The organism is Lepagella muris (assembly GCF_004793975.1).
GTDB lineage: Bacteria > Bacteroidota > Bacteroidia > Bacteroidales > Muribaculaceae > Lepagella > Lepagella muris.
Map to the genome: position 1 here is coordinate 1 of NZ_SRYB01000018.1, position 98,060 is coordinate 98,060.

The following is a 98,060-nucleotide window of genomic DNA, read 5'->3' on the forward strand; positions in this document are numbered from 1 at the left end:
GTAATACGTCACAAAAAAAGAGACCATCTAACTTTTGATTGTTAGACAGTCTCTTTTTTTAGAAGTCCAAGAAGTCTAAAAAAGTCCAAGAGGTCTAAGAGGTCCAAGAGATCCTAAGAAAATCTGAAAAGGAAAGCATACAGAATCATCCCGATGAAAAAGGCAATTCCTGTCCACATCTTCGCTGCGCGGCAGAAGTGCCCCGCCTCCTTCGATCCGGGCGAGTCATTCCAAGCCTTGCGTGCCTTTATCGAATAGATTATTGCCACGATTCCGGCAGGCATGAATCCGATGATTGTGACAAAGATTGCTATTGGAAGAAGAAATGGGGAGGGCGGAATGTTGTTGTCGCGCTCTTCAATCTCTTCCAAAGATGGTAGGTGCGGAGCACCGGCATCATTCAAGGCACGATCAAAACGAGTCATGCCGGATGGCGTTACTTGATCATTACCGGCAGATGGTATATCCTTAATCTCAGACGGATCAACTTCCTCTGCGGGAGCTGACTGCGATGGGTGCATGAGATCATACAGCCTGATGCGGAACATCCGGCACACATCGGCTACATCCTCCGCCTTCTCCCAATCATCCATCCCCTTACACCATATATAGGTGCCCGGTCTCACTCCGGCATTAGCGAGCTCCTCCAGTTCATAGGGACCGTATCGTTTGCCGTCGATCATCGCATAATACTTCATATAGAATATGTGATGAGATCAAATAACCTGTTGCTGGAATTAAACCAGAATATCGATGAGATCAGTCCTATTCCTGCGAGTACAAATCCGATTATGGTCATTGTCTTAGCGGTGTTGTTCGCCTGATTACCCATTGATTCGTTGCCTATGGCATAAAATCCGTTTGCTTTGTTCGCCTGGATTATTCCGATTATGCCGAATATCGCGCCTATGCAAGAGCATAGGAATCCGAGTATCGTGGCAACAATTGCCAAAGGCAACCAATTGGTGTAGGCGGAAGAGTTGCCGAACTGATTCGGATTCTGCTGCCCGTAATTCTGACCATAATTCTGTTGCCCGTAATTTTGCTGACCATAATTTTGCCCGTAGGTTTGCCCGGAATTATATTGTGGATTTGCCGCGAAATTCGGCTTGTTGTCAGCGGATTGCCCATATTGCGGATAACCGTTGGGAGTCTGAGAGCCATACCCGTAAGGATTCTGTTGCCCATATTGCGGATTATTTGCGAACCCGTTTGGCTGCGAGTAAGGGGGGTGTTGTCCGTAGGAATTACCGGTAGGGGGCACCTGATTGAGAGCGGTCATCACCTCTGTCTGGGTATAAGCCGGTTGCCAGTCGTTCATGCCGGGATGCCATACGGGGGTGTCACGTGTCAGACCATTAGCGATGAGCGCACTGATTGAAGTGGGACCGAATCTGTTTCCGGCAAACATTGCAAACCAGTTGTTGTCGGAAGTATCCTGAGATACGTTCTCATCGGTCTGGAAATTTGAAGGATTGTCAACGACATCGACATTGATGGCGAAAAGATCGGCAAGTTCCGGAAGTTCGGTTGCCTTCACCCAGTTGGTCATACCGGCACGCCATACGAGAGTGTCGGGGGATATGTTGTATTTTCGTAGCTCCTCTTTAGGGAAAGGTCCTTGTTGCTGACCGTTTACGACAAAATAATATTCAGCTTGCATTTTCGTATTGTGTTGATTATATATGCTTATAATAGCGGCATAAACTTCATTGATTATGGGTGCCTTATCAGAGAGATTGAGATATCCGGCAATTGAAGTTTAGACAACTTCTATAGGAGAGAGATGCAAAATTAGCAAAAAAAGAGGAAACACGATAAAAAAAACGGAGAATATTTTGGATAAGCGAAATATTCTTATTAAATTTGCAGCGCAAATGCGGTAATAGCTCAGTTGGTAGAGCATCAGCTTCCCAAGCTGAGGGTCACGAGTTCGAGCCTCGCTTACCGCTCAGAATGATCAGGCAGTCGGCTTACGTCGCTGCCTGATTTTTTGCTTTCAGACAATTTATGCATCCCACCCGTTTATATATTAGGAATAATGACTATATTTGCACATAGAAACATACGCCTATATAATGACGAGATATAAGAACATATTACCTATATATGGAGCAATCTGTGGTGTACCTTTACACGATAAATTCTCTTTATGAGGGTAAAATCCTGCCAATGTAGAATGCCGGGATTCATCATTATTATCTTTTTGTTGTAATGCTATCCATAAGCAGATAGACACGTGTACCGATGCTTTGTGGCCAACGGTCTTGTGGATTAGCATCTAATGCTCTTGCGCGTTTCATCGCCAATGGAGCAAAGGGAATCAGATGACAGGCTTCGTAATTAGATTCGGAATAAGAACCCAGCAAATTGCGCATACGCTGTTTCAGCCATGGAACCCCTGATTTACTCTTCTTGTTTTTAATAAGTTGTGTAAAAGTATCGTCATCATATTCCGTCACATCCTCCAGATGTAGAAGTAGCCATAATTCAAAGCATGGATTGCTCATACAAAAATGCAGGTGGGTATTTTGATAACAAAGTTGAGCAATTCTTGAAAGCATAGCCTCATGCCAGCGGTCACGGTCAATAACCAGCCAAAGTTCATCATCATCTTCAATGTTATATTCTCTCATGAAGTCGGTAATCTGCTTGTGAACGCTTTCGGGGGATGATTCGTTAGAATCTCGATTCAGGATTTCAATATGCACATTAGGTGCACAGAGTCTGTTTTTCACTTCTGCGAAATAGATAGCCTCTGTGCATCTCCCTTCGCTTGCAATTACCACCAGACGTGCCGAGCGAACCCCTTCAAGCCTGACAAAATCCTTACGCTTTCTCATCACGTTGCCAGTTTAGGGTTTCAATCGGAGCGAAAAATGGAATGGCACTGTAGCGGCCTTGCAGATAGCCTTTCTGAATATTTTCGCGAGGTTTGTATTCTGCAAGCGAAACCAACTGTGAGGCTCCATTCTTGTCTTTTTCTACAAACCATACTTCATCCGAGCGGATAAGGTCAAGATTCAGCAGGTTGCATTCGTGAGTGGAGATTATGAGTTGATTGTCGCGCTCTTTGGAAAGGCTATGCAGATAACATTCTATAAGTTTTTGCGACAATAACGGGTGCATGCTGCGGTCAAGCTCATCAATCATATAGTCTGTATCATTCTGACCAAGATCTATAAGCATTGGGATGAAGTCAAGAAGACGGATTGAGCCATCTGATTCCTCATCCATTTCAAACACAATCTCCTTATCATCGTCATTGCGGTGAACGGCTTTCTGCTTTGAAATAGAGTATGAGCCATCAGCCTTGAAGTCGAAGAAGAAACATTCGTTGCTTTCAGGGGCTGCGACCAAAGCAGTTTTACCGGGCGTTGAGTTGCTGATTATTTGATTTAGCAATGCGTCCGGAAGATTAGTCTCCTCCTTTGAGTTGACGGGGAAGCGACGGATATCAACAATGCCCGTATTGAAATATTGCAACAGTTTGCGCGTGGCATCATGAAAGGATTCATCCTGTTCCGCGTTGAATGATATCCCACGGAATCGGGTGGATGGGAAAATAATACGCAATCCGGAGGCAAACCATCCGTGAGCAACCTTTATAGGGGAAAGACCCTTACCATTACGCCCGACATATTCAGAGAGGAAGCTCTTTTTGATAGGAGTTCCCTCGCCGAGAAACTTTACAAATCTGGCAGTCTCCTCGTCACCATTTACGTCACCAAAAGAAAAGAGATTTCCATCGGAAGAGGTGACACGCTCGAAAATCTTCTTTTCAGACCGACTGTTGATTTCATAAAGCCATTCCTCCTTAATGCCGTTGATTGAGAATTCTATCCCGTATGCGAAGTATCTTCCGTAAGTTTTGAACTCAATCTCAATCTTGGATACCGGTCGAATGCTTTTTGAGAGTTTAAAAGGCTCAAACTCCCCAACAGGGAAACGACCTGATGCAATTTGTTGCAGTAAGGCTATCGCTTTGATTACATTGCTCTTCCCTGAAGCATTAGCACCATATATTATGCCGAATTTAAGGGCGGAGATATCATCGCGCTTAATGGCTCGACTCACATGAGATGTGTGGACCGAGCCTTTCCCGGCGACGAAACTCACTGAAACTTCTTCGTTGAAGGAATATATGTTTTCAAAAGTTGTCCGCAGTATCATTGTCAAACTTTTACTTGTTTTGTGCAAAGTTACGACAAATAGTTTAATTATTCAAAATTTTAGTAATCGTAAAAAAATAAGTTGTGAAAGTTTGGCGCATATTTCCGAGGGATTTCGGAGTAAGGAAGATGGAGCATAGCGGGCTATGCGACTGATTCCGCGCTCCGAAAGCACCGGAAAGATGCTGCCACAATAAAAAATTTACATTTATAACTTTAACAAGTTATTTTTTGAAGATTACTTACTCACCAATTAGTAGGATGATCATGAGGTATTCATAATATTCCCTATTTTTTATTCTATTTTTCTTTTTCTTTCTTTAGGTGGGAAATATTTTTTCTAAAGTTATTTGTTATTGAGATAGCGGGACTTCGTTGAACGGGGTGCTGCGTCATTTTTTATTGCTTCCCGAGGTATGTCTGTGCCGTCGGGGAAACTTAATCTTTTTTTGATTCCGCTATACTATGGATTACACACGATTCATACTTTCAGCTACGATTGCCGTAGCATTCTCTTCGGCATCAGCTTCTGATCCGGCAGGGGGATACGTCATGGATCCGCTTCCGGAGAGCTGGCAGATGACCCGACAATGCACCCAGACCCTCCCGACGGAGGATGACTGGTGGAAAACGTTTAACGACTCCACTCTTGACGCGCTGATAGCAAAGGCAGTCGCCAACAATTATGATGTGGCGGCGGCATTGCGTCGTATAGAGATGGCTGATAAGATTGTAAAGGAGGCACAATCGGGCTATTTCCCTACATTGTCGTTGTCAGGTTCATGGACCAAGGGGCAGCAGAGTGGTGCCGTCTCCGACCCGGTGGGACGCTATGAACGTAGCTCATATTTCTCCCTCGGCGCGACGATGAATTGGGAAATCGATGTGTTCGGAAGAGTGAAGGCGGCAGTCAAGTCAAAGAAAGCGGCGTATCAGGCAAGTAAGTCCGACTATGATGCGGTGATGGTGTCATTGTGTGCCAACATCGCGAGTGCATATATGAATCTGCGAATGTGTCAGGAGGAACTGTCGGTGGCATTGGCGCATATCGCATCACAGGATGATGTGGTGAAGATTACGGAAGCACGTTATGAGGCTGATCTTGGCGATATGCTCGACGTCACACAGGCGCGTATAGTGCTTTACGGCACCCAGACCTCCCTACCGGCACTTAGGGCAAGGATAAAGACTCTCATCAACACCATATCCATACTTGTGGGGGAATACCCCGGAGAGTTGGCGCAGCATCTATCCGTATATGAACGTATGCCCGACTACCGACAGACGGTATCGGCAGGGGTGCCGGCAGACCTTCTCCGTCGTCGCCCCGATATAATGACAGCTGAGCTTCAACTGGCACAATATGCTGCCAATGTCGGCATTTCCAAGAAAGATTTTCTCCCGACTTTATCATTGACAGGCAACATAGGCACGGCTGCCCATAACGCCGGGGATCTGTTTGGCAACAAAAGCCTTACATATTCCGTCGCCCCGCAATTGTCATGGACCCTGTTTGACGGACTTGCAAGGAATTACCGTACTGCGGAAGCGAAATTGCAACTTGAGGCGGCGGTCGACCAATATAACCTTACAGTGATGAATGCCGTGGAGGAGGTAGACAACGCCCTGATTCAATATGATGCCACATTATCTTCCATTGAGTTGCAGAAGAAAGTGGTGGAGCAGAGTGAGAAAAGCCTTAATCTTGCGGTAGACCTTTATAAGACCGGTCTGACACCATTCTCAAACGTGGTGGACGGACAGATGAACTGGCTTGAAAGTCAGAATACACTGGTGGAACTTGAAGGGAAGGCACTCGCCACGCTTGTGACCATCTATCAGTCGCTTGGTGGCGGTTGGCAACCATGATCTCTTATCCGCCAGTTAGGTCGGAGTCGCGACTTACTAATCTCCTGCTAATTTAATTATTTCTTACTTATTACTTATGAAAACACAAACGTATCTCATATATGCCCTCTATGCGGCATTAGCCATGCCTCTCGTATCCTGCCATAATAAAGGGAACGCGGAACGTGACACCACTATGCGTAAAATTGATGTTGCGGTCGCTACGACAGATTCCGTGATTCTCCACAAGACATATCCTGGTTATCTGAAATCAAAAAATTCAGCCAAGGTAGTTGGAAGGGTCGATGGCAGGCTCCTAAGTGTCAACTATAATTCAGGAGAATACGTGACAAAGGGTACAGTCCTTTTCCGTATAGACCCGACACTTTATCAGGATGCTGTCGCAAGGGCAGAAGCCGCCTTGGCGTCGGCGATAAGTGCCCGCGACTATGCCAAGAGTCATTATGCCGCCGTCAATAAGGCACTTGAGGCGAATGCTGTCTCAAAGATGGAGGTATTGTCGGCAGAGAGTGCCTACAATCAGGCAGTAGCCAACATCAAGGACTGTGAGGCTGCCCTGCATACCGCACGCACAAATCTCGGATACTGCACCGTCACGGCACCTATATCCGGATTCACTACGGATTGCATGATGAGTGCCGGTAATTATGTGAATGGTTCCGGCGCTCCGGTTGAATTGGCAACCATATATGACATATCCACGTTCAACGCTGTTTTCCAGATAGAGGATGCGCAATATGAGAGACTTGTGGGGAGAGATGGCGGAATGGGTGCGCCCGTGTATCGTCAGATTCCACTCTCATTCACCGACAGCATGACCCATAGCTATACAGCCGACCTTTATTATGAGTCGCCGTCTGTCAACCAGTCTACCGGCACTATAGAATTGAAGGGTACCGTCAATAATATAGACAACGAACTGAAGGATGGTATGTACGTCACCGTGTCGCTCCCATACGGCAGGAAATCGGATGCCATACTCGTCAAGGATGCCTCCATCGGTACTGACCAGTTGGGTAAATATCTTTACGTGGTCAATGACTCGAATAAGGTGGTCTACACACCGGTGGAGGTAGGCGACATATACCAAGATTCATTGCGGGTGATCACCAAAGGACTTCGTGCCGGAGATAAATACGTCACCAAGGCATTGCTGACAGTTCGCAACGGTGAGGAGATCTCGCCGGTTATCGTCAAATAATATATAGTTTATGGTTTATAGTTTATGGTTTATAGTTTATGGTTTAGAGTTTATGGTTTTAAGATACATGGAAATCTTCGAATCCGTTCATTATACAAAATTAAATGATCATAACCCATAAACCATAACCCTTAAACATTAAATAATATAGAGATAAAGCTACAAAGGGTTTCATTATGCTGCATTCTCAGACGGTTGATACGGGATGCTGCTGTAAAATAAAGAAATATGTTCTCCAGATTTTTCATAGACCGGCCTATCTTCGCCACTGTTATAGCCGTTCTTATGGTGCTTGCCGGCATACTTACGGTGCGCACTCTTCCCGTGGCGCAATATCCGGACATAACGCCCCCTACAGTCATGGTGTCGGCAGAATATCCCGGTGCGGATGCCGAGACTGTTGCGCGAGCCATAGGTGTCCCTATCGAGGAGCAGGTGAATGGTGTCGACGGGATGTTGTATATGAATTCATCATCCGGATCTGACGGCAGCTACGGGCTTACGATTACGTTTGAGAATGGCACCGACGTGGATCAGGCGGCTGTAGAGATTCAGAACAGGGTGCAGGAGGCTACATCACAATTGCCGACGGCAGTGGTGGAGCAGGGTGTGAGCGTAATGAAGCGGAGCAGCAACAACGTCCTCTTCATAGCTCTAACGACTGATGATCCGAAACGTTATGACGCGCTCTATCTTACCAACTACGCGCAGCTTCACATGACCGATCCGTTGTCGCGTGTGGATGGAGTCGGAGGCGTATCGGCTTTCGGTGGGGGAGAATACAGCATGAGGATATGGCTTGACCCTGAAGCGATGCGTGCGCGCGGACTTACTCCGGATGAGGTGATGGCGATGGTCAGGTCGCAGAATATGGAGGTATCGGCGGGTTCGGTAGGTGCGCCGCCGCATAATGACGGTGCGGATTTCCAATATACCCTTACCAGCAAAGGACAGCTGTCGACGGCAGAGGAATTCGGCAATATCGTATTGCGTTCCGACGGAAGCGGCATATTGCGGTTGAAAGATGTGGCTAAGGTGGAATTGGGTAGCACAAGCTATACGGCAGTGGGAAAACTCAACAATGAATCGACTGCACTTATAGGCATAGAGCAACGTCCCGGAGCGAATGCGCTCGACGTGGCTAAGGGTGCTCTTGCCGAACTTGACCGACTGTCGCAGTATTTCCCCGATGGTGTCCATTATAAGGTGGTGCTAAACTCCACCGACTACGTAAAGGAGTCGATCGATGATGTGCTCTCCACATTCGTCATAACGTCGCTTATCGTCATGGCGGTGATTCTCATTTTCCTCCAGAACTGGCGTGCGGTCATAATCCCGATGCTCTCTATTCCGGTGTCGTTGATAGCCACTTTTGCCGTGATGAAGATAATGGGGTTCTCCCTGAATACCCTTACATTGTTCGGGTTGGTGCTTGCCATAGCGATAGTGGTGGATGATGCCATAGTGGTGGTGGAGGATTGCTCACGCCTTGTCGACAAGGGCGACATGACACGTCGGGAAGCGGCTCAGAAAGCGATGATAGAGTTGCAGGGACCGGTCATCGGTGAGGTTCTTGTGCTTCTCTCGGTGTTTATCCCTACGGCGTTTGTCAGCGGCATAACGGGTGAGCTTTATAAGCAGTTTGCCCTTACGATAGCGGTCTCCACCGCATTCTCAGGTTTCAATGCACTGACATTGACCCCGGCACTCTGCGCACTCTTCCTTACGCCGCGCAAGCCATCGAAATTCATACTCTACAGATGGTTCAACAAGGGCTACAATAAGGTTGAGAGTTTTTACGACCGCAGCATAACGAAGATGCTCGGCAAGCCTGTCATCTCTCTTGCGGTCTATCTGCTTCTTGCGGCAGCCGCCTTCTGGGGCTTTGTGAAGTGGCCCACGAGTTATATTCCCGAAGAGGATATGGGATATTTCATGACCTCCATCGAGTTGCCCACCGGGGCATCGCTTGAGCGGACTCAGAAAGTGGTGGATGATCTCAGTGCGGAGATAAAGAAGATTCCGTATGTGAAGGATGTCATGAGCATATCCGGATTCTCCATGATGGGGGGTGGTGCCGCCTCCAACATGGGTTCGGTCAACGTGATACTTGAGCCATGGAGCAAACGGGGAAAGGAGGGTGGCATCAACAAGGTCATAGCGATGGTGGATGAGATTTCATCAAAATATCAGGAAGCAGTCATCTTCTCCATCAATCCTCCGGCGATACAGGGACTCGGCGAGTCATCGGGTCTTCAGATGATGCTTCTCGACATTAACAGTCTTGGCACCGCAGAGATGGCAAAGGCTCTTGACGACGTGACACGCATGGCGGAAGAGGATCCGCGCATCAAGCAGGTGACGTCGCTCTTTCAGGGCACCGTGCCGCAATATCAGGTGAAGATTGACCGCGACAGGATAAAGCTTTTGGGAGTGATGATGGAGGATGTCTACAGCGCAATGGCTGCCTATCTCGGCGGCAGTTACGTCAACGACTTCGTGGAGTTCGGACGCACGTATCAGGTGACGGTTCAGGCTAACGGCATCGACAGGAGCCGGGTCGGCGACGTATTGCGTCTCTCTGTGAAGAACAGTTCCGGCGAGATGGTTCCCTTCAGCACATTCGCCACGATAGAGTCAACTATGGGCGCGCCGAGTGTGTCGCGCTACAACATGTATGAGTCTGCCTCTCTGACCGCCACTTTGGCAGACGGGGTAAGCTCTTCCGAAGGTATCAAGGCGATGGAGGAGATAGTGGGCGACGCATTGGGTAAGAGTTATTCCTACGCATGGAGCGGAATAGCCTATCAGGAAACACAGTCGGGCACCACGGTAAGTTTCGTGCTGATATTCGCCATTGTTATGACGCTGCTTGTGCTGTCTGCCCAATATGAGAGTTGGACCGATCCGATAGCCGTTGTGCTCAGTATGCCGGTGGCTATACTCGGCACGGTGCTGGGTTGCATCTTCATGCACCAGAGCATAAGCATCTATACCCAGATAGGTATAATACTTCTGCTCGGCATGTCGGCTAAGAATGCGATATTGATAGTGGAATATGCCATGGATTTCCGCAAGCAGGGTGAGCCGATACGCAAGGCGGCGCACGATGCCGGTGTGATACGTTTCCGTCCTATAATGATGACGGCACTTGCATTCGTGTTTGGTGTCATGCCCATGATGTTTGCCACCGGTGCGGGAGCCAACAGCCGTATAGAGATAGGCACGGCAGTGGTGTTCGGCATGGCGATGAACGCCTTAATCGGCACGCTGTTCGTCCCCAACTTCTGGGAACTGATGCAGACCATAAGGGAGAAATATCTTGCTGGGCTCTTCAAGGACCCCATGCAGAAGCCGCAGAAGAAGAATGATTCATTATAGCCGGGAGAGGATCGATAGGATCTTCTCACCGGTGCCGATGGTGTATCCTGTAGATACCCACACCACACGGTTGAATGTGTCGGCGATGACGAATATCGGGTCAGTCACGTCGGAAAGGTGGAGCGATTCGATGAGTTCGTTGCGGCTCACGCCATTATTGTCGATGCCGTATACCACGTTGTCAGGCATATTCGGGAACATCCCCTTGTCGAAACGTGAGGCTTTGCCTGCATCTTCGAATAGAAGCATTATCTTGACCCCTGACTCCTCCAGCTTGTCGCTGACAGCGGATATGTCGTTTAGCGCGTGGGCAGATGGCTCATGGTTGGGAGAGATGAGTCCGACCACGTAATATCCGCGTCCTGTCGTGGAGAGTATGCTCTTGTCTGTGTCGGTTGCGAGGTCATGATAGATATTCTCGGCATTCAGCGACCCTATCACCGATATTGCGGAATTATCCTGGCGTATTTCCAACGGCAGGGATACGTTCTCATCGGGTGCAATCGTGAATATGCGGCTGAGTGCAAGCACACCTCCGTCAGCGAGACGCTGACCGCTCGTGAGTATATATTGCCCTGCCTCAAGCTCAACAGGCGCGGAGAATGTCTGCGCCCATGTGGCATCTTCCGGAAACTCCAGCTGACGCGGCACACCATTCTCTATCCTTGAAATGGAGAATTGTGAATAATATTTTGGATCTACGATATATCCGTCGGGGGAGAAGGTGAGTGAGAGCGTCCCTTTCGGGGTTGACAGGTCATTTTTATCAGAACCTGGGTCGTTGTATTTCGCGAAATCTGCATTTATCCAGTTTTGTGAATTATCGGCATACTGTGTCGCACCCGTCACGGGATCTATGCGTGCCGGAATACCGGCAGTGCGAGCCATAGCCACGAAGAATATGTTTCGCGACAGTGGGTCAGCCTGACGTGTGCGCCACACTCCTCCGGGCGACATGCGGAGCAGTTTCTGAGGATTCTCCTTATCATCGGGCGATATATTCAGAGCCACCCATTCCACAAGCCTTTCCGGATTTGCAGCGAAATCCTTTGACGGAATCTTTGAAAGAGCCTCCGTCAATTGAGATCTCCAGCAGGTGAGGAACTCATTCTCCACACGCGGATTCAGCACGTATTTATTGAAGAACTCCACGGGCATACCTTTGCCGTTTTTGACGCAGTGGCTCAGATGGTCTTTCACCACGTCCATCGGTATGTCGCGCCTGTCCTTCTCCGATACGTTGAGCAGCAGGTCAATTGCCCTCTGCCTATCCTTCTTCGGCAGACCTGTCAGCATATTGGTGATATTCCGATGGTTGCCACGCGCTTCGGTCAGTATTTTCACGAGAGCATCCTTATCCACATTAAGGCTTCGGGCAATCTCGGCTGCCTGTTGTGGAGTGGCGAAAGTAGCCACGTATGCATTCCTTATTGAATCCTCAAGGTGCATACGACGGTCGTTCTCGGCGCGTTGCTGAGGCGTTATGGTCGGTAGCTTCGCGCCGGAGGGTGGGGGAGTTATGTTGAACTCCTCCGTGACGGAATCGGACTGTTTCTTGTCAAGCACCACTTTAAGCGCAGGCGTGTTGCCTGCGGCATAGTCGCGTGGCGAGCCTTTGGCATAACCGAACGATTCCCCGTCGGTCGCCCACACTATGAGATCACCGAGTCCGGCGGTCAGGGATGCCTTTCCATCGTTGTCGGCAGTTTTCGTGACGGCAGGATAATATTCCGCATAATTATATATGCAGAAATTCACCTTTGCCCCTTTTGCCGGGGTGCCGTCGACATTCACCACTTCCACGGGAAGCGTAGCCACGGGCGCATAGTTGGAGGTGGTGTTGATACGTGTGGTGAGAGGCTGTTTCAGCAGTACCTCCTCCGGACCATTATAGTCGCCCGCCACATTCGTGTTCATCAGCATACCGCGTGATGCCGGAGCGTTGAACCATGCCAAGTTCAGTATCGGTTCCGGCTCACACGCACCCAAGAAATACCATTTCCCGTCTGCCCAAGCCTCCACCCATGCGTGGTTATCGTCGGTATGTGCCCAGCGAGGGGTGTAGATCTGTCGGGCAGGTATTCCGACAGCCCTTAGAGCCGCCACAGTGAAAGTGGATTCCTCACCACATCGTCCGATAGCTTGGCTCAAGGCGGAGAGTGGGGAGGAGGTGCGTGCATCCGAGGGCTTGTAGGTCACTTTCTCATGACACCAATGGTTCACCTCCAATATTGCATCCTTCATCGACAATCCCTTCACCCTATCCTTCAGCTCATCGTAGAATACCATTCGGGCATTGTCAAGATTCTCATTGTTGATCCTGACCGGAAGCACGAAGTGCATGAATTCCCGTTGCGGCACAGACTTTCCCCACGGCAGCTCCTCCCTTGCTTTCAGCGACGCGTTGATATTCTCAAGATAGAATTCCTTTGAATAATCAGTCTTGTCGGGTAGCGACATGGTGGCGTAAAGGAAGTCGAGAGCTTCCCGGGGATTGAGTGCAGAAGCGGAAACGGCATAGCATACAAAAGGGATGAAAAGCGATTTCATAAATGAAGGAGTTGGGAGAGGTATTAGTGTAAGGTTTTCAATAACTTTTCCACCATATCGGGAGATGTGGAGAGGGGGGCATACTCATCAGAGCCGGGAGCACCCATCGACACGAGCGGACGACGGAATTTCATTTTGCTTGGGATCGGCTTCCGTGCGGTGGCATGGATGGCATTCACTCCGGTAGCTGCGATTATCTCGGCAGCATTCGACGGGTTGATGCCCGATCCTGCCATTATCGAGATTCTTCCGTTTGCCTTATCCACGAGTTTGCTTATCTGCGGGATACCCCTTATTGCGGATGGCGCGGCACCGGAAGTCAGCAGGCAGTCGCAACCCAATTCGATGATATCTTCAAGGCTTGCCACCGGATCGCGTGAGACGTCGAAGGCGCGATGGAAAGTGATGTTCAGTTTCTCCAGACCCTTCTCGCGAGCTGTGTTTCGCGCCACGTCGATAAGACGCCGCATGGCATCCTTATCGATATCGCCTTCCGGAGTGAGCACCCCGATGACAATCCCGTTGACGCCGGCAGTGATGGAATTCCGGATATCGTTCTCCATCAGCGACAACTCTGTGTCGGAATAAAGGAAATCACCCGGTCTGGGTCGTATCAGCACGTTGATGTTTTCGATGCCTGACTCTATAGCTGAAAGAATAAGACCGAACGAGGGTGTCAGTCCCCCTTCGGAAAGTCCGGAGCAGAGCTCGATTCTGGAAGCTCCCCCCTCTTTAGCGGCGAGTACGCTTGCAATATCGCCGCAGCATATTTCAAGTTGGCGTGTCATAATCTACATTCAATGATATGGTCAATCCCGGTAGGAATTGAGTCAAGGTGCAGCACGGTGTGGCTGCCCGTATGAGTCATTCTCACGGATTTACCCGATTTGTATTCAAAAGCTTTCTTTATCTTAGTCTCTATTGGGAGTAGGATAGCAGAGGTTTCGGGGCTCATCACGTGGACGAAAAGACGATCCCCTTTCCGGGTGGTTGTGCCCCAGGATTGGGCGGGAAACGGACCGGCTTCCGTCTCATAAATGGTCTCGCCATACGAGCGCAGCCATTCCCCCATCTCCTTCATACGGGCGAGGGCAGTGGCGGGCAGTTCACCGTTAGGCTGAGGACCGACGTTAAGCAGAAGGTTGGCACCCATTCCTGCGGCTTTCACGAGATAGCGTATCAGGGTGGGGGTGTCCTTATAGTTCTGGTCCATTATCTTGTATCCCCACATCCCGTTCATCGTGTTGCACGTCTCGAGTGGCAGCCGGCTCACCTCCTGACCCGACAGTCCGGCAGTATTCTCGCCCGGCAGGTCGCGCTCGAAGATCTGTATATCTTCGCCTGCGAATGGAGCCTGGTGATGATTGTTAGCCACCATGCAACCCGGCTGTAGGGAATGTATCATGCCATATTGTTCGGGGAGATGCCAGTCGAAGGGGGTGGCGTCCTCATCATGATCCCACCATCCGTCGAACCAAATCGCCCTTATCGGTCCATAATTTGTAAGGAGTTCGGTGAGCTGACGGTTCATGAATCCATAGTAGGAATCCCAGTCGGCTTTACCGGAATCGCGTCCGGTGGAGTGTCCGGTGCGTCCTTGCGGATAGTCATCGCGCACCCAGTCAAGATGCGAGTAATAGAGATGCAGGGCGATCCCCTGACGATGACATTCGTCGGCTATCTCTTTCAGTATATCGCGTTTGAAAGGTGTGCCGTCTACTATATTATAGTCATTCTCGGCAGTGTGAAACATCGAGAAGCCGTCGTGGTGGCGTGTGGTGATAGTGATGTATTTCGCTCCGGCATCCTTTATAGCCGACACCCATTCCTCGGCATTGAAATCAGAGGGATAGAATCCTTTCGCCGCCTTCATATATTCCTCAGCCTGCGGTCCATAATTGAGATACCATTCCCCCTGCCCGAACATGCTGTATATCCCCCAATGAATGAATATGCCGAACCGGTCGTCGGCAAATTGCTCACGGCTTTTCAGCACTTCCGGAGAGGGTACGTATTCTTGGGCGATCGAAATGTTGGCTAACATTAACGCTGCCAATATTGTCAGAAGTTTCATTTCAATAAGTGGAAGACAATGAATTAAAAACAATGAATGGAATATGCCAGGAGGAGGATCAATGATTATTCATATATGGGAGTGAGGCTGCGCCGAGAATAGCGGCATCGGCATCGCTTAGTCCGGATAATGAGAAACGCACACGGTCGCGGTATAGATGCAGCGCAGCAGGGCGGAATGCCTCACGCATCGGATCCAGGAGAAGATCGTTGGCTTTTGCTACTCCGCCGAAAAGTATTATGGCTTCCGGGTCGGTCATTGCGGCAAATTCAGCGGCAGCCAATCCGAGGCATCTTCCGGTGAACTCATACACCTGCAATGCGAGTTTATCCCCGGCACGAGCATATTCCTCCACCACTTTCGGCGACAGCTCGGATAGCTGACATTCGCGCATCATCGAGGGCTCATCGGTCTCCTCAAGAAGTCGTCTTGTGGTCTCGCGTATACCCTTTGCTGATGCCACAGTCTGAAGACAACCGTTTCTGCCGCAACTGCATTTACGGTCGGCGGCAAACGGGAAAGTTACATGCCCTAATTCCCCGGCAAAACCTCTTGTGCCGGAAAGCAGATGTCCGTCGCACACGATGCCGCTACCCACGCCTGTGCCTAACGTCAGGACTATGAAGTTCTTAAGACCGACGGCAGATCCGTAGGTCATCTCACCGATGGCGGCGGCATTCGCATCGTTGGTCACTATTGTAGGCAGCCCGAGACGTTTCTCCATCATGCTTGCAAGCGGAATGGGTGATTTCCATGGTAGGTCGGTGGCAGCCTCTATACATCCTGTTACGGCGTTCGCACAAGGTGCGCCTATGCCTATACCGAGAATCTCGCCTTCAAGATCGGAAGAGGAAATAAGGTCGCTGATCCCTTGTGCGAGGCGGTCGCCCCATTCCTCTACTGTAGGAGTGACGGTATCTATCATATCCTTGGCAATTATATGCCCTACGGAATCTACAATCGCGAAAGAGGTGGTGGTTCCACCGAGGTCAACTCCTATTGTAAAAGGAGGATATATAGGAAAAATGCTCATGTCGTATTAGGTTTTGAGCGTGAAATTAATTAAAGTTTCTGAATCGTGCAAAATATTTGATAAATTATCTGCAATTATGCTAAAAATCTGGCAAAGGTAATTTGCGGGGGAGTGTCGCATTTATGGCGGAGTGTAACAGGTGTACGCCCCACAGGGTGTCCGAATCCGTACAGTTGTCCGATGTTGTACAGTTGGTTTATTTGATAATATTGTGATATATAGTCTGTTGCTGAATTGGCACGCGTTTTGTCACTATTCCGGGCATAAAACGAAAAAACATGGACAGAGAAATATCAATTGAAGAAAGACGAAAGGAGAGCCGAAAGAAGAGGCTGTATGTCGGAGGAGTGTTTCTTGCGGTGGTGGCTTCTGTGGCGGGTCTTATGATGCTTTTGGGAGAAAGCGTGAAGGAGAATGACCTCCTTATCAAGAAAGCGGAGCTTGCGTCGCTTGAGAGCAGCGTGTCGGCATCAGGCAAGATAGTGCCGCTCTATGAGCAGGCGATAGTCTCTCCTGTCGCCACGAGAATAATAGAGGTGTATTGCAACGAAGGCGACACCGTGGAGGCGGATCAGTCTCTGTTGAAACTAGACCTTCAGTCGGCGGAGACAGACCTGCGCCGCATCAGCGATGAGGTGAGCATGAAGAAGAATGAGATAGAGCAGGCATCGCTTGCGAACGCCACGTATCTCACCGACCTTGAGATGAAGATAAAGGTGAAGGAGATGTCGGTGAGTCATCTGAAGGCGGAGGTGGCGAATGAGAAACGTCTCGACAGCATCGGAAGTGGCACCGGCGACCGTATCCGCGAAGCTGAACTCGCCTATTCCACCGCACGCCTTGAACTCGAACAGCTGAAGATGCAGCTAAACAATGAGCGTAAGTCGCATGCAGCCTCCTTCCGCAGTAAGCAGTTGGAGGGTAGCATATCGGCACGCAATCTTGAGGAGATGCGCCGCACGCTTGACGATGCCAGGGTGAAGGCTCCGCGAAAGGGCACCGTGACGTGGCTTAACAAGGATCTCGGCGCGAGCATCGGGGCGGGGCAGAAGCTGGCGGTCGTGTCAGACCTTACCCACTTCAAGATAGAGGGTGAGATTCCCGAGAGCAATTCAGGGAAACTCTCCGTAGGCTCGACTGTAGTGGTGAGGATAAACCGCAATACAGTCACAGGCAAGATCGCGACAATCTCCCCGCAGAGCATCAACGGCATGGCTCAGTTCACTGTCTTTCTTGATAATGATAACGACCATCTTCTCCGTTCCGGTTTGCGCACCGATCTCAACGTGGTGTATGACGTCAGGGAGAACGTGGTCAGAATCCCCAACGGGTCATATTTCCAGGGAGCCGGCAATTACTTTCTATTCGTAAAGGTAGCCGATGACAAGCTCGAACGACGCAACGTTCTGCTTGGCGATAGCAATTTCGACTATGTGGAGGTTAAATCCGGCATCTCTCCCGGAGAGGAGGTCGTGATCAGCGACATGAGCAGCTACAAAGAGAAGAAATCAATAAATCTGAAATAATAACTGAAGCCCTCAAATAGCCAACTCATCCCGCGGGTATCCCCCAATCCCCGCTAAAGAGGAAGCTGATATGTGTCCTCTGGAGTTCAGTGCCCGAGCCCATGGGCGAGGGGTGCCGTCAAACAAAAAACGAAACCAAAAAAATAACAACAACAATGGCAATAATTACATTAAAAGGTGTAGACAAGATCTACCGCACAAAAGAGATTGAGACTTTAGCACTTGAAAACGTCAACCTTGATATAGAGAAAGGTGAGTTCGTCAGCATAATGGGACCCTCCGGATGCGGAAAGTCCACACTCCTGAATATAATCGGACTCCTTGATGTGCCGACAAATGGCACAGTCACAATAATGGGCGACAAGACCGGCAATATGAACGACAGCCGTCTTTCCGAATTCCGCAACCGCAACATCGGATTCGTGTTCCAGAGTTTCCACCTCATACCGTCGCTCAACGTGGCAGACAACGTGGCACTTCCGCTTGCCTATCGTCATGGAGTCAGCGGCAAGGAGCGCGATGAAAAGGTGGCAGAGGTGTTGACCCGTCTGGGACTGAGCCACAGGATGCGTCATTTCCCCGGACAGTTGTCGGGCGGTCAGTGCCAGAGAGTGGCGATAGCGAGAGCGATAATAGGCGATCCGCAGATAGTGCTTGCCGACGAGCCAACCGGTAATCTTGACTCAACGATGGGACAGGAGGTGATGGAGATCCTGCATGCCCTCAACAAAGAGGACGGGCGCACGATAGTGATGGTGACACACAACGAAAGCCAGGCACGCATGACCGACCGCATCATCCGCTTCTTCGACGGACGTCAAGTAGAATAATCAGGAGCTGATATGTGTCCTCTGGAGTTCCGTGCCCTCGCCCATGGGCGAGGGGTGCCGAATATAACCAATAAACCAAAAAGAATATGAATTATTTCAAGCAGATATATTACGAGATGAAGCATCAGAGGATGATGACGTGGGTGTCGATCGGCGGCACCGCGTTGGCAATCTTCCTTGTGATGGCTTTCATCATGGCAGACCGGATAAACACCGTTGAGGTTGCTCCGGAATCCAACCGAGCCCGTATCCTTCAGGCTACAGGATTACATATAATTGAAGAGAAAAACGAGGGCTCCACATGGGGTCTGAACTATAAATTGCTCGATAGACTTTATGGTAATCTTGACGGCATAGAGATGGTGTGCTATCAATATGCATTCGACGAACCGAGCGACGTGAATGTAAAGAATGGAGAGATCCTGTCAATGCCGTCAAAAAAGGTGGATGCCAATTACTGGAATATATATGATTTCTCATTCATCGACGGTCGCCCTTTCGATGAGGCGGAGGCAGCCTCGTCAAAAGTGGTGGTGCTGAGCCGTTCATTGGCACGTGCGCTATTCGGTGAGGAGAAGGTAGCAGGAAGGGAGATTGAGGTGAATGCCTATTCTTATAGGGTAATCGGAGTGGTTGAGGATGTCAACCCACTTCTTAGAAGCACCAATTCCAAACTCTACATCCCGTATAATCCTGCCGGTAAAAATGAGAGGGATGAATATTTCGGTTCTTCGATGATGACATTGTTGATGAAACCGGGTGTGTCGGCAGAATCGGTCAAGGCACAGGTGGAGAAACGTTATGAGATGCTTCAGTCAGATCTTTCGAAAGATAATAAGAGGGTGGTCTATCATGGTCAGCCCTACACCACCGAAGAGGTCGGGGAGGGTGGCTATGGAAGCAACAATGGTCCCGATATTGAGCAGAGCAGATTGTTGGATTATATAGTGTATGGCATAATAATCCTTCTTCCGGCAATAAATCTCAGCAGCATGACGCGCAGCCGTCTGCGTCACAGGGTGTCGGAGATCGGAGTGAGAAGAGCATTCGGTGCGAAACGCAGTGCAATCATACGTCAGATACTTGGAGAGAACCTTATCATCACAATGGTAGGTGGACTGATAGGTATGGTGGTGAGTATTATCTTCATGTATCTGATGTTTGATGTCTTCTTCAACTCAGGCAGCATTTTTGGAGCTTCATCATTGGAGGAGGCACAGGCGCGTCCTGATATGGGCATGTTGATGACATGGCAGAATTTTACAGTGGCATTTATAATTTGTTTTATCTTGAATCTTCTGAGTGCGTTCGTTCCGGCATGGAAAGCATCTAAGGTTGAACCTGCTGTGGCAATTTCAAGGGCACATTAAAGCACGTTAAAAAAAGGCAATCATGAAAAGAAAACTTTTGAAACAGATGAGAAACGAATGGCGGGATAACGTGTGGCTCGTCATCGAACTTGCGGTGGTGTTCATTGCCATCTGGGGGCTCTCGACAGTGCTTTGGGTAATGACGAAAGGTGCGTTCACGCCATTAGGCGTGGATCCGGAGAATGTGATCAGTTTAAGCACACGATATCTGAAATCGGATAATCCGTCATACGTGAATGTGGATAGTGTCACTTATAATGATGATTTGAGGCAATTGCTTCGTGAATTGCGTGCGAATCCTAATGTGGAGGCTGTAGCCGTCCATGGAGGGGCATTGCCATTCAACTATAATTATAACGGGACAGGAATTAAACTAATTGACAGTAATGATTCAGTGATATATTACGCCAACCAGAGATACGGCAGTCCGGATATCGTCAAGGTGCTGGGCATACGGAGCCTTACGGGAGCCACTTCCGACCAGTTGGTGGAGATGCTGCGTAATGGTGAGATTCTCGTGTCGGATAATCAAGAATATAAGTTGAACGGAAGAAATCCGTTTGATCTCAAAGGGAAACGCGTGATTATGGAAGGTGATTCCTCAAAGCTGTTAAAAGTAGGGGATGTGATCCAGCAGATAAGACGTAGCGAATATGAACCCTCATGGGCAGGGGGTATTATCTATCCTTTGGATGAGGACGGGGATATATGGGGAGATGTAGTGTTGAGGGTCAAGCCGGGCAGAGAGATGCAATTCAAGGAGGATTTCCGCAACAACGAAAATCTCAGGAAATATCGCAATGTATACCTTTCCGACATGAAAAGACTTGTCGACATCCGCACACTCACTCAGCATAATGATGAGATTAAGATAAGGATGTTCTCATCATTGATGATTTTCCTATTGGTGACGGTCTTCTTGGGAATAGCCGGCACATTCTGGTTCCGTGTTCAGCAGCGTGTCAGCGAGATCGCGATAAGGAAGGTGAATGGTGCTACACGCATGGACGTGTTCCGCAGGATACTGTCGGAAGGAACGATTCTTTTGCTGTGTTCATCCTTGATAATATCAGTTTTAGTATGGCCATTCATATCAAAGTTTATGGATATGCTACGGGAGGAATGGTACGTATTTCTGATTCTTGAATTGGTATCGTTCGCGCTCATAGCAATCGGAGTATTGATGGCACTCTGGTATCCGGCACACCGGGCGATGAGCATAGAGCCGGCGATAGCGATAAAGGAAGAATAAAACTCAGCCCAGCCCCCAACCAGATCAGCCCCCCAACCCCCTAAAGGGGGAGCTGACGAACCGAAACTTTAACCCCCTCCTTTAGGGGGTCAGGGGCTTGGTTTGGAACTGAATTGAATCATTAACTCCCCCTTTAGGGGGCGGGGGGCTAATCCAAAAAGAATATGAACTATTTCAAACAGATATATTATGAGATGAGGCATCAGAAGATGATGACGTGGGTGTCGATCGGCGGCACCGCGTTGGCAATCTTCCTCGTGATGATATTCATTATGGCTGATCGTATAAAGGTGGTGGAAGTTTCGCCCGAATCCAACCGCAGCCGTATCCTTCAGGCTTGGGGTATGAATGTGAAATTTGATGAAAGCAACTGGTCAACTAAGGGCATGGATTACCCTACAGTAAAACGCTTATATAGTGATCTTGAAGGTATCGAAGAGGTGAGCTATATGTTGGATAGCTATAGGGATCATCGTGGTGTAAGCCTGAAAGGTGGTGAGGTCATGTCGATGTATGGTAAGACCGTTGATGGCAATTACTGGAAGCTCTACGACTTCAATTTTATAGCAGGCCGCCCCTTTAATGAGGCGGAATCTGCGGCAGATATGAAGGTGGTGGTTATTGTGGAGTCGGCAGCGCGGAAATTATTTGGAGAGGTAGATGTCGTCGGCAGGGAGATGGAGATCGGTGGAGTCTCGTATAAAATCATAGGAGTGGCGGAGGATGTCAACCCTATCCTTAGTGACAGCTATTCGAGTCTGTATATACCGTTTAATCCGGCAACGTATGTCAATTCCGATTCCTTTATAAATAATAAGGAATATTTAGGAGCGATCACCGCAAGGCTTCTGATGGCACCCGGAGTGAAGGCAGAAGATATAAAGTCGCAGGTGAAGGAGCGGTTCACGAAACTGCAAGGGGAGATGACTAAGAAGAATATAGAGCTTATCTATCATGAGCAGCCTTACACGGTAGAAGAGGTGGCATTGGATAATTTCGGAACAAACAAGAGTCCGGATCTTACACACGCGCGGCGCGTTGACCTGTTGGTATATTGTATTCTGATACTCCTTCCGGCAATCAACCTCAGCAGTATGACGCGCAGCCGCCTGCGTCATCGTGTGGCGGAAATAGGTGTAAGACGTGCTTTCGGAGCAAAACGCAATGCCATTATCCGGCAGATATTGGGAGAGAACTTCATCATCACGATAATCGGTGGTATCATAGGGTTGGTATTAAGCCTACTTTTCATGTCGTTGTTGTTTGATATGTTTTTTGCTATCGGCGGATGGTTCGGACCGACATGGAAAGAGCAGGCAACCGCCCGACCTGAATTGGGTATGCTCTTCACATGGTCAAACTTCCTGTGGGCATTCATATTCTGTTTTATTCTGAATACGCTGAGTGCATCCCTGCCGGCATGGAAGGCATCGAAAGTGGAAGTGGCGCAAGCAATTTCCAAGGTATATTAAGACTCCATAAAAACGCGAATGTTATGAAAAGAAAATTATTGAAGCAGATGAGAACCGAATGGCAGGAGAATTTATGGCTCATCATCGAACTTTCGGTAGTATTCCTCGCAATATGGGGGATGTCGGTTGTGCTTTGGTCAATATCACGAGGAATATTTGAGCCGTTCGGGTCAGATCCTGATGATGTGTATTCTTTGACTACCCAGTATTTCAAAAAGGATAGTCCTTTTTATGTGGAGGGTGACAGCACCAAAGAATTTTATCAGAATGATCTCCGTCAATTGGTCAATGCATTGAGGAAGAATCCCAACGTGGCGGCAGTGGCGGTGCATAATAATGCACTCCCTTACGAATTGAGTAATTACGGTAATAGACTGTGGCTTGTCAAAGAGGAGGATTCAGTGGGTTATGGTGGAAATTTCCGCTATGCAACTCCCGACATTATAGACGTGCTTGGAGTCAAGAGTCTTACCGGCTCCAATTCCGGGCAGTTGAAGGAAATATTGAGAAAAGGGGAATTGCTTATCTCAAATAATCCTGAATATGAGAAAGATGGGAAGAACCCCAATTCATTGATAGGGAAACAGGTGATAATGGGAAGTGATTCATCCACTGTATATAGGATAGGGGATGTGGTCCAGCTGATTCGCCGAACGGAATATGAGGCAGCCAATTTGGGAGGAGTGATTGTGCCGATGCCGGAAGACGAGACATTATGGGGGAATGTGATACTAAAACTGAAACCGGGAACAGAGTCGAGGTTCAGGGAGGAATTTCGGGATAATCCGGATTTGAGAAGGTATCGCAACGTATATTTGTCAGACCTTGTGAGTTTGAAGGATATGCGCATGTTGGTGCAGAAGAAAGACGAAGTGACAATCAGGACATATATGTCGATGATGCTATGTCTCCTGATAACTGTATTTTTAGGTCTTGTCGGCACATTCTGGTTCCGCATCCAGCAGCGTATCAGTGAGATTGCAATCCGCAAGGTGTGTGGTGCAAGCCGTAAGAATATTTTCCGCAGAATAATCGGGGAGGGTATGATATTGCTGTTGTGTTCCACGGTTATAGCGTTGGTATGTGCTTATCCTTTTCTCTCTGATTTTGAAGATATAGTAGCAGAGTCATTTATGATATATATGGATTCGTTTGATGACTTGACAGAGAAACTGATTCTCGGAGGAGCCACTTTCATCATTATAGCGTTGGGTATCATTATCAGCTTATGGTGTCCGGCACATCGTGCGATGAAGATAGAGCCGGCGATAGCTGTGAAGGATGAGTAAGCCCCTCGGAGCAGCCCCCCGGATCAGCCCCCCGACCCCCTGAAGGGGGAGGTTTAGATATAAAATAGTATGATTATGAGATTCAAGAATTTGTTATATTGTTTGGTACTTTCTGCGTTTTGCGCATCTCCTCTCTTCGGGGAGGAGACGCAGCGCATGTCGCTTTCGTTGTCGGAAGTCATGATGCGAGCTCGTCGCAACAGTGTGGATGCAGAGGTCGCACTCAATCAGCTGAAGAGTGCATATTGGGAATATCGGTCGTATCGTGCGGAGTTGCTTCCGGAGGTGTCGCTCAACGCCACGTTGCCCTCATATCGTAAGCAATACAGCTCATACATGAATAATGACGGCAGCTATTCATTCGTGCGCAACAATTATCTTCAGATGGACGGTGAACTGTCGGTCACGCAGAATATATGGCTTACCGGAGGTAAAGTGTCGGTCAATACGTCGCTCGACTTCTACCGCCAGCTCGGTAGTCCGGCATTCAACAGATACATGACCATTCCGGTGGCACTCACCTTGACGCAACCCATTTTCGGAGTCAACAATCTGAAGTGGGACCGTAGGATAGAGCCGGTAAGGTATTCCGAGGCGAAGGCGCAGTTCCTCAGCGCGACGGAGAATGTGGCGTTGACGGCAATAAACTATTATTTCTCACTTCTGATGGCTCAGGAGAATCATAGCATAGCGGAGCAGAATCTGGAGAATGCGGAGCGATTGTATGAGGTGGCGAAGGAGAAGCGAGAGATGGGACGCATAAGCCAGAACGACCTTCTCCAGATGGAACTTAACCTTCTTAATGCCAAGTCTGATCTTACGGATTGTGTGAGCGATCTGAAGAGCAATATGTTTAATCTCCGTTCATTCCTTGACTATGGGGAGAATGTGGATATTGTGCCGGAGATTCCGGTTGATGTGCCGGAGGTGGAGATAAACTATGGGGATGCGCTGGAGAAGGCGCTTGCCAACAATAAGTTTGCCAAGAATATGCTTCGCCGTCAGCTGGAGGCGGATTATGAGGTGGCGAAAGCGAAGGGTGCGCAGAGGGAGATAAATCTGTTTGCGCAGATAGGCTATACGGGCACTGACAAGAATTTTGCAGGCGGTTATCAGAATCTGAAGGATAATCAGGTGGTTGAGATCGGTTTTGAGATACCGCTTGTGGATTGGGGTCGTCGTAAGGGAAAGGTGAAGGTGGCGGAGAGCAATCGGAAACTTGTGGAGAGTCAGGTGCGTCAGGAGAATATGAACTTCAATCAGAACCTGTTTATCCTTGTGGAACGTTACGGCAATCAGCTCCGTCAGTTAGAGACGGCACGTCGGGCTGACGAGATAGCGCAGAAGCGTTATGCCACCAATGTGGAGACATTCCTTATCGGTAAGATTTCCACCCTCGACCTCAACGATTCGCGTGTCAAGAAGGATGAGGCACGTCGTGAATACGTCAATGAGCTTTACCGCTTCTGGAACTACTATTACCAGATCCGCAGTCTCACGCTTTGGGATTACCAGAAAGACACGGGCATAGATGCCGATTTCGACTCCATCATAAAATAAGAGATCCATATTCGCAAAAGAAAGCAGTAAAATTTTGAATAGAAAAACATATATCATATACTTTTCTGTTCAAAATTTTACTGTTGAGTGACCCGAAATAGTATAAACCCCTGCCGACCTGCTACCAAAAGTGGTTGTTTTTCGCCACATTTGGCAGCAGGTCGGCTGCGATTGGAGAATATGGAATATAAAGTTGTATAGACCGGCGGGAGGATCCCCGGAAATCCGAATTCAAATGATTCCTGAGAAACGGAAACGGGCGGACATATCGTACAGACCGGACAAAAGTGTCCGTTTTCGGTCACTATGATAGAAAGCCGGTTTCTGTAATTCAATAATTTATATGGATTGGCACGCTTTATGAATGAGTTAATGAAGTCATTAACCATAAATAATAATAACGATGCTACAGACAGTAACTTCGTCGGATGTTAACCGTTCTTCCGCTGAACCCGCTATCAAACTGGAAGGGATAGGAAAGATTTACCGCACCGACGAGATAGAGACCGAAGCTCTTGAGAATGTCAATCTCTCTATATCTAAAGGGGAGTTTGTGAGCATAATGGGTCCTTCCGGGTGTGGGAAGTCTACCCTGCTCAATATCATGGGACTTCTTGACCGACCCTCCTCAGGGACGATAAGGATCGATGGTAAATCTCCTGAAAATATGAGTGACCGCCAACTTTCGGCATTCCGCAGTGAAAAAATCGGTTTTGTGTTTCAGAATTTCCATCTTATAAAATCTCTTGATGTGGGAGGAAATGTGGAGATTCCTATCCTTTATCGCAGCATGAATGCGCGGCAACGTTCGGAGCGGGTGAAGGAAGTGCTGACGCGAGTTGACCTGCTGCACCGTATCCACCACTTTCCTTCGCAACTCTCCGGAGGTCAGTGCCAGCGTGTGGCAATCGCGAGAGCCATAGCGGGCGATCCGGAAATCATTCTCGCCGATGAACCGACCGGAAACCTTGACTCAAAAATGGGGGCGGAGGTTATGGATATCCTCCGGTCGCTCAACAGGCATGAAGGACGCACAATAGTGATGGTGACACATAATGAACGACAAGCCGCGCAAAGCGACCGTATCATACGCTTTTTCGACGGCAGACGTGTAATGTAAATTCAGTTTTTATGAAGATCAACTATCTGAGGAGAGCTTGGCTGTCAATGTGTCAGCAGCCTCTGGTGAGTGTGGTGAGCGTAGCGGGTACCACCTTTGCCATATTCCTTATAATGGTCGTGGTGATGCTCAACGAAGTGGGCATAGCTCCTTATCCTCCCGAAAGCAACCGTGAGCGTTGGCTTGTGCAGAGATATCTTTCCATTAAATACAAAGATAACAATGAAAGCAACGGTTGCATGTCGTACGCCACGGTCAAGGCAGTGATGTATGAGATGACCACGCCAGAAGCGGTCACAGCCTTCACCTACGGTAACAACAGGGTGTCGGTGTCGGTGCCGGGCTCGCCCGCTACAGGATGCGAGATGCGGGGAGTGGATGCCGGATTCTGGAAAGTCATGGATTTCACATTCCTTCAAGGAGCCCCTTTCACGCAGGACGAATTCGAGAGTGGGGTGACAAAGGCTGTCATCTCTGAATCCATGGCGAAAAAAATCTTTCATTCTACCGGTATTGTAGGTCGTGATATACGGATCAACTATACTCCCTATAGGGTATGTGGCGTGGTAAAAGATGTGACAAACCTTGCTCCATTCGCATTTGCTGACATCTGGGTGCCTTTCTCCTCCACAAATTCCATCAGCTTTTCATGGAATGACTATATGGGACCGTTCAGTGCCATAATGCTTGCTAAGGATAAAAAGGATTTCAAGGAGATTCGGGAGGAGTATGACCGTCTGTTTGCCAAGTTAGGTGATGAGGCAGCAATAAATGGAAAATCGTTTGTAAGCCGGGGACGTCCCTATACTCAGAAAGTGGAGGCAATCAAAGCCGGATCATGGGAGACTCCCGACGTCAGACGCAGCGACACTACGTTGTGGATTGTCTTTATGATTCTTCTGATAGTGCCCGCCGTCAATCTCAGCAGTATGACCCAGAGCCGACTTCAGCAGAGCCGGGAGGAGATAGGAGTGCGCAGGGCGTTCGGCACTCCGAGATATGCCATAGCTATCGACATTTTAATCGAAAATATGCTCGTTTCATTATTCGCAGGAGCCATCGGATTAATCCTGAGCCTTCTTTTTATCATAACATACGGGAGCTGGTTTCTGATTCCGGCATCGGATGAGTCACTCGCACCTACCGGTATAAATATCGGGATCCTTTTCCATTGGACCACTTTCGGATGGGCTCTCCTCTTCTGTTTCCTGCTTAATCTTATGAGCAGCGGACTTCCCTCCTTCCAGGCGGCAAGAACAGATATTGTGAAAGCACTCGAAGGGAAATAAACATGTTAAAATTATATAGAATGAAACGTAGACTTTTAACCCAGATACGTGCCGAATGGCGTTCCAACATTTGGCTTGCGATAGAACTTACCATAATCAGTGTGGTGCTTTTTTATATTGTTGATTTCCTGTGGGTGCGTTTTACGGTCATCAATGAGCCTCTCGGCTTCAATGTGGACCACTGCTATCGTGTGCAGTTTGCCACACTCCCATCGGGCAGTCCTGAATATATCCCGGATAGGACTGCTGAAGAGAGCAACCGAGACATCCTCACCATCCTTGACCGTCTCGGTGCCAGACCTGAGGTGGAAAGTGTGGCGATGGGAACGAACGCTCATTTCTATAACAGTTCCAATTCTGGCGAATTGCTCACGGTCGACACTTTTAATACCGGAGGCGCGGGAATGTTTCTAAACAGGATGGTGAGTCCGGATTTTCCCAAAGTGTTCCGGATATATGGAGCGCATGGAGAGTCGCCGGAAAAGCTCGCCTCTCTTCTTGAAAATCCGTTGACATTCCTGATTTCTGACGATGCGTTCAAACCTGTGTATGGAATCGGGAGTATGCGGGAGTTCATAGGGAAAGATTTCAGCACCTATGGCGGCGACACAATCCGATTGGTGGGTACCTATAGTCCGGTGAGATATGACGATTATGTCCCGCGTGACTATACGCGGTCGATGATGCGGTCAATGCCGAAAAGCGAATATTACGCTTTCAACGAACTTGTGGTGCGAGTGCATGACAACATGGATAATGATTTTGCTGAAAACCTGATGAAGGATGCCGATTCCCAATATCGGGTGGGAAATTATTTCATCAGTGCAGTGGATAGTTTCAAAGACATTCGTTTCGTGCATCAGCGAAGCAACGTTATGGTGACCCGTTTCTACTTTACCGGGGGTGCTTTTCTTGCCATGAACATATTTCTCGGTTTGCTCGGCACATTCTGGTTCCGCACGCGCCGACGTATTCCGGAGATCGCTATCCGTATGGTCAACGGTGCCACGAGAGGGGATATCCTGCGGCGCGTAGTGGGAGAGGGGGAGCTGATTCTGCTCCTTGTCACTCCGTTGGCTATCGTGTTTGACTATCAGATAGTCCATCTGCAGCTTAACCAACCATACGAGAACGCATATTTTGATCCGGCTCGTTTCGCTATATGCGTGTTGCTAACGCTCTCTTTCATGGCGTTGATGATTCTGGCAGGGGTCATACTTCCGGCTGTGAAAGCTATGCGCTTGCAACCCGCAGTCGCCCTGAAATCGGAATGATGCTGTCTGATTGGAGAGGTGATAATCGGTGGAGACGGAATTTTTTTATAATTTTGCAGTCATATAAATAAGCCGCCTATGATTCTGATTGTTGACGACGACACCGCAGTGAGACTATCTCTAAGACTTCTTCTAAGGAGCAAAGGTTATGCCACTATTGAGGCTGCATCTCCGCTGCAGGCCTTGGAAGTGGTGCGTAAGACTGTGCCACGCCTTGTGCTTCTCGACATGAATTTTTCCCGAAGCACTTCCGGCGAGGAGGGGATCATATTGCTCAGAGAGATAAAGATATTCTGTCCCGCCACTCCCGTTATTCTTATGACTGCGTGGGGGAGCATCCCGTTGGCGGTGAAGGGAGTGAAGGCAGGTGCGTTCGATTTTGTGACAAAACCGTGGGACAGCATATCTTTCCTACAGCTTATAAAGGTGGCAATCGACCTCAACGGTGGCACCGGAGTCGGTGGTGACGCCGGGCATTTTGACCGGTCGTTTATAATCGGCCGTTCTCCCGCGCTCTTAGAGATATTGTCTACCATCGAGCGTATCGCCCATACAGACGCATCCGTACTGATAATGGGGGAGAATGGTACCGGAAAGGAACTTATAGCCGAAGCCATCCACCGAAACAGTCTGCGTCGCAATCATCGTCTGGTGAAAGTGAATCTCGGGGGGATCGCTTCCTCCCTGTTTGAAAGCGAGATGTTCGGTCATAAGAAAGGTGCCTTTACAGGAGCCACATCCGACCGGGAGGGGAGATTCGCTCTCGCCGACAAAGGCACAATCTTCCTTGATGAGATAGGGGATCTTGACCTTAACCTCCAGGTGAAACTTCTGCGTGTGCTTCAGGAACACACTTATGAGATGCTTGGTGACAGCCATACCCGAAGGACGGATGTCAGGGTAATCTGTGCCACCAACGCCGACCTTCCCGACATGGTGAGCCGGAAAACTTTCCGCGAAGATCTTTTCTATAGGATAAATCTGATCACGGTGAAGCTTCCGCCTCTTCGCGAGCGGCGTGAAGATATCCCGTTGCTCGTGAATCATATCGTGGATTCGGTCAGCAGAGAAAGAGGGATGCCTCGTCCGGAGATCTTGCCGGGCGCAATGGAATTCCTTTCGAGTCTACCTTATCCGGGCAACATCCGCGAACTTGAAAATCTCGTGAAACGCACCATGCTGGTGGTGGATGCCCCACGGCTTGGGAAATCCGATTTCCTTTCGCAATTTTCAGGCGATATGCCGTCGGATGAGCTGTCGGGTCAGTCGTCGATAAAATCATTGGAGTGCCGGGAGATAGAACGTACGATAGCTAAGGCTGCCGGGAATGTGGCAAGAGCTGCTAGAATGTTGGGCGTCACGCGTCAGACCTTATACCGCCGTATGGAGAAATATGGCATATCCTACAGACCGGGAGAATGAAGACAAAATATCTTTTCCGTATATTGTTGGCTCTGATTGTTTCGGTCTTCGCGGCATCTTTTCTTCTTCCGGCGGAGAATGGAGGATACGTGATGACTTCCATGAGAGTGGCATGTGGGGTTGCGATAGTCGTCACGATTGTTCTGCATAGGGCTGTCATCAAGCACCTGGAGAGTATCACCAACGGATTCAATCTGTTGAAGGCACAAGACTTCGGAAGCCGGCTCGCTCATGTGGGTCAATACGACACGGACGTCGTCATTGACATGTTTAATCTCATCCGGTCGTCGCTAAAGGAGCAGAGACTGCATCTTCGGGAGCAGAATCATTTCCTTGACCTCCTGACCAATGTTTCCCCGATGGGTATAATCCTTTTGCAGACAGACCGTATAATATCTATTAATCCGGTGGGGGCAGCCTTTCTGGGTTTTTCCACCATGGAAGAGGCGTTAAAGGTGAATCTGGAAAACATAGACACTCCTTTGGGGCGTGTTCTCGCTTCTCTCTCATCCGGAGAGGTAAGGACTGTGAGACTAAGCGATTCAATGATTTTCCGCTGTTCGCGTTTAAGTTTCATGGACGATGGATTTGAACACCCTTTCCTATTGATAGAGAAACTGACGGAAGAGGTGATGAAGGCTGAAAGGAAAAGCTATGGGAAGGTGATACGGGTCATTGCTCATGAGGTCAACAACACAATCGCGGGGCTTGATTCCCTGCTGGCAGCTATTGAAATGGACAATGCCGCACCATCTCTCGATAAGAGTGAGCGTGATGAGGTGGTGGCGACATGCCGAAGTCGTTGCCGTTCATTGGGAAAATTTATCTCTACTTTTGTAGAGGCGGTCAGGATTCCTGATCCGGTTGTCTCCACGCGGGATTTAAACGAATGCCTTCGTCAATGGGTAATCGGTCTGGAAAGTCTCTGCCGTCCTCGGAATATAACTTTACGTCTGGAACTGTGCGAATCCCCCTTATGGCTTGACTTTGATTCGGTATTGCTGGAGCAGGTCATTATAAATATTGTGAAAAACTCTGCTGAAAGTATTTCCAAGGATGGAGAGATAATAATATCCACCAGCGATGAAGAGGCAGGTTTCACGGTCATCGACAACGGACGAGGGATATCCAAAGAATGTGGCGAGATGCTCTTCAGTCCTTTCTTCACCACTAAGGAGGAGGGACACGGTATCGGACTGCTGTTTATAAGCGAAGTGCTCCATAAGCATGGCTGTCGTTTTTCACTCACCACAGACTCAGACTCCCTGACACGTTTCAAGGTATATTTCCCACGAGATATCAGTAATTCTTAAGCCGCCGAGAATGCCTGAAGATGGAGATTTTTAGAGTTATGGATAGGAATTTTTAAATTTTGTTGATAAAATGTCATAAATTTTAATTTTATCCGTCATATAAATGATGGCAGGTTGGATGTGTAGTGCATTACCTGCTCGGATTGAAGAATAGGACGGCTGGATGCTGTCAACCTACATTCTTGAAACTAATGTTTTTTAATATGAGTGAAACTTTACACCACATCTTCCGTAATACGGCTCCATTTGTCTCTTTCTGTACGATGGCAGTGATGTCGGCAATGCCGATTGATGCGTTTGCCGATATAGACATTAAGGGGAGAGTATTCTCGGAATCGGATTCGACAGCTTTGGCGGGTGCCACATGCCGCCTTTTTGCAGGCACAGTTCCCTTGACGACCACACAGACTGCTGACGACGGGTCATTCTCACTGACAAGTAAGGATGGATCCTCATTGACGCTTCTGATAGAGAATGTGGGATATACCTCTTCCGACATATCCCTTGAGGGGGTGAAGAAGAGTATTGATCTCGGCACGATATACCTCTCCGATGCCAAGGATCTTCAGGAACTGGTGGTGACGGCAGACGGTCGTCGTGAATCTCGCGGAAAAACAATAGTCATACCCTCCGCCACGGATGTGAAGGCATCTTCCGATGCACTGTCATTGCTCCGCAAGTTGCAGCTTGATGAATTGGAGATAAATCCAGTCAACCGCTCCATGAGCGTCATGGGGGCAAGTGTGGTGATTCTCATCGACGGAATCCCCTCCACGCAGGATGATGTCAACGCACTCAATCCGTCTGACATATCCAAAGTGGAATATTCACGTTTTGTCCCCGCCAGATATGCCGACAAAGGTGCCGGTGGTTTCATCAACATCTTCCTCAAAAAGAGGAACGACGGCGGTTCCGTCTATGCGTGGGGACGAGGTTGCCCTACTACCGGGTTTGTCGATGGCAATGTGAGAGGGTCGTATCATCAGGGAGCATCACAATTCACGCTCTCCTATAATCCGTCATGGCGAAGCTACAACAAGGTGTATGACTATTCGGAATCATCATTAATCGGCGATGATTTCCGTGTGGATCTTTCCTCTACTGCTAAGTCACCCTTCTATTACCTGAGCAATCCGCTGAATCTAAGATATATCTTTAAACCGGAGGAGAGTCTGATATTCTCCGCCACCTTTAATACCACGATATTCAACGATTCGAGAAGTTCGGATAGCGACACTCACGATTCCCTTCTTGGGGACTATAATTCCAGCTCAAAGACTTCAAGCAAACGGTTCACACCCTCGCTCGACCTCTATCTGCGCAAGGACTTCAACAGCAAGAGTTCGCTTGAATTGGAGGTGCTCGGCACTCTCTCATCCACCGATTACCGCCACACAATGACCGAAAATCTTTCGGATGGGAGGGATGAGACCTACATCACGGATACGGATAGCAAACGCCGCTCACTCATATCGGAGATCAGCTACGTGCACTCCTTCAGCGATCTCACCGAACTCTCCGCCGGCTATCAGAACACGGTATCGGGCAACGACAACCGTTATCTTGCCACCGGTTATAAGGCAACCCTTACGGAGAACAATAACTACGTATATCTGCAACTGTCGCAGCAGGCGGGTCCCGTATATCTGAGGTTTGCTTCCGGAGCGAAACTTTTCTGGATGCGAAATGACCTTAACAACCGTCATTTCATAAAGAATCTGTCCTCGTTGCTCGCCTCATGGAAGATCGACCCGACATGGACGTTGACCTATCGCTTCAATTATTCACCCTCCATACCGAGTCTCGCCTCACTGACCGACTATCCTCAGCAGACGTCGCTCTATCTGATAAGCAACGGTAATCCCGATCTGAAAGTGAGCGATTCCTTCTACAATACACTCTCGTTGAATATGAGGAAGGGGATATGGACTGGTTCTGTGAATTTCCGTCATGGCTATACCCATAATCCGGTCTATTCCGACGTGTCATATCTTGGTGATGGAAAATTCATGTCAAACAGCCGCAACTTCAATTCGCAGGTGGAATATGACAGTTGGATCAGTGTGGGGGTCAATGGTCTTGCCAAAATGTTTGGTGGGAATGTCACTTTGGAATATGTGAGATATGAAGCGAAGGGTGAGGCATGGAGAAAGAATCTTGACACGTTCGGCGCGTCGGTCTCATTGTGGTGGACAAAAGGGCCGTTCACGATAAGCTATTGGCGTAAGTTCCCCGGAAAGAGTCAGTGGGGCACGTCGGTAAGTAAGGATGAGAATGGAGACGCCCTTGATTTCCAATATAAACCCGACAAACATTGGACGTTTGACATAGGATGGTACTATATGTTCTGCAAGAAGGGCACCCAATATCCATCATGGAACTATAGCACGGTCAATCCCTCCTACCGATTCAGGAATATAGAGAACAATGCCAATATGATATGTCTCTCAATCAGTTATCAGGCAGATTTCGGCTCCTTATTCCGCACAGCTCGCCGTGGTCTTAACAACCGCGACACCGGCTCGTCATTCCTCAGCCAGTAACACACTCCAAGACCCCGTTTTTTGAAACGGGGTCTTAGAGTGTAAGAAAGGTTAAGTGTCAAATTTATCTTAATGGTATGAATTGATACATTGATTTTGATACAACTTTTTGATTGTCTCAAAAACGGACGTTTGAGAATTTAGTATCCTTTAATATAATAGATAAATTGTAGTTAAACTTTAATGGGTGGCCACTTTAAAGTATATTTTATTCAGTGTAAGTATCATACAAATAAGAAGTCCTACTATCCCAATCGAAGCTGCGTATGAAAGGGATTTGACGAGATTTAATTTTTGTATGAATAAAAAATATTCAGCAGGAATTAATCCGCATAAAAAACCAGCAAATGGACACCATTTAAAAGGTATAGGTTCTTTAATAAGCGTTAATTTAGTATTGCAATGATTACAGTTAACGGTATATGCTGTACCATGCAAAAAATATTTAGAATAAACTCTAAATGACACTAGTTGGTGACAATGAGGGCATTCTCTTGCGTTTAATTCCATATTGTTCTATTTGGAGTGTTGATATTCTTGATGAAATTGCTATTTCCTAAGGGACTCTCGTTGAAATTATAAGTATTTCTTACATGATTCCGGATATAATATGGGGTCTTGAACTGCTTATATGACTTAGAGCAAGACCAAAATGACAGTTATAGTCTGAGGAAGAATGATGCCCCATATAGGTTCTCATGTTTTATGTTACAAATATACATACATTTTTGTAAATAATAATGAAATAACAAAAAATATTTTTTTATATTAATTTGAAATTTATTTTTGTATTGAAAATATATTTACATATTTATATGTATAAAACTATTGATATTAAAGGATTTCAATATTTCACAATCTGCTAATATAGTAGAGGTTGTGGATAACTTTCAAGCGTATATCAATCAACAAGCAAGATACGGTGTTAAAAACTATTGGATAGAGGCTACTTCAAGTGTTGGTTCTAAAATGGATCTTAACGGGATTGTGAATATCGCGTCGGCATTTATCTCGAATGATTATTTGGGGTTATCTCAGCATCCTGCAACTAAGAAAGCAGGAATTGAAGCGATAGAGAAATATGGAACAGGAGCGTGTGCTGCTCAAGCTATAGGAGGTTATCTCGATATTCATTCTGAATTGGAAAGTAAGATAGCTTCTTTTACAAAAAAGAGCTATCTTTGTAAGTGGAATTGCATATCCGGCTGTGAGAACGAAAGAAGCCAGATTGCGTGTGTCGCTTCTTGCGACGCATGAAAAATGGCAGTTGGATCATCTTGTTGATTCCTTATGTGAAATAAGAAAAACAATACCATTCTAATGGAAAAAGATAAACCTAAGGGTCGAAGACCTAAAAGAACAAAAGCTCAGATTGATGACTGCATAAATCAGGCAGCTGTAGCTGAGATTATAGAAAAAGGTTTCTCAGACACTATTCTTTATGGAATAATTAAAAGAGCTAAGATTGAACCTGTTGTGTTCTATAACCGATATAAGAGTCTCGAATTATTCTATGATGAATTTGTGAAGAGTAAGGATTATTGGTTTGAGAATCTTCTTAAAGAGATTGATGAGCCACAGTTGTCAAGAGAGGAATTGACAAAAATACTTGTTTCTCTTATCGATGTTCTGGACAAAGATTCTGTAATGCTGGAACTTCTCAGATGGGAAGTGGCAAGCGAGAACCCTACAACTAGAAGGTCAGCGGCTTTGAGGGAGTTTCATACGTTGCCATTAGCAAAGGATTATGAGAATCTGTTTAAAAATACAGAAGTAGATATGCTAAGCCTAAGTGCATTAGTTATAGGTGGTATTTACTACTTGGAATTGCATAAGAATTTATCTCCATTTTCAGGTATAGATTTAAAAACTGAAGAAGGCCGGCAACGAATAAAGGATGCAATAAGAGCTTTTGTTGGAATCTTGTTTGATTTAAAGGATGAGAAACTGCGTCATGAACGAATGAGAGGCCGTATGAAAGAGAAGGGTCTATCTGATGCAGATATAGAATATTGTCTTAACTTGAAAGATTAGTACAATAAAGCGAAGGGATGGCAATTAATTACCTTCCCTTCGCCTTATTGTCGTTTTTTGATATTTGGACGAATCAAGAAAAATCATAATGATAATTTAGATAAGGGGTGTTTAAACCCTCAATTACGTTTGACATAGCTTTTTCAGTTTTTTGAAACACCCACTTTTTTGTAACTTTGCAGCCTGAAAAGAAAAAATTATTGCATCATGTGGGTAGCATTGGCTTTGGTCTCGGCACTTTGTCTGGGATTTTATGACATTTTCAAGAAACTTTCGGTAAAGGGAAACGATGTACTGATGGTTCTTATGCTGAATACGGTATTCGGTGCACTGTATATGTCGCCGTTCCTGATAGATGGCATCAGTCATGGTAATTTCGGATTCGGCAATACGGTGGTAGGTCATCTTCAGATTCTACTGAAATCATTCATAGTGCTTGGGTCGTGGCTCTTGGGATACTTTGCAATCAAGCATCTGCCACTGACGGTGCAGGGACCGATCAATGCGTCGCGTCCGGTGATAGTGCTTGTCGGAGCATTGCTGATATTCGGCGAACGGCTCAACTGGGTGCAATGGATAGGTATATTGCTTGGCTTCGCGTCGCTCTTCTTCATATCGCGACTCGGAGCAAAGGAGGGATTCTCGATAAAACATTCCAAATGGATATGGATGTCGATAGGGGCGACGGCATTAGGAGCCGTCAGTGCGCTTTACGACAAATATCTGCTGCGGTCATACTCCCCGATAGAGGTGCAGGGATGGTATTCACTCTATCAGTGCATCATAATGGTAGTGACGATCTCTATAATCCGTGGGAGTCACAAGCAGATAGGGGATAGGTTTGTATGGCGTTGGACCATACCGTGTATCGCCCTGTTCCTCACAATTGCCGACATGGCATACTTCTACTCCCTTTCACTCGACGGGTCGATGGTAGCCGTCGTGTCGATGATAAGAAGAGGCAGCGTGATAGTAAGTTTCATATATGGGGTCCTTGCCCTTCACGAGAAGAACATCAAGCCGAAACTGATCGACCTTGGCGTACTCCTCCTCAGCCTCGCCCTCCTCGTCATCGGCTCCGGAATGTGATTCAGGTGATTCAAGTGATTCAAGTGATTCATGGTGAATCAGTGAATCAGATGAATCACGCACTACTACTTTGATTTGTTATTCTACGGTCACAATCGGTTGACCGAAGAATGATGAGAGCATAGCGTGTTTAGTACAAGATTATTCATTCTACGCCGAAAAAGTGGTCAAGTGACCACTTTTTCGTCATTAAAGCCAGCATAGGGGTTAAATAATGTCTCACTTATTCCAAATAAAATACAGAAAAGTCAAGTTTTAGGAATGGAATCAGGGGATAAAGGACGAAAAAATGGTCAAGTGACCACTTTTTCGGCGTAAAATGATAGGTGATTTTTGGGGATGTATAAGAATAGTGTGGCTCATTACACAACAAATAGAAATGTATATCCGTTCTCATAAAAAGAACTAAAAAAGAAAGTTATGGCAATACCGATAAAAGCAATCCCGACACTTTATGGAGAAGAGGCAGCTCGTCTCCGACGTAAAATTGATGAGGTTGAAGAACGTTTTGCAAGTCGACCGGAACGAGATATCACAAAAGAACCGGGTTATATAATGATGCGTAAGATTATTGAGAAATCAAATCGTTATGCAAACTTATTCCGGTAATATTATGCAGGATTTTATCTTAAATTCGTGTATTTTCGGTCCTCTTACAAAAGGCGTGATAGACCGTTATAATCCCTTTGAATGTGGTAATGATGAAGATATGGACGATTTCTTTCGGGATGATGCTATATCTTATCGTAAATATCAAATGGGAAATACCTATTGTTTTCTATCAACAGAGAATTCTAAAGATATCGTTGCATGTTTTACAGTATCAAATGATAGCCTGAGAATTTATGATTTGCCAAATTCCCGGAGGAATGCGATGTAGAAAATAACAAACCGTGAGAAAATGTTAAGCAGATTCCCTGGTGTTCTTATTGGTCGTTTGGCTGTTTCAAAAAAATATAAACATCAAGGTGTTGGTTCGCAGGTACTTAAATTTCTTAAATTTTGGTTTGCGGAAAATGATGATAAATCAGCATGTCGTTTTCTTATAGTGGATGCCAAAAACGAACCAAATGTTTTGTCTTTTTATGAGAGAAACGGATTTGAATATCTATTTACATCGGAATTACAAGAGGATTTATATTCAAAGCCGCCTAAAACTCCTGATGAAGAAATAGAACGTAAACAAACTCCTCGAAAACTTCGTACACGACTTATGTATTTTGACTTATTAAACTTGAAGTAATTATCGGTTAAGTGTGGTTGATGACGTATAAAAGGTTACTTTTTGTACATTACGGGTCTCTTCATCCCGTCTTATATGGATGAAGACTTTCTACCTTGTTACTTGTTACTTGTTACCTATTACCTATTACTTGTTACCTGTTACTTTGCGCGAAGCGCACCGTTTGATGTTGCAAAGTTAGTGATGGTGGATCTGATGGGTATGTTATTTTGATACTGAAGTGGGAGGGTGGTTTCGCCATTTCAGGTGATTCAGCTGAATCAGATATTACCGGAGAGTTCGATTATCTCGCAGTCGCGCATGTCGGAGCCGTCGATTGTCAGGCGAATGAGAGTGCGCACCTTGTGCCAGCCGGCAGTGCCGGCTGCGCCGGGGTTGATGTGAAGCAGGTTCAGTTCATGGTCAAAAATCACCTTCAGTATGTGGGAATGTCCGTCTACCATCAGATTGATATTCTCCTCCTTCAGCAATGATTTCATACCTTTCGACCATTTGCCGGGGTAGCCGCCGATATGGGTGAGGAGCACCTTTACCCCCTCTACCTGAAAGATCTCGATCTCCCGGCATTTACGCTTCACCATACCATGGTCGATGTTGCCGCTTACGGCACGCACCACCGGGGCAATCCCGTCAAGCTGCTCCACTATGCCGTAATCACCGATGTCGCCCGCATGCCATATCTCATCGCATCCGGCAAAATGGATTGCAAACCGTTGGTCCCAGCATCCGTGGGTATCACTCAATATCCCTATCTTTTTCATTCCAATCTCTTTTTCATTCAAATTCAATATGAAAATGGGTTATCCCGTCGGTATCTGTCTTCAGGGAGAATTGCGCGTTATGCCGGTTTAGAATCTCACTGATGAGAGTGAGACCTAACCCGCGCCCGTCGCGTTTAGTGGTGAAAAACGGACTGAAAAGCATGTGGCTAACTTCATCCGTGATAGGCATACCGTCGTTTGATATGTCGAGCCATACCGAATTGTCGAGTATGCCGGTGGATATGATGATGTGACCGTCGCCCGTTATACTCTCCACGGCATTCTTCACAATATTCACCACCACCTGCTGAATCAGGGATATGTCGATGCTTACTTTCCTGCTGATATCTCCGGGGGAATAGTCTAATGATACGGTCTCCGGAATCATCCCTTTCAGGAAGGGGAGCATAGCGGAAAGGGTATCATTAAGGTCGGCATCCTGTCTGACCGGAGCAGGCACTTTCACCACTTGTGCGTAGGAGCTGATAAACTCACACAACCTATCGCATCGGTCGTCGCAACTTTCTATCACCTCACTCAACTCGTCGTCATCGGCAGTGTCATGCAGGAGCTCGAGCACAGATTTCACTCCACCCATAGTATTGTTGACCTCATGCGACATGGTGCGTATCACCTTCTCATACGCCGCACGTTCGGCTTTCATCATCTCCTCCGTGAGGCTTTCAAGAAGGAAGAAACGCCGTTTGAATCCTGACTGCATGAAGCTGAGATGATAGCAGCGGTATCGTCTGATGTCGCCACGACGTATGATGCGACTCTCGCCGAGTGGCACCGCCGATATTTTCGCGGCAAGGTCGGTGGGCAGATCTTCCGGATACCTCCCCAAGGCATCCTGTTCACCCTTTATGCCGGTGATACGGCATAAAGAATTGTTGATCATGACGATCTTCCCGTCGAAATCAAGCATCATCACCCCCATCGGGGAGGAGTCGATGAGCAGACGCAGGAAACTGTCTTGCTCCAGATTGCGGAGTCGTTCAAGGCGCAGTTTGTCGATGAGGGAATTGAATAATGTCACTATCTTATCGGCATTATATTCTCCCACGGGGGTGAGCCGGTTGTTGAAATCCTGAGCCGAGATCAGTTCCATACCCCTTATCACGGTGTCGTGAGGCTTGATAATGCTCCGGAAAAGCATTATCAGCGACAGTATTGCCATCGCGTATGCCACGTATATCCAAGGATAGTCGGGCACGTGGAATATACTTGCCAGCCCTATTATCGCGACTATACACAATGCCAGTAATATGAACCAGAACTTGGATTTCATCACTTCATGTTATATTTGTCCATGCGTCGGTAGAGGGTCTGTCGGGTTATGCCGAGTATTCTCGCCGCCTGTGTCAGATTCCCGTCCGCCTTATCGAGAGCCTCCTCAATGGCAATACGTTCCATATCGTTGAGAGTGCCGGAGGGGCGTATCTCCTCCACTGCGGTGGCACTTCCGTCGACAGATGCGAAGATATCTTTCCCCAACCGCTGGCCGCCGATAAGCACCGCCCGCTCCACCATATTCTTCAGTTGCCTGATATTGCCGGGATAGGGTAGACGTGTGAGAAATTCCATTGCTTCAGGCGTGATTTCCGGCACGTCGATTGAGAGGGATGCGGCGGAATCCTCCATGAAACGCCTTACGAGCAGAGGAATGTCGTCACGCCGTTCCCTCAGTGCAGGGAGATGCAGTGTGATGAGGTTGATGCGGTAGAAAAGGTCTTCGCGGAAAGTGCGTTGAGCCACCATCTCGTTTAGGTTGGCGTTGGTGGCGCATATCACTCGGATATCCACCTTCTTGGGACGGCTCTCGCCGAGTGGCTCGAAGGTGTGTTGCTGAAGCACCCGCAGCAGCTTCACCTGGCAACTCATGTCGAGATCGCCGATCTCATCCAGGAAGATTGTGCCTTTGTCGGCAGTCTCGAAGCGACCTTTCCGTGCGGTGACGGCTCCGGTGAATGCCCCTTTTGCATGCCCGAACATCTCACTCTCAAAGAGCGATTGAGATATGCCTCCGAGATTCACCATGACGAATGGCGCTGATTTCCTTTGACTGTTGATGTGTATGGCATTGGCGATCATCTCCTTGCCGGTGCCGTTCTCACCGAGGATAAGCACCGGGGCATCGGTCGGGGCGATACGTTCGACGGTGGCGAGGAGTTCGAGCATACTCTTGTTATTGCCGATTATTCCACCTCTGTCAAACGTGCTGACCGCCGTTTCCTCCTGCAAACTGTTGAGGTTAAGAGCGGTCTCTATGCGCTGAAGCAGCACCTGATTGCTCCACGGCTTTGTGATGAAATCGTATGCGCCCGCCTTCATCCCCTCCACGGCAAGCTCGATGCTTCCCCACGCGGTTATGAGTATCACGGGAGTGTCGGGCTGGAATATCTTGGTCTTCATCAGCAGCTCTATGCCTTCCCTGCCGGAAGTGCCTCTGGAATAGTTCATATCCATGAGAATCAGACCATATTCGTTACTCCTGATCTTTGCAATAGCCTCGTCAGGATTCTCCGCATAATCCACTGCATGACCTGCCCTTTTCAGAAGCAGCCCTACAGATAGTCTTACTGACTTGTCATCATCAACGATAAGAATCATGTCGGTCATTGGTTTACGTCGGTCATTGATTTTTCTTCCTGTCGGAGAGAATGCGTGAGATTTCATTCCGGAGAATGTGGTGGGCAGGGGCAGCCATGTCGCCGTGGTTATATCCGTCGAGCTTATATATCTTCACGTCGGGATGACCCGCGAGCTTCATCATCCGCCACATATAAAGGTTCTCCTCATATCGTCCGTATAGTTCCTGCTCGGCATCTCCGGTGATTATGATGTAGGGAGGGCAATCCTTACGGACGTGGAAGAGTGGTGCATGGTCGTCGACGTATGGGGTGAGTTCGCCTATCCCCTTGCTCTTCCTGTCGGAGAAATGAGTAATCACCTGTCCGCTGTAAGGTATCAGCCCGGCTATGGAATCGGCGTCAATGCCATACTTGTCGAGCCATTTCTTGTCGAGTCCGATCATGCTTGTCAGATATCCGCCTGCGGAGTGTCCCGTCACAAATATTTTCGAGGGGTCGCCACCATATTTCTCTATATTCCTGAAAGTCCACGCCACGGCTTCAGCGGCATCGTCAATGCATTGCTCTACGTCTACTTCCGGTATCAGCCGATAGTTTGGAGCCACCACGACGTATCCTCTCTCCGTCAGCTCGGCGGGCACGAATTTATTGCCGCCGGTCAGTCCTCCGCCATGAAACCATACGATGACAGGCATATCCTTTACATTCCTGTCATGATGGACGTCGAGCGAAAGACGCTTCCGGGAATAATCGTCATTCTTGGAAGAATAATGAATGTCGGGGTCTGTGGAATATGTGCTTTCCGCAGATATTGATATGCAAATCAGGAGAGAAAGGATTGAAGTTAAAAGAAATCTCATATTTTTATAAAGAAAATTATTGGCAAATATAAGAAAAAACAGAAGATGAACGAAATAAAGGGGGCAAAAAAGAGAATTTAAAGGCAAGAATAGAAATCTTTTGCGGAAAAATTTCCGTAATTAGGATTTTATAGTTAATTTTGGCAAAAATCTATAAACGCCAGATTTAAACAAAACACCATGGCAAGGAAACTTCAAATAAGAGACCTGACTATGCGTGACGGTCAGCAATCGCTGTTCGCGACCCGCATGAAGCAGGAAAACGTTGACAAACTTCTCCCTCTCTACAAAGAGGCAAAGTTTTACATTATGGAAGTGTGGGGTGGCGCAGTGCCCGATTCAGTGATGCGCTATCTTGGAGAAAGCCCCTGGGATCGCCTCCGTTCCTGCTCAAAGGAGATGAAAGGCATTTCATTGCTGTCCGCCCTTTCCAGAGGTAGAAATCTCTTCGGCTATGTGCCGTATCCCGACACAGTGCTTGAAGGGTTCTATAAGAAAGCTATAGAGAACGGATTGAACGTGATGCGTATCTTTGATGCGCTCAACGACCTTGACAATATCAAGAGTTCAATCAAGATGATTAATGAGTTCGACGGTCTTAACGGCAACGTTGCGATCGCCGATACGGCAGTATGTTATACCATCGACCCGAAGGGCACTCCGGAAGAGGAGAAGATCTTTACCGATGACTATTTCGTCAACAAGGCGGTGGAGATGGAGAAACTCGGCGCGAAGATGGTGACGCTGAAGGATATGGCAGGTCTTGTCAATCCGTCGCGTATCTTCACCCTCATGCCGAAGCTGAAGAAGGCTCTGAGTGTGCCCGTTGATTTCCACACCCATTGCACTCCGGGCTATGGTCTTGCATCCGTGCTCACGGCAATCATTCAGGGAGTGGATATCGTCGATACCAATATATGGTGGTTTGGCGGTGGCTCAGCAGCTCCCGCTATCGAGCTTATCGACATCTTCTGTAAGAAACTCGGCATCGAGCTTGAGGTGAATATGGAGGCAGTTGCCAAGATACGCCACGAGTTGAAGAATGCACGTAAGGCACTTGCCGATTTCGACCTTAATAAGGATAAATGGCAGCGCGACTTCGATGAGGCATTTGCAGAGATGCCCGCCGAGATTGATGCAGAGTTTGACCGTGCTATCGAGGCAGCCAAGGCAAACAAGGAGGAGGAACTTCTCGATGCCTGCCATAAGATCGAGGCATATTTCGGTTTCCCGAAGCCCAATGAGATTGTCAAGAATGCGGAGGTGCCGGGTGGCATGTACTCCAACATGGTTGCCAACCTTCGTGCGCTTAAAGCCGAGGACGTGCTTGAAGAGGCAATGGCACTCATCCCGAAGGTGCGTCGCGATGCAGGTCTTGTGCCGCTTGTGACCCCGACGAGCCAGATTGTAGGTTCTCAGGCAGTGTCTCTCGCTATGGATCGTCGCGCAGGCAAGCCCGACTATTCCAACAAGAGCAACCAGTTCATCTCTCTTGTGAAGGGTGAATACGGCAACACTCCCGTTGCAGTCGATCCCAAATTCCGTGAGCAGATTACTGGCAGCCCGGAGGAGAAACCGTATGACGTATCCTCTTATAGGTCACCGGAGAACCCCGTTCTCGATCAGTTTGGTGGTGTGAAACTTGCTGCCAATGAGGAGGAGGAATTGCTTCTCGCATTGCTTCCGGCAGTGGCAAAGACGTATCTCACCAACAAGCGTAAGGCAGAGCATGCCAGCAGCACACCTCAGGCTCAGGCTGCCAAGAAGGGCGCGTCGGGAGAAGTGACCGGACCGGTATTCTCCGCACCGATGGGCGGCACGATCATGAGCATCAAGGTTAAGCCGGGCGATACAGTTAAGCCGGGCGATACGGTGATCGTATATGAGGCAATGAAGATGGAGAATGATCTTGCCTGCGATATGGGCGGTGTTGTAAAACAGGTGCTCGTGTCGGAAGGTGATGTCATGGCTACCAATCAGCCTCTCATTGAGTTTGCAGGCGAAGGTGGTGCAGCCGAAGCTCCGGCAGCTGGCGGCGCGGTAATGGTGGCACCGATGGGTGGCACGGTTCTGTCGTTCAAGGTTAAGGCAGGCGATTCCGTTAAGGCAGGCGACACTCTCCTGATTTATGAGGCAATGAAGATGGAGAATAATCTCGTGGCTGACCGCGATGGCGTGGTTGCTAAACTGCTTATCGGCGAAGGCGACGTCATGGCTACCAATCAGCCGATCATCCAATTTGCCGGCGGTGCGGCAGCCGCTCCGAAGTCAGGCAAGGTGATAAAGACGGTAGGAGCCGACGGCAACTACAAGGTGGATCCCGTAGCCGGATACGACATCAACAAGGCATTGCATCCGGTGGAGGGTGGCACAGGCAAGGCTCCCGCAGCATTGCGCACCCGCACCAAGGAGACCGCAACAATTGAAGTGGCTCCGGGCAAGTCGATAGAGATAACCGTGCTTCCTGACGGCACCGTAGACGTAAATATGAAATAAAGCTCTTGCCGGAATCGGCTTGATGCAACATTATAAGAAACGGGCGACCTCATTCAGAGGCCGCCCGTTTCGGCATTTGTTTCATTAAAAGTCAGGATTGATTTTAATAAAAACAGGGTAAATAAAGATTGTCGGTAATGACAATAATGACAAATTGACAATAATGACAATAATGACAATAATGACAATATTGTCATTATTGACAAATTGATAAGCTGATAATAAGTCGGATTATTTTATATTCGGATTGAGCTTGTTCCACTCGGAGATGGGAGGCAGGACGCCCATCTCGATCACTTCGTCGCGGAGCTTGCAGAGATGCTCGTAGCTCTTCTCCAACTCGGCTTCCTCTTTAGGAGTGCCTTTTACAGGCTGTACGGTCACGCCGTTCTTGTCGACGGTAGTCTCCATTGCCATCATGATATGGCTGAACTTGTCATTGTCAACGTATGTGCCGACAGGCCAACGAAACGGTTTGCCACCCATTGCGGCTGCAATCATCTCGATAGATAGATATGCCGGGCTCTGGAATGATGAACGTCCGCGAAGGTCGATGATGTTCTTGCCACCCTGTATCACTCTCACCTTCATCTTCTCCCATTCATCCTCGGGAAGCTCCTCAGTGCCGATTATCTCGGTGAGCTTCTTTCCGTTGACGGAAGTGGTGGATGCGAATACTGCCATCTGCTCGCCGTGACCGCCGTATGTCCTTGAATTTACGACAGTGTCAGGACTGATCTTGAAATACTTTGCAAGTTCGTTGCGCAGACGTGTGCTGTCGAGGGCAGCGAGAGTGGATACCTGAGAGGGTTTAAGACCGGAGTAAAGCAGAGTGATAAGACCCGTGATATCAGCAGGATTGAAGATTACGACCACGTGCTTTACGTCGGGACAATATTTCTTCACATTCTTGCCAAATTCCTCGGCGATGAGCGCATTGCCCTTCAGAAGATCCTCACGTGTCATGCCAGCCTTACGTGCGGCACCGCCTGAAGAGACGATATATGCAGCACCCTTGAAGGCTTCCTCCACATCGTTGGTATAGGTGATGTTTACACCCTCGAAGCCGCATTGAAGCAGCTCCTCAGCCACGCCCGTCAGTGCGGGCAAGTACGGATCGTAAAGACAGATGTTGGGTGTGAGTCCCATCATTATGGCAGTCTGGGCCATGTTGGAGCCGATCATTCCTGCGGCACCTACGATCAAAAGTTTGTCGTTTGATAAAAATTCCATTGTAACAGAAAATTTTAATAGTTCGTTTTTTTACGTTCTGTCATTAACTTCATGCGTAGGCTCTGTCATCCATCATAGGAAGATGGAGCCATGCATTTTGTAGCCTTTATAAATAATAACAGATGGCATTGGAAAAAGGTGATGGAAAAGATTCAATTTATACAAATTTAACCGTTCAACCTGCCGAAGAATCCGATTTTTTGGAAAATTGTATGGAATTTTGTAACTTTACGTTTGATTTTGAAAGATGCGATATTAGATTCGATATTAAGATTGTGACAGCTTGCGCGGTAGAAATAAATAATTGCTTCTTTCGCGAAAACAAGTATCTTTTGCCGATTTGGATAAATTACGGTGGAGAAAAAAAAAAGGTTGGTCTCAACAAAGGGCAATTCAGGTTGTTGGATAAGTATGAATGGAGTTTAGACAACTTCAATAATTTAATTTAAAAACTTGATATGCTATGAAGAGAGTCATATTGCTTCTTGCGCTAATGTTTTCGCTGTTTGCAGCACATGCGCAGGTGAATATTCCGCGACAGGAATTGAGGTATAACGCTCATTACCATTGGGGAATGGTAGACGTGATGATAGGTCATGGTGTGGTTACTATGGAATGCCGCGACAATCGGTTTAAAGCTACAATTGACGGCAACAGCATACCGTGGGAAGGGAGAGTGTTCTGTATCTCCGACACGCTGCATACCATAATGAGCCCCACTTCGGGATTGAGTAAGGAGACAGTGACCTACGAGAACGGATGGTATCTGAAGCCGAAAGTGACGGAATATCGTTCCGGAAATTTTGTGCCGTCAGATCCTGCGAATTATAAGAATATCAAGGGTGGTGGAGAACTTGATGCGAGTGCCAACACGATGGAGGCGATTCATATAATGGGGGATATGCTCGGGATGTTCTATTATTCTCATGAGATAGATTTCGAGAGCATGAAACCGGGAAGCACATTGACCATTCCTATAGCCGTGGAAGGGAGTAATCCGGAGAAGGTAGTGGTCACCTACAAAGGGAAATCGCAATATAAGATAGAGGGGATGACCTATCCCTCCTACAATATCCAGTTTGAATACAGCTACCGTGGGGTAATGAGCGGTTATCAGATAAATGCCGAGATAGGAGTCAACGACCGTATCCCGTTGCTTATTAGCGCGAACCTTCCTATCGGACACGTCCAGATGATTTATAATCCATAATTCGCATGCTCGTCATAATCATCATAATCGCCGCAAATTTGCGGCGATTATTTTGTTTTTTTCACCGCAAAGAATTAATTTTACAGATTTAAGTAGATGAAGTTTAGACAACTTCAATAATTTCAATCGAAAGTTATTACCTTCTCCCAAATTAATTGATTTAAATGTCACTTTATATAAATTTATTATGGTAATTAGCAGATATTTTGTTGTTTTGGTGATGGTGGCGGCGGGGGTGCTGCCGGGATTTGCGCAGCAGACGGCTCCGCAGGTGGAGGTGAGTGGCACTGCGTCGATCAATGTGGTGCCTGACCGGATTACGCTGGAGATCGGAATCGAGGAGTATTTCCGACAGGAGGGTGCGGATAGCGTGAAGGTGAGTCTCCGCATGATTGAGGATATGGTGAGGAGGACGCTGACGGATGCCGGTGTGCCGGATTCGCAGGTGACGGTGGCGGATGTGGGTAATTATTTCGACAGGCGGTTTTCAGATAAGTTCCGTATGGCGAAACGATTGTCGGCGGTGCTGACCGATTTTTCCCAGCTTGATAAGATTGCGGAGAATCTGCCGGAGAATGGTGTGACAAGTTTCAGCATCACGAAACTTGACAACAGCGACATGGCAAGATACAACAGGGAGGGTCTGAAAGCAGCTCTTGATGCCGCAAGAAGTAAGGCGGAATTTATCGCGGAGAATGAAGGGTTGTCAGGATTGTCGGTATTGAAAGTGGAGGAGACCTCTCCGGGATATGCCGTGCCTCAGGCATTCAGCAATATCGCTTATAGCGGTGGGTCCGGTATGGAGAATATGCGTAGGATCGAACGCCAGTATAGCGTTAAAGTGACCTACTTATTCCGTAAATGAGGGTATTGAAGTTGTCTGAACTTATTCCGAAAGGTTAGATTCATTACGAACAAATACAGTCGTTTTGATGTTTGTCATTAAGAGGTAGGATAGAATATGCTGAGATTTAAGCAATTTCATTCAAGTTCGGATTACTTCGGATAACGTCTTGTGTATTTAATTAAAATTGATGGATATGAAAAAAGGATTCTTATATGTAGCGATGTTTTCGGCGTTGTTGATGGGCGCATGTTCGCAGAATGGAAAGAATTGTGCAACCGGTGCCGCTTGCGGAAATGACAACGATAAAGTGTATACCGGTTTGCTTCCGGCAGCAGATGCAGCAGGGGTGAGATATGTACTCCGCCTTGATTATGATGATGATCACGGATATACATCTGGTGATTATGATCTTGTGGAAGTGTATGTGCAGAATGATTCGACGAAAGCTTCCGGTTTCCGTGACGCAGCAAGTTTCAAGTCGGAGGGTGATTTTACGGTTATCTCCGGTCAGGGTGCCGACAGCAATAAGAAGTATCTGAAATTAGTGAAGGATAATCGAGATTCATCCGCAGGTTCGGTTGATGGTCCGCTCTATTTCCTTGTGGATTCCGATTCTACACTGGTTATGGTCAACGATCAGCTTCAGCCGTCGGAGACTCCTGGTCTTAACTACACACTGACTTTGGTGAAGTGACAGACAATCAGAAAATTACGTAAATAATAGTTGGGATAATAACCAAGAATGACCGCGACCGAGATGATTAAATCATTTCGGTCGCGGTCATTATATGTTACAGCGTATATTACAGCACGAAGGCGTTGAAACCGCCGTCAACCACGGCAACGGTGCCGGTCACGAATGAGGAGGCATCGCTGATGAGATATTGGATTGTGCCGCACAGTTCTTCCGGTTTGCCGAAACGCTTGAACGGGGTCTGACGTATCACGTCGGCACCACGCTCAGTGAGAGAGCCGTCTTCGTTGGTGAGGAGCGCACGGTTCTGATTGGTGATGAAGAACCCGGGGGCAATGGCATTGACGCGAATCTCAGGAGTGAATTTCTTAGCCACCTCATTAGCCATGAACTCTGTGAAGTTGCTTATGCCGGCTTTTGCAGCTGAATATCCCATCACTCTTGTCATAGGGCGGAAAGCTGCCATAGATGAGAAATTGACGATCGCGCCTTTTCCTACCTCTACCATCGGGCGCAGGAAAATCTGCGTGGGTAGCACTGTTCCGGTGAGGTTGACGTTGAGTACTTTCTGGAAAGCCTCAATGTCGAGGTCAAAGAATGTGTTGCCGGGGGGTATTGTAGCACCCGGCATATTCCCTCCGGCAGCGTTGAGGAGCGCGTCGATACGACCGTACTTAGCCATAATCTCATCGCAATTCTGCTGAAGCATCTCCGCGTTAAGCACGTCAGTGGAGAGGAACATCGCTTCACCACCGGCTTCGATGATCTCATTCACAATCTTCTCGCCCTCATCCTTTCGGCGTCCTAATATTACTACTTTTGCACCCTCTTTTGCGAGATATGCGCTTATGCAGGCTCCGAGCACTCCGGTGCCGCCGGTGATTACCACCACTTTATCTTTGACTGAAAATAATTCGTTCATTTTGGGGTTGGGGTTTTGATGTCATTTTGGTCATTTTGGGTCAATAATGTCAATATTGTCAATATTGACATTAAGGTCATTAAGGACATTAAGGTCAGAATTGACAGTAATGATTTTTACTCTGTTGCGACTGTTGCCATTACTCCGGCGATCTCGCCGAGGGCGAGCATGCGTCCGTGGAAGGAGTAGCCGGCATTGTAGCCCATCTTCTCATCTCCGAGCATGAGGGGGGCGTGGTCAACGCGCATCGGGACTCCGGGGCGCGCTTTCTCGAATGTGCGGACAATCTCGATGAGACGTGGGTCAAGGTGAGTCGCTTCCTTGAAGTCGCCGTTGGGAAGCACTCGGCAGATGCGGGCATGCACGAAATGGGTGCGGTCGGCATACTTCTTTGCGAGAGCCACCACATCGTTATGTGCTCCGGCACTCAGCGACCCGGCACAGAATGTCAAGCCGTTGTGTGGATTCGGCACGGCATCCAGAAACTTGCGGATGTCGTCGTCGCAGGTGACGATACGCGGGAGACCGAGTATCTGCAATGGAGGGTCGTCCGGATGCACGCACATGTCTATGCCATACTCATCGCATACGGGCATTATGGCATTGAGGAAATAAGCCATGTTGGCACGAAGTGTATTGGCATCAATCCCTTTGTAGAGAGCGAGGAGTTCGCGGAATTTGCCGACGGGATCAAGGTCGCCCTCCGAGATGTTGCCATTGACAAATCCCTGGGTCTTCACTATGATATTATCGACAAGGCGTTTCTCTCCATCCTTATCCATGCGCGGCTTCACCTCCTCATTCATTCTGCGGATAGTCTCTTCGTCATAGTCCTTCTCCGCCCCCTCACGCTTGAGGATGTGGATGTCGAAATATGCAAATTCCGCACGGTTGAAGTAGAGATTGGAGGTGCCGTCGGAATTCGGGTACTCCAGCTCGGTACGTGCCCAGTCGAGCACGGGCATGAAATTGTAACATATAGTCTTCACTCCCGCTTTACCGAGATTGGCAAGGCTCACCTTGTAGTTCTCGATAAGCGCGTCACGGTTCGGTCCGGCATATTTTATCTCCTCGCTTACGGGAAGACTCTCCACGACAGACCAACGCAGACCGTGCTCTTCGATATAATCCTTCATCTTCATCACCTCTTCCATGCTCCAAACCTCACCGTTGGGGATATGATGAAGCGCGGTGACGATACCCTCCACACCAATCTGGCGGAGCATGTCGAGCGTGATCGGGTCGTTGGGACCGAACCATCTCCAGGTCTTTTCCATTATCTTAGAATTTGAAATAGTTTTTAGTGTTGTAGTAGCAGATATCCTCCACCATCTTCCCGACTCTTTCGTATTCCTCCTCCGGAATCAGACCTTTCTCCAGGTCGTTGCCGAGCAGGTTGCACAGAACGCGACGGAAATACTCATGGCGAGGATAGGATAGGAATGAGCGAGAATCTGTCAACATACCTACGAAACGGCTCAGCAGTCCCTGCATAGAGAGGGCGTTCATCTGAGCCTCCATTCCGTAAAGCTGGTCGTTGAACCACCAACCTGAGCCCATCTGTATCTTTCCCGGTACAGACCCATCCTGGAAATTGGCAATCATAGCCGCTACCCATGTATTGTCGGCGGGATTGAGATTGTAGAGGATAGTCTTTGCAAGGCGGTTGTCGGAGTCAAGGGCATCAAGGAACCGGGCAATCGGTATGGCACAGCTGTAGTCGCCGATAGTGTCGAAACCGGTGTCGGGACCGAGACGGCGGAACATGCGCGAGTTGACGTTGCGCAATGGTCCGAAATGGAACTGTTGCACCCATCCCTTCTCATGATTCATTCGGCAGATTTCAAGTAGAATTGCAGTCTGTAGCTTTGTGATCTCTTCCTGCGAGAGAGCCATCCCGCCCCTTACCTTGGCAAAGAGGGTAGTCGCTTCCTCCTCCGTGCATTCCGCCCATGGGAATGAGCTGACGCCATGGTCAGCGACGTTACAGCCTTGCGATGCGAAGAAGTCATGACGGTTGCGGAGAGCTGCCAACAGATCGGGATAGGAGGCTATTGTCATTCCGGCGGCTTCCGCGAGACGGTCTACATATTCATTGTAGGCGATCGGGTTATCCACTGCCATAGCCTTGTCTGGACGCCAGGCTGGCAGCACTTTCACCTTGAAACCGCTTTCGCGTATCCGGCGGTGATATTCGAGGGAGTCGGCGGGGTCGTCAGTGGTGCATACCGCCTCCACGTTATATCTCTCCATCAGTCCTCTTGCGGAGAAACCGGGTTGCTTCAGCAGTTCGTTGCAGGCATCGTAGATTTCGCGGGCAGTGGATGGATTCAGCACCTTGTCGATACCGAAGGCGGTCTTCAGTTCGAGGTGGGTCCAATGATAGAGTGGATTGCGGAGGGTATATGGAAGAGTCTCCGCCCATTTCTGGAATTTCTCCCATGGATCGGCATCACCGGTGATGTATCGCTCATCAGTGCCGTTTGCTCGCATGGCACGCCATTTGTAGTGGTCGCCGCCGAGCCATAGCTCGGTGATGGAGGAGAATTGCTTATCATCTGCGATCTCCTTTGGGGAGAGGTGGCAGTGATAGTCGATTATAGGGAGGCTGGAGGCATGCTCGCGGTATAGTCGGCGGGCAGATTCTGTCTCCAAGAGGAAGTTTTCGTTGATGAAAGGCATTGTGATATTATTTATGATTTTTGGGGCTTTTGGCTGGGCTTTCGCTTTGGGGCTTGACTTGGCTTTCGCGCTTCGCGCTCACACCTGGATCAAAACTGCTATGTATTTTATGATCACATTTGAAGCTCTTTTCTCTCTGCTCTTTTATTTGAGGACTACGAGCTTGTATCTGGGGACGAGGAGCTTCATCATGATCCAGCTGAAGAGATAGGCTGATCCGGCTATGAGGAATACGATCATGTAGCCGGCATGTTTCCCTTCGTAGCCCATGAAGGATAGACCGGAGTTTTCGGCGTAGGTGAAGAGGAGACCTGCTCCATAGTTGGAGCAGAAGCTGCCGAGTCCGCTTGCGAGTCCGGCGGCACCAGTCACGGTGGCGACGACTGATTTCGGGAACATGTCGCTAACCACGTTGTAGACGTTGGCACTCCAGCTCTGATGTGCGGCACACATTATGCCGATTATAGCAACCGGAAACCACATCGAGATTCCGCCGAGTGGCATCACCGCCCAGCCGAGCAGGGGGAAGATGGCAAAGATGAGCATTGCTTTCATTCTTCCGGAATAGGGATTGAGTCGGTTGCGGTTGATGAAGAATGTCGGGAGGTAGCTTCCGGCAAGCGAGAGCATTGAGATCAGATAGATGGTGAATATGGCAAACATCCCCTCAGTGGAGGCTGTGGAGTAGCCGTAGACTTCGCTGATAAATGCCGGTGCCCAGAAAAGCAGGAACCACCATACGGAATCGGGGAGGAAACGTCCGAAGATCACAGCCCATGTCTGACGGAACGTGAATGCCTGAAGCAGACCCACCTTGGAATCCTCCTGAATCTTCACCTCTTTCTTCTCCGACACCCTCTCCATTGATGCTTCGGAATGAAGATCCTGTTCGATATATGCAAGCTCTGCCTGATTTACATGAGGATTCTTGCGAGGCTCTTTGTAGATGAACACCCAGAATCCCATCCAGATGAATCCGAGTATGCCGATTGCGAGGAATGCCATTTCCCAACCATAATATTTTGCAATGAGAGGGATGGTGAAGGGAGCCATTAGGGCACCGATCTGAGCTCCGGAATTGAAGATGCCTGTGGCGAAACCGCGGTCTTTCTTAGGGAAATATTCCGCCACCGCCTTTATCGAGGAGGGGAAGTTGCCCGCTTCACCGACTGATAGCACCACACGTGCGGCTATGAAAAGCCATACGCTGACCGTAGTGACCATCACGCCCACATCGGCAGCTTTCTGTGCGGCAAGAAGATTCTCACGAGCTGCGAGGAAGGAGGGATTCCAGTCGCCGGTGACTATGCCGTCGGTCAGCACTCCGCAGAAAGCGTGCATACATGCGCCTGCCGACCATATCCCGATAGCCCATAGATAGCCTCTTTTTGTGCCAACATAGTCGATGAATTTTCCGGCAAAGAGCATTGACACGGCATATACAATTGAGAATATGCCGGTAATCCTGCCGTAGTCGGCATCCGTCCAATTAAATTCCGGAGCTATAAAGTTTTTCCATGTCAGCGACAGCACCTGACGGTCGAGATAGTTGACCACGAGAGCCACAAAGAGCATGGCACATATTACCCAACGATAGTTGGTCATTTTTTCATTTCCGGGATATGAAGGGTTTTCCATGTTTAAAGAGTTTTGTTTCATGTTAGGGAGCGGAGAGGGCGTATGGGAGAAGAGGGGGAGCGGAGAGAGGAAGAGGATGAATGGTTATTTCTTGCAGAAGGAGAGTGCTTCCTTGCATTTGTCTGTGATTACATTCCAGTTGGCGGCAGCTATAGTCTCTTTCGGGAATAGCTTCGATCCCATTCCGACGGCGAAAACTCCGGCTTTAAACCAGGATGAAAGATTCTCCTCGGTAGGTTCCACACCGCCTGTCACCATGATCTTTGACCAAGGCATCGGGGCGAGTAAACCTTTCACCATCTTCGGACCGAGCACATCGCCGGGGAAGAGCTTGCACACGTCGCACCCAGCCTCCTGCGCGAATCCGATCTCGCTGATGCTTCCGCATCCAGGCACGTAAGGCACACCGCGACGGTTGCATATCTTTGCCACTTCGGGGTTGAAAAGCGGTCCCACCACGAAATCGGCACCAAGCTGCATGTAGAGAGCTGCGGTGGCAGGTTCAACAATCGAGCCTACGCCGAGAGCCATTTCCGGACATTCCTCCGCTACAAATTTGGAAACTTCCGCAAATACCTCATGTGCGAAGTCGCCACGGTTGGTAAATTCAAACAGGCGCACACCACCGTCGTAGCATGCCTTCACCACAGCCTTTGCCACTTCGGCATCTTTATGATAGAAGACAGGCACCATCGGTGCGGCTGCCATTTTATTGAGTACACTGAGTTTATTGTTTCTTGCCATTGTCAGGTAATTTTGATTCTTTGTTTAGTAAGATTTGTGATTCGTTTAATCAATAGTTGAATCAATATGAGTGGAATCAAATGATGGGAAATCCGAATAATCAGCGTTGCACTCTTCCGTTGGCACTACCTCCGGCGAGAGCCTTCACTTCATCTTCCGTCACGAGATTGAAGTCGCCCGGAATTGTCTGCTTTAGGGCAGAGGCGGCTACGGCAAATTCAAGAGCCTCACCCTGCGTAGGCATTGTGAGCAATCCGTGGATAAGACCTCCGGAGAAGGAGTCGCCTCCGCCTACGCGGTCAACGATGGGATTTATGTCGTAGCGTTTTGATTCATAAAATTCCTCGCCATTGAAGATCATGCCTTTCCAACCGTTGTGGGTGGCGGAGAAACTTTCGCGCAAAGTGGATACCACATACTTGAACCCGAATTGTTTTGCCATCTCACGGAATATATTCTTATAGCCCTCGGCATTGGTGTCGCCACCCTCTACGTCGGCATCCGGTTTGAATCCAAGGCAAAGCTCCGCATCCTCCTCATTACCGATGCACACATCCACGTACTGCATCAGCGGACGCATTACAGACTGAGCCTTCTCCTTTGTCCATAATTTCTTGCGGAAATTGAGGTCGACGCTGACCGTGACTCCGTGCCGTTTTGCCGCCTCACACGCCAGACGTGTCAATTCAGCCGCCTTGTCGCTGATAGCGGGGGTTATTCCGCTCCAATGGAACCAGTCGGCACCCTCCATAATCTTATCGAAATCGAAATCTTCGGGGTCGGCTTCAGCGATAGCAGATCCGGCTCTGTCGTATATCACTTTTGACGGACGCATTGACGCTCCGGTCTCGCAGTAGTAGATTCCGACGCGGTTTCCGCCACGTGCGATGAAATCGGTGTTCACACCATATCGGCGTAGGGCGTTGACGGCGGCTTGTCCGATTTCGTGTGTAGGCAATTTTGACACGAAGAAAGCCTCGTGTCCATAGTTGGCACAGCTGACAGCCACGTTGGCTTCGCCACCTCCCCAGATTACGCGGAACGAGTCAGACTGAATGAATCTGTCGTTGGCGGAAGGAGACAGGCGCAGCATGATCTCCCCTAAGGTAATAATTTTGCTCATAATGTCAGTTCATTTAGATAGGAAACTGTATTATCCCAAGGTTGGTTTAGGTTGTTTAGGTTACGGAATAATACTCTTTCCACAATGCAAATTTATATATAAAAAAGCAAATAAAGGAATGCTAAAAAGTCAATTTTACAAATATGAAAGAAAATAATACGTATTTGGATGAAATTTGTCTTAATATGTTACGTTTCTTAAGTATCAAAAAATTATTCAACATTTTTAATTTGTTGAGACTCCATTGCACGATTTCCACAGATTGGAGTTTTATACTCAATCTTATAAAAAATATAGACTAATAAAAAAATATATAGGATTCTGAATTATGAAGAAAGATAATTTGGAAGAGGTTTTTCCGATAGTTGATGAAGAGGGCAACGTGGTCGGTAAGGCTTCGAGAAAGGAATGTCATGATGGTTCGAAACTATTGCATCCGGTGGTGCATCTCCACGTCTTTGACAAGGACGGTAGACTGTATCTCCAGCGTCGTCCCGATTGGAAGGATATCCAGCCAGGTAAATGGGATACTGCTGTAGGCGGCCACGTGGATTATGGTGAGGATGTGGAGACCGCCCTCCGTCGAGAGGCGGCTGAGGAGCTTGGTCTGATGGATTTCCAACCGACAGCGTTGCGCAGATACGTGTTTGAATCTTCTCGCGAACGAGAGCTTGTCAATTCATTCAGCACGGAGATCGACTACCTTCCCATACCGTCGGATGAACTTGACGGAGGACGGTTCTGGAGCAGGGAGGAGATTCTGGAGAATATGGAGAAAGGGGTGTTCACTCCAAATTTTGAACAGGAATATATGTCGTTGTTTGGAGCGGGAAAATGATCTATTATCCGGGAAATGACAGAAAAAAGAGGAATTATGACTCCTGACAGTAAGAGGATTCAGATGGATAGTGAGAGTAATCAGATAGGGAAACGTTACTTCCTTTTCCTGATAATATTTTTAGGTGCACTTTCAGCCTTCGGACCGTTTATCACCGATTTCTATCTGCCGACATTGCCATCAATGACGTCAGTGTTTAATACTTCGGAGTCGATGGTTCAGCTTGGATTGACCACGAGCCTTGTAGGTATTGCAATCGGTCAGGTCTTTTTTGGTCCGATCAGCGACAAATATGGCAGGAAGCATATCATGATAATGTCGCTGATATTGTTTGTGGCGGCTACGTTGGGATGTATCTGGTCGCCGACGATAGAGGTGTTCAACGTGTTCCGTTTCCTGCAAGGATTGGGAGGATCGGGAAGTATTGTCATGTCGCGTTCAGTAGCCACGGATTGCTATAGAGGCAGGGAACTTGCAAAGATTCTTGCCATAGTTGGTGCCATCAATGGCGTTGCGCCTGTCGTGGCTCCCGTCACGGGTGGTCTTGTCTCGCGGTCGATAGGGTGGCAGGGTATCTTCTGGATATTATTTGCAATTGGAGTGGTGTTGCTCGGTATGTGCTCATTATTCAGGGAGTCGCTGAAGATGGAGGATCGGGCAACGTGTCCGGTGTGGAAGACAGCGGGAGGATTTCTCCGCATATTGAGGATTCCGGATTTCCGTCGCTACGTGTTGATATATTCGTTTGCTTACGGAGCATTATTCGCATATATCTCGTCTGCCTCCTTTATAGTGCAGGAGCATTTCGGCTATTCCGAACTTCAGTTCTCTGTCACGTTTGCGGTCAACGCCACAGGTATCGGTATAGGTTCGGGACTCGCCATGCGATTCCGGAAAATGGAGAATGCCGCCTTATTCAGCACGGGAGGCATGACTACGTTTGCAATCATGCTTCTTGCGATGGGTTTTATGGTTGACTCGTTCCTTGTATATGAGGGGTTGACCTTCCTTATGCTGTTTTGTCTTGGCTTTATCTTTCCGTCGGTTTCCGCCCTCGGCATGGAGGCAGGGCGTTCGGCGGCTGGAGCCGCCTCTGCACTGCTCGGAGCCGGAGGCTTTATATTCGGCGGACTCGTCTCACCCTTGGTCGGTATAGGCGATCTGATACTGTCAACTAATCTTCTCCTCGTAGCCTGCTCGTTAGCGGCATTGCTCCTCTGTCTCCGCCGCCGCTAAGGTTTAGTCGGGATAGGTCATGTTTTCCGGACGGATGTTGAGTAGGACTTCGTTGAGGAAAACGGAAGCAGCTTTTTTTGCGGCGGGGAGGTCGTTGAAAGAGTAATTGCCGCAGTCTTTGGGTGTGGCTCCTGGTATCTCGCCTGCGAAGTCGGCTATGAAAGAGAATGTGTCTTTCAGAAGGGGGATGATGTCGGAGGGGGTCAACTTACCCTGCATGAGGAGATAATTGCCGGTGCAGCAGCCCATCGGACCCCAATATACTATTTTGTCTTTCCATTCAGGATTATTCCGCAGATAGGTGGCGGCGAGATGCTCCATTGCGTGTAATGCTTCCGGGGATAGGGCGGGTTGGCGGTTCGGTTCCGTCAGACGTATGTCGAAAGTGGTTATTATATCGCCGGAAGGGGTCACGTCACGCCGTGATACATATACACCGCGCAACAGTCGCAGATGATCGATTGTAAAACTTGCTATTTTTTTCATACTGTTTTGTCAACTGATGAGGTTGGTTAATGAGATGCAAAATAAGGTAAAATCATTTTATCAAGCAAATTTATGTCGTAAATTGCATAAAAAAAGCGGAATGAGTTGTAGATAAAAGGAATAATGATTACTTTTGGACTTTCAAATTAACCATAATATTATTTCCACTAAAATTAGCAATAATGAAAAAGACATCAGTTTTCAGTTTTTTTGCAGCATTGCTGCTTTTTGTATCCTGTGGAGGAACAACGAAGGATAGCAATGCAGATTCCGCAGTCGTGAATGAAGAGGCATTTTCAGCTTCACAACCAGTAGAAAGCGGTATATATGATGCAACCCGCTATGATATTCAAGGACCGAACGCCCGCAAGGGTAAGTTTGACGGTCGTGTGATCTTCACCATCAGCCCCGAGCAGTCGGCATTTTATGTGTATGAGAATGGCAACCGCACGAAGATAGACTATAAGGTAATCCTCGGCAAACCGTTTGAGCAAGGCGACAGCGGTATCTACCGTTCGGTCGATGTTAAAGGTCTTCCCGTCACCATCGTTCCTGACAGCGCAGACTACGTGTTGAATTTTGAGAAGGGTGAGACAAAGGTGGCAATAGGTTTCGATAAGAAGCCACGCAACACTTATTCTGCTGTTGAAGCCATCGAACGCATGAATGAGCAGATTCAGAAAAAGAAATAAGATTGGGGCTAACCAAAACTTACGATAAGGAAATAGCGTTTTTATGATGGGAGAATCATAAAAACGCTATTATATTATGTCAGTCTCGTTACAAAAAACATTACATGCCTTATCAGTAAGACTAAGACATTTTTTTCATATTATATCCAATATACGTCCGATAGTGTGGATAGCCCTCTACGTGTCGTTGATACCGATATTTGCATACTTCTATTCACAGCTTCCGGATTGTCAGTTTCGTGCGCCGGATGGAGCCGACAGGGATTATGGGGCATGGCTTTACTACAGCATCGTGACCATAACGACGCTTGGATTCGGTGATTATACACCGGCACATGGGTTGGCTCAGACTGTCACAGCCGTAGAGGTGATGTGCGGAATGCTGACGCTTGGCTTCTTTCTGAACGCTGTCGGGTCGATGAAATCGGAGATAGATGTGGAGGCGGAACTTGAAAAGCAGCGTAGGGTGCATTATGCCGTGGAGAAGGAGAAACTTATGAAGAGTATCCCCGGTGTCATGAGGAATATAAAGACTTTCCTTGCATATTGCTATGCCGTGACCACACCGTTGTCAAAACGGCAGGGTGACACTCCTGACTATAATCCGCAATTCTCATTAGACGACATGAAAGATATGGCGTTGCCCACCGGACTCTCTTTTGATATGTCGAAAAGACCCGCGGTGGAGCGACTTATGAAAAGTGCCTCCCACACGAGCCTTTGTCTTGATTCCCTTGAAGCGAGGGTTGACCTCACCTTATGGTCGGGATTGCTTGATAACTGTTTTGCATTTGTTGCCAACTGGCAGATGTTTTCAGCCGTTGACTCTTTTGGAAACATCTCCTCTGACCATGTACCGGAGGATGTCGGGGAACTCTACCATTTCATAAAAGAGAATGCCGACATAGCCATGCATCTTGAAGAGGAGTTGACGAGTCTTGTCAAGGCCGGATAGTCTTTGACTCACCCGGTTTGAGAGATACCTTTATTTTCTTACCGTTCGCCTTCACCGTGGTCTTTCCACCCTTTTCGGAAGATATTGTGAATTGCTTCACCTTTCCGTTTTCCCATTTCGTGTCGAGAGAGAAGACCCCACGTGCACGCAGACCATTGAAACTGCCGGTCTTCCATTCCTTCGGGAGGGTAGGGAGGAGCGTGATCATGTCGGGAGTGGATTGGATAAGCATCTCAGCCACTCCGGCAGTGCCGCCGAAGTTTCCGTCAATCTGGAAAGGTGCATGTGCATCAAGAAGATTGGGATACGTGCCGCCACCGTGTCGTTTGTCGGGACCCTGATAGTTGTCGGGGCTGACGTATTTGAGGAGACGACGATACATGGAATAAGCCTTCTCCGGTTCGGCAAGACGTGCAAGGAGGTTCACTCTCCATCCGGTGCTCCATCCTGTGGTGTTCTCACCCTTTATCTCCAGCGATCTTGCGGCAGCCTTTGCGAGGTCAGGGGTGCCGGCTACAGAGATGTGATGTCCGGGGTAAAGACCGTAAAGATGGCTCTGATGACGGTGTTGCGGATCCTGTTCCGGGAAATCCGTTGTCCATTCCATCAACTGACCGTTAGCCCCCACCTCGTAAGGTCGGATATTAGCCAAAGTTGAGTCCGCCTCTTTGATGAAGTCAGCATCTGTCGATAGTTCGCGTGCTGCATCACGTGCGTCAGAGATACATTGGCGAATCATGGCGATGTCGGCATAGTTGCCGTTGCTTGTGGCATACGCATTCCCATCGGGAGCCATGAATTTATTTTCAGGAGATGTGGAGGGGGAAGTTATCAGTTTGCCATTGTTGTCTTCCGTCATCCAATCAATACAGAACTCGGCGGCACCTTTCAGCACCGGATAATACTCCTTCAGGAAATCACGGTCTTTGGTGAAGAGATAGTGTTCCCAGATATGGGAGGCTACCCACGCGCCACCCATATTCCAGTTTGCCCATGAGGGATCGCCGCCGTGAAGACCCACGGGGTTTGTCATACCCCATATATCGGAGTTATGTCCGAGACACCATCCGCGATCCACGCCATAATATTCCTTTGCCGTCTCGCGTCCGGTAGTGGGGAGCTGCTTTATGAATGACAGCATCGGGAGATGCAGTTCACTCAGATTGGTTACTTCCGCAGGCCAATAATTCTCCTCTAAGTTGATGTTTGTCGTGTAGTTTGAACTCCACGGCGGCAGAAGGTATTCATTCCATAATCCCTGAAGATTTGCCGGTACACCCGGAGTGCGGGAGCAACTAATAAGAAGATAGCGTCCGTATTGGAAATAGAGTTCCTCCAGGTCGGGATCTACGGCATTGTTATCGCAATAATTCTTCAGACGTATGTCGGTAGGCATAGCGTTCAGCTCATCGGAGGAATCACCGAGATCTATCGATGCCCGGGAGAAGAATTTGGAATAATCGGCATACTGATCGGCAGATATTGCATCCCATCCTTTCCGGAGAGCTTTATCAGCTAATCTGTTGGCATTCCCCTTATAGTCGATGCCACTTTCTGACGGATTTACCGACACTCCGGCGAAATTGGTTGCCATTGTTACGTAAATGGTAAGGTCAGTAGTGCCCTTCACGTCTAATTTCCCGTCGGGAGTAGGTGTGATTGAGCCGTTGGGTGAGTATGCCGATATGTTTGTGCGGAAAGATATGCCTCGGTTGGGGTAATATTTTAAATTATTATGGAGGTTGCCGTTGACGTAAGATGGCATAGAGGTGTAGGCGGCATGTCCGTCGGCAGAAATGCGCGAGCCGTTGGAGGTGGCATTATATTCCACCGGAGAGTCGAAATAGAGTGACAGGTCGATCGGTCGTTCAGCCTTTATCCTGACGGCTATCAGGCTGTCGGGAGCCGATGCGAAATACTCGGTGGTTATTTCATTTCCACCTTTTGAGTATGTCACGTTAGCCTTGGCGGTTTTCAGGTCAAGAGTACGGTTGTAGGTGGTAAGTGCTGACTTGTCGGCGAAATCGATGAAAAGGTTTCCGATAGGCTGATAGTTCTGCGTGTAGTGTCCCTGCACCTCTTTCTGTAGCTGTTCCGCTTTTGCGAAGTCGCCTTTTGCAAGGGCTTCACGTATGCCCGGAATAGCTTTGTATGCACCGGGAGAGTATACGCCCTTCTCAGGTTCGCCGGTCCAGAATGTGATGTCGTTCAGAGAGATTCGTTCACGGGATGGATTGCCGTATATTATCGCACCTTGGGTTCCGTTGCCAATTACGAAAGATTCCTCAAAGAAATCCGCCTGACGGTCGAATTTCAGCGTCAGGTCGTTGGCAAACGATGTGTTGACCGAGGCAGCGAGAAAAATTACGGGTAAAATAAATTTTTTCATGAATACAAGGTTATGTATTGAATAATAAAACTCGTAAAAATTTTTTACGATTAGAGAAGTTGTCAAAACTTCTCCACAAAAATAATACGTATCATCTGAATACGCAATTCCACAGGGCTTAAAATGCCAAAAAGATGAGATAATGCCATATCTTTTGATGAATCAAGGATAATTGAATGACGAAAGGGTGTGCTGTCGCGCTGACGGCACACCCTTTTGGTTAGTAGTAAGGTTAAGAGATGGTGTCTCAGTAGGGGTATTGGGCGGCATCGGAGCCTTCCATAATCGCATTGATGATTTCAGGCACTTTCACCTCACCTGTATTGCGGTCGATGAGTTCACCCGTATCCCAAAGGAAGGGGATGAGTCCACGCTCTTTGCCGAACTGCGACACACATTTGTCGAAATAAGCTCTTGATGCAAGATTTGCCTCTTTCTCTTTTCCGGTCAGACCTTTCGGATTTACGATCGCGCCATATTCACCGATAACCACCGGAATCCCTTTGTCGACAAACTGTGTCTTCATCTTGTCAAATTGAGCCTTCATATAGTTCTCATCACCCCAGGTGGAATTGCGGTCCGAACCCGGAATAAAGTTCTGTTCGCCCCAGAAAAACGCCATTCTTCCCCAGCTCTCATCCTTATCCATTCCGCAGAAATTCCATGGATCGTAGAAATGGATCTCAGCCATCAGACGGTCTTCCACCACGTCGGTAGGCATTGTTGTCATGAGAGAGTTTGTCAGGTCGATATTAGTGGCAGGACCCTGTACGATAAGAGTGCGGTTCAGATTATTGCCGCCTGTGGCACGGACTGCATCGATAAATGCCTGTTCGTACTCAAGGAGCACACTCATGTTGGAGGCAGTGAAGTCGCCCTGTTTACTCTGATAAGGCTCATTAGTGCCGGCAAAGAGAAGACGCTCGTTATATCCGCCGAGACGGTTTGCAATCTGGGTCCAGAGAGCCTTCTGCTTTGGAAGCACCTTATCCTTACTCTCCTCATTGACATTCTCTTCAAGCCAACCGCCATCCCAATGGATATTGATTATTGCATACATATCATTGTTGACGCAGTAACCCACCACCTCATTCACACGGTCGAACCAAGCGGGATCAACAGTATAATTCTCCTGATCGATTATGTAGCCGTCCCAAGCGCAGGGGATACGTATTGCGTTGAATCCTGCGGCTTTCAGACCCAATACAAATTTCTCGGTCACTTTCGGGTTGCCCCATGCTGTTTCCGACGGTTTGCCATTGGAATATGCTTCGAGCGTATTACCGATGTTCCATCCTGCGCGTATGTCGGCGGCAATCTGACGGGCATTCATCCCGGTTGGATCCTGCGCATTACCGGCTTCCTGCGTAATGGTCACAGTGGCAGGATTCAGATCGGACGCACCTACAGGGGATACGATTATTGAGGCTTTGCGTTCAGACGACGTATTGTTGGGAGCCACGGTGAAGGCGATAGTACCCTCCTGTAATGCTCTTGTTTGGTCAATTGTGATCCATGCCGAGGAAGCCTCTACTTTATATTCAAGATTATACGTGATTTTAAGAGTGCCGTTGCCTCCGTCGGCAGGGAACGGTTTCTCCGCTTCAGCTACAGATGCAGCATCAAGATCAACCATCGGTTTCTGAGACTGTGTGATTTTGATCTCCTTTGAGTTGGAGCCGGCTTTTACAGTGGCTGTGGCGGTACGTTCGTTGCCGTCAGGATTCGCAGTGGCAGAAATTGTGATTTTATAGATATTTTTATTTGTGCCTGTCACTTCCGTATTGGCTACCGAGAGCCATTGGTCGGAGAGGGTCACTTCCGGTTTTACGGATGCAAGAACGGTAATAAGATTGTCGCCCCCCTGCATCGGGAATGAGAGGGATTCGGTGTTGCATGTAAACTCGCCGGTTATGCCCGGTGCCGGATCATCCTTGCTGTCGCTGCAAGAGGCGAGACCGCAAAAAATGGTAAGTAAAGAGAATAGATAAAAGATTTTCTTCATCATTAGAGAGTCATTAGGTTGTCTTGTAGAAAAGGGGAGAGCCTTAACCCTCCCCTTTATCAAGAATTGTTTTATTATTCTATTGTAGAGGCTCCGGTGTCATATACTACTTCGAATGTCACTTCGGCATTTGATTGCGGATGGAACACGTCGAATGATGGGAAACATGAGGCGAGACCCCACGGATTGCAGATGTAGCGGCGATAGATTGTCGGATCATCTCCGATGCAACGCGACACTGCGCTGTCGTCAAAGCTTATGGATGAGCCATCAATCTTGATATCCTTGAGGATGACATCTGCGTTTGGATGATCTTTCAACAACGGATTCACGTCAAGCCAGAGCATCGGGTCGCCTGCTGTCCAAGTCACGTCAATGCTTGCGGTGTAGGTGCCTTCATCCTTAACGATCACCTGCGGACCGGTGACCATTGTCCAATCACTGGTATTATTGAAGTTGAGAGTTGCGACATAACCCTTGTTGGTTTCACCGCCGTTGCTTCCGGCAGTCGGCACGAAGTGGTAGGCAAGATATTCCGGTTTTTCAGGATCGCGTTTACCGAGCCACATTCCGGAGACGTCGCCGAATGGATCCTTCTCTATACGCATTATACGCAGACCGTTGTTGGCATCCAGTTCAAATGAAGCCCAGCCGATTACGGATGTAGCAGGCACATTGTCGGCAAACGTGTATATACCCTTATCATCAAGTTCGTAAGTTGTGCTGACAGAGGTTCCGTCAGGATATGCGAATACTGCGGAATTATCCTTGCTGTCGAGAGTCATTGAGAAGTCGCCATAGACAGATGTGTCGGGAGTGCCGAGCCAGTCGGGATAATCAGCGGGGGAGTTCCAGCCGTTCATCAGAGTGCCGTCAAGCTGGCACCAGTCGAGCGGGTTCTGGTCGGAGAGCACCCATTTCACGGAAGTTATGACAGTCTGTGAGATGTCGTCTTTCCATCCGTCGGGCAGGACAGGCTCCGGATCAGGCACGTCGCCCGGCACGTAGCTGTCGGCATATTCCTTAGAGACGAAGTTCCAGCAGTAGATGCAACGATCTTCACCGGACAGGGCTTCGCTACGGTAGTTGGCAATCATGAGCTGGTTCTCTGTAAGCACGAGCACCTGAAGATCCTTGCTCCAGTCTTCCGACTTGTCGTCAGCCCAAAGAGCATGGAATATCTCAGCGCCATCGAGTGACATTGTCATATTGTCGGGGTCGAAATTGAAGATACCTGTTTGTTGGTCAGGCGAGATTCCATTTGTAAAGGTGACGCTATATCCGGCATTACCTGCAAGAGAGAATGTCATTTCCCCCTTCAGGTCATCCTCTGTAATGCCCACGTCGCCATTGGCGGGTTCCCACCAAGTCTTGCCATCGGCATACCAGTTGCCGATCGTGCCATCTTTGAGCAGCATGTCAGCGTGTACGGCAGAGGGGTCAAAGCATGAATAGAATCCTTGCTTCATGCCATAGTTGCCGTTGTCGGGCACCCAGGTCTTAGAACCCCCGGCACCCCCTGCAAGATACTCCCATAATTCTCCGGAAACGAAGTCGGCGCAGAAGTCGTTGATAGAGAATGAAGTGGGGTTGCTCCATACGTATCCGCCACGTGTGCTGACACCCATCTGCACTTCATATTCGCCATCAAAAGCAATCTTGAGTGTTCTTTCCTTACCGAGCGAGCGTCCTTGAGGCGTCATCCAGGCAATCTGGTAGCTGTCGGGGAGCAGGCTGGTGAGATGCACGATATTCGGGTTAGACGAATCGTGGGTGATGGAGAATGCTATTCCCTCCACGAGATCTTCCGGAGAAAGCGCCGGAGCCGATAGGGTATGGTCGTCGGGCGAACAAGCAGCCACTAATGAGAGGACTGCCATTCCGGCAATTGATTGTTTGAATAATGATTTCATTGTTGTTGGTTTAATGAAATTGAGAGAGTTAAAAAATATGTAAAGTTATGGTTATTTCCAACCTTCGTTCTGCTTGAGCACGCCGTTGGAGAGCACGATCTGGTCGTTAGGAATCTGCGACAGACCTTTTGTCGCCACAATCTTTGCACGATTGTATTCCACGTTGGCAGGAGTGCCGCCATTGTGTACCGGACCGGCAGTTGCGACGACAGCATCCGCCATCACTTCGACACCTTGACGCAGAAGGTCCCAATATCGTATTCCCTCAAAGGCGAGTTCGCGGGCACGTTCCTTCATGATGTTCTCCTGGTTGACAGCAATGTCGGGTAGCCCGGCACGACTGCGCACCATGTGCATGTAGTTGTCGGCATTTGGCGATCCGAGTTCGGCTGCCATAAGTAGAACATCGGAATAGCGTACAATATTGTATGGCTGGCAGTTGTTGATCTGCATATCGCCAGCTCCTGTCGACATATTAGCATTTTTTATGACAAGCTCGTCACCCTGATACTGCAAGAAAGCAATAGGTGAATATTTCTTTATTGAGTATCCCGTATATTCGCGCCAATCAGAATATGACGGACTGAAATTGCTGCTGGAGTTCACTCCTTCGCCGACAATATCAATCACGCCGGCTTTCAGACGCTGGTCATTTGCCTCATATATATTATTCATGAAGGGGGTGTTGACGGTGCACGCGCCCCATCCGCAGTAATAAGGCAGCACGCTCAGCGGGCTACGCATGCCGATCATCACCTGCCATCTGTTGCCGTCGGCGGATGCATCTGTTGCATAGGAAGCCATTGGAGTGAAGTTCATGCTTAGGACAGCCTCTTTGTTGGCATCGCCTGCATAGGTTGACAAAGTATTGTTCCAACCGGGAGCATCGGTATTTGCCACGAGTGAGGATGCCGGCCAGAAATCCTTATAATTCTCCAGGAGTTCATATTGTCCGCTTGAGATCACGTCTTCTACGGCAGCGAGTGCGTCCGATTTGGAGAATGTGCCGATTGTTTTTCCCTCAGCGTCGGTGAAGCCAGGCTCTTTCCCGTAATATCCGGTATAGAACAGATAGGCTCTTGCTGCAACCGCTTCGGCGGCATATTTTGAGACACGTCCGAAATTGTCCACACCGAGATTGGCATCGTCAGGAATATTGGCGATCGCATATTTGAGGTCTTCAAATATATTGGCGTATACTTCCGCCGGATCAGCCTGTTCGCGGTTTTCATTGACGGGTTCAAGGAAGAGGGGTATGTTTCCCCAAAGTCTCACCATATCGAAATATAATAAAGCACGAAGGGCACGAGCCTCACCTATGTATAGTCCGCGTTTGGAGGAGTTCTCATTCCAGTTTATCCCATCGGCGCGGGTGATGAGCTCATTGCATCGATACACCCCCTTGTAGTATATTGCCCAGTCGGTGGAATAAATCTGTTGGTCGGCAGGCGACATTCCGGTGTCAAAACGGTCAATGACCATATAGTTTTTTCCATCGCTGTTGCCGGTGCCGCTATAGGTCTCGTCAGACATTATGGTGGATGCGATATAGAAGCTGATGCCACCGTAGCTGGAGGTCTGACGCCATCCGTTATAACATCCGATAAGAGCACGCCATGCATCCGCCTCTGACTTATAGAAGTTCTGAGTATTGGAATCCACTTTTGACTCGACATCAAGGAAGCTGTTGGAGCATCCTGTAGTCATTGCTGCAGTGGCGAGAGCAGCAATTCCAAGTGAAAATATATTGATTTTGAAATTATTCATTTTTGATATTGTTTAGAGATTACTAAGGCTGTTTTTATAGATGCCTGTTTCTGCAATTGTTTTACGGAGATTATCCTGTATGTATGACATCCTTCTTAGAATCCGAGATTCACTCCTACAATAAAGGTGCGGGGACGTGGATAGTATCCGAGGTCCACACCTGATACCCATGCTTGAGTGCCGTAGCCAATTTCAGGATCCATGCCATCATATTTCGTGAATGTGGCAAGGTTCTGCACCTGGAAGTAAAGGCGGCACTGCGAGCACCAGCTTTGATTAATGATAGGGGCGAAGTTATAACCGATCGTTAGGTTAGACAGGCGCAGGTAATCTCCCTTCTGGATGAATAGGTCGCTGAATTGCCAGTTGATGTTGGTGTTTGTGACGCGAGGTATGGTGTTGGATGTGCCTTCACCGGTCCAGCGGTCAAGTATACGTGTAGTATAGTTGGCTTTCTGATTGTCCCATCCGCGATAACTTTGCACGATATCGAATCCGGCAGCACCGGTAGCCACGAGTCCGAAATCAAAGTTCTTGTAATATAGATTGATGTTGAATCCATACGTAAACTTAGGCATACCGTTGCCGAGATTGGTCTTGTCATTGTCATTTATAAATCCATCATGGTTGATATCGACAAATCTTACATCTCCGGGTTTCACATTCTCCTGAAGGATTCCGTTGCCGGCTTGTCTCCACTCTTCAATTTCCGCTTCATTCTGGAATATACCGGCAGTCTTGAATCCCCAGAAATATCCGATAGGCATTCCGTCTTGTGCACGATAAAATTCAGGTGTATTATTATATAGCTGATTAGTCTCGCCGTGGATAATACCATCTTCATTAGGTATTGCGCCAACCTTGTTTTTGTTGTATGATCCGTTTACTCCGACAGAGTAGGAGAAATCGTTTCCGATGACGTCATTCCAGTTGAGAGAAAGCTCAACACCTGTATTTTTCACGTTTCCACCGTTGATGAAAGGTGCATCCGTTCCGGCAGTCGCGAGGATAGGTGCTACTACGAGCCAGTCCTTGTTGGTCTTGATGTAGAAATCAAATGTGGCGGAGAGTCGGCTTCCGAGGAAACGGGCATCGAATCCGACGTTGGTCTGCTCTGAGGTTTCCCATGTTATGTCGAGATTGCCGAGGCGTGAGGGATATGCTCCCCAGTTGTTTGACCATGTTTGGTTATATTCTCCGTTATATACACCGTTAGGACCGAGGTATTGCCCAAAGAAATAATTGGCATACTGATTCTTGATAGGCGACAGATACTGATAGTTTTCGATGTTCTGATTGCCGACACGACCCCAGCTGACACGTAGTTTGAGGAAATTGAGCCAACCGGCGGCAGATTCCATAAAGCTCTCATTTGAGATATTCCAACCGGCAGATACTGACGGGAACCATCCGAATCTGTGTCCGCTTGCAAATCGAGAAGACCCGTCGCAACGTACGGTTGCGTTAATCATATATTTCTCCTGCCAGTTCCAACCGAGACGACCGAAGTAGGATACGGATCGTGCTTCATCGTGAGGATATCCGGAAGCAGTCAGTCCGTCAGCGGTGCTTGCTGCGGTGCCGTTGCTTATCCATGCATGATCCCAGTTGTCGAATCCCTCTTTCAGATGCCCTTGGGATGCACCGAGATAAGAACCCTCATATCTGTAGGATTCCATACCTAAGAGGGCATTAAACTCATGATCCTTTATATTCCAGTCGTAGGATAGTGTATTGGTCCATGTCATTCCCAGGCTGTTGTTCTTGTTCTGGTCTACTTTTGTATAGCTGTGAGATGTGTCAGTGTCAGTAAACTGATATATTGGCTCAAACCGACGCCATTCGGAAGCTCCGTACACTACGCCGAATACTGTGCGTAAACGAAGGTTCTTGATCGGTTCTATCTGGGCGTATGCATTTGCAGAGAATGTAGCGTTCTTAGAGATATTGTCGCCTATCATCATTGCCCCGTATGGGTTGCCGTCGCCCTTATACCAGTCGGAGTTCATTGTGGAGTTGAACTCACCATCCGCATTATATACAGGCGCAAGAGGGGATGAGCCGAAAGCACCACGCAGTGTGTTGCTATACTGGTTGCCGACAGAGACTCCTGTGGACTTTACATAAACGAAGCTTGCCTGCTCGCCTATGGTTATGATGTCGCCGAAGAGCTTATGGTCGGAGTTGATACGGAAGTTATAGCGAGAATAGTTGCTGGCATCCTTGCCGCCCACTATGCCCTCCTGATTCAGATATCCGAGCGACATTGCATAAGTGGATGCCTTGCTACCTCCGGTGATTCCTATGGTGTAGCTCTGTGTCTTGGCATTATCCTTAAACATGGTGTCGATCCAGTCTGTATCATTAAGCACCGGGTTGCCTTGTGCATCATTATGATATATGCTTTTCATGGAAGCCCAGTCGTAAGGGGCGAGACCGCTGTTCACCTGCTGCTCATCCATGATTGTCATGTATTCACGTGAGTTGAGCATCTGCATTTTTCTTGGAGCAGTCTGCCATCCGAAATAACCGTCGAAAGTGACTTTTGCCTTACCTTCACGACCCTGTTTGGTAGTGATAAGGACAACGCCATTGGCAGCCTGCGCACCATATATCGCAGCTGATGCGGCATCCTTCAGCACGTCGATGCTCTCGATATCTGCGGGGTTAAGAGTGGAAATGTCGCCACCTACGCCATCTATAAGATAAAGAGGGGATCCGTTGCCTATTGTGCCGAGACCGCGGATGGTCACTTTCATACCCGAACCGGGCTGACCTGATTCGGAGGCGATATTTACGCCCGCCATCTGTCCCTGCATAGCCTGAAGGGGTGAGGTGGTGTTCATCTTTGCGATTTCCGCACCTTCAATCTGAGAGGTTGCGCCGGTGACGAGTTTCTTTTTCTGTACGCCATAGCCGACAACCACAAGTTCGTCAAGCACGCTGTCGTCCTCCAGAAGGGCAACATCGAGAGAGGAGGAAGATACCTTGATGCTCTGCGTTTTCATACCGACGTATGAGAAAGTGAGGGTTGCCCCTTTCTCGGCATTGATTGAGTAGTTGCCGTCGATGTCGGTAGATGTTCCGGTAGTTGTGCCTTTCACTTGGACGGTTGCACCGATTAGAGGTTCGCCGTCAGAGGCAGAAGTCACATTTCCCTTTACGGTGATAACCTCCGCACTTGCTATCCCCATTCCCGCCAAAAGACAGAGAACTACAGACAGAAGCCGGATGGCTCGTGACTTGCAATGGTAAATAAAGTTTCTTTCCATTGATTTTAGGTTTAACAGGTAAATATATAGGTTATAGTTTAGATTTTGGTTAGGTTAAGTTGGGAACCCGAAAAATCATTGTTGAACTCCGGGTAGAACCGATTTGTCTGCCAAATCCATTGATGCATCTGGCAGCATCGTTTTGACGAGTGCAAAATTACAAACAGAAATCCGGTAAGTGGGGCTTATGGTTTTACCTTTAGGTATTAAAATCGTTTCGGGAGGGTCTTAAATGTTAACAAAGATATATCAAAATGTTACATTGTTAGATATAAAATATTGTTTATTAAATATTTATGTGGAATATTAAAGATGTGGTGATATTATATTTTTTGGATAATTGCTTAATATTAGTTTATTTTGTAAAACAATCCTTAAAATACTCCTTAAAACACTTTTATGCCACGTAAAACAATTATACTTTCACTTCTGGTGATTCTTTTCGCAAGAATATCCTGCTATTCGTCTGATTCTCATCTTGAACTTCGTCATCTTGATGCGATGCCCGGGTCATACAACAATCTTATCACCGCGCTTCATAAGCATAGTGGTGGAATGTTGTGGTTCGGTACATCATCTGGATTATGCCGTTATGACGGTTACAATGTCAAGCAGGTGAATGGAGGGATCACGGATTCCACCACGATACTCAACGATCATATCCTTAACATCCATGAGGATTGCCGGGGTAAGTTGTGGCTTCATAGCAGCGATAGATACGGGGTATATGATCCGGTCATGGACAGACTTGACATTCCGGACTCGGAAAGCATAGTGCAGAAATTCGGTCTGGAGGGTTTCATATCAAATCTCACCACTGATGCAAATGGCGATATATGGTTGGCTTTGTCGGGTAAGGGGTTGTATCGGATAAGATGTGTGGATGATAAAGTTGAGAAAGTGAAAGGGATTCCATCCACCTTTGCCGAAATAACTGATATGGTTATTAAGGATGGTGAATTGACGGCAGTGGATAAGAGAGGAGCACTCCTGTTTATGGATATTGAAGGGATGAAGGTAGTCTCCACTGTTGCTCCTGACCCTATAATGAATGGTAACCATCTTTATGAGATGTATGTGGATGGGGATGATCGCGTGTGGATCTATCAGATGGAATTGCTTTATGTCTATGACAGGAGAAACGGTAAATGGCTCAACGACCGTATCCCTAACCACGGCAAAATAGGGATAATGAAAAAGATATTTCAGGACTCGTCGGGACGGTTGTGGATTGCACGGGATCATCACGGGCTTGAGAGAATCCTGACAACTGATGAAGGGCTTCATTTCGTGCCGGCAGATCCTCCGGGAATGGCTACAAGGAATAATACCATCACGTGCTTTATGGAGGATTCCGCCGGAACGATATGGATGGGCACGTATAAGAGGGGATTGCTGTCGCATAACGAGAGCGTCAGGAAATTCACACTTGAGGAGTTTCCCGACGTAAATTGCGTGACGCCGGCATCCGGCAACGATATGTGGGTGGGAACCGACAGTTCCGGCTTATGGATATGGGACACAAAGACCGGGGCACGCCGTAGATTGTCCGACCCGTCGTTCGGTGAGTCAGAGCCTGCGATAACAAGCCTTACCCCCGATGGCAACAGTAATTTATATATCGGTTCATTCTCAAAAGGATTGCGGCTATACGATGGGAAGAATTTCAGGAAGATAACCACTTCGTCAGCATTGGACGACAGTTATGTCTGGGCATCTGAGTTTGATTCGGATGGTAGGCTATGGTGCGGCACACTCGGAGGCGGACTGTTTATGTATGACCCTTCGACGGGGGAAGTGGTGAGTTATAAAAACGGAACTACGGAACTTCTGTCGAATTATGTAATGTCGGTGGTGTTGTCACGCGACAAAAGGGTCTATATAGGCACGTCATACGGCATAAGCGTGTATGACCCCAAGAGTGGCAAGTTGAAGAGATTCAGAGACCTGTTTCCGGGAATAGATACCTATCGCTGGAAAGTGTCGCAGATTTATGAGGATTCAAGGGGATTGCTTTGGGTGGGCACTTCCAATGGATTGAAGGTGATAGACAGGGTTCATGGCAAGGTGCAGGAAATCAAACTTAACGATGACGGAAAACAACGCTATGTGCTTGGCATCACGCAGGATAACGGCGGTTCAATGTGGGTGAGCGAGGGAGCGATGCTTATAAATATAAAGGTGGGTTATGATGAGAAGACCGGTAATCTCAACGTTGTCACCCATGCCTACGACAACCGTGACGGACTTATGGAATGTGATTTCAACCAGCGTTCGTTTGGCAAGCTTCCCGACGGGGAGATTGTTGTAGGCGGATTGTACGGATTGAACCGTTTCTCCCCTTCGGAGATGAAATTCAACATGATTCATCCGCGAGTGGTGTTCACCGACCTATATATGGGAAGTCGGCTTGTACGTCCCGGAGAGGAGGTTGATGGGCGAGTGGTGATGAAAAACGGTCTTGCCGATGGTGCGGAGATAGAGTTTTCGCATAATCCCAAGGAATTTTCAATATATTTCTCCACCGATGATTATGCTCTGCCGGAGAAAACCATGTATGAGTATCGTCTTGAGGGGTATAATGATGAATGGACCTTCTGTGCGCCGGGTGTTAACCACGTGACTTACACCAATCTTTCGCCGGGTAAGTATCGTCTTCTTGTGAGGGCTGTCAATGGCGACGGATATGAGAGCGAGGAGCCGGGAGAGTTGTTCATACGGGTTTATCCTCCGTTCTGGACGACTACCTGTGCAATAGTGATTTACATCCTGTTGGGTATGGTGGCGATATGGGGTATTGTGAAGATTGTCAGTGAGATGGAACGCCGCAAGTTTGAACGCGACATGCACGAGGAGGCTATGCGCAAGCAGGAGGAGATAAACCAGTTGAAATTCAAATTCTTCACCAATGTCAGTCATGATCTGCGCACGCCGTTGTCGCTGATAGTGTCGCCTTTAGAGGAGATGATAAAGGAATCTACCGACGAGCGGCAGACCCGCCGGCTCACTCTGATGCGTTCCAACGCGATGCGTCTGCTGACGCTTGTCAACCAGCTTCTTGACTTCCGCAAGAATGAGGTGGCGGGATTGCAGCTCAACCCGACGGAGGGGGATGTGGTGGCATTCAGCCAGAACGTTTGTAATTCCTTTGTAAACCTTTCCGAGCGCAAGAACATCAACCTTACGTTCTATTCCGACAGGGAGAGCATCTGCCTTATGTTTGATGAAGATAAATTAGAGAAGATATTCATGAATATGCTTGGTAACGCCTTCAAATTCACTCCGGCAGGCGGACGTGTAGATGTCTCTCTGGAGCAGGTGGGTGAGGAGAATCCTGTGCTGCGCATAAAGATAGCCGATACGGGCGTGGGGATAAAGGATAAGGACAAGGAGCATATTTTCGAACGGTTCTATCAGGTGGATGATGATGGTGAGTCGCATCCTCACATGGGTAGCGGTATCGGACTTAGCATGGTTTATGAGTACGTCAAGCTGCATGATGGAACGGTGCGCGTCACCGACAATGTGGATCATGGAAGCGTCTTCATCATCGACATACCGATACGTCATATCGATCGGAAGTCGAAGGGTGATGTATGCCGTGAGCCGAAGCCGGTTCGTCAGGAAAATGTGTCAGTGAGGCCGGAGAATGTTGCGGAAGCAGCGGATGCCAATAGTGTGGAGGGAAGCAGCGGAGAGGGTAATGCCGTGGATTCCCGTCCGTTGGCACTCGTGGTTGATGATAACCCGGACATGACCGAGATGCTTAAATTTGAATTGGAGGATGATTTCGAGGTGATAACCGCTTCCGACGGCAATGAGGCGTTGAAGGTGATAGAAAACGTAACGCCTGCCATAATATTGACCGACTTGATGATGCCCGGCATGGACGGCATAGAGTTGTGCCGCCGTCTGAAGGGGAATAAGGCGACTGTGGCGATACCGATTATAATACTGACCGCCAAGCATGATCTGGGCGTAAAACTTGAAGGATTGACGTTGGGTGCCGACGACTATATTACAAAGCCGTTTAACTTCAATGTGTTGAAACTTCGCATGAAACGACTTGTGGAACTGACTGCCAAGGGTGCGCGTCGCAGTCTTGTGGATCCGGAGCCGGAGGCGATAAAGATAACGCCGCTTGATGAGCAGTTTATAGAAAAGGCGGTCAAATATGTGTCGGATAATATCGACAGTTCGGAGCTTTCCGTGGAGGAATTGAGCGAGGTGCTTGGCATGAGCAGGGTGCGCCTGTATAAGAAGATAAAGCAGATCACGGGTAAGACACCGATAGAGTTCATACGTGTTATCCGCCTGAAACGTGCCGCCCAGCTTTTGAGGGAGAGCCAGCTCAACGTGTCGGAAATAGCCTACCGCACGGGATTCAACAGCCCGAAGATGTTCAGCAAGTATTTCAAGGAGGAATTTGGCATTTTACCCTCCGTTTACCAGGATAAAGAGGGGTCGGAAACAAATTATACCGTCTAATTTAACAATTCATGCCCCTCACTCATCCTAACTGCACCCTTTAAAACACGTATGATGATGTTGTGATTGCGTAGTTATGGGTAATTTTGCATATACGATATTGTAGTTGCCGCTCCCTCCCGCCGCGCAATAATCGCATGATATATAATGTGCGGTATCGGCGTTGGAAAGCGGATATGCAAACCTTGAAATTAACCATTACCTAATAATTATGAGATTACCCTTCTTTACATGTGCACTGCTTGCGTCAGCAATAGTTGCTTCGTGTGGTTCTTCAAAGATTGAGAAGGACAGCATGGGGATAACCGTCAATCTTGACCGGCAGAATGAGAACGACGTGCGGAAAGTGCGTCTTCAGGTGTGGGGCGACAAAATCATACGTGTCTCGGCAACCCCCGACAGTAAATTTGCCGAAGATGAGAGCCTCGTGGTGTTAAAACCGGAGAGTTCCACAAAGTTTGAGGTCGAGGAGACCGACAGCACAGTCTCGTTGGTGACTTCTGCGGTGCGTGCCACCGTCTCATTAGCCACGGGCGATGTGAAATTCTACGATCTTTCGGGTCGTCTGGTGGTGTCGGAAGCTGACGGTGGCAGAGAGTTCTCCCCGATAGAGGTGGAGGGTACGAAAGGCTACACGGTGCGTCAGGAATTTGAGTCGCTTTCCGAAGAGGAGGGCATCTACGGACTCGGACAGCATCAGAGCGATGAATTCAACTATAAAGGTAAGAACGAGGAACTGTTCCAGTACAACACGAAGGTGTCGGTGCCATTCGTGGTCTCTACCGATAACTATGGCATACTTTGGGACAGCTACTCACTTTGCCGCTGGGGTAATCCCGACGGCTACAAGCAGCTCGGCGGAGTATTCAAGCTGTTTGACAAGGATGGTAAGGAGGGTGCCTTGACAGGCACTTACGTTCCGGCAAACCCGTCGGAGACCACACTCGTGCAGCGTGAGGATTCCATCTATTTCGAGCATCTGAAGAGAGGGGATCTTGCCCACGTGGTCAATCTTCCGCAGAATTTCAATTTCGCCGGTAGCCATGTCACCTACGAGGGCGCAATAGAGGCGGAGAAGAGCGGTGAATATAAGTTCATACTCTATTATTCCGGCTATCAGAAAGTGTATGTCGACAATAAGGAGGTGGTGCCGGAGCGTTGGCGCACGGCATGGAATCCCAACAGCTATAAATTCTCTGTGAATCTTGAGGGGGGTAAACGGGTGCCCATCAAGATAGAGTGGGAACCTAACGGATCTGTGGCTTACTGCGGACTTCGCGTGTATGACCCACGCGATCCGAAGGAGCAGATGAACATGAGCTGGTGGGGTGAGATGCAGAACGGCATTGACTATTATTTCATCTATGGCGACGACATGGATGACGTCATCTCCGGCTACCGCACACTGACCGGTAAGGCTCCTGTGATGCCGAAATGGGCGATGGGCTATTGGCAGAGCCGTGAGAAATACAACACCCAGCAGGAGGTACTCTCTACGCTTGCAGAGTTCCGCAAACGCGGCATACCTATCGACAATATCGTCATCGACTGGCTTCACTGGAAGGAGGATTCATGGGGAAGCCATGAGTTTGACCGCGCACGTTTCCCCGACCCCAAGGGGATGGTTGACACTATCCACGACATGAATGCAAGGGTGATGATCTCGGTATGGCCCAAGTTCTACGTGACCACAGAGCATTATAAGGAATTTGACAAGAATGGCTGGATGTATAAGCTCCCCGTTCAGGACAGCATACGCGACTGGGTTGGTCCCGGCTATCTCAGCTCATTCTATGACGCATACGATGCGGATGCCCGCAAACTCTTCTGGAATCAGATCAACGACCACTACATGCCTCTCGGAATCGACGCATGGTGGATGGATGCTTCCGAACCGAATATCCGCGACTGCACCGATATCCAGTATCGCAAGGATCTTATCACCCCGACAGCGTTGGGACCCTCTACAAAATATTTCAATGCCTACGCGCTGATGAATGCCGATGCCATCTACAACGGTCAGCGTGGCGTGGATCCCGACAAGCGAGTGTTCCTTTTGACCCGTTCCGGATTTGCCGGACAGCAGCGTTATTCCACGGCTACGTGGAGCGGCGACATCGCCACACGTTGGGAGGATATGAAGGCTCAGATATCTGCCGGTCTTAACTTCTCGATGAGCGGCGTGCCCTGGTGGACAATGGACATAGGCGGATTCTGCGTGGAAGACCGCTACGTGAAGGGTCAGCAGGAGTTCTATCAGACAGGGAAGGAGAATGCCGACCTCAAGGAATGGCGTGAGCTCAACACCCGCTGGTATCAGTTTGGTGCATTCTCTCCGCTCTTCCGTGCGCACGGACAGTGGCCCTACCGCGAGATATTCAATATCGCGCCGGAGAATCATCCTGCCTACGAGTCGGTGGTGTATTACACGAATCTTCGCTACGACATGATGCCCTACATATATTCAATGGCGGGTATGACCCACTTCAATGACTACACGGTGATGCGTCCGATGGTGATGGACTTCACGTCAGACCTTGCCACACGCGGCATTGGCGACCAATATATGTTTGGTAATGCGTTTCTTGTGGCACCGGTGTATGAGTATGGGGCTCGCGACCGTGAGGTCTATTTCCCGAAAGGTTCCCTTTGGTATGATTTCTATACAGGTAAAGAGGTCTCAGCCGGCGGAGAGACAAAGGTGGCTCCGGCACCCTACGGGCGTATGCCGCTCTATGTGCGTTCCGGCGCGATTGTGCCGTTCGGTCCGGCAATGCAGTATGCTGATGAGAAAGCGGCAGACGTGATCAATCTCTATGTCTACACAGGGGAGAACGGAGAGTTCACTCTATATGAGGATGAGAACGTCAACTATAACTATGAGAAGGGCAGCTACAGCATGATTCCGTTCTCATTCGACAATGCAACGCAGACGCTTACTATCGGTGACCGCAAGGGTGAGTTCCCCGGAATGCTGAAGGAGCGCACCTTCAACGTGGTGAAAGTGTCGCCTGAGACTCCGGTAGGATATTCACGCGATGTAAAAGGTAAAGAAGTTAAGTATTCAGGTTCAAAGACCGAGATCAGGTTATGAGAAATATATTATCAGGTCTCATTTTGATTTGCCTGTGTCTGCTCTGGTGCGGGGGATGTTCCCGCACCGGGGCTGACAGCAGATCGGTGTCGTTCGACAAGGGGTGGAAATTCACCTTATCCACCCAGCCTGGCGACTCCACAAGTTTTTCCTCACCCGATTTTGACGACTCTTCATGGCGTGACCTCGACCTCCCGCATGATTGGGCGATAGAGGGTAGTTTCAGTGAGGATAACCCGTCGGGCACCGGTGGTGGCGCACTCCCCGGCGGAGTGGGGTGGTATCGCAAGACGTTCACTCTCCCCGCCTCAATGAAGGGGAAATGTATATACGTGGATTTCGACGGGGCATACATGAATGCCACGGTCTATATCAACGGTCATGACCTCGGCACGCGTCCGTATGGTTATGCCTCGTTCAGCTATGATCTCACTCCGTGGTTGAAGCCGGGAGAGAATGTGATAGCCGTAAGGGTGGACAATGCCGAGCAGCCGAATTCAAGATGGTACAGCGGATGCGGAATCTACCGTCATGTGTGGCTTCGGGCACTTGACCCTGTTCATGTGGCACAATGGGGTACGTTTGTGCGTCAGGATAGCGTCACTCCGGATAATGCCCGGCTGACGGTGCTTACGAATGTGGAGAATACGGGTGATAAGGATGTAAAGGCAGAACTCACCACAAGTGTGGTCGATGCCGACGGGAAGGTCGTGGCTTCGGTTGCGTCGCCTGTTGAACTATCCCCGAAATGCAAGGTGGAGGTGGTGCAGCCTCTTGACGTGGTTTCCCCGTCGTTATGGTCGGTGAAGACGCCTTATCTTTACACTGTGGTGAGCGAGGTGAACGTGGATGGCGTGACAGTTGACTGCTATGAGACAAAGACCGGATTCCGCAGCCTTGAGTTTGACGCAGAGAAAGGTTTTTCACTCAATGGTGAGAGGCTGAAGATCAATGGCGTCTGCCTGCATCATGATGCGGGGGCACTCGGTGCGGTGGTCAACCGTGCCGCAATCGCACGCCAGCTGAGGATACTGAAGGAGATGGGGGCGAATGCGGTGCGTTCATCCCACAATCCTCCGGCTCCCGAACTCCTTGAACTTTGCGATTCGATGGGTATGATGGTGATGGATGAGACGTTTGACATGTGGCGTAAGAAAAAGACGTCGCACGACTATGCACGCTATTTCCCGGAGTGGCACGAACGCGATCTGACTGATCTTGTGGTGCGCGACCGCAATCATCCCTCCATAATAATGTGGAGCATCGGAAATGAGGTGCTTGAGCAGTGGAGCGACGCGCAGGCTGATACCCTTTCGCTTGCCGAAGCGAATCTCATACTGAATTTCGGTCATGGGAAGGATATGCTTGCCGATAAGGAAGCCCCGATGTCGGTCAATTCGCTCCTGACGAAGAAACTTGCCGACATGACGCGAGAGCTTGACCCCACCCGCCCCGTGACTGCGGGATGTAATGAGCCGGCTCCCGGGAATCATCTCTTCCGTTCGGGCGCACTTGACATAATAGGCTTCAATTATCATGACGACTGGTTTAAGGATGTGCCCAAGAATTTCCCGGGCAAGCCGTTTATCATCACGGAGAGCGTGTCGGCACTCCAGACGCGAGGTTACTACCGTATGCCCTCCGACAGCATGTACGTATGGCCTGAACGCTGGGACAAGCCTTTCTACGACGAATCGTTTGCCTGCTCATCATACGACAATTGCCACGTGCCGTGGGGTAACACCCATGAGGGGACAATGCGCCATGTGGAGGATAATGATTTCATCATGGGTCAGTTCGTATGGACAGGCTTCGACTATCTCGGCGAGCCGACCCCTTACGGATGGCCTGCAAGAAGCTCCTATTTCGGCATAGTGGATCTTGCCGGATTCCCGAAGGATTCATATTATATGTATCAGAGCCGCTGGCGTCCGGATCTCGACGTGCTCCATCTCTTCCCGCATTGGAACTGGAAAGAGGGTCAGGAGATCGATGTGTGGGCATATTTCAACAATGCCGATGAGGTGGAACTCTATCTCAATGGGGAGTCGCTTGGCGCGAAACGTCCGGAGGAGGGTAGCTACCACGTCAGCTGGCGAGTGCCGTTCGTGCCGGGAGAGCTGGAGGCAGTGAGCCGAAAGTCCGGGCGCGAGGTGAAGCGCGACGTGGTGCGTACTGCATCCGAACCGTATGCCGTGAGACTGACAGCAGACCGCAGCGAGATAAATGCCGACGGTGAGGATCTTTGCTACATCACGGCGGAGATTGTAGACAATAAAGGTAATGTCTGTCCCGTTGCAGATAACGAGATTGAGTTTTCTGTAGAGGGAGCCGGAAAGAATGTGGGCGTCGACAACGGTAGCCCCGTGTCGCTCGAACCGTTCAAGTCAGATAAGCGCAAGGCATTCAACGGAAAGGCTTTGCTTATTGTGCAGAACACGGGTAAGAGGGGCGATATAAAGGTGACGGCGAAATCTGCCGGGTTGAAGTCTGGAGATGTCACTGTCGCCGCAAGATGAGACTGGAAGTATGAATACTTCAAAAGGAACTGACTATAAAAATTCAATCGGAATAATGAATTTAAAAAATCGTTTGACTACTATGGTTATAGCAGGAGGAATCCTGACCGCAGGGGCTTCGACCCCGGTATATTTGGATCCGAAGGCACCGATCGAGGATCGTGTGGAGGATGCATTGAAGCGTATGACAATGGAGGAGAAGGTTGCTATGTGTCATGCACAGAGCAAGTTCTCATCGCCGGGCGTGCCGCGTCTCGGCATACCTGAGATATGGATGAGCGACGGTCCTCACGGCGTACGTGCGGAGATCTCATGGAACTCATGGGCGTATGCCGACTGGACCAATGATTCAATCACGGCGTTTCCGGCATTGACGGCACTTGCCGCCACTTGGAATCCGGAGCTTGCCGGGGTATATGGCAAGGCTATCGGCGAGGAGGCACGCTATCGCGAGAAGGATGTGCTGCTCGGTCCGGGCGTGAATATCTACCGCACTCCTCTCAACGGACGTAACTTCGAGTATATGGGTGAGGATCCGTATCTGGCAGGGGAGATGGTTGTGCCTTACGTTAAGGAGCTTCAGAAGAATGGCGTGGCTGCATGCGTGAAACACTTTGCGCTCAACAATCAGGAGCAATGGCGCGGCACAGTCGATGTGGACCTTAGTGACCGTGCCCTGTATGAGATCTATCTTCCTGCGTTCAAGAAGGCAGTTGAGGATGGCGGTGCATGGTCGATAATGGGTGCCTACAATAAGATTTGGGGTCAGCATTGCTGCCACAACGAGCGTCTGCTTCAGGATATATTGCGCGGGGAATGGGATTTCGACGGCGTGGTTATCACAGACTGGGGTGGCGCACACGACACTAAGGAGGCAGCCCTCAATGGTCTTGACATAGAGATGGGTTCCTACACCAACGGTCTGACCTCGGAGAGTGCGTTCGGATATGATGATTATTATCTTGCCCGCCCCTACCGTGAGATGCTTGAGAAGGGTGAGGTGCCGATGTCTACCCTCGATGCGAAGGCACGCAATATACTGCGCCTTATCTTCCGCACCGCGATGAACACCGACAAACCTTTCGGCTCGATATGTTCGCCGGAGCATTATGCAGCAGCGAAGGCTATAGGTGATGAGTCGGTGGTGCTTCTGAAGAATAACGGAATCTTGCCGCTTTCCCCCGATTTCAAGGGCACGATTCTTGTGGTAGGCGACAATGCAGTGCGTCGTCTGACTGATGGCGGCGGTTCCTCTGAACTGAAGCCGAAGGATTACGTATCTCCACTCTCCGCGTTGCAGGCAGTGTATGGCGACCGGGTGAAGTATGCCCCCGGCTATTCATGCGGACGCACACTATATGAGGCTGAGGATATAGTGCCGGCAGAGGTGCAGGATTCTCTCCGAAATGAGGCTGTGGAGATGGCTAAGGATGCTGACGTGGTCATCTACATCGGTGGTCTCAACAAGAACTCATGGCAGGATTGCGAGAGCACAGACCGCAGGGAGTATGAGTTGCCATTCGGTCAGAACGAACTTATCTCCGAACTGCTGAAGGTGAATAAGAACGTCATCATCTCCAATATATCTGGCAATGCTTATGCCATGCCTTGGGTGAAGGATGTGCCGGCAATACTCCACACCTCTTATCTCGGCACTATGGGTGGTGCGACTATGGCAGACGTGATTTCCGGTAAGGTCAATCCGTCCGGCAAACTGCCTTATTCCATACCTGTAAAGATAGAGGATTGCGGAGCCAACTCATTCGGTGCGGAGGCGTATCCGGGAATTGAGAGCGGTGATGTTGATGTGGTTGCCATACCCGGCTCGGTGATAGAGGGTGGCAAGAATCCGAAGGAGACGTATAAGGAGGATATTCTTGTAGGTTATCGTTGGCACGATACGAAGAAGATACCGGCATTGTTCCCGTTCGGACATGGGTTGAGCTATACGGAGTTTGAGTATGGCAAACCGGTTGTTTCGGGGAATACGATCAGTGAAAATGGTAAGATCACGGTGGAGGTGCCTGTGACCAACAAGGGTGGTCGAGAGGGTAGTGAGATAGTTGAACTTTACATATCCGATCTTAAATCGTCGTTGCCGCGTCCGGTGAAAGAGTTGAAAGGGTTCTCTAAGATAAAGCTCGCACCGGGGGAGACGGGGACTGTGAAATTTGAGATTACTCCTGACGCATTGAAATATTTTGACGACAAGTCACATTCATGGGTAGTTGAACCGGGTAAGTTTAAGGCGCACGTCGGCTCATCCTCCACCGACATCCGCCACAGCATCCTCTTCGACTATAAATAACCATCACCGATTTAACCGCAGGTATATCAACCGCGGAGAGCGCGGAGAGCACGGAGAAATTATAAAAAATCTCCGTGCTCTCCGTGTGCTTAGTGGTGATTCAACCGTCAAGAACGAAGATGCGGAGATAAACAGTCGTTTTTTACGATTGTAGCCTTATTTTTTTGTAAATAAAAACAATGTTATTACATTTGCAAATAAATAATGTATGACATAACGATATGCCTGACCCAATATCAAATGATGACCAATATATGCTTCCTCCTATTGAAAATCTTATATATATAATCAGAGGTAAACAAGTTATGCTTGACAGCGACTTGGCACGACTGTATGGAGTGGAGACTAAATATCTCAAAAGAGCTGTCAAATCCAATATATCACGTTTCCCGTCTGATTTTATGATGGAAATTTCGCTGGAAGAGTTGGAAAACTTGAGGTGCAAAAATTGCACCTCAAGCCAACAGTCCGGGCGTGGAGGGAATCGTTATAAACCATACGTGTTTACGGAACAGGGAGTGGCAATGTTGAGTAGTGTGCTGCGTTCAGAGCAAGCTATAGAAATTAATATTCGTATTATGAGGGCTTTCATTGCAATGCGTAGTTTTTTGCAGACAAATGCTCACGTATTTCAACGGTTGGAAACGCTTGAACACAATCATCTTCTTTTGCACCATCATATTTCTGAAACTGACAAAAAATTGATGAGGTGTTAACTCGTCTTGATAATAAAGAATGTGAACCAATAGAAGGGTTTTTCTTTGAAGGTCAGATATTTGATGCATATAGCTTTATTTCTGACTTAGTGCGTAAGGCAAGGAAACGAATTGTCCTTATTGATAACTATGTTGATGACCGGATACTGAAAGTGCTTGACAAACGGAATGAAGGAGTCAAGGCTATTATATATACTGACCCAAGACATTCTCATATTTCAAGTGATCTTCAGCGTCCTAATGCTCAATATCCCGAAATTACTGTTTGTAAGTGTACAAACGTACATGACCGTTTCCTTATAATTGATGAAATTATATATTTTATTGGTGGATCAATCAAAGATCTTGGGAAGAAAATAGTAGCGTTTAGCCGTATGCACCAGAATCCCGATGAGATTGTCTCTAAATTGAAATAAAAATTAATCGCTCAATAAATTGATGGTTCTTTGTGGTGATTGAACCGCGGAGAACGCAGAGAGCACGGATAAATTATAAAATCCTCCGTGCTCTCTGTGTGCTTTGTGGTGATTAAACCGCCGTGTGCTTTGTTGTGATTTGACAACTATGTGCTTGGTGGTGAATTTATCGCCGAGTTTTGGTGGTGGGTTAATGGCGGAAGGAGAGGTTGGCTTTAACCTGGTCGGCGATCTGTCGCATGCCGTGTCGGTTGGGGTGTCCGGCTGTCTTGTCAATCTCCTTCAATTCAATGTAGGGGATGGAATAGCGGTTGCATGCCTCGATGATTGAGGATGTGATCTCCGGTTTAAGACCATCGTTGATGAGATAGACTATATCCGTGTTGGGATAGCGGTCCTTCACGTGAGAGAGCATATATGCGAGAGCCGGACGGAATGACTTCAGTTGCTCCGGAGTCCAGTCACTCCATACAAACTCACCGATGGGTGCATTTGCCCAAGAGTCGTTTGTCGCACCGAATATGAAAAGAATATCCGGACTACCGAGGTTGTCCATACGTGTTATAAACGAACGGTCGGAATAGTCGGCACCATCGTAACCGGTATTACAGATTGTGGAGCCTGAGAAAGAATTGTTTTGTACGAGGCGATAGCCGTTCTCCGATATGAAGATATGCCACCATGTCTGTTTCACGTCATTCACGTCAGTCAGCTTAGGATCCGGTTTCTTGAAATACCAGAGAGCATTCCCCGCCGGTTCCACCATATTCTCAAAAGTGGAGTAAGAGTCACCGAGAATAGAGACACCCTTCCGGCTTTGGGCTTGAGATGGTAGAGACACGGCAAATAAAGCGGCGATAACGATAGCCGCAACCTTCAAGATACATTTTCTCATAATAAAGACAGTATAGATATAATTCCTACAAAAGTAATAAAAAAATATGTATCTCAAATCAAGTTATACCATATTCCTATTCCTCCCGGAAGGTTTACTTAAAGAAGAGAAGCTAAATCAAAATACATGACTCTTGTTTTTTTATCTTCGTCATCATTATTTAAAAACTGATAATTATTCTTGATATAGAAAGGAATGGCATTTATGTATGCATCTACAGTGATAAAGCGGCATCCGGATTTATTGTCAATAATGAAATAATCTTCAATAAATTCAAGAAGATAGGTTCCTATTGATTGGTGTTGTGCACTCGTAGCAATTGCCAAACGTCCAATTTTGATTGCAGGATAACTTCTCAATCTTTTTTCATTAACGAATTTATGTTTCCTGAATCTATTGAACTCTGTTTTGTTCTCGAAATCTGAGATGGATATTTTATCATTGCTGAGACTGAAATATGCTAATATATCGTAGGTCTGTTTGTCTTCAACTACGTATGTTACAGATAATAATGCATCCCTGAAATTTTTAGCTTCATTTATTAAAAAATCATTTAGGTCATCATCTCCACAATCAAACGTAACAATAGATTCTCCGATACTAAGTTTTCTAACTCTGCATCTGTCTTGGAATTCCTGTCTGGTCATGATTAATTAGTCATCATTTTGATGACGGTTTCATACGACATACGAATTTGTTTACGTTTCTCGGAAGAAACTTTAGGAGGGTTCTGCATACGTTGTTCAAATCTTCTTGCATCAGATCCAAATAATATTGGAGTCTCTTTTATCGGTCTTGCCATAATATATGATATTAAGGATGTTATTTTACAATTAGAGATTCTTTCTAATAAATAAGATTAAATCTCTTTTAAATAACAACGTAATTTTGACGCAAATAAATATATAATTCCTACAAAAGTAATAAAAAAACGGAATAGGAAGCGGATTTGTCAGATTAAATTTGCGAGTGTATGATGAAGGTTGTAACTTTGCTGATGGAGGATGAGTATGTCTGACTTCAAAATCTAAAAAACGGTCGAGTATGGAAGAGAGAGTAAGATATGGAGTAGGTGAGCAGTCGTTTGAAGTGATGAGATCCAACGGATTCATATACGTCGATAAGACCCGTTACATCGAGACGATAATCAGAGGTAGCCAATACTACTTCCTCGGACGTCCGCGCCGCTTTGGGAAGAGTCTGTTTCTTTCCACTCTCAAATGTTTTTTTGAAGGGAAAAGGAAGCTGTTCAAAGGATTATATATAGATACCATTGACTGGGATTGGCAACCATATCCGGTTCTATATATGGACCTTAACGTGGAGAAATATAAGGATCGGGTTGATCTTCGAGCAGTGGTGTCGAACATGCTTGACCGCTGGGAAAAGGAGTATGGCGTTACTCGTACATCCGACAACGTATCAATACGATTCAGCAATATCATAAGAGGTGCATACGAGACCACAGGAAAGAGAGTTGTCATACTCGTGGATGAATATGACAAACCGCTTGTAGGGTCGTTGCATGATGCCGAGAATTTCGATTATTACCGTAATGAACTCGCAGCCCTCTATTCTAATTTCAAGAGCAGTGCTGACTATCTGCGGCTCGTTTTCATGACTGGAGTTAGCCGTTTCGGGCACCTGTCGGTGTTTTCAGGACTCAACAATATATTAGACGTATCATTCGACGACAGGTATAGTGCTGTATGTGGCATCTCTGAAACGGAATTGGTGGAATATTTCGATGCAGGAATTAATTCCCTTGTTGCCCGACATTGTAAGAGCCGGGAAGAGATTCTGTCAGACCTGAAGAGCTGGTATGATGGCTATCGTTTCTCATGCTATGGAGAGGATATGTATAATCCATATTCAATAGTATGCGTGATGGATTCAAAGGAATTCCGAAATTATTGGATAAGGTCAGGCCAGCCAACATTATTAGTTGAGCAATTGAAGCGTATGGATGTCTCATTGAAGGCATTATTAAATACGGAATGCAGTGTAGAGTCATTGATAGGTCTTGATCTTGACAGACCGAGTCCCATAGCATTGGTCTATCAGACCGGCTACCTGACGATAAAAGAATATGATAAGGAATTTGATCTCGTGACGTTAGGTTTGCCAAATAAGGAAGTGACAGACGGCTTCATGCGATACCTGCTGCCAAATTATGTGAATATGCGGGATAATACGGCTGAATCTGTGATAAAGCAATTCATGAGAGATCTGGTTAAAGGGGATGCAGATGCTTTCATGAAGCGTTTGCAATCATTCTTCTCGTCAGTTTCTTATGAAATGAGGATAGATGATGAGCGTAATTTTCATAATGCCTTGTTGATATTGATGAAACTGATAGGGCTTTATGTCGATGCAGAATATCGTACATCAGACGGTAGGATTGATATCCTTTTGCAAACGGACAGATTTATATATATTATTGAGTTGAAGTCAGACCATACGGCAGAAGCGGCATTGCGACAGATAGATAATAAGCATTATGAATTGCCATTCGTATGCGACGGGAGAAAGATAATAAAAATAGGCGTCAATTTCTCAACCAAGATGCGCACTATTAAAGATTGGCTTATCAAAGATTAGATAAATCTAACTTTATATAGTAAAAAGTGTTATTAAGGTAACTTTATAACAAGGAGACTGTCAGTCGGGCAGTCTCCTTGTTTCGTGATTGGATATTTGTGAGTATTGTCAGCGGGCAATCTTCATCTGCTTGCGGACGCCTTTGGCATCGGTGGCAGTTACGATATACACGCCTGTCGGAATGTCAGAAAGATCAATCGACACGCTTTCTTTCCCTTCACCTTCGATGCTGCCGACAATCCTGCCGTCGAGAGAATAGATGGTCAAGGAGACGATTCCATTGGCAGAAGATGCAGCGACAGAGCGGAGAGCGGAATCAAAGAGAATGCTCATCCCGTCATTATCCTCCGTCAGAGTATCTACAGATGAACTCTTAAACGTGAAGAATATCGGCAACACATCTTCAATTATTGTGTAAGCATTATTATTTATTGTCAGAAGACTTGCATAATATAATTTATCCGGTTCGCCCACATAGAAATTCAAGGATTGAGAGATTGTACATTCCTCATTAGCAGAGAGTGTAGGTATCTGATCAAACGGTGTAATTGTAAGCGGATTTCCACCCCCATTAAGGAATGTGGCGATATATATAGGCTTACCGAAATAGCCTTTCTCATTATATAGAGAGCAATTGAAAGGAATGTCCGATTTATCAGCTACTTGATATAGTCTTGTTTGGGATCCATCTGTCAGTTCTATCATTTGATATTCAGAATCAGGAATTGAGAAATCAGTCACAGCGATGCTTGTATTCGCAAGATTGATATTCATTGTCACTTGTTCCTTCCAATCATATAGTGTTTCAGTATTGGGGTCATACCACATTAACGTGTATATCTGTCTGGAAGATGGAGCGGATGCATCATCCACTACTTCAAAGTTGGAGGAGAATTCCTGGGTGATTGAGTCGTTGGCAGGGATAGTCAATGTGATACCTTCTGCAAGCATCTGCATTTTATTTTTTGAATAAAGTACAGGATAGAAACTCCTTGTCGCCTCCTTCTCTGAATGATTTCTTACAGATATGCTAAATCGAGATGCATTACCATAGTAAAGGGGGGTCAGTAGTTCTGATTCAGTGATTGAAATATAAGGTGTCTCCAATTCTTCAACTGATATAGAATTTCCGGATTTGGTAAATAATATGTAGTTGTAGGCATCGTCAGAGGTCAGAACGGGAAGATAAGAGTCGTCATCAGTCCCTTCAGCTTTGCAGCAGACGGTAGCACGATATTTTCCGTTGGATAAAGAAGAGGGAATTGTGAATGAGACATTCCCTGAAATTCCTTGGAATTGCAGATTATAACTTCCGTCGCCTATATTTGTGATAGTTGGCGCACCTACACTTTCAGATTTGATTGTCAGATAAACAGGATCAGAAGATTTCTCTTCAATAGACGTAATGCTTACGCCTATTGAAGCCTTTACTGCTTGCACTCCCATATTCATCCACTTTCCTATGGAATTGTTGTATTTAAGCTTAAGCGACATTTTGTTCCCGGTAACAGTTGCTGTCAGCCATCCGCCTTGCACAAGACGAGGGTTTTGTACGGGTGTAGCCTCCGGCTGTATACCTACAACAATGTCCTGTCCGAAGTTAAAACCACCACCGGTACCGCCACCGGTGCCGACAGCCCCGGGATTTAATGCGTCAAGTAGAAAATAGCCGTCAGACATACCACCCCATCCCCAATTGAAATGGAAATAACCATTGCCGTCATACCCATCGCAAACGAATTCATGTCCCACAGAAGATGAGCGGCCACCATATAATACCGGACGTTTGGCTGCAAGTTCCGCATAGATTATATTCTCCCATTCTGTAGCCGACAGATAGTCTCGGTTTAGATATTGTAGGTTGGGGTTATATTTGAAATTCTCAAATAATGCTTTCGCTGCGTTGATTGATAGAGCTCCTGAACTGTTGGGGGTATATGCCATGTCGCATGAATATCCACAAGCCTTCATTAGATAAGCCACGGCAGCTGCCTGCTCGTCGGTATAGCTTCCGTTATAGGAGTCGATCATGTTTCCCCAGTCGAATTTTTTCTGTCTGAACTGAAGCACGTCCTGCTTACCAGTGTCAGGTAATTTTATTATGCCGGCGCCTGTTCCAACTTCCGGATATTTCCAATAGTTCATCACTTGAGCCATCGCTGTGGCGACACAGCCGGTAGGTGTTTTGGTGCCGTTCACCTTGGGGCAATCATTATTGAATGGAGTGCCCTGATTCCAAATTGTTGACAATAAAGGTGATATTTCTGTTTTCCCACTTCTTGAGGTGGATGAATATTGAGCATACCCACTATTCCTCGCGTATTCAATCTGTCGTCCGCACTCCTCAATCCACCATTTCATTTGAGGTGGCATTTCCTCAGAATTGAAAGAAGAGTTGTCAGAATAACCCAGTATCGGTGCCGCAACATCATCGGCACTGATCATTATGTATCCATCGGTATGCAGATTGTCAAAAATATATACTGTGGGTTCTCCGGATTTTGTAAGAGATGTGAATACGGGGAGCGTATTCATGCTTCTTGTAGGTGTAATTTTGGAAAGCCCGGCTCGTTTAAGGGCTTGTTCCGGCGTAAGGGTTTCTGCCGAGATAAGTCCGGCAACCGATAACGCAGATAACAATGAGAGTAAGTATTTATTCATAAGTGTCAGGTATTTTTTACAAAACTACATAAATTATCTGTCTTTTCAAAAAATATACTATTATCTTTAATAAAAAAGGATGTATCAGAGAAATTTCTCTGATACATCCAAGATTATGTCATTCAACAATCAGAAATTCACTGACGGGTCATACTCATATTTGATGAGAGGTCATATACTCCAAGAGCATCGGAAATATCCTGAGCTGCTACATAATAAACAATTGTTGCTTCCGGATCAAAGGTGATGGTCTTCAGATCTTCACTGAATGTACCCCTGATCGCACCGGGGGCGGTGGACATTCCGTTCAACGCATAGATTAGGTATGATTCGTTATACCACATGAACGGTTCGGGAAGTTCCATCTCTATATAGCATTCGCCGGTTGCTTCATCGTTATAGAATTTCAGAGACAGTTCATTCTGATAGCCAAGCAGTCCGCTCAGATAAAGCTCATTGCCATATTCCTTGGATCCTTCATCATACCCGCCTATCGTCATTGTCCATGAAGCAGGATTGCCATCATAATCATTGAAGCTAAAGTTCCAAGTGCCTTGGACTTTCTCGTAAGGCACGGAATCATTATCTTTCAGGATTACGACAGTGGTGGCGGCGCTTCCGATTGTCGCGCCTTCAGCCGATTCAATCCTGATGGTGAAAGACCGATCTGGATTCTCTTCAAGGTCATCAACCGTGCTTATTTCCACGTTTGCGGTTTTCTCATCTGCCGGGATATTGATTGTCTCAGAAGTGATGATATAGTTGCCGCTCCATTTGCCCTCCTTCTCCTCAAAGGGAAGGGCGGGGTTAGATGCGGAAGCTTCAACCACAATTTTCACTTTTACCGGACCGTTAGGGTCTCCGGTCACTTTTACGGGGACATTGAATGTGCCGGCATTCTCCTTCACCGTAATCTCGCTCTTTGCCATCTCTACAGTCACGTCTGACGCACTGTTGAAATCATTATCGTCAGAACATGCTGTCAGCATGAATGCTCCGGCTGCCAAAGCAAATAACTTTACATATTTCATATATATAAGCTGTCTTGTCTGTTATTGATTAATAATGATTAGTAGCCCGGATTCTGCTGACCTTCGAGCTGGGGATTGGTCTCCAGCTCACCTGTGGGAATTGGAAGAATCAGACGATAGTAACCGGGTTCGTAAGTCACGTTCATGCTTGCAGGGATAAGTATTGAGGGCACGTCCTCATAAATATCCTCATAAGCGGTAGAACGGCTGAAACCGAGATTCCAACGGCGCAGGTCGCTTATACGGAAGCCTTCGCCGATGAGTTCCTTGGTGCGCTCTTCACGCACTTGGTTCACGAGGTTCTGTCCGGAATAAGTCTGCTCCTCATAATCTGCGATACGGGCAGCTCGCAGTGTGTTGAGTGCAGTGTTTGCCTTATTTGCATCAGTAGAAGCTGAAGCCTCAGCTATGATAAGATACATTTCGCTAAGACGGAATGGCTTGGGCAGATTCTTCAATGCATTTGTAGAACCTGTATTGAGAAGAGGGTTACCCGGATATTTCACAAAACAGGGAGCTACAACGCTTGCACCGTTTACAGAGAGTGCGCGAGGTTCAAAGAACCACTCATAACGTATGTCTTTTTCAGAATCATACATTCCGAGAGCATTCTGAGTAGCAACATAGTCTGCCTTATCAGTGGATGAGTTGATCCAAGCCTCACCGATAGCAGCTACTGCAGAAGATTGGGCTTGGTCACCATAAGGTACAAAGATAAGTTCAGATCCTTCATCATTTGTCCATATCGCTGGATAAAGATCTCGGTCAGTGAGTGTATAGCTACCCTCATTGATGACTTTCTCAGCCTTTGCAATGGCTGTGGCGTTATCACCTTTCAGCAAGGCAATACGGGCCTGAAGAGCAAGGACAGTAAATGTACTCAAATAAGGGGCATTGGCACTTAGGTTTGCCTGTGCATCCTTGGCGGAAGATTTCTCATAAGCCTCCAGATCGTTGTAGGCATCGGCAAGGTCTTTTTCAATGAGATTAAAAGTCTCTGCCAAAGATGAACGACCGGGATATGTAGAGTATTCGCTGGACGGATGATAGACTGTCTCCAAAGGCATTCCTGAAGCCGGAGTGGTGGGCTCTACGTTTGTGTATGACTGACAGAATGTGTCTGTCAGGTAATAATAATAGTATGCACGCGCCCATTTTGCCTCACCGCGGTAGCGCTCGAGTAGCAGTTTGGTGTTTGCATCAATTCCCTCCCTGTTGATAAGAACCTCCAGTTTTGGAAGAAAATAATTGACGTTGGCGATATACTTATAAGGGTATTCCCATAAATCTTCCAGATCATTATCAGAAGAGGTAAAAGAACTGATGCTGAACGGACCGAGACGATTACCATTGATCTGAGTGCCAACGAACATGTCGGCCTGCATCTCCTGACTATAGATGAATGTGCCGTTTGACACCGAACGGATGTTGCTGTAGATGCCATTGCGGAATTTTGTGGCATCTGCCGTGGTCTGAATGGCGGTCTCATCATTCAGTTTTCCGGCAGGCTCTTCATTCATGCTGCATGAAGTGAAAAGCGTTCCAGTAAGAATAAAACTATATATTAACTTTTTCATAAAATTAATGTCAATGGAAATTAGAATGAAACTTCAACACCCAACTCATACTGACGGGTATTCGGATATTTGAAAAGGAATACATTTGTCTGAGGTTCCGGATCAAAACCGGTAAAATCTGTGAATGTCAATAGATTTCTACCGGTGAAGTGGAATACTACATTGTTAAGCCTCATGGCATCAAGTGCAACCTGAGGGAGCGCGTAGGTCAACGTGACATTCTTCAGGCGAAGGAAAGATGCATCTTCAATAAGACGGGTATCGAATTGTATCTGTTCTGTAGCGTTAGGATAAATTGTTACGTCTCCTGGTTTTGTCCACACATCGAGCATGCCTACAGCCTGGTTCTGACCGTTGCCCTGTGCTGCATTATACATGAAATAGTTGTCGTTGTTTGTCATGTATTTTTTTGCCGCCCAGTTGAAGTCAACGGAAAGACCGAATCCCTTGTATCGCAAGTTTGTGCCGAATCCGCCGGTCCATGGAGCATACTGGCTCTTGCCTGTCATCACGGAGTTCTCCTCTTCATTGTAGACTTTCGTGATGTTGTCGTTTTTGTCAAGCCACATCTGTTTGCCGTCGCGAGGATCGACTCCGATGTAACGCACGGAATAGAGCTCACCGGCAGAGTGCCCTACCTCATAACGCAGTCCGGTGTTGGGAATTACGTAGCTGTCACGTCCGTTGAAGAGTTCGGTGATTTCATTCTTGTTGTAGTTGAAATTGCAACGTACAGACCAGTTCCAGTCTTTAGTGTGAATGATGTCGGCTATCACATTAACATCAACACCCGTATTGGTCATTGATCCGATATTTCCATATCCTGACTCATATCCAGTGGTGAAGCTCCAAGGAATTTTCATGAGCATATCCTTAGTGGTTTTCTTATAGAAATCAATGTCGGCAGTGAAGATGTTGAGAGCTTTGAAGCGCACGCCTACGTCAAATGATTCAACAGTCTCCCATGTGAGGTCATTGTTGCTTGCACCCGTAAGAGTCGAAGAGGATATGTTATCACCGGGACCATAGTTGTTGCCTGAACCGACAGTGCCGAAATACATGTAGTTGTCGATGCTGGAGTTACCGGTGGTGCCGTAGCTGATGCGGGCCTGAAGTTCGTTAAGCCATTCTACATCGTTAAGGAACAATTCGTTTTTGGCATTCCACATTGCGCCTACAGAGTAGAAATTGGCCCAACGATGTTTGGGTGCAAACTTTGAGCTACCGTCACGACGGTAAGAGGCCTCAAAGAAATAACGGTTGTTGAAATCGTAGTTAAACTTGAAGAATATCGAGTTGAATGTGGAATTGTCGAGATTCTGCACTTGCTCCTTGGGAAGGGCAGAGGTGCCTTGCTGGAGCAGCATCATTCGGCGGTCGCTTTGTCCGGTGGTGAGTGCATAGAAATCATTGTCGCGGGTGATGATTGATTCTTCACCGGCAAGAACCGTGAAATTGTGCAGGTCGCGGAGATTGAATTGATATTCTGCGGTATGAGTGTAAGTAAACGAAGTGTATCTTTCAAAACGCTGCTGGTTTGAACCGGTGTTGATTGCTCCCACAGCAGCAGAGCCTACTTTATCGCCCATAGGAGTGATATACGACTCGTATGGAAGGTTTTTATTGTCAAGACGATAGTCAATGGCATCGACAGATTGTTGAGCCTTTAGGATAAGTCCGGGTATCGGGTTTATCTGTTCGTAGAGGTTGACGTTGGCAGTGACCTTAGTGCGATATGTCGATTTGTTGCCGGAGTAGAAATCGGGAGTGTTGAAACCGCAGTAATGAAGATATTTTGCCTGATCGCCCCATTGAATGTTGCCATTGTCATCAAAGGTATAATAATAGGGGGAATCATACGGGAATGCCATACGGGCGAATACCATTGGGTTGGCGAGATACACGCCCTCTGAAGTTACATTGGCATTCTGTGAATATTTGGTGTAGCCAAGATTGGTCTGAAGACCGATTCTTAACCAGTCATTGACTTTGCTATTGATATTGGCACGTAAGGTCTCACGACGCATGTCGGATTCTGTGATGATACCTTCTGCATCATAATGGTTGAGAGAGATGTAGTAGTTGATATTCTCGCCACCACCACTTAGTGATGCATCTACGGAATATGTCGGTGCGCTGTTGTTGAATACTTGATCGCGCCAATTGGTCGAGATTCCGTATTTGTCAACAATCTGACGCACTTCGTCTGATACCGGAGATCCGATTTTATCGCGGAATTCAATATATTGTTGAGAGTTCATCATGTCAACATTGTCTTCCACCATCTGTGACCATCCGTAGTTCGCACGGATAGAAAGTTTCGGCTTGCCGCCGAATGCACCTCTCTTTGAGGTTATTACAATGACACCATTAGCAGCACGTGAACCATAAATGGCAACAGATGCTGCGTCTTTCAACACTGTGATGTTCTGTATGTCGTTCGGGTTAAGAGTGGTGAATACAGATTGAGTTACAGGAGCACCGTCAAGAATAAAAAGAGGGGTGTTGCCTGCATTAAGTGAATTAACGCCACGTATGCGGATAGCATTGTCAGTAGATGAGGGGTCGCCTGATCCGGAGAAGATGTTAAGACCGGAAACCTGTCCTTGCAGACCATCTACGAAAGTAGCGGTAGGAAGATTGTCAAGCGCTTTTTCACCTACTACTGCGACAGAACCGACTACGGAACCGAGTTTTTTACTTGATCCATAGCCCATGACAACCACATCATCAAGACTTGTGTCAACGGTTGTAAGTTTTATGACCATTCCGTCGGTTACGGTTACGGTCTCGGTTTTCATACCGACGTATGACACCTGGATTTTATTCACATCCTGCGGAAGAGTGATCGTGAATTTTCCGTCGATGTCAGTGGCGGTTCCTCTACCTCCGCCTACGGGCATTACCGTGGCACCGATGAGTGGCTCATTGGTGGTAGCGTCAATCACTGTGCCGTGATAGGTGCGGGTCTGGGCCGAGAGAGACCAGGTGCACGCCATCAGCGTCATCAAGATTAAAAACAATTTTCTCATACGTAATAATTTTGAGATGAAGTTATTATTGTTTGGTGTATGTAGTCTAATGATACATTGTTTTGTTTGTCTGTCCGTAAAAAAATTATGAATGACAAAATGGGGTTATTGCCGTCATAATGTCATTCATGGAGAGATATTAAGGTATGTTTATATAATTTCGTTTTGTCTGGTTGAAGTGAACGGTAAAGTGTCCGCCGGATTTCCATCAGGAGGAGAGGTTGGAAAACGGATTGCAAAGTTAAACAAAATTTTTTATTTTAAGGCAAAATGCATTAAAAAAATTAAATTTTTAACAAAATTGCATAATATTATTAAAAGAACAGCCGATTTTTATGCAAAATATAACAGGGCGAATAAAAATGGGATGATTGGGGTGAGGGTTTATCTATATTGAAAAGTATGAGACTGTCTAACAATCAAAAGTTAGATGGTCTCTTTTTTTGTGACGTATTACTA

70 protein-coding genes and 1 tRNA gene are annotated in these 98,060 nt (G+C 47.7%); 39 read left to right on the forward strand and 32 right to left on the reverse strand.

Annotated elements, in window-relative coordinates:
• Positions 1-113 precede the first annotated feature (113 nt).
• Both E5331_RS12125 and E5331_RS12130 read right to left on the reverse strand, forming a co-directional pair.
• Positions 114-698 carry a GYF domain-containing protein gene (locus E5331_RS12125; RefSeq protein ID WP_123482405.1) on the reverse strand — a complete coding sequence of 195 codons (585 nt, stop codon included), beginning with the start codon at positions 696-698 and terminating at the stop codon, positions 114-116.
• Entirely contained in the window at positions 695-1,663 is a 969-nt protein-coding gene (locus tag E5331_RS12130; RefSeq protein WP_123482404.1) for a DUF4339 domain-containing protein, read from the reverse strand. The genes E5331_RS12125 and E5331_RS12130 overlap by 4 nt, the downstream gene beginning before the upstream one ends.
• A 216-nt stretch (positions 1,664-1,879) precedes the next feature.
• Between E5331_RS12130 and E5331_RS12135 the strand changes: the two genes are divergently transcribed.
• Positions 1,880-1,952 (forward strand) — tRNA-Gly (locus tag E5331_RS12135).
• 246 nt (positions 1,953-2,198) lie between these two features.
• Here the strand turns inward: E5331_RS12135 and E5331_RS12140 are convergent.
• Together E5331_RS12140 and E5331_RS12145 are read right to left on the reverse strand one after the other, a co-directional pair.
• A complete protein-coding gene (locus E5331_RS12140; protein ID WP_123482403.1) occupies positions 2,199-2,843 on the reverse strand; it encodes an RloB family protein in 645 nt (214 codons plus the stop codon).
• On the reverse strand, positions 2,830-4,173 hold the full coding sequence (locus tag E5331_RS12145) for an AAA family ATPase (RefSeq protein ID WP_123482402.1): 1,344 nt from the start codon (positions 4,171-4,173) through the stop codon (positions 2,830-2,832). The genes E5331_RS12140 and E5331_RS12145 overlap by 14 nt, the downstream gene beginning before the upstream one ends.
• A gap of 464 nt (positions 4,174-4,637) precedes the next feature.
• Here E5331_RS12145 and E5331_RS12150 point away from each other — a divergent pair, with 464 nt between their 5' ends.
• The 3 genes from E5331_RS12150 (at position 4,638) to E5331_RS12160 (ending at position 10,623) form a co-directional block, all read left to right on the forward strand.
• Complete coding sequence (locus E5331_RS12150) at positions 4,638-6,041, forward strand: TolC family protein (RefSeq protein WP_135985211.1); 1,404 nt, start codon at positions 4,638-4,640, stop codon at positions 6,039-6,041.
• A 76-nt stretch (positions 6,042-6,117) separates the two neighbouring features.
• The gene (locus tag E5331_RS12155; RefSeq protein ID WP_135985209.1) at positions 6,118-7,242 is read left to right on the forward strand and encodes an efflux RND transporter periplasmic adaptor subunit; all 1,125 of its coding nucleotides are present in this window, start codon (positions 6,118-6,120) and stop codon (positions 7,240-7,242) included.
• A gap of 228 nt (positions 7,243-7,470) precedes the next feature.
• On the forward strand, positions 7,471-10,623 hold the full coding sequence (locus E5331_RS12160) for an efflux RND transporter permease subunit (RefSeq protein WP_135985207.1): 3,153 nt from the start codon (positions 7,471-7,473) through the stop codon (positions 10,621-10,623).
• Here the strand turns inward: E5331_RS12160 and E5331_RS12165 are convergent.
• The 4 genes from E5331_RS12165 to E5331_RS12180 all read right to left on the reverse strand — a co-directional run bounded on the left by E5331_RS12165 (position 10,618) and on the right by E5331_RS12180 (position 16,280).
• Complete coding sequence (locus E5331_RS12165; RefSeq protein ID WP_275441196.1) at positions 10,618-13,173, reverse strand: transglutaminase domain-containing protein; 2,556 nt, start codon at positions 13,171-13,173, stop codon at positions 10,618-10,620. The two genes, E5331_RS12160 and E5331_RS12165, sit on opposite strands and share 6 nt — an antisense overlap.
• Before the next feature lie 23 nt (positions 13,174-13,196).
• On the reverse strand, positions 13,197-13,961 hold the full coding sequence (locus tag E5331_RS12170; RefSeq protein ID WP_135985205.1) for a copper homeostasis protein CutC: 765 nt from the start codon (positions 13,959-13,961) through the stop codon (positions 13,197-13,199).
• Positions 13,958-15,217 carry an alpha-L-fucosidase gene (locus tag E5331_RS12175; RefSeq protein ID WP_275441197.1) on the reverse strand — a complete coding sequence of 420 codons (1,260 nt, stop codon included), beginning with the start codon at positions 15,215-15,217 and terminating at the stop codon, positions 13,958-13,960. Before E5331_RS12175 ends, E5331_RS12170 begins: the two co-directional genes overlap by 4 nt.
• A gap of 88 nt (positions 15,218-15,305) precedes the next feature.
• Positions 15,306-16,280 (reverse strand): ROK family protein, encoded by a 975-nt coding sequence (locus tag E5331_RS12180; protein ID WP_123482396.1) that lies wholly within the window; start codon positions 16,278-16,280, stop codon positions 15,306-15,308.
• Between the two features lie 278 nt (positions 16,281-16,558).
• On the opposite strand from E5331_RS12180, the gene E5331_RS12185 reads away from it, so the two are divergent.
• From E5331_RS12185 to E5331_RS12270, 18 genes are all read left to right on the forward strand, one after another.
• A complete protein-coding gene (locus E5331_RS12185) occupies positions 16,559-17,806 on the forward strand; it encodes an efflux RND transporter periplasmic adaptor subunit (protein WP_123482395.1) in 1,248 nt (415 codons plus the stop codon).
• A 161-nt stretch (positions 17,807-17,967) separates the two neighbouring features.
• Positions 17,968-18,636 (forward strand): ABC transporter ATP-binding protein, encoded by a 669-nt coding sequence (locus tag E5331_RS12190; protein ID WP_123482448.1) that lies wholly within the window; start codon positions 17,968-17,970, stop codon positions 18,634-18,636.
• A gap of 86 nt (positions 18,637-18,722) precedes the next feature.
• Positions 18,723-20,006, forward strand: a complete 1,284-nt coding sequence (locus tag E5331_RS12195; RefSeq protein ID WP_123482394.1) for an ABC transporter permease — start codon at positions 18,723-18,725, stop codon at positions 20,004-20,006.
• Positions 20,007-20,028: 22 nt separating this feature from the next.
• Positions 20,029-21,258, forward strand: a complete 1,230-nt coding sequence (locus E5331_RS12200) for an FtsX-like permease family protein (protein WP_123482393.1) — start codon at positions 20,029-20,031, stop codon at positions 21,256-21,258.
• Between the two features lie 164 nt (positions 21,259-21,422).
• Complete coding sequence (locus E5331_RS12205; RefSeq protein ID WP_135985202.1) at positions 21,423-22,730, forward strand: ABC transporter permease; 1,308 nt, start codon at positions 21,423-21,425, stop codon at positions 22,728-22,730.
• A 23-nt stretch (positions 22,731-22,753) separates the two neighbouring features.
• Entirely contained in the window at positions 22,754-24,019 is a 1,266-nt protein-coding gene (locus E5331_RS12210) for an ABC transporter permease (RefSeq protein ID WP_168355223.1), read from the forward strand.
• A 75-nt stretch (positions 24,020-24,094) separates the two neighbouring features.
• Positions 24,095-25,579: a TolC family protein gene (locus tag E5331_RS12215; protein ID WP_135985200.1), complete on the forward strand. Its 1,485-nt coding sequence runs from the start codon at positions 24,095-24,097 to the stop codon at positions 25,577-25,579.
• Between the two features lie 403 nt (positions 25,580-25,982).
• On the forward strand, positions 25,983-26,699 hold the full coding sequence (locus E5331_RS12220; protein ID WP_123482391.1) for an ABC transporter ATP-binding protein: 717 nt from the start codon (positions 25,983-25,985) through the stop codon (positions 26,697-26,699).
• 11 nt (positions 26,700-26,710) lie between these two features.
• Positions 26,711-27,988, forward strand: coding sequence for an ABC transporter permease (locus tag E5331_RS12225; RefSeq protein ID WP_123482390.1), 1,278 nt, complete (start codon positions 26,711-26,713; stop codon positions 27,986-27,988).
• Positions 27,989-28,008: 20 nt separating this feature from the next.
• Positions 28,009-29,262 carry an ABC transporter permease gene (locus tag E5331_RS12230; protein ID WP_168355224.1) on the forward strand — a complete coding sequence of 418 codons (1,254 nt, stop codon included), beginning with the start codon at positions 28,009-28,011 and terminating at the stop codon, positions 29,260-29,262.
• 78 nt (positions 29,263-29,340) lie between these two features.
• Positions 29,341-30,684, forward strand: coding sequence for a sigma-54-dependent transcriptional regulator (locus E5331_RS12235; protein ID WP_135985198.1), 1,344 nt, complete (start codon positions 29,341-29,343; stop codon positions 30,682-30,684).
• Complete coding sequence (locus tag E5331_RS12240; RefSeq protein ID WP_123482387.1) at positions 30,681-31,997, forward strand: sensor histidine kinase; 1,317 nt, start codon at positions 30,681-30,683, stop codon at positions 31,995-31,997. The genes E5331_RS12235 and E5331_RS12240 overlap by 4 nt, the downstream gene beginning before the upstream one ends.
• A gap of 203 nt (positions 31,998-32,200) precedes the next feature.
• Positions 32,201-34,540, forward strand: a complete 2,340-nt coding sequence (locus E5331_RS12245) for a TonB-dependent receptor (RefSeq protein WP_135985196.1) — start codon at positions 32,201-32,203, stop codon at positions 34,538-34,540.
• Between the two features lie 828 nt (positions 34,541-35,368).
• Complete coding sequence (locus E5331_RS12250) at positions 35,369-35,797, forward strand: PLP-dependent aminotransferase family protein (RefSeq protein WP_135985193.1); 429 nt, start codon at positions 35,369-35,371, stop codon at positions 35,795-35,797.
• Between the two features lie 63 nt (positions 35,798-35,860).
• Positions 35,861-36,574 carry a TetR/AcrR family transcriptional regulator gene (locus tag E5331_RS12255; RefSeq protein ID WP_135985191.1) on the forward strand — a complete coding sequence of 238 codons (714 nt, stop codon included), beginning with the start codon at positions 35,861-35,863 and terminating at the stop codon, positions 36,572-36,574.
• Between the two features lie 207 nt (positions 36,575-36,781).
• Positions 36,782-37,663, forward strand: a complete 882-nt coding sequence (locus E5331_RS12260) for an EamA family transporter (RefSeq protein WP_123482385.1) — start codon at positions 36,782-36,784, stop codon at positions 37,661-37,663.
• A 420-nt stretch (positions 37,664-38,083) separates the two neighbouring features.
• Positions 38,084-38,272 carry a hypothetical protein gene (locus tag E5331_RS12265; RefSeq protein WP_123482384.1) on the forward strand — a complete coding sequence of 63 codons (189 nt, stop codon included), beginning with the start codon at positions 38,084-38,086 and terminating at the stop codon, positions 38,270-38,272.
• A gap of 292 nt (positions 38,273-38,564) precedes the next feature.
• Positions 38,565-38,906: a GNAT family N-acetyltransferase gene (locus E5331_RS12270; RefSeq protein WP_123482383.1), complete on the forward strand. Its 342-nt coding sequence runs from the start codon at positions 38,565-38,567 to the stop codon at positions 38,904-38,906.
• Between the two features lie 260 nt (positions 38,907-39,166).
• Here E5331_RS12270 and E5331_RS12275 read toward each other — a convergent pair whose 3' ends face one another.
• From E5331_RS12275 to E5331_RS12290, 4 genes are read right to left on the reverse strand one after another with little or no spacing between them, the layout of a single operon-like run.
• The gene (locus E5331_RS12275; RefSeq protein ID WP_123482447.1) at positions 39,167-39,667 is read right to left on the reverse strand and encodes a metallophosphoesterase family protein; all 501 of its coding nucleotides are present in this window, start codon (positions 39,665-39,667) and stop codon (positions 39,167-39,169) included.
• Between the two features lie 13 nt (positions 39,668-39,680).
• Positions 39,681-40,958: a sensor histidine kinase gene (locus E5331_RS12280; RefSeq protein ID WP_135985189.1), complete on the reverse strand. Its 1,278-nt coding sequence runs from the start codon at positions 40,956-40,958 to the stop codon at positions 39,681-39,683.
• Positions 40,958-42,280 carry a sigma-54-dependent transcriptional regulator gene (locus E5331_RS12285; protein ID WP_135985213.1) on the reverse strand — a complete coding sequence of 441 codons (1,323 nt, stop codon included), beginning with the start codon at positions 42,278-42,280 and terminating at the stop codon, positions 40,958-40,960. The genes E5331_RS12280 and E5331_RS12285 overlap by 1 nt, the downstream gene beginning before the upstream one ends.
• Positions 42,281-42,302: 22 nt before the next feature.
• Entirely contained in the window at positions 42,303-43,121 is an 819-nt protein-coding gene (locus tag E5331_RS12290; RefSeq protein WP_135985187.1) for an alpha/beta hydrolase, read from the reverse strand.
• A gap of 180 nt (positions 43,122-43,301) precedes the next feature.
• Between E5331_RS12290 and E5331_RS12295 the strand changes: the two genes are divergently transcribed.
• On the forward strand, positions 43,302-45,617 hold the full coding sequence (locus E5331_RS12295; protein ID WP_135985185.1) for a biotin/lipoyl-containing protein: 2,316 nt from the start codon (positions 43,302-43,304) through the stop codon (positions 45,615-45,617).
• A gap of 231 nt (positions 45,618-45,848) precedes the next feature.
• Here the strand turns inward: E5331_RS12295 and E5331_RS12300 are convergent, their stop codons facing one another.
• Positions 45,849-46,850: a malate dehydrogenase gene (locus E5331_RS12300; RefSeq protein WP_135985183.1), complete on the reverse strand. Its 1,002-nt coding sequence runs from the start codon at positions 46,848-46,850 to the stop codon at positions 45,849-45,851.
• A gap of 122 nt (positions 46,851-46,972) precedes the next feature.
• Here E5331_RS12300 and E5331_RS12305 point away from each other — a divergent pair, with 122 nt between their 5' ends.
• From E5331_RS12305 to E5331_RS12320, 4 genes are all read left to right on the forward strand, one after another.
• Positions 46,973-47,299, forward strand: coding sequence for a hypothetical protein (locus tag E5331_RS12305; RefSeq protein WP_135985181.1), 327 nt, complete (start codon positions 46,973-46,975; stop codon positions 47,297-47,299).
• Between the two features lie 14 nt (positions 47,300-47,313).
• The gene (locus E5331_RS12310) at positions 47,314-48,060 is read left to right on the forward strand and encodes a DUF3108 domain-containing protein (protein WP_135985179.1); all 747 of its coding nucleotides are present in this window, start codon (positions 47,314-47,316) and stop codon (positions 48,058-48,060) included.
• 187 nt (positions 48,061-48,247) lie between these two features.
• Entirely contained in the window at positions 48,248-48,925 is a 678-nt protein-coding gene (locus tag E5331_RS12315; RefSeq protein ID WP_135985177.1) for an SIMPL domain-containing protein, read from the forward strand.
• 175 nt (positions 48,926-49,100) lie between these two features.
• Positions 49,101-49,601: a copper resistance protein NlpE N-terminal domain-containing protein gene (locus E5331_RS12320; protein WP_168355225.1), complete on the forward strand. Its 501-nt coding sequence runs from the start codon at positions 49,101-49,103 to the stop codon at positions 49,599-49,601.
• Positions 49,602-49,710: 109 nt separating this feature from the next.
• Here E5331_RS12320 and E5331_RS12325 read toward each other — a convergent pair whose 3' ends face one another.
• The 6 genes from E5331_RS12325 to E5331_RS12350 all read right to left on the reverse strand — a co-directional run bounded on the left by E5331_RS12325 (position 49,711) and on the right by E5331_RS12350 (position 56,710).
• Positions 49,711-50,523 carry an SDR family oxidoreductase gene (locus E5331_RS12325; protein ID WP_123482373.1) on the reverse strand — a complete coding sequence of 271 codons (813 nt, stop codon included), beginning with the start codon at positions 50,521-50,523 and terminating at the stop codon, positions 49,711-49,713.
• A gap of 116 nt (positions 50,524-50,639) precedes the next feature.
• A complete protein-coding gene (gene uxuA, locus E5331_RS12330; RefSeq protein WP_135985175.1) occupies positions 50,640-51,800 on the reverse strand; it encodes a mannonate dehydratase in 1,161 nt (386 codons plus the stop codon).
• Positions 51,801-51,804: 4 nt separating this feature from the next.
• Complete coding sequence (gene uxaC / locus E5331_RS12335; protein ID WP_123482371.1) at positions 51,805-53,205, reverse strand: glucuronate isomerase; 1,401 nt, start codon at positions 53,203-53,205, stop codon at positions 51,805-51,807.
• Between the two features lie 144 nt (positions 53,206-53,349).
• Entirely contained in the window at positions 53,350-54,810 is a 1,461-nt protein-coding gene (locus tag E5331_RS12340) for an MFS transporter (protein ID WP_169477671.1), read from the reverse strand.
• A 117-nt stretch (positions 54,811-54,927) separates the two neighbouring features.
• Positions 54,928-55,587 (reverse strand): bifunctional 4-hydroxy-2-oxoglutarate aldolase/2-dehydro-3-deoxy-phosphogluconate aldolase, encoded by a 660-nt coding sequence (locus E5331_RS12345; RefSeq protein WP_123482370.1) that lies wholly within the window; start codon positions 55,585-55,587, stop codon positions 54,928-54,930.
• 100 nt (positions 55,588-55,687) lie between these two features.
• Positions 55,688-56,710, reverse strand: coding sequence for a sugar kinase (locus tag E5331_RS12350; protein ID WP_123482369.1), 1,023 nt, complete (start codon positions 56,708-56,710; stop codon positions 55,688-55,690).
• Between the two features lie 328 nt (positions 56,711-57,038).
• Here E5331_RS12350 and E5331_RS12355 point away from each other — a divergent pair, with 328 nt between their 5' ends.
• Both E5331_RS12355 and E5331_RS12360 read left to right on the forward strand, forming a co-directional pair.
• Positions 57,039-57,548 carry an NUDIX hydrolase gene (locus E5331_RS12355; RefSeq protein ID WP_123482368.1) on the forward strand — a complete coding sequence of 170 codons (510 nt, stop codon included), beginning with the start codon at positions 57,039-57,041 and terminating at the stop codon, positions 57,546-57,548.
• 15 nt (positions 57,549-57,563) lie between these two features.
• On the forward strand, positions 57,564-58,784 hold the full coding sequence (locus E5331_RS12360; RefSeq protein ID WP_275441198.1) for a multidrug effflux MFS transporter: 1,221 nt from the start codon (positions 57,564-57,566) through the stop codon (positions 58,782-58,784).
• Between the two features lie 3 nt (positions 58,785-58,787).
• Here E5331_RS12360 and E5331_RS12365 read toward each other — a convergent pair whose 3' ends face one another.
• A complete protein-coding gene (locus E5331_RS12365; protein ID WP_123482367.1) occupies positions 58,788-59,270 on the reverse strand; it encodes an S-ribosylhomocysteine lyase in 483 nt (160 codons plus the stop codon).
• Positions 59,271-59,452: 182 nt separating this feature from the next.
• Here E5331_RS12365 and E5331_RS12370 point away from each other — a divergent pair, with 182 nt between their 5' ends.
• Both E5331_RS12370 and E5331_RS12375 read left to right on the forward strand, forming a co-directional pair.
• Positions 59,453-59,962, forward strand: a complete 510-nt coding sequence (locus E5331_RS12370; RefSeq protein ID WP_123482366.1) for a hypothetical protein — start codon at positions 59,453-59,455, stop codon at positions 59,960-59,962.
• A 76-nt stretch (positions 59,963-60,038) separates the two neighbouring features.
• Positions 60,039-60,917, forward strand: coding sequence for a potassium channel family protein (locus E5331_RS12375; RefSeq protein WP_123482365.1), 879 nt, complete (start codon positions 60,039-60,041; stop codon positions 60,915-60,917).
• Here E5331_RS12375 and E5331_RS12380 read toward each other — a convergent pair.
• The 5 genes from E5331_RS12380 to E5331_RS12400 form a co-directional block, all read right to left on the reverse strand.
• A complete protein-coding gene (locus E5331_RS12380; protein ID WP_135985174.1) occupies positions 60,904-63,306 on the reverse strand; it encodes a glycoside hydrolase family 95 protein in 2,403 nt (800 codons plus the stop codon). The genes E5331_RS12375 and E5331_RS12380 overlap by 14 nt on opposite strands.
• Positions 63,307-63,553: 247 nt before the next feature.
• Positions 63,554-65,314, reverse strand: coding sequence for a cellulase family glycosylhydrolase (locus E5331_RS12385; protein WP_123482363.1), 1,761 nt, complete (start codon positions 65,312-65,314; stop codon positions 63,554-63,556).
• 71 nt (positions 65,315-65,385) lie between these two features.
• Positions 65,386-67,224, reverse strand: a complete 1,839-nt coding sequence (locus E5331_RS12390; protein ID WP_123482362.1) for a hypothetical protein — start codon at positions 67,222-67,224, stop codon at positions 65,386-65,388.
• Between the two features lie 51 nt (positions 67,225-67,275).
• Positions 67,276-68,991: a RagB/SusD family nutrient uptake outer membrane protein gene (locus tag E5331_RS12395; protein ID WP_123482361.1), complete on the reverse strand. Its 1,716-nt coding sequence runs from the start codon at positions 68,989-68,991 to the stop codon at positions 67,276-67,278.
• Positions 68,992-69,086: 95 nt separating this feature from the next.
• Positions 69,087-72,263: a SusC/RagA family TonB-linked outer membrane protein gene (locus E5331_RS12400; RefSeq protein ID WP_123482360.1), complete on the reverse strand. Its 3,177-nt coding sequence runs from the start codon at positions 72,261-72,263 to the stop codon at positions 69,087-69,089.
• 399 nt (positions 72,264-72,662) lie between these two features.
• Here E5331_RS12400 and E5331_RS12405 point away from each other — a divergent pair, with 399 nt between their 5' ends.
• From E5331_RS12405 to E5331_RS20750, 6 genes are all read left to right on the forward strand, one after another.
• Positions 72,663-76,751, forward strand: a complete 4,089-nt coding sequence (locus E5331_RS12405; RefSeq protein ID WP_135985172.1) for a hybrid sensor histidine kinase/response regulator transcription factor — start codon at positions 72,663-72,665, stop codon at positions 76,749-76,751.
• Positions 76,752-76,962: 211 nt separating this feature from the next.
• A complete protein-coding gene (locus E5331_RS12410) occupies positions 76,963-79,845 on the forward strand; it encodes a TIM-barrel domain-containing protein (RefSeq protein ID WP_123482358.1) in 2,883 nt (960 codons plus the stop codon).
• A complete protein-coding gene (locus tag E5331_RS12415) occupies positions 79,842-82,364 on the forward strand; it encodes a glycoside hydrolase family 2 TIM barrel-domain containing protein (RefSeq protein WP_135985170.1) in 2,523 nt (840 codons plus the stop codon). Before E5331_RS12410 ends, E5331_RS12415 begins: the two co-directional genes overlap by 4 nt.
• Positions 82,365-82,419: 55 nt before the next feature.
• A complete protein-coding gene (locus E5331_RS12420) occupies positions 82,420-84,672 on the forward strand; it encodes a beta-glucosidase family protein (protein WP_135985168.1) in 2,253 nt (750 codons plus the stop codon).
• A gap of 221 nt (positions 84,673-84,893) precedes the next feature.
• A complete protein-coding gene (locus tag E5331_RS20745) occupies positions 84,894-85,388 on the forward strand; it encodes an ORF6N domain-containing protein (protein ID WP_275441200.1) in 495 nt (164 codons plus the stop codon).
• On the forward strand, positions 85,382-85,804 hold the full coding sequence (locus E5331_RS20750; RefSeq protein WP_275441201.1) for a phospholipase D-like domain-containing protein: 423 nt from the start codon (positions 85,382-85,384) through the stop codon (positions 85,802-85,804). The genes E5331_RS20745 and E5331_RS20750 overlap by 7 nt, the downstream gene beginning before the upstream one ends.
• Positions 85,805-85,994: 190 nt before the next feature.
• Here the strand turns inward: E5331_RS20750 and E5331_RS12430 are convergent, their stop codons facing one another.
• From E5331_RS12430 to E5331_RS20400, 3 genes are all read right to left on the reverse strand, one after another.
• Positions 85,995-86,684, reverse strand: a complete 690-nt coding sequence (locus E5331_RS12430) for an SGNH/GDSL hydrolase family protein (protein WP_420813804.1) — start codon at positions 86,682-86,684, stop codon at positions 85,995-85,997.
• 113 nt (positions 86,685-86,797) lie between these two features.
• Positions 86,798-87,346 (reverse strand): GNAT family protein, encoded by a 549-nt coding sequence (locus E5331_RS12435; protein ID WP_123482355.1) that lies wholly within the window; start codon positions 87,344-87,346, stop codon positions 86,798-86,800.
• A gap of 2 nt (positions 87,347-87,348) precedes the next feature.
• The gene (locus E5331_RS20400) at positions 87,349-87,501 is read right to left on the reverse strand and encodes a hypothetical protein (RefSeq protein ID WP_168355226.1); all 153 of its coding nucleotides are present in this window, start codon (positions 87,499-87,501) and stop codon (positions 87,349-87,351) included.
• Between the two features lie 242 nt (positions 87,502-87,743).
• Between E5331_RS20400 and E5331_RS12440 the strand changes: the two genes are divergently transcribed.
• Positions 87,744-89,300 carry an ATP-binding protein gene (locus tag E5331_RS12440; RefSeq protein ID WP_135985164.1) on the forward strand — a complete coding sequence of 519 codons (1,557 nt, stop codon included), beginning with the start codon at positions 87,744-87,746 and terminating at the stop codon, positions 89,298-89,300.
• A gap of 108 nt (positions 89,301-89,408) precedes the next feature.
• On the opposite strand, the gene E5331_RS12445 is transcribed toward E5331_RS12440, so the two are convergent.
• From E5331_RS12445 to E5331_RS12460, 4 genes are all read right to left on the reverse strand, one after another.
• The gene (locus E5331_RS12445; protein ID WP_135985162.1) at positions 89,409-91,961 is read right to left on the reverse strand and encodes a thiol protease/hemagglutinin PrtT; all 2,553 of its coding nucleotides are present in this window, start codon (positions 91,959-91,961) and stop codon (positions 89,409-89,411) included.
• Between the two features lie 137 nt (positions 91,962-92,098).
• Positions 92,099-92,992: a Calx-beta domain-containing protein gene (locus E5331_RS12450; RefSeq protein ID WP_135985161.1), complete on the reverse strand. Its 894-nt coding sequence runs from the start codon at positions 92,990-92,992 to the stop codon at positions 92,099-92,101.
• 38 nt (positions 92,993-93,030) lie between these two features.
• Complete coding sequence (locus tag E5331_RS12455; protein WP_136013258.1) at positions 93,031-94,569, reverse strand: RagB/SusD family nutrient uptake outer membrane protein; 1,539 nt, start codon at positions 94,567-94,569, stop codon at positions 93,031-93,033.
• Positions 94,570-94,589: 20 nt separating this feature from the next.
• The gene (locus E5331_RS12460) at positions 94,590-97,601 is read right to left on the reverse strand and encodes a SusC/RagA family TonB-linked outer membrane protein (protein ID WP_135985157.1); all 3,012 of its coding nucleotides are present in this window, start codon (positions 97,599-97,601) and stop codon (positions 94,590-94,592) included.
• Between the two features lie 91 nt (positions 97,602-97,692).
• On the opposite strand from E5331_RS12460, the gene E5331_RS12465 reads away from it, so the two are divergent.
• Positions 97,693-97,998: a hypothetical protein gene (locus E5331_RS12465; protein ID WP_123482349.1), complete on the forward strand. Its 306-nt coding sequence runs from the start codon at positions 97,693-97,695 to the stop codon at positions 97,996-97,998.
• Positions 97,999-98,060 lie beyond the last annotated feature (62 nt).

What these genes read in the sequence shown, in the direction of transcription:
- E5331_RS12125 (WP_123482405.1), bottom strand. Translation starts at nt 698, where the DNA reads ATGAAGTATTATGCGATGATCGACGGCAAACGATACGGTCCCTATGAA.
- E5331_RS12130 (WP_123482404.1), bottom strand. Translation starts at nt 1,663, where the DNA reads ATGCAAGCTGAATATTATTTTGTCGTAAACGGTCAGCAACAAGGACCT.
- E5331_RS12140 (WP_123482403.1), bottom strand. Translation starts at nt 2,843, where the DNA reads ATGAGAAAGCGTAAGGATTTTGTCAGGCTTGAAGGGGTTCGCTCGGCA.
- E5331_RS12145 (WP_123482402.1), bottom strand. Translation starts at nt 4,173, where the DNA reads ATGATACTGCGGACAACTTTTGAAAACATATATTCCTTCAACGAAGAA.
- E5331_RS12150 (WP_135985211.1), top strand. Translation starts at nt 4,638, where the DNA reads ATGGATTACACACGATTCATACTTTCAGCTACGATTGCCGTAGCATTC.
- E5331_RS12155 (WP_135985209.1), top strand. Translation starts at nt 6,118, where the DNA reads ATGAAAACACAAACGTATCTCATATATGCCCTCTATGCGGCATTAGCC.
- E5331_RS12160 (WP_135985207.1), top strand. Translation starts at nt 7,471, where the DNA reads ATGTTCTCCAGATTTTTCATAGACCGGCCTATCTTCGCCACTGTTATA.
- E5331_RS12165 (WP_275441196.1), bottom strand. Translation starts at nt 13,173, where the DNA reads ATGAAATCGCTTTTCATCCCTTTTGTATGCTATGCCGTTTCCGCTTCT.
- E5331_RS12170 (WP_135985205.1), bottom strand. Translation starts at nt 13,961, where the DNA reads ATGACACGCCAACTTGAAATATGCTGCGGCGATATTGCAAGCGTACTC.
- E5331_RS12175 (WP_275441197.1), bottom strand. Translation starts at nt 15,217, where the DNA reads ATGTTAGCCAACATTTCGATCGCCCAAGAATACGTACCCTCTCCGGAA.
- E5331_RS12180 (WP_123482396.1), bottom strand. Translation starts at nt 16,280, where the DNA reads ATGAGCATTTTTCCTATATATCCTCCTTTTACAATAGGAGTTGACCTC.
- E5331_RS12185 (WP_123482395.1), top strand. Translation starts at nt 16,559, where the DNA reads ATGGACAGAGAAATATCAATTGAAGAAAGACGAAAGGAGAGCCGAAAG.
- E5331_RS12195 (WP_123482394.1), top strand. Translation starts at nt 18,723, where the DNA reads ATGAATTATTTCAAGCAGATATATTACGAGATGAAGCATCAGAGGATG.
- E5331_RS12200 (WP_123482393.1), top strand. Translation starts at nt 20,029, where the DNA reads ATGAAAAGAAAACTTTTGAAACAGATGAGAAACGAATGGCGGGATAAC.
- E5331_RS12205 (WP_135985202.1), top strand. Translation starts at nt 21,423, where the DNA reads ATGAACTATTTCAAACAGATATATTATGAGATGAGGCATCAGAAGATG.
- E5331_RS12210 (WP_168355223.1), top strand. Translation starts at nt 22,754, where the DNA reads ATGAAAAGAAAATTATTGAAGCAGATGAGAACCGAATGGCAGGAGAAT.
- E5331_RS12215 (WP_135985200.1), top strand. Translation starts at nt 24,095, where the DNA reads ATGAGATTCAAGAATTTGTTATATTGTTTGGTACTTTCTGCGTTTTGC.
- E5331_RS12220 (WP_123482391.1), top strand. Translation starts at nt 25,983, where the DNA reads ATGCTACAGACAGTAACTTCGTCGGATGTTAACCGTTCTTCCGCTGAA.
- E5331_RS12225 (WP_123482390.1), top strand. Translation starts at nt 26,711, where the DNA reads ATGAAGATCAACTATCTGAGGAGAGCTTGGCTGTCAATGTGTCAGCAG.
- E5331_RS12230 (WP_168355224.1), top strand. Translation starts at nt 28,009, where the DNA reads ATGAAACGTAGACTTTTAACCCAGATACGTGCCGAATGGCGTTCCAAC.
- E5331_RS12235 (WP_135985198.1), top strand. Translation starts at nt 29,341, where the DNA reads ATGATTCTGATTGTTGACGACGACACCGCAGTGAGACTATCTCTAAGA.
- E5331_RS12240 (WP_123482387.1), top strand. Translation starts at nt 30,681, where the DNA reads ATGAAGACAAAATATCTTTTCCGTATATTGTTGGCTCTGATTGTTTCG.
- E5331_RS12245 (WP_135985196.1), top strand. Translation starts at nt 32,201, where the DNA reads ATGAGTGAAACTTTACACCACATCTTCCGTAATACGGCTCCATTTGTC.
- E5331_RS12255 (WP_135985191.1), top strand. Translation starts at nt 35,861, where the DNA reads ATGGAAAAAGATAAACCTAAGGGTCGAAGACCTAAAAGAACAAAAGCT.
- E5331_RS12260 (WP_123482385.1), top strand. Translation starts at nt 36,782, where the DNA reads ATGTGGGTAGCATTGGCTTTGGTCTCGGCACTTTGTCTGGGATTTTAT.
- E5331_RS12265 (WP_123482384.1), top strand. Translation starts at nt 38,084, where the DNA reads ATGGCAATACCGATAAAAGCAATCCCGACACTTTATGGAGAAGAGGCA.
- E5331_RS12270 (WP_123482383.1), top strand. Translation starts at nt 38,565, where the DNA reads ATGTTAAGCAGATTCCCTGGTGTTCTTATTGGTCGTTTGGCTGTTTCA.
- E5331_RS12275 (WP_123482447.1), bottom strand. Translation starts at nt 39,667, where the DNA reads ATGAAAAAGATAGGGATATTGAGTGATACCCACGGATGCTGGGACCAA.
- E5331_RS12280 (WP_135985189.1), bottom strand. Translation starts at nt 40,958, where the DNA reads ATGAAATCCAAGTTCTGGTTCATATTACTGGCATTGTGTATAGTCGCG.
- E5331_RS12285 (WP_135985213.1), bottom strand. Translation starts at nt 42,280, where the DNA reads ATGATTCTTATCGTTGATGATGACAAGTCAGTAAGACTATCTGTAGGG.
- E5331_RS12290 (WP_135985187.1), bottom strand. Translation starts at nt 43,121, where the DNA reads ATGAGATTTCTTTTAACTTCAATCCTTTCTCTCCTGATTTGCATATCA.
- E5331_RS12295 (WP_135985185.1), top strand. Translation starts at nt 43,302, where the DNA reads ATGGCAAGGAAACTTCAAATAAGAGACCTGACTATGCGTGACGGTCAG.
- E5331_RS12300 (WP_135985183.1), bottom strand. Translation starts at nt 46,850, where the DNA reads ATGGAATTTTTATCAAACGACAAACTTTTGATCGTAGGTGCCGCAGGA.
- E5331_RS12305 (WP_135985181.1), top strand. Translation starts at nt 46,973, where the DNA reads ATGGCATTGGAAAAAGGTGATGGAAAAGATTCAATTTATACAAATTTA.
- E5331_RS12310 (WP_135985179.1), top strand. Translation starts at nt 47,314, where the DNA reads ATGAAGAGAGTCATATTGCTTCTTGCGCTAATGTTTTCGCTGTTTGCA.
- E5331_RS12315 (WP_135985177.1), top strand. Translation starts at nt 48,248, where the DNA reads ATGGTAATTAGCAGATATTTTGTTGTTTTGGTGATGGTGGCGGCGGGG.
- E5331_RS12320 (WP_168355225.1), top strand. Translation starts at nt 49,101, where the DNA reads ATGAAAAAAGGATTCTTATATGTAGCGATGTTTTCGGCGTTGTTGATG.
- E5331_RS12325 (WP_123482373.1), bottom strand. Translation starts at nt 50,523, where the DNA reads ATGAACGAATTATTTTCAGTCAAAGATAAAGTGGTGGTAATCACCGGC.
- uxuA (WP_135985175.1), bottom strand. Translation starts at nt 51,800, where the DNA reads ATGGAAAAGACCTGGAGATGGTTCGGTCCCAACGACCCGATCACGCTC.
- uxaC (WP_123482371.1), bottom strand. Translation starts at nt 53,205, where the DNA reads ATGCCTTTCATCAACGAAAACTTCCTCTTGGAGACAGAATCTGCCCGC.
- E5331_RS12340 (WP_169477671.1), bottom strand. Translation starts at nt 54,810, where the DNA reads ATGACCAACTATCGTTGGGTAATATGTGCCATGCTCTTTGTGGCTCTC.
- E5331_RS12345 (WP_123482370.1), bottom strand. Translation starts at nt 55,587, where the DNA reads ATGGCAAGAAACAATAAACTCAGTGTACTCAATAAAATGGCAGCCGCA.
- E5331_RS12350 (WP_123482369.1), bottom strand. Translation starts at nt 56,710, where the DNA reads ATGAGCAAAATTATTACCTTAGGGGAGATCATGCTGCGCCTGTCTCCT.
- E5331_RS12355 (WP_123482368.1), top strand. Translation starts at nt 57,039, where the DNA reads ATGAAGAAAGATAATTTGGAAGAGGTTTTTCCGATAGTTGATGAAGAG.
- E5331_RS12360 (WP_275441198.1), top strand. Translation starts at nt 57,564, where the DNA reads ATGACAGAAAAAAGAGGAATTATGACTCCTGACAGTAAGAGGATTCAG.
- E5331_RS12365 (WP_123482367.1), bottom strand. Translation starts at nt 59,270, where the DNA reads ATGAAAAAAATAGCAAGTTTTACAATCGATCATCTGCGACTGTTGCGC.
- E5331_RS12370 (WP_123482366.1), top strand. Translation starts at nt 59,453, where the DNA reads ATGAAAAAGACATCAGTTTTCAGTTTTTTTGCAGCATTGCTGCTTTTT.
- E5331_RS12375 (WP_123482365.1), top strand. Translation starts at nt 60,039, where the DNA reads ATGTCAGTCTCGTTACAAAAAACATTACATGCCTTATCAGTAAGACTA.
- E5331_RS12380 (WP_135985174.1), bottom strand. Translation starts at nt 63,306, where the DNA reads ATGAAAAAATTTATTTTACCCGTAATTTTTCTCGCTGCCTCGGTCAAC.
- E5331_RS12385 (WP_123482363.1), bottom strand. Translation starts at nt 65,314, where the DNA reads ATGATGAAGAAAATCTTTTATCTATTCTCTTTACTTACCATTTTTTGC.
- E5331_RS12390 (WP_123482362.1), bottom strand. Translation starts at nt 67,224, where the DNA reads ATGAAATCATTATTCAAACAATCAATTGCCGGAATGGCAGTCCTCTCA.
- E5331_RS12395 (WP_123482361.1), bottom strand. Translation starts at nt 68,991, where the DNA reads ATGAATAATTTCAAAATCAATATATTTTCACTTGGAATTGCTGCTCTC.
- E5331_RS12400 (WP_123482360.1), bottom strand. Translation starts at nt 72,263, where the DNA reads ATGGAAAGAAACTTTATTTACCATTGCAAGTCACGAGCCATCCGGCTT.
- E5331_RS12405 (WP_135985172.1), top strand. Translation starts at nt 72,663, where the DNA reads ATGCCACGTAAAACAATTATACTTTCACTTCTGGTGATTCTTTTCGCA.
- E5331_RS12410 (WP_123482358.1), top strand. Translation starts at nt 76,963, where the DNA reads ATGAGATTACCCTTCTTTACATGTGCACTGCTTGCGTCAGCAATAGTT.
- E5331_RS12415 (WP_135985170.1), top strand. Translation starts at nt 79,842, where the DNA reads ATGAGAAATATATTATCAGGTCTCATTTTGATTTGCCTGTGTCTGCTC.
- E5331_RS12420 (WP_135985168.1), top strand. Translation starts at nt 82,420, where the DNA reads ATGAATTTAAAAAATCGTTTGACTACTATGGTTATAGCAGGAGGAATC.
- E5331_RS20745 (WP_275441200.1), top strand. Translation starts at nt 84,894, where the DNA reads ATGCCTGACCCAATATCAAATGATGACCAATATATGCTTCCTCCTATT.
- E5331_RS12435 (WP_123482355.1), bottom strand. Translation starts at nt 87,346, where the DNA reads ATGACCAGACAGGAATTCCAAGACAGATGCAGAGTTAGAAAACTTAGT.
- E5331_RS20400 (WP_168355226.1), bottom strand. Translation starts at nt 87,501, where the DNA reads ATGGCAAGACCGATAAAAGAGACTCCAATATTATTTGGATCTGATGCA.
- E5331_RS12440 (WP_135985164.1), top strand. Translation starts at nt 87,744, where the DNA reads ATGGAAGAGAGAGTAAGATATGGAGTAGGTGAGCAGTCGTTTGAAGTG.
- E5331_RS12445 (WP_135985162.1), bottom strand. Translation starts at nt 91,961, where the DNA reads ATGAATAAATACTTACTCTCATTGTTATCTGCGTTATCGGTTGCCGGA.
- E5331_RS12450 (WP_135985161.1), bottom strand. Translation starts at nt 92,992, where the DNA reads ATGAAATATGTAAAGTTATTTGCTTTGGCAGCCGGAGCATTCATGCTG.
- E5331_RS12455 (WP_136013258.1), bottom strand. Translation starts at nt 94,569, where the DNA reads ATGAAAAAGTTAATATATAGTTTTATTCTTACTGGAACGCTTTTCACT.
- E5331_RS12460 (WP_135985157.1), bottom strand. Translation starts at nt 97,601, where the DNA reads ATGAGAAAATTGTTTTTAATCTTGATGACGCTGATGGCGTGCACCTGG.
- E5331_RS12465 (WP_123482349.1), top strand. Translation starts at nt 97,693, where the DNA reads ATGACAAAATGGGGTTATTGCCGTCATAATGTCATTCATGGAGAGATA.